Source organism: Rubripirellula tenax, assembly GCF_007860125.1.
Lineage (GTDB): Bacteria > Planctomycetota > Planctomycetia > Pirellulales > Pirellulaceae > Rubripirellula > Rubripirellula tenax.
Window position 1 is genome coordinate 642,014 of record NZ_SJPW01000005.1, and the last position, 83,281, is coordinate 725,294.

Here is an 83,281-nt window from a genome sequence, read left to right on the forward strand (position 1 = left end):
CCGAACGACGCCGCTGATCTTGCCGCCGCCGCCAACCACGCCGCTGGGATCGTCCAATTCAATCGATAAATCGCACTTCGCCATGCTGCATCACCTGAGCTTGAATTCGTTGGTAAAGATAGTGCTCGATCGCGCGAACGTCGGAACCGAATTGTTGATGTAACGCTTCAGCCTCGTCCAGCGAAACCATTCTCGCCGAATCCGCGCCACACATCGACGCTCGAATCCTGGCGTTAAGTATCTTCCGAATCAACGTCGAATGGTTGCCGCCCCCGATTCGGTCGGTGTGAACCTGGTATCCGTGACGACGCAGTGATCCAGACAAATCTTTGTGAGTCGCCAACACCACCGAAACACCCGCCGCGAAAATGCCGTTTCGAATCACGCGAGGCAATCGTTGGGCTTCGTCGATCATGACAGGATTTCCGTCGGGAATCGCCGGCGTCGGACCTCCCTCGGGCAAATAGACATAGCTGGCGTCGGCAAACCGCCGTGCGATTGCCAACATCCGCGTCGTCTTACCGCGACCACAATCGCCGACGAATTGAACCGCCGATCGTGGCTGACCGATCAACGGTTCAAAGCGATCCATGTCGACGATCGCCAACTCGGCTCGCTCGTCCCGCGTCAGCTCGCCAAACGGATTGCGAAACAATTGGTGTCGTTTCCATCGATCGGGATCGATCGGCAAAGGGCGTGTGGCGGTTGCGGAAATCATCATCGGAGTCCTTCGTGTGACGCTATCATGGCGGACCCACGACCGTTATGGCAACACAGTGAACACTTTGACTCGACCCACACCGTTCCTCCGCTGGTTAAAAATCTTCGCACCCGTCGCTCTGATCGCGACCGGCATCGCCCTGGTCGCGAGTGGGTTGGATGCCGCGCGGCTGCAATCGATGCTAAGCGAGCACAGCCAGGCCGCGCCGATCGGCTTCGTGATCATCAGCATCCTGCTGATGTCGGTGATGGTGCCCAAAACCGTGGTTTCGGTGACCGCCGGAGCCCTGTTCGGAACGTCGCTGGGAAGCGGATTGATGCTGGTCGTTGCCGTTGTCGCCGCGGCGCTAAACTATTCGATCGGCCGCTGGTGGTTGGCCGATTCGATCGAGTCTCGCATCCGTCGCCAGGATCAAACGCCAACGGGCGAGATCTTGCGAACCGCTCAGTCGATGGCTGGCGACGCTGGTTTCGGTTTTCATTTGATGATTCGTCTGGCCCCGATTCCGACGATGATGATCAGCTATCTGATGGGCGCCTGTGGCGGTCGGTTCGCGCCGTTCCTGGCTGCTACGGCAGTGGCCGTGATTCCCCAATCCCTGTGGGTCCACAGCGGCACGATTGCGACGGCGATCGACGATCCACAAGCCGGTGGACTACGATGGATGGGCATCGCGTTATCCGTCATCGGCGCGATCGCGATCAGTGTCGCCGTCCCGCGCGAAGCGATGAAGCGACTAAAAAGACAACGACTTACAGAACCAGGAGCCGTCGATTGAACGAAGCCGACTCGCAAACTTTCGATGCCAACACCAAAAAGAAAGCACGTCCGACCGTCTACGAATCGGCCGTCGATTGGTGGGTCGGGTTGCTGTTGATTCTGGCACCGTTGATGTCGGCTGCGATAGGCGTTTACGCGTGGTGGAACGGCCAACCCGGTGATGCGATGACGCTGTTCATCGCCGGCGCGGTCTCATCGCTAGTGACGGCGGCCTTCACGGTTCCATGTCGCTACACGGTCCTAGACGATGCCGTATCGATCCGATGTGGACTGATTTGCTACCAGGTTCCGCTATCCGAAATCGTGTCCGTCGAACGAACGGCATCACTCAAGAGCGGACCCTCGCTATCGCTCAAACGAGTCGCCATCAAAACGGCCAAGCGAACAATCATCATCTCGCCAAAAGATCGCGACGCATTCATCGCCGACGTGATGGGTTAACCCTCTTTGCGGAACACGTATTCGTTGCATCCCCATCCGCTGCCGACGGTCTTCAGGTTTTCTAACACGAAGCCTCGGCCGGCCAGCGGAACGATCACGTCTTCGGGTTTGGCGACTTCGAATGGCATGCCGCCGATCCAATCGACCCAGTCGTGCCATGCCGACATGCCGCGATCCTTCTTCTTGGCATGCCAGTCGGCAAACGGCAGCGGGTTTTTCAAACGAGCGAATCTTGCCAGCGCGAACTTGAATTCAAACACGCCCGCCACCGCCGTCACCCAAAGCGGTCGCAACAATCGCGGCAACCGGTGATATGTTTTTTTGATCGCCAACCAGCGTCGACTGCCGCCGCCCTGGTCATTGTAGATCGCGATGAAAAACTTGCCGCCGTCGTCCACTCGCTGGGACGCTAGCTCGATCGCGTGATTCATTTGGCCGGTGTGATGAAGGACGCCCCAACTGTAAACGACATCGAACACACCCAAGTCGCTCATCAGACTCGCATCCAGGACGGAACCCTGCTGGACGGACCAGTCACCATCGCCACCGTACCGTCGTTTGAGTTCTTCGGTACATCCAACCGAGTCGGCATCGAAATCGACCGACACGACTGACGCACCCATGCGATAGGCGGCAAGCGAAAACAGCCCGCTTCCGCAACCAATGTCCAGAAACCGGCATCCTTCCAGCGAGTCGGCGCCCAGCATTTCGGTCAGCGAACGGACGGCTTCATCGATCCGATCCTCGTCGAGCGCCTGCAAGAACGCTCGCCAGTTTTCGCCGAACGCGAACCGCGTTTCACCGTCATTCAATGCCACGTTCGTCATTCGATTGCCGGGTGGGAATCGTCAAATAACACAATCATCGGAAATCTCGGATTGTCATGATAGTTGCTACAAGGAAGCGAGGTCGCCTATAAAGTGACGTCCGCCCTCCCCTGCCCTCTCATAGCTGTGAAAAATCGCCATGGCCGCCAAATCACCTCGACGACGTTTCCTGAAAACTGCCGCAATTGCCACCATTTGCGCCCCCGCCATTCTGACGGCCAAACGCTCGGCCGCTCAAGACGTGATCGGTGACGGCGATTATAAGTTCAAATGCGAACACATGTTTCCGCAACTGCCCGATCGCTACTCGTGGCAAATCACCCACAATGTCACGGTCGATCCTGACAACAATTTGTATGTGATTCACGAAGGCGACGCCAAAAAAGCAGACCATCCGTCCATTTTCGTATTTGATTCCGAAGGCCAGTTCATCCGCGCGTTCGGCGAGCAATTTCAGGGCGGCGGTCACGGGTTGGAGATTCGTGTCGAGAACGGCACTCCGTTTCTTTACGTCTCGGGTTACCAACAAGTCAAATCGATTGCCAAGTTAACATTGTCGGGCGAGACCGTCTGGCAAAGTTTCGCTCCGATGAAATCGGGTGCCTACGCACCGGGCGAGGCAAGCGACCCGAAACGGATTTGGGGACGCGATCGTTTCATGCCCACCAATTTTGCGTTCTTGCCGGACAACGGATTCTTACTAGCCGACGGCTACGGATCCTTCAAAATCCATCGCTACGATGCGGAAGGATCTTGGGTCTCTTGCTTCGGCGGCGAAGGCAAAGGCAAGGGTACATTCAATACACCGCACGGCATCTGGATCGACGCTCGCACAGGCGGGGATGCCGAAATCGTCGTCGCCGATCGCGCCAACAACACGCTACAGTGCTTCACGATGGAAGGTGAGTACAAAAAAACGGTCACCGGGTTCGGGTTGCCTGCCAACATCGATACCAACGAAAAACTGATGCTCGTGCCCGAGTTGGTTGCGAGAGTTTCGCTGCTTGATCGCAACCACAACACGGTGGCCACGATCGGCGACGACAGCGAGCGGATTTTAGCGTCGCAAAAAGCGAATAAGGGACACGTGATCCGGACGGATGAAAGCAAGTGGGAACAAGGAAAGTTCGTCCACCCACACGATGCTTGCTTCGACAAGGAAGACAATATCTATGTCGCCGAATGGGTCGCTACCGGCCGCGTTACGAAGCTGACTCGCGTTTAGGATGATTTCGTGCAAACGGTTGACGTGCATTACCACCGCCGACCATGCATCAGAATCAACAGCCCTGCGAATGTCATCGCAATGCCGGATACCAACGGCCATGTGACGGGTTCTGCGAACAGCATCACACCGGCAACGGCGGCCATCGCGACTTGCGAAGCGTTGATCAAGTTAACGGCGACAACGGGCAAGGCTTTTAACGAATATGACAGCGCCACAAACGCTAGAAAGTTGAACAATCCACCCGCGCCCATCATTGCCCACTGAGTGCTGTTGAGCGCGGCGATTGGATCGGTCCCGCTTTGCATCAATGTAAACGACCAAAGCGAAACGGTGCCGACCGCTCCACTTAGGAACATTGTCATTGGCGCCGACACGCCGCTATGCAGTGTCTTACGCATCACAACACCAAACAAAGAATAGGCTGCGCCGGACGCAGCCGCGCACAATCCGCCCACCCAAATTGGAAGTTCCGACGCGGACGTGTTCGGCTTGACCGTCGATGTCGGTAGCGATAACACGACGACGGCGGCGATCAAAGTCACCATCGCGATGATGGTCGGTGTGCGAACGGGTTCGCGCAAAATCAAGCGTCCTAGTACCGCTCCACCGATGATCAGTACACCCAAGGTGATCGGCACCGACGCGGCCAAGCCGATCACGCCCAAGGCGATTTGAAACGCCGCGTTTCCAACAAATTGGCCCAACAGGGCGACCAGCATGAAACGTGGAATCATTCGCCCGCTGGTGATGATCGGTTGACCGCGAAACGACATCCACACCAATACGGGAGCCAAAAAAAGAACCGTCGGCGCGGCCTTCACGGCGGACACCAAAAATGGATCCAAATCGACGCATCCGCGCAGCGCGACATTGGCGGCGGTATACAAGAACGCCGCAGAAATTCCGCAGATGCCGCCGACCAGCAAACTGTTCGATGGTGGAGGTTGGGGCGATTGTTCGCCACTCATAAGGCGATCAACCGGGCCACGTGTCGGCAAGCGGATCGACATCGCCAGGCTTGGGTTTCGTGCCCTCGGTTGTTGTCGACGAATCGAAACTGGCCGTATCTCTGCCCGGAATCGTGGTATCGTAGAAGTCGACCCAAGTCGATTTGCCCAAGTCCTCAAAGGCCGGCGACGAAACGACAACGGTAATATTGTCTTCTCCACCCGCTTCATTGGCCAATTCGATCAGCCGGCGACACGCGTCTTGCGGATTATCGTTTTCACTGACGACTTGGGCCAACGCATCCGAACGTACATAGCGGTGCAGCCCATCGCTGCACAGGACAATTTTGTCGCCCGGTTCTAAGTCGACCCGCTTCACTTCCGCGATCAAGTCGCCACTGGTCCGTCCGCCCAAGACGTTCCACAATACGTTGCTGTATTTGCTAGTGGCTTCGTCTTCGGGTTTCAGTCCACCGGCATCGACCATCTGCCTCGCGATCGTGTGGTCGGTCGTCAACGGATCAGCGACTCCGTTTCGAATCAGATAGCATCGGCTGTCACCAGCATGAACGACGTAAAGTTGCGGCCAAATCAGATAGGCCATCGTCAACGTGGTTCCCATCCCGCGTTGGTCTTCGAAACGCGTTGATTCCAACAGAATGCGAGTATGTGCGTCTTTGAGCAAGTCTTGCAAATCGGCGATGAACGCTTCTTCTTTTTCGGTCTCGCTTTGGAAGTGCCAGTGAACACTGCTCAACAGACGGCGGACCAAATGTTCGATCGCTAACTGACTCGCTTTCTCACCCGCCGCGTGGCCCCCCATTCCGTCAGCGACTAACAGCACTTCGCCCTGGACCGATCCGAACACTCGCTTCTCCATTCCCAAGCTGTTGGAACCGACACGCATCGACTTGTTCAGTTGGGCGATCAGAAACTGATCTTGGTTGGTTTCTCGAACGCGTCCGCAGTCTGTCGCTCCGCTAGCGCTTAGCTCCTCTTCACCCGAAAAGAAACCGGCATCACCGCTATCGGATGGATTGTTCAACGTTTTCCTCGTTTGGCCGGCGTGGAATAAAGCGGCGGATGCGAAACGCCGATCGGCGGGATTTGGTGATTCGGGACGCAGCCATCTGGCAAGTAAAGCGATTCAGGTCATTGTCCTGTGTCAGGAAGCCCACGGCAACCGTCGGGGGGAAGATCGTCGGCTTTCTTATGAGATCAAATTCGCGAAACGTATTGCCCACTCAATCTACGTATCAGTCGTCGCATCTCTAGAACGCTGATGATGGCAATCACGCGTTGGGCGGGCAATTCGCACGTTTCAATGACGCGATCGATGGGAGTGCTTTCCGATTCGATGGCGTCCAGAACCTTCCGTTCGAGTTCATTCAGTTGCAGTTCCGCGACATTTCGGATCTCGGATCCATCGGTCGTCTGCACAGGCGCCCGCATCGGACCGAGTTCTTCCAGGATATCGTCCACCGTCTGGACCAACTTGGCTCCGTCGCGAATCAATTGATTGCAGCCTCTTGATGCGCGGCTGGTGACGGGGCCGGGAACCGCCAAAACTTCACGATTCTGCTCCATGGCAATTCGGGCCGTGATCAACGCTCCCGAACGATCGGGCGCTTCGATGACCAAGGTCGCCAAGGATAGACCCGCGATGATGCGATTTCGCTGAGGAAACATGCCTGCGCGAGGTTTCGCGTAAGGCGGATACTCGCTGATGACGGCCCCGTGTGCCGCGATGGCTTTGGAAAGTCCCTCATGTTCGCTGGGATAGATTTCGCCGTGACCGCTGCCCAACACCGCGATCGTACGGCCACCGCCGGCCATGGCGCCTTCGTGTGCCGCAGCGTCGATCCCACGGGCCATGCCGCTGATGACCGTCACACCGGCTCGGGCTAGCGAATAAGCAAGGTGTTCCGCTTGCTTCAAGCCATAGGTGGTCGCGTGACGCGTCCCGACGATCGCGACCGCGATTTCGTCCTCGGCCACCGCATCGCCGTGAACAAAAAGTATCGGTGGCGCATCGGGCAGATCTGCCAGCAATCGCGGATACGATTCGTGATCATCGCAAACGATGTCGACGCGTTCGCGAGCGCACCAGTTCACGATCGACCGAACGTCAACCAAGTCATCCGCCGATCGGATCGACTGAATCACTTTCGGTCCCACACCATGAACGGATGCGAGTTGGTGGTCGGGGGCGGCTAAAACCGATGCAGGATCGCCGAAACACTCGAGCAACAAAGACAACGTTCGCGGTCCGATGCCCGGCAACATGGCGAGTCGAAGAGTGTCGGCGGTTGCGGACGAAATTTCGCGGCGCTGCGCTGTCGACGTTCCATCGTTGAGTCCGGCCATCGCAAGTCCTTTGTGTCACACGGTTGATTTGGTGTGGACGAAATTTTAACGCCTTTGGTGTTGCGAAGTGTGCGAACTCGCGAAACTTTTCGGGATGTCGAATTCCTGTCACGGCGTGCCTGGCAGCCTGTTGAAAAAGGGGTCTGACCCTTTGGAGACGTTGCTGAAACATTGTGAATTCGAAACGTCGGAGAGGGGCAGACCCCTTTTTCAACAGGCTGCTGGGCCACAATCGGGGCGGCATTCAGCACCAAATCTAACAGTGGTTCTCCACTGCGACCCTGATCGCTTAGTCTGGGCGATCACGACCTACACCGCAGGATACAAGCATGCCCCGCTCGAACGATGCCGACGATCGTCACGAATTGATTTCGTATACCGATGACATCTATCGAACGGCCGAGGGTTCATCGCATCCCTTACGACGTTTGTTTCCGACGCTCGACTTTTATCGCCAATTCGGTTGGAACGTGTATCAATCCAGTCGTCAGGCACGCGCCGGGGTCTACGACGAACAGCAGTGGAGCCGGACCAGCCACATGGTGCTAAAGTCGCTCGAGTCCGTTGGCGTTCGCATCGAGATTCAAGGCGTTCAAAACATTCGTTCGCTGGACTCGCCTTGCGTCTTTGTCGGCAATCACATGAGCATGTTGGAAACGATCGTATTGCCCGCGATCATTCAACCGGTTCACAACGTCACCTTTGTGACCAAGCAAAGTCTGTTGGACTATCCCGTTTTTCGACACATTTTGCGGTCACGAAATCCAGTAGCCGTATCGCGAAACAATCCTCGTGAAGACTTCAAGGTCGTCATGACAGAGGGAAAAGATCGCCTCGATCGGGGAATCTCCATCGTCGTGTTTCCTCAAACCACACGAAGCGCGACGTTCGATCCGGCGCAATTCAACACCATCGGCATCAAACTGGCTTCGCGAGCCGGTGTGCCCGTCATCCCGATCGCCTTGCAAACCGACGCCTGGGGGAACGGACGTCGCTTGAAAGATTTTGGTCGCATCGACGCGACCAAAGTCGTCCGCTTCGCGTTCGGACCACCCATTTCGGTCACCGGACGTGGCGAACAGCAACACCAACAAGTCATCGATTTTATCGAAAGCAAACTGGCCCAGTGGTCTCGATAGGTCGTCATCCGAATCCGGTTACAAGTGACTGTAACTGTGACTCGGATCGGCAACGCAGCGCAGCGATCAATAGCAATGATGCCATGTCAGCGTTCTTCACCCAGCCGATCGAGGATCGTTTGCCAAACCGGGTTCCGACTGCCATTGGCCATCGGAGCGATCAATTCGCTGTGGGCCAGCGGGACTTCGACGTGATCTTTGACACCGGGTATCCAAGCGTTTGAAACCGAAACGGCGCCATCGCCCTTTCCCTCGATCCATTCATCCGTCTCTTGAATCAGCGGTAATATGCGGGGGCGAATCAAACGAGTGAAACTTCCGTCTTGGTCGAGCTGTCTCAACATCGATCGGAGCTCTTGAGAGTCTTCCGCACTGACCGGGCATCGAGTCCCCGCGATGCACGTGTATTGAACGTCGCTTCGCCGAGGCCACGCGTTCATGTTCGCCAACGCGGGCGATCCGGGTTCTAAATCGCGAATGCCGGGGCTGGAGGGTAAATGCAACAGCAGATTGACACAGTCTTGTGGCTGAAGGCTTCCCTCCGTCACCAAGTCAATCAACGGCGGCATCGTCGCCAACGTGGAACCTCCGTGAGGCGTGGCGATCGTGATCAATCGAACGATGTGCCGATCCGCCAACTTGGGATCTTCGGCCCATTGCCGCGTCACCAACCCACCCATCGAATGACCGATCAACGCAAGCGACGGTGTTCGCACTTGAGATCGAAAAAACGCCTTGCACTGATCGGCTGCCATCGCGGCGGTGTCAGCGATCGAACGGCGGTCGTCATAGGAAACGGTCGCTGTCGCGTAACCAGCTCGACGCAATTCGTCTCGCAGTGGCGAGAAGACATGCGGACCACTCTTCAGTCCATGGAAACAAACCACCAACGGCTTCGTCAGAGTTTGTGCTTCCCAGTTTTCATCGACCGTCAACGTCACGGGCGCCGGTCCCCGAATCGCCCGACCGTCGCTTTCGATCTTTGTGGCTTCGTCGGCAATTCTCAATCGCAATTTGATCGAGGGCTCTCCTTTGGCGTCGACATCCATCAAGATCGATCCGCGTTGGCCCAGCATCAAGTTGACGCCCATCAAAACCAACTGCACACCGCCGTCGGACAAGTTCATCTCGCCATCGGGAAGCAGGCCGCGGACCGATTCTTTGTCCAGTTGAATCGCATCGGCCATCGCGTCGGCGACGTCGCCCCATCGTACCCGTCCATCGACCGACGGCACCGCCACCTCCAACCATTCATTCGAAACGGTTTGGCCGCTGGCACTCGAACCGACCGAGACGCCACCGATCAATATCGTCAAGGCAAGGAACACCCATCGATTTCTACTCTCGCGACGGTTGGGGATGGGACCATCGGGAACCAAGGCGACGCCCGGAAAAACGGAGGCTGAAAAAGGCATCGTTCACTCGAATGGCAAAACTGAAACAGGAGGCTCACTAAAACGTTAGGCATTTCCGACCGACGTGTCCAATCACTTCGTATCCTGGTTGCGACGAGACATCGGCCCTGTCACCATCGGTGGTCAAAGGACGAGCACTCTATAACGAGTAATCCACACCAAGAAATCTACAAAGAGCACTCCAACGCGGGCGAAACCTCATGCTGGCACGACTCAAAACATTCACGCTACTGGGCATCGAGGCCATGGCGGTTGACGTCGAAGTGGACATTTCGCCCGCCGCGATGCCCAAGACGATCCTGGTCGGCCTGCCCGATGCAGCGGTCAAGGAATCGACCCACCGCGTCGAACGAGCGATCGTTAACAGCGGTTTTGTTCGCCCGCAAGACCGCGTTGTCATCAACTTGGCCCCTGGTGATCTGCCCAAACAAGCCGCCTCGTTCGACTTGCCCGTCGCGTTGGGCGTGCTGGCCGGCAGCGGACAGTTAGCGTCGGAACGACTGGATCAGTACGCGATCATCGGTGAATTGGCATTGGAAGGGCACACCCGCCCGGTGAAAGGGGCGCTGTCGATCGCGATCGAAGCCGCCAAGAACAAGCAACTGCGCGGCATCATTGTCCCGGCCGAAAACGCCAACGAAGCAGCCGTCGTCGAAGACCTGGAAGTGATCCCGATCAGCACACTCGCCCAAGCGGTCGCCTTTCTGGCGGGCGAGATCGACATCGACCCGGCGCCCAGCCGCCTGGAACAACTGTTCGAACAATTCAGCACCTACGACGTCGACTTCGGTGACGTCCGTGGCCAAGAAACCGCCAAGCGTGCGATGACACTCGCTGCCGCCGGTCGGCACAACCTGCTGATGATCGGACCGCCGGGATCGGGCAAAACGATGCTGGCCAAGCGGATGCCGACGATCTTGCCGCAACTGTCGGCACCGGAGTCGATCGAGACGACTCGGATTTACAGTGCGCTGGGCCAATTGCCGGCCGGTCAGCCGTTGATGGCGCGGCGCCCGTTTCGCAGTCCTCACCACACGATCAGCGATGCGGGCTTGGTCGGTGGTGGCAGTCCGCCGGCGCCGGGTGAAATCAGCAAGGCTCACAACGGCATCTTGTTCTTGGACGAGCTTCCCGAGTTCAATCGCAAAACGCTGGAGGTGATGCGTCAACCGCTCGAAGACGGCGTCGTCACGATCAGCCGCGCGCTGCGATCGTCAACCTTCCCCGCCGACTTCATGTTGATCGCTGCCGCCAATCCCTGCCCATGCGGCTATCGAAGCGACCCGCGGCGTAGTTGTAATTGCACCCCGCCACAGATCGAAAAGTACACCGGCAAGATTTCGGGACCTCTGCTCGATCGGATCGATATTCACATCGAAGTACCCGCGGTCCCGTTCGAGGAGCTATCGACCGCAACCAGCAGCGGAACGACCAGCGAACAGATGCGCGCTGATGTCATTGCCGCACGAGGGCCTCAAGCCGAACGATTCAAAAGTGGCCCGGTTCGCTACAACGCGTTGATGACCAGTCGGCAAGTTCGCAAGTACTGTGAATTGAACAAATCCTGCCAAGCGATGCTGCGTCACAGCGTCGAAGAGATGGGACTGTCGGCCCGAGCCCACGACAAAATCCTGCGCATTGCACGAACGATCGCCGACGTCGCTGGCGACGACACGATCGAAGAAATGCACCTAGCCGAAGCCATCGGGTATCGAAGTCTCGACCGAGATATGTGGACTTAGAGTCCTCGCCAATCGACTTAAAGTCGCCGACATGGCTTCCCCACCCAAAAAAACTCGCTTGCGTGCATTCCGAGATACCTTGGTAGGTTGCAAGTGTTTCGGCTCGCTCAATCGAACGGGTTGTTGCTTTCAGCGACGAAGTTGCGTGATCAAAGGAATCTGGCTTGATCCAGGATTTTGCTCCATCTTTTGTGCATTGCATCTTTTTGATTGACTTGGTCGGGCGATCCATCCAGGCTGGCGAACGTAGCTAGTGGACTTTCAAGCGTTTTTTTCGCTGCTTCATTGGCTGATCGCCGCACGGGAAGTAGATCAAATGACAGCTGGAAAGATGGCGGCTATGGCCGTACTGGTGTTTACCCTTTACTCGCCGGCCCAAGCTGCCACGGTGAACGGATTTGCCAATGGTGGTTTCGAGAATGCGGGTGCGACGACACCTGCCGCATCTTGGCTGATCGCCGCCTCGGGGTACACGCGGTCGACGGACGCGCGGACCGGATCGTTTTCGGCGTCGCTGATGTCACCGGAATTGAATGCAGCGGTGATGTTGCAAAACTCGATCGATGACGGGCTGTTGCCACCGCTAACGCCGGGCGACAATCCGCTGTTGAGTTTCTGGTCCAAGGGGTTTGCTGGCACAAGCGGCAACGCGTTGTTCGCACTCAGGTACTTGGACGCCAACGGTGTCATTCTATCCAACAGCGGCCTGCAGTTCTTCCAGAACAGCATCAACCCGACCACATGGACAGAAATCACCTATGACCTAGGTGTCGTCCCGGTGGGTGCCGAGGCAGCCTTCATCGAGTTCAGTCAAGGAATCGGTCCGATCGGTGGCGGCAATCTGCCGGGCACGGTGCTGATCGATGACGTTCGGTTGAATGTCGTGCAAGCCGTCCCGGAACCAGCAACCTACGCTTTTCTCGCGGTGAGTGGTTGCGTTCTGCTGTTACGTCGACGCCGAAAACGATCGGCTTTTCCGTCGGACGAAGCATAAGCCGGTTATCGCCACAAGCATCCACAAGGTGCTTGGTTCGGGGACCGCGGCAGCTGAAAAGAACCGAACACTATCGATGTGCACGGCGCCGCCGGCAAACTGGGGTTGAACGAATACGAGTGCCAACCGTGCCTCGACCGCGCCGTCGGGGACAACCGATGAAAGCTGACGCGTCAGCCAAACATCATTCAACGTTGCTCCATCAGCCAGCACCACGGAATCCGATCCGATGTACTGGCCCGATCCAAACTCACCGTACTGTTGGTTGTAATAGTCGATGTTTAGAACGGCGTAGTTGTCCGTTGCAAAGATCGAATCGTTCGAATCGACGAATGCACTTGCTTGTGCAAACAGTGTTTCGCCGCCGGTGACGGTAAGTCCCTGTTCAACGCCGGAATAGTTTTCCGTTCCGTCGAACTGGCCATAGAGTTTCAAGGCTCCATCGCCCGAGGCAACATGCTGGTTATCACCACGAACGTTGGTGCCGGCACCGATTGTGTTTCCATACGTCGACCAATGAGCCAACGAGCCGCCATTGTCGTCGAACGAACCGTTGTCGAACGTCATGACCGGATCGCTATCCGCTTTCGTGTAGGCATAGACATGATCGACGCGGAAGTCTTGGGGCCACGGCGTGGAAGCGTCGGGGTTGTCTAAAAAATCGCCTCCCACGGCAAGGTTAAGAATCACATTCATTCCATCGCTTTGCCGAGAAATAAACCCGCCGGTATCCGAGTCTCGGACGGTCGCGTGATGAACATCGTCGACATAAAAGCGAATTTGTTTGTTGTCCCACTCCACGGCATAGTTGTGGAAACTGTTGTGGTAGTTGACTTGGCTGCCACCCGCGACGGACTGTTGCTCCTTCGCAACGAACTGATGACTGAAGGGCGGATTCGTCCCATAGTGAAAAGCACTGCTGGTCAAATTCGGTTGGTCGCCCCGGTTCTCCATGATGTCGATTTCACCCTGACTCGGCCAAGCATTCTTGGTGGTGTCAGATAAAAGCCAGATGGCTGGCCACATCCCTTTACCGGTCGGCAGATTTGCTCGCACTTCCCATCGACCGTACTGTTGGGCAACTTTGCTAATCACGCTTCCGCTGACATAGGGGAGTCCGCGCGAAGCAGAGTTCTCGGCCGTGATGACAAGGTTGCCACCCGAAACACTCACTTGGTCGGGAAGATAGTCTTGCAGCGAATTGTTCGTCGGCACGTTGGTGTCGGCGACGTCCCACTTGGACGAATCGATGGACATTCCGTCGAACTCATCCAGCCAAGCGAGATCGAAACCAGAGACGGCAGGCGCCTGGGCTAAAACCGAATGCGCCGACAGTGACAAGGAAGCAAGCAGGACCAACGGCAAGAGGCGATTTAGCAATCCGCGTCGAACACCTGGCAAAGGTCGAACTTCACACAAGACCGAGACGTCGATGCACTGCTTAGACATAGGATGCACTGCGGAAAGGTGAATCGAAAAAAGTAAGCGCCAAGTCTATTCCTACGTCCGCAAGGTGAGGTCGATGGAATCCTGTAATATCTTGAAATTCATTCAATTACGAGACTTGTTCGCCGGCCGAATTTTTTGTCGCCGTGAAAAGCAACGAATCCTGATCCTCCTCAACCACATTTCATACTAGGGTCGTGGACGAGGCACTAGCAGCCTGTCGAATCCAACGCCGATGAGATCGCCGACTTCAACTTTGGTTTTGACGCGACCATTTTGCCGCTGCGTTGTTGCGGAGGCACGACAACGCCGCAAGACACGATGAACTGGATCGCTTCGTCGATCGTCAAATTCAAATCGATGGCCTCGCTACGTTTGACGGTCACGGTGAATCCCGTCATGGGCATGGGACTTGTCGCCATCAAGACGCTCAACATCGGCTCGCCCGTCGCGTCGGAAATCTCGCTCATGCTGTTGCCGGTCACGAACCCCAGTGACCAAATTCCTTGACTCGGATACTGGATCGCAACCACTCGGTTGAATTCGATTTCACGCTCGCTGAACGCGAAATCGGTCACTTGCTTGACGCTGCCATAGACCTTGTTGACGATCGGGATGCTCAAAATGGTTCGATCAAACGCATGGACGAACCAACGCCCCAACCCGAACGTGAACAAACGCCCCAAGAAAAAGAGCGCCGTCGTAAACACGATCAAGAAGACCGGCACCACGAGTGTGCGAGGCATGTATTCGAGCTGGACGTATCGGTGCCAATACGCTTTGGCGCTGGCGGGCGGCGGTGCGAACGGACCGAAGTAATCGGTTCGCTCGTCCACAATACTCTTGACGTACTCGGGAAAAAAACGTCGCCCCGTGGGATCGGGAACGTATCGTTTGCCCTCGTACGTGAACCCATCTAGCCGCCGCTCGTTGGTGGCAATGGCCCCACGCGGTACTTCGGCATAGGTGTCTTCGATCTTCCAAACGATCGCACGACGAATTTGGCTTTCGATCGGCCCAAGCACATAGCTTTCGATCGTATTCCAAGCCCAAATCAAAACGACGATCGTCAACAGTGGCGGCAGAACGACGCCCAATCCTCGCAAGATCGCACGACGAAAACCGGCGCCACGCGCAGGCTTGGGGTCATCGAGCGAGGAATCGGGGTGGGGGGCTTGGTCTGAAGTCATCGGATCCGTGAATGGGTAGTGCGTCGGTTGAGTCCGATCCGCCAAAGTACGGACTCGTCAAAATGGGCGTCAATTTCAATCAATCTTCGATTCGGCTTCGGGCGGGTGCTCACTCACTGTTCGTCTAACTGCGTCGAACGGCCCGCGCCACGACAGCCAAGGTCACCCCTGCGGCGCCCGACTGTTTCAAAACGCGTGCGACCTCGTTCGCCGTCGCGCCCGTCGTCAACACATCGTCGACCACCAGGATATGCCGATTAGTTATTCGGGGCGATCTAGGAAGAGCATAGCTTTTTCTGGCCGAAAACGCACCGCGAACATTTATTTCCCTCGCTTCGTCGTCAAGCCACGCCTGTTTGTCGATCCTGCGATTCACCCTCAGCAAGCTCCCACAGGGCCGCCCAATGACTCGTGCAACCGTTTCAGCGATCGCCAGGTTCCCGTTTCCGCCGCGGGTTAGCTGGCGAGTCAGATGCGAGGGAACGTACGTGACGCAGTCAGCGGGGACTTGGTTCAGATCGCATTGGACCCGTTGACCCAAACGTCGGCCCATGGCGTCGGCTAGCGGGGCATTGTGGACGTATTTCGCAGCGATGACCGCGTCGGTGACGCGGCCTTGGTAGCTCCACAACGCCACGACACCGTCGAATTCGTGGCCAGATGAGCGGCAACTCGGGCACGGCAACAGATCGACGTTTTCGGGGCCGCGATCGTCAGTGCTTGTCGGTTCGCCGGTGTAAGTGGATTCGGGAGAACTGGTGGGGCGAACCGATGTCGCCATGGAACCAGGCATGCCGCACCGACGACACCCCGAAACCATCGCCCCAGCGGACAGGTTCAGTGCCACGTCACAGTTTCCACAAAAATCTTTTCCCACGCCCACCGGGGCACTGCAAAGTCGGCAAACAGGCGGCAAAACCAGCTCCAGCAGGGCTGAACCGGCGGTTACCAGAGTGTCTGGAACGTGATTTAGAATCCGCCGGGAAAGCGGCGGAGCGGTACGTTCGAAAGTCTTTTCCAATTTTTTCGCCACCAGTGCGAACCTGATTGAACGCCGGACGTCTAAGTTGTCGAGGTTCCAACGGTAGCGGACTATCCGCAACGACCGGTTGTTTCCGGGCCAGTTTTCTCGGTTCATCCAAGGTGGGTGAAAAGTTTGCTGGTTTCCTGGACGCTTCCGGTATACCCTGAACAGGTCAGCAGCCGTTGTCGGTGGCTTCAGTTTTCTGAGGCGTCCGTCAAATGCTGGCAACTCATTGTGTCTTTTTCTTTGTGCTCCGCAGCCGCGCCTGATTCAGGTGCCACTGGAGGTTGAAATGCGTTTCGATTCGATCACCGCCGCCGTCACACGCAACTTGGTCAATGCCATGGTACGTGAGATCACCGTCGTTCGTTCGTTCGTCGCCGCTTCGATTCTCCATCGATGGCTACACCGGATGCCTCTGTTTGCGATGCCATCAGGGATGTCGAGCTATTTGCTTAGCTCGATTACCCCCGACGACTTCGTCGCGTTAGTCCAGGCCGGAAGCCTCGAAAGCGAATGTCTTTCGGGCTTGGCCAGTACGAAACGCGGCGGCGTCAAGTGCCAACCGTGTTTGGCAATGGCGAGTTATCCGGCCAGGTTCAACAGAGGCTAAATCCCTCTCGCGATCCTAAGGAATTCTCGTCGATCTCGGTTTCCCCGAAGCAAGTGGCTTTGGCGGGCACTGATATCGATGGATTTCGGCTTGATGACAAGTGACCTCGGCGGCCACGTGATGGTTTGATTCGTTCAAACCCATGTTTTCCCGCGGTCAAAAGCATCCCTCACAAAGAACCCTTGAGACGTTTCCCCATCGGGACGCGTTTCAACCGACGCTCCCCCATCCGCAGCACTGCACGGTGTTGCGGCCAAGGACGCCGGGTCTATGAAAGACACCTGCTATGAACTTCACCGAAAACAACATCTTTGCTACCGAAACGACCACCGTTGCTGAATTGGTACGGGCTGCACAAGCCGGTGACCGAGACGCGTTCGGCGAACTGTTCCAACGCTATCGACCGGGCATTGTTGCCCTGGCGATGCGGCGCGTTCGCAACGCCGACGAAGCCGAAGAATTGGCGCAAGATGTTTTCATCCAAGCGATGCAAAAGATCGGGCAACTTCGAGTTCCGGAAGCGTTCGGTGGTTGGTTGCGCCGGATCGTCCACCGCATGGCGATCAACCGCATCACGCGATCACACAACGCATTGGCGTGCGATCCCGAAACGTTGGAAGCAACTTGCTTGGCGATCGGATCACCCGACGAGTTTGCCGAGCAACGGGAAACGGCCAAGGCATTGCGCGAGAGCATCGATCGACTCGGCGACCTGGACCAAGAAACGTTGAAGGCGTTCTACTTGCAAAGCAAGTCATTGATCGAAATGAGCGACGAAACCGGCGCGCCGGTCGGAACGATCAAACGTCGTTTGCACGTCGCGCGGAAACGATTGGCGAAGGAAATGGACGTGTTGCAAGCAGCCGTTTGATTCGACTCGCAACGCCGGCTTGGGTACGTGAAAACGTCCCAGGTCGGCGTTGTTCATTGGGCCAGCGCTGCCGTCGACAACTCGAACACAAACACCGTCGCCCGTTGGTCATTCGTCCTTCGATTCGCGGCGACGATCGACCAAGGCCTTGATCTTGGCTTCACGTTCCTTCAAACGTGCGACTCGTTCTCGATACTTGGATTCCAGTCCTTTGATTCGCGACGACTTCTCTTTCAATTTTTTGGCCGCGGCGCGCAGCTTCTGTTCGGAACGATCCAATTGCGCCGCCCGCTTTTCCAAGTCGGCATCGATACCGCTGGTATCGGCTTCGTCATCGATGACGCCGTAGTCGCCTGCGATCGACGATCCGAGACCGATCGATGACTTGCCAGTGTCTTCCTCTAGAACCAATTCGTCCTCGTCCCAAGCCATTTCATCAGTATCGATTTCAGCACCAAGTTCTTCATCGCTCCAATTGTCGGAAAGATGATCATCCGATTCGAGTTCGCCGGTGAATCGGTGGCCCATCAGCCCCAACATCCATTCCGGCCGAACAAAAATCATGTTTGCCGCGATCATCATGCAGCCGAACGTGATCATGCCTAGAAAAATTGCGATTCCTCCGTGAACCGCGACGGCGATTCCCAAAACTAAAGGCCGAGTCAATCGAGGCCAGACCAATGCGGCATACGAGACTTCCCAGACGAGCGTCATCAGCGCCATCAGAGACGCCAGCCTGGGGAACTTGCTGATCCACGTCAAATCGAGTGACTGATACTCGAAGTTGCCGGCCGCGTACCAAATCGCCGTTCCGTCCCACCACGAAGTACCGCGCGCCTTTGCCAATCCGCCAAACAGATAGATGACACACACATGCAGCTGAAACAATCGCGTTGCCACGTTGGCGGCCACCGACGGCGTCGCGTCGGGGAACAACCACGCAAGCCGGCGATCCGATTCGATCCGGTCAGCCAGTCGCTTACGAATCCACGCGTCGACACTTAGCCAGCTGCCACAGGGTGTCAGCATCAGATACATCGCCGAATAGGTCACGATTTGGTCCAGCCCAAACAGTGCGCCTGTCAATCGATGCAATAGCATCACTTGCAAGAACCACGCCAGCGGCGCGGTGATCCGCGTCAGCAATCCGGCCGCAAAACAAAGGGTCACCGCGATGGTCAATCCGTGATGCAACCACAACACCAACGGATTGCTCAAGTACCAAAGGTACGTGCGTCCCCAATCCGGCACGCCATAGGCGCCGTCATGCAGTCCTCTCGCGATCTCGTTGTCGATCCATGCATCCGGCCCGACAAACGAAAACAGATCGCTGGCTAGCACCAAGTGCGAATACAGCAACATCAATCCGGTAAAGATCCGCAGGACCGCCAACAAGTGGGGCAGTCGCGGAGCGAACCAGAATTGATCCCAAGCATCGATCGATCCCGTCGCCCACCTCGTCACAGCGGATTTCACTTGCGTGATCGGTGACGCATCGCGAACCGATTCGCCGGAATGCCTGGTCATGGCGATACCTCGACGGCTTCGCGATCCGGTTCCCCGTTCGCGGGCGAGGGGATCGCTTCGGGAGGCCGATTCGGCGCGACCAGGTCACCAACGCGATCGGACGCACCGGTTTGTCCTGGCAAACCGATGGGGCGGTCCAACATGACACGGTACAGTTGTGGATCGTCGATCGGTGTCGGCGATTGACGAAAGGCGATCAAGTCGGGAATCAGGTGCTCGATGCGACGGACGGCGACGTCTTGACCGGGATGGTCACTCTGCAAGTGCCGGACGATGGATTGGCGAACGTGTTCATAGCGAGCCCGTGCGCGAACCCAGTTCTCTGCCTCGTCGCGATCAATTTCGGCGAGACCCGGTGGCGGTCCCGGCGGATGATAGATCTCGTTCAAGAACTCCGACAACATGAAGTGCCGGTGGTACAGCAGACGCGGTTGCTGCTGTTTTAGATCCGGGAACATCAGCTCTTTTTTCGTTCCATCCTGGGACATGATGGCCGCTTGAAACAGATGGCTCGGCCCCGGATCGGGCGCAAAGAATGCATAGCCGCGGTCCATGTACAACGCTTGGCTATAGCCGTGGATGGGTGCCAATGCGGTGTCGACGACTGGCGAAACGCCAAGCGGTCCACGGGCCTGGAACGACAATGGAGGTGCGACCACCGCCAACAGGTGCCCAACCAATAGGACACTGAGAAATAGGCGACGTCGAGGCGTCAAAGCAATCGGCCGGCGAGGCGTCATAACCATTGGAATCAATCGGGGAATAGGATCGTGCTCCCACGTTAACTCGAACCCGCCGAGTGTACAGGCACCCCCAACCACCCGCGCAAGAAAAAAGCCACGTTCCGGTGCCGGAGCGTGGCTTTCATCGTTTCTCGATTCCCTCGTCGCGTCCGACCTCCTAAGAAAGGAGATCACCCGATGCGACGGGGATTACCGATGCTGTGATGCCGTCTTAGCGACTGGCCAGCGAATCGTCGTTGAAGTCGAAAGTCAACTCGGTTAATGAACCGGCTTTGACGTCGACCGTTCGTTCCTTGCTAACCGACTTGCCAGCCATTTCGGCGGTGACGCGAACGGTGTAGCCCGTCCATTGCTCGCCGGCCTTCAATTGCTTTGTACGGAAGGTACGAACCGCACCTGCTCCGTTGGTCGGATTACCGGCCAGCGAAACTTTCGCCGAAGCGGGAACGTTCAACTTGACCACCGTGATGACATCGTCTTGAACGTTTGCGAAATCGTTTTCCGCTTTCTCGTCCGACTTCGGAATATCGAATTCAACCGTTTCCGAATCGCCCGGTCGCAACTTGATCGACTTGGAGTCTTTCTTTTCGCTGCCGTTGATTTGGTAGGTGACGTCGACGACGTAGGTGTAGACGAAACCTTCCTTCAAACCACGCGACATGAATTGACGAACGTTTCCGTCGCTCGTTGTCGGATGGCCGTTAACAGTCACCACGGCATCGCCGGGAACCGCAACGGTCAAGATTGCCGAGTCAGCTTCGACTGCGGGCTTTGCTGATTCGTAGCGAATCGAATCATCGGGTACTGGCGTACCGATGGGCTGACCTTCGTAAGGTGCCGATTCAATGATGCTGCCACCATCGATGATGGTCTCGCCCATGTAGGATCCGCCATCGATAATGGTTTCGCCCATGTACGACCCACTATCAATGATCGTTTCGCCCATCGGCGTGTACGATTCGTACGACGACTGAACGATCGGGGATTCATAAACAGAGCTCGCACCAAGCGATACCGAATGAACGGCGGGAGCCGAATAGTTGCTGTAGGAAGCGTATCCGCCGCTGCTGCCACCGGACGACGAACCGCCGCTGGAAGCTGGCGAGTAGCTGGCGTGAGTCACACCGCCGGACGAACCGCCGTGGCTGCCGCTATGACGCGCAGCACGGTTGGCGCGAATCTTGGCCATCAACCGGCGAATCGGACCGACGTTTCCGCCGCCACTGCTGCCGCCGGACGAACCGCTGCTGATTCCGCCCGATGATCCACCGCTGCTGGAACCGGAGTATGCGGCAGTGTAGCTTTGGCTTGATCCACCAGAAGATGCGCCGCCGGATGATCCGCTGGACGCGTGACGCGCCTTCAAGCGAGCGAAAAGACCCATTTGGCTGCCGCCCGAACTGCCTGACCCGCCGGACGAAGCATAGCCGCCTCCGGACGAACCATAGCCACCGCCCGAGGATCCACCCCAGGAACCGCCAGCATTCACAACCGAACCGGTTCCGAGCAAAATTATGGTCGCCGTGGCGACCGCAAACATTCGAGAGCACTTCATAGCCGCACTTATTCTCCTGCTGTTTCTTTAAAATGTAGGGCTCGTGGCTGAGCGGGCCGTTCCCTAAATTGAACCGGCGCATCACAAAGGATAACGGGACGAATGCAATGAACAAGCTGGTTTGGCAAATTTTAACGCCAAGGCAGGTTAGGGCGAATAGCCAGTCTCCAATGGCGACCAAGACACCCTTGGGTCTGCAACGCCGGGGCCGATAGGGCGGCAAAGCCGGACGCGCCGCCTCAGTCGATCTTTTCAATCGAAATGTCATCGAAATCCGCGGTCCCGGTCGCGCCGAACAGGCCGATTCGCAGGATCGCTTCCTTGGTTTGAGGCGGCACCCGCATCAACCGACTGCTCGCCGACCACGACCGCGTACCGCGGAATGGTCCGATCGAAAATGTCCCAAGATCCTGCCTTAGACTGTCATAGAAGCTGATCGCGACCACCGGCATTGCTTCGGACGTGGGACCTTTTTGGACGTTTTTGGTCCTACACTTGCCGCTCAAGCGAATCATCGTCACCTGCTTGCCGTCGATCGCGATGCCTTGCAACAAATGCGAACTCAACCCCGGCGTGTCATTGGTGAAGCGAGCGAACGCAGAAACTCCTGCCCCGTCACCGCCGCCTCGACCGGTCGTATTGTCATTGGCCCCACCGATGATGCCCGCGCGTTCGATCCGGACGACTTGTCGACCGTAATACCAACCGGGCACGTAATCGGTAAGTTCGCTCTGGTCCGCTTCGGCGGCCAATTCGAAATCGCCGTTGACGACATGCGGATTTGCGGGATCCGGTTTTTGTTGCCGCGTGTCTTCGGCTTCCCCCGTCATCGGCACGAACAATGTCGGACGCAGCGGTTGTCGAACCAGTTCGCCGTTGGTCTTGGTCATCCGATACAAGGTCTGCTGATATCGTTCGCCTACGGGAATGATCAACTGACCGCCCTCACGCAATTGTTCCACCAACGGCTTGGGCACCGATTCCGGACTGCACGTGACGATGATCTTGTCGAACGGCGACGCTTCGGGCCAACCCAGAAACCCATCGCCGACGCGAGTCGACACGTTCGGATACCCGAGCCGCGTCAATGTGCGTTTGGCTTGCTCGCCCAGCTCGTCAACGATCTCAATCGAATAGACATGCTCGACCAGCGGGCTCAGAACGGCCGCCTGGTACCCGCTGCCGGTACCGATTTCCAACACGATGTCGGTCGGCTTTGGATCCAGCGCCTCGGTCATCGACGCGACAATGAACGGGCTGCTGATCGTTTGCGAACTGCCGATCGGCAATGCCATGTCAAAGTAGGCGCGGGCGAGCTGGCTCTTAGGAACAAATTCGTGCCGCGGCGTACTTCGAATCGCATCCAACACACGAACATTCGTAACACCCGCGTTCGCAATCCGCGTCTCGACCAATTCGTTTCGGATGGCTTCGTACGGATCGGCGGCATCCGATTCGCCTGGCAAAATCAGTCGTGGCAAAATGATTCCGGTCACGATCAAAACCTTCTGAGTGATTGCTAACAACTTCATACTGACCTTCGATCCTATTGGCTCGATTTTGAAAGCAAACGCATCATTCATCCAACAATGACATTTGACGGGGCGGCATCGGCGGCGACGCGATTTCAAACGACAAATCTGGCATTTCAATCGCCATCCGTGCGGCGAAACGGCGGGCAAGCTCGGGCGCTCGTGCGTCGTCGGGAGCATGCGTGAACACGTACGGACGCAGCCCTTGGCGGATCCATTGTGCAACCGTCGGCGCCCATTCATCAAAGTAGGCATCCGCCAACTCGGGTCGATTGCGTCCGACGATCCGCAACATCGGCGATTGCCCCGTCGCGGTTTGCCGAATCGGCGTCTTGGGCTTGCGAGTTTGCGAGACAGCTTCGATGTCGTCGTCGGGAGGCGATTGATAGAGCGGTCGACTGTCGAACAAAACCTTGTCGATGCGCATCGAACGCAGCATCTCGTCGACACGAAGTTCATGAACCGATTCATCAAACCAATCGGCGTGTCGCAGCTCCAACGCCCACAACCACTCCGCCGGCAACCGACGCAAAAAGCGCTCGAGCACATCGAACCGATCGGCCCCAAACGACGGCCCCAGTTGCAAAAAGGTCGGCCCCAATCGATCCGCGTCCGCCAAAGGCAACAGACAATCCAAAAACGCCGCTGTCTCGCGATCGGCGTTACGGAGCATCAATTCATGAGAAATCACACGCGGAAACTTGAACGAAAAACGAAAGCCATCCGCTGCTTCGTCGGCCCATCGCTTGGACGTCTCGATCGTCGGCAACGCGTAAAACGTACTGTTCCCTTCGACCGTGTTGAACGTCCGCGTGTACCAGTTCAACCAATCCGATCGCGGCGTTCGCGGCGGGTAAACTTGCCCGACCCAATGGGGGCAACTCCAGACCGGACAACCTAAAAAGAACGGCAAATCCGATACCGAACGACTCATTCCAATTTCCCGGCTCGCAACAGCACCGGCAACCCGAACGTGTCTCGAAAGAAGCCCGAGTTTTCACGCATCGCAACTTGCTCCAGCGAAACGTCATCCAATCCCGGCACGTTGATCACCAACCGCTTCGACTCGATGACACATCGAATTTCGCGGACACGGCCGCTTCGCGTGTCATCCAAAGCGATTGCCAATCGCAACATCGCTGCCAACTTAGATACCATCACGCGTTCGGACTGGGGCAAGGTGCCGTATGCTTCGTGGGCGGGTTGAGGATAGGCGCGGCGATGGTATCGCGCCACCAAACCGACCTGCAACAATTCGTCTCGCGAGAGCCCGAATAATTCGCTGTACCGGATCAAGTAAAGCGCGTGCTTGTGATTGCTTCGCACGTTCACCATCATGCCGATCTCGTGCAATAGCGCCGCGACGAACAAGAGCACTTCGTGGCGATCATCCAATCCGTGTTCACCACGAAGCTGATCAAACAATTTCCGAGCCAGCTCGGCGACGTTCCGCGCGTGCGACTCGTCAAAATTGAACTTTCGCCCCAACGACAAAGCCGAACGAACGATCTGGTTGCGGAAGTCGGCGGTCCACGTACCACCGACGGCCATGTCATGCAGTAGGCCGTCTCGCAAGTTGGTGTCGCAAACGTGAATGTTGGTAAGCTCGAAATGCTTTGCCAACAAGGTGTAGGACAACAGTGCCGGCCCAACCGTTTCGGCTTCGATGAAACTGGCGTTGTATCGTTTAACGATCGCGTCTTCGTTCAACGACAACAATTTCTCGGTTAGCTTTTCCAACTTTGCCGTCGGCAGCAGTGCGAGCGAGTTGCCGTCCCAGTCGTCTAGCAATTGGTGAGCCGCGAATCGCATGTCACCGCCCAACGCGATCAAGTGAATCGCCGTATCATTCTTGATCGCATCGGTGATCTGGAGCACGGTCCGGCGAATGTGACTCTCCAACATCGCACGGCGACGTGGTGCGCTGGCCCGGACTCCCTCGAGCGTTTTGACCAATCGCAGTGATCCCAACCGAAACGACTGGCTGTGCAACACGTTGCCGCCACGAACGATCAGCATCTCTGTATTGCCGCCGCCGACTTCGACGACAATGGACTTGCCGTCCGCCAATTCGGGGTGAGCTCGCAAGTGCGGCATCACACCCATGTACGTGATACGGCTTACTTCGGCTTCGTCGATCGGATCGACATTGAAACCCGTCGCGACATAGATTCGGTCGGCAAACGCTAACCGATTGATCGCCTCACGGACCGCCGTGGTCGCGACGACGCGGACATCTTTGGGCGACGTCACGCCGTATTCTCGCAACACACGCTTGTAACGCTTCAGAACCGACGCGGACCTTTCAATGCTGTGCCGCGACAACCGACGATTGTCAAATGCTTCGCGTCCCAATTCGACCGATTGGACCAACGTATCGAGTGTCCGAAACTCTCCATTGGGTTGAATTTCCGCAATCGCCATCCGAATGCTCGTCGCGCCAATGTCGATCACCGCCACCGTACGGACCGTGCCCGGCGGAACGGTCGAAATCGGGTGCTCGGTGGGGGGTGAAGCTTTCAATTTGGACATGAATGCGTGAAAAGCGATACGGGGATAACCTGAGTTCCATCATCATACCGCCAACCTCAAGCCTCGGCAGCGGGACACGCCAACCCCGCATAACTGCCGCGAATCCGGGGCAAAACTGCCAATCCGTCAATCGGCCAACAATCCATACTCGCCGAGCACCGCAATCGCCTCGGGCCCGCCGAAACACTGCCTCGCGTTCCATCCCCTGGCAATCGCCGCATCCACATTCTCGTGCTTGTCATCGATGAACAGGATTTGGTCGGGCGAGACCCCTGCGGCTTTCTCTGCGGCTTCATAGATCCGCGGATGCGGCTTCATCACTCCAACTTCGTAGCTAAGAATCGTGACCTCCAAATCGGCCTTCATCACATCGTAGTTTTGACGGATCACCCAATCCCAATGTGCGTGACAGGTGTTCGACAGAATGCCGACGCGACGACCGCTGCATCGAACGCGATCCATGATGCCCAACATGGGATGAATCGGCGTGAACATGTCGCTGATCGCATCAAGTACTTCGCCGGCAGGCGGCGGGTCGCCCGTGACACCGATGGATTTGCAAACGTGCTGGGCGAACTGTTCCGGCGTGAACTCGCCATGTTCGAAACGGTCTTCCAAGCCGCTGTCGAATACCGCGGCTTTGACGTTCGCCGGCGAAACCCCAAACAGCTTGGCTAGGTTCGAATGGGCAACGGCAAAATCGAATGACAGCAGAATGTTGCCGAGATCGAAATACACGAATTGAATCTTCAAAACTGTCTCACGCGAAGGTTACGGTACCAGGCCTCGGTGGGCGGACCACTGTGGATTTGCAAACCGATCACACCGAAGGTCGGAATGGAATCGTCGTCTTCGGTGTAATCGATCGTCTTTTCGCCGTTCAAGTAGATTTCGATGTGCTTGTCGCGACATACGACTCGCATCGCGTTCCAACCGTCGCGACGGACCAGCTTGACGACGCTTTCCTTGTCGCCTTCGGCCAACATCTTCCTGCGACGCGACTCGTCATACAAGGCTCCCCAAACGGGACGATCCCAGGCCTCGCCGGCATCGGCTTGATAACCCGACACTTCGGTCGTGCCACTGACTCGCTTCGAACGGAATTGAACCCCCGCGTTCTTCCCTTCACCGACCAACTTTACCTCGTACCGAAGTTCGAAGTTTTCGTAATTCTGAGTGGTGCAAAGGAATTCGTTGTGAGGAATCTTTTCGTCCAGCCGACCCGCCACGATCGCATCGCCATTCAGGTCGTCTTCCTCGATGCGAAACCAATACGCATTGCCTTCCCAACCCGCCAGCGATTCTCCATCGAACAAGGGCAATGACTCAGACTCGAAGTCGTCGACCACCGCGACCGGATCTTCCGCCCAAGCGGACACAGAGAAACACACCAAGATCGCGGTGATCCGCCACAGAATCATCATAGAAGGTCTTTCAAATTAGGAGGTTGAGGCCAAAGTCTAGTCGATTGCCGACCGCCAGTCTCCTTTCGCTGAACAAGATCGAGACTCGGCGATTCTGTCTTTAGATTCTCCCGAAATCGTCAGTTTCTGTCGGGTTCCGGTTACTTGCAGTCCCGAAAACGCAGGCTCCGCAGCACCCGCCAAAGCGGACTGCCGAGGCCGCTTTTGCGACGGATGGTCGACAGGATGCGTCCGCCGAGTAGAGTCGCAGAGAATTGGCGGTTCCTTGTCGGATCGGTTTATCTCTATCATATTCGGATCGCCTGTTTCCCCTGACCCCGTCCCAGAATCACCTGATGAATCAATCGCTCAACAAATACAGCAGCAAAATCACTCAGCCGAAAAGCCAAGGCGCATCCCAGGCGATGCTTTACGCCACCGGCATGACGTCCGAGGACATGAACAAGCCGCAAGTCGGCATCGCAAGCGTTTGGTACGAAGGCAACTCGTGCAACATGCACCTGTTGGACCTTGCCGCCGATGTCAAACAGTCGGTCGTCGACGCGGGCATGGTCGGGATGCGGTTCAATACGATTGGAGTATCGGACGGCATCTCGATGGGCACCGACGGGATGAGCTACAGCCTGCAATCGCGCGACCTGATCGCCGATTCGATCGAAACCATCATGGCGGCCCAGTGGTATGACGCGATGATCGCGTTGCCGGGATGTGACAAGAACATGCCGGGCTGCTTGATCGCGATGGGTCGGCTGAATCGCCCCGCCATCATGGTCTACGGCGGAACGATCAAGCCGGGAATCTGTGGCGGCAAAAAACTGGACATCGTTTCCGCGTTTCAAGCCTACGGCGAATACGTCGCCGGCAAGATTACCGAAGAAGAACGCGCCGAAATCATTCGCAAGAGTTGCCCAGGCGCCGGCGCTTGTGGCGGCATGTACACGGCCAACACGATGGCCACCGCGATCGAAGCGTTGGGCATGTCGCTGCCCTATTCGGCCAGCATCCCCGCCGTCGACGCGGACAAAAAACAAGAATGCGAACGGGCCGGTGCGGCGATTCTTGAACTGCTGAAGAAGGACATCAAGCCTCGCGACATCATGACCCGAGCGGCCTTCGAGAACGCGATGGTGACCGTCATGGCGCTCGGCGGCAGCACCAATGCCGTGCTTCACTTGATCGCGATGGCTCGATCGGTCGACGTCCCCCTGACGATCGATGACTTCCAATCGGTCAGCGATCGAATCCCCTTCCTGGCCGACTTGAAGCCCAGCGGCCAGTTCGTCCAAGAAGATCTTCATTCGATCGGCGGAACGCCCGCAGTGATGAAGTATCTGCTTGAAAAAGGCTTGATGGACGGTTCTTGCATGACCTGCACGGGCAAAACGCTGGCCGAGAACGTCGCCGACTTGCCGGGGCTAAAGGAGGGTCAAACGATTATCATGCCCGTCGAAAAGCCGATCAAGGCGAGCGGCCACATTCGTATCCTTAAAGGATCGTTGGCTCCCGAGGGCGCGGTCGCCAAAATCACGGGCAAAGAAGGCTTGATCTTCACGGGCCCCGCGAGATGCTTTGACAGCGAAGAAGACATGCTGCACGCCCTCGAGGACAAAAAGATCGAAAAGGGCGACGTCGTTGTCATCCGCTACGAAGGCCCCAAGGGTGGTCCGGGGATGCCCGAAATGTTAACACCCACCAGCGCGATCATGGGCGCCGGACTGGGCAGCGACGTGGCCATGCTGACCGACGGGCGGTTCAGCGGCGGCAGCCACGGGTTCATCGTCGGCCACATCACGCCCGAAGCCCAAGAAGGTGGTCCGATCGGTCTCCTGCAAGATGGTGACATCTGCACGATCAATGCGGAAACCAATCGCTTGGACGTCGACGTCGACGAAGCCGAAATGGCCAAACGTAAATCGACGTGGACGGCACCTCCACTGAAGGCGACTCGCGGAACGCTTTACAAGTACATCAAGACCGTCAAGAGTGCCAGCGAAGGCTGCGTCACGGACGAGTGATCTGATGGCAAACCCCAAACGCATTCCGAACAAGTTCAAACCGTGGATCGCGATTCGCAAGAAGTTCGGGCTGTCGCATACTCACGTCCAAATGGCGCGTGAGCTTGGCATGGACATCAAACGCATTCGCCAACCGGCGAAGCCGGATCCGAACATGCCGGGCCGGTTGCCGCTGAACAAGTACATCGAAAAACTCTACCTCGAACGATTCGACAAGGCGGAACCCGACGAAGTCAAGTCGATGGAAGACTTGGCTGCCGAACACATGGCCCGACGCGCCGCAAAGAAAGCATCCAGCGACGAAGAAGAGTAACGCACGTTGACGCTCGATACTAAAAGTCGCGAGTCGAAAAATACACGCAGCTGATGGTCAACATCACGACGATGAAGGCGGCACAGCTGAAGACGGGCCGTGCGATTTTGTATCGCACCAATTCTTCATCTTCGCTTTGTTGATTGATTGCGATTGCCGATTGGCCGCTGACCATCGCGGCGATCGTTTCGCCCAATTCGCCCGTTTGCGGAATGACTGTTCTTAACGGCGTGATCACCATTTGATCCACCCATCGCCAACGAGACAATTCTGGGCGAATGCGGCGCGTCACGCTCAGGTCATCAGCCGAAAGGATGTCGATCTGGTCGACATGATGCGAAAGGTAAATCGCTGCGTCACGCCGATTCAGCTCCACTGCTTCGACATCACCGGGGCCGATCGTGTCGCTGAACTGGTAAATCACACCGTCCTGGCCGCCGGTTGGCTGAACCACCCGGCATTCCCCATCACTGGTGACCACCGCAAACCGCTTGCCATCCCCCATTCCGGCCGCATCGACGGGAATCAATCCCTCCGGCAATTCAAAACTTCCCAGGGTCTTCAGGGTCGTCGCGTCAAATAATTCAACGGGTTCGTCTTGGCGAGTGACCAACACGACGTTGCCTTCGAGTGCTATCACGCCTCGCTTGGATGCTTCGCCATCCAACGAATGCGTTACTGATTCTGTCCACCGTCGTGTCGTTCCACCATCGGCCGGCGCGTCCAGTCGGGTCAAACGTCCCCGACTGAGCGTGATCAAGAACATGCCGTCCGATGAAACCACGACTCCGCGAGGCGGCGTGACAGCCATTCGCTCGGGCAGCACCGAAGTGAATTCTTCGGTCGCACTGCCCATCATGTTGGTCAGCTTGGACAACCACGACGCCGACTGGACTTCTTCGATCGGCGCGTCCTCGTCTTTGTCACTCTCTATTTCTTTGCCGGCGGGCCGTTCGCCGATCGCTCCTAAAATTCTTGACTGTGTGGTTTGCAATAAGTCGCCCGTATTCAACGCCAATACCGATTCGTCGCCACTTCGATACAACCATGTCGTTGCCGTCGGCAATCGCAAACTCGGTTCCGCAACCCAATCGTCCGACTCGCGAAGCACCAGCAAATCCAACGATCCCGACCCAAACGGATTGAATCGCCCGCCGTGAACTCGCGCCGTCGCGATTGACGAATCGGACAACACGATGGGCGGGACGATGCGATCTTGATTCATCGCATCGCTTTCAAAAATCTCTTTCCACTGATTCTTCCCGGCCTCGTATTGAACAAGACCTCCGCCACGCGTGGACGCGAAAATCTGTTCACCGACCATCGCTAAATGCTGAATGCGATCGGGTCGCTTCACCAACCCATCGAATAGGCCGCCAATCACGCCCGTCACCAAACAAATCGCTCCAAAAATGGTGGTCACGCCAATCGCTAAAATCGGCGATCGCCATCGTAACCCCGCCAGTGTGGAGACGCTGTAGAAGACCGAAAACAAGAAGACCGAAACCGGAATGCACCACAACAATCGTGGGTTCCAAACGTCCAATCGTGTGCCGGCGATCAAGTACAAACCCAGCACCAATTGCGTCACGCACAACAGCACGAACGCACAGCCGCCGATGAACTTGCTGATCAACAGCAAAGATCGCGACACGGGCTTGCTGAGCAACAGATGCAACGACCCCGGTTGAAGCATGTCGGGAACAATCGACGCAGTCACCAAGATGCCCAAAAAAATCAACACGAACCCCAACAACCAATTAATGATTGTCGGCAAGACCCATTGATTGATCAGCGTCGTAAACTGGGTCTTATCGACAGCCAAGTTGGCGGGAAAATCCAAACCGGCATAGGTCAAGAACATCGAACGAGACGAACGCGATTCGAACACACCCGGCAAAGCCGCTTCGATCCGAAGCCGAGCCCGTCGCAGCTTCAGCGATTCATCGAGTTCGCCTTCGAGTTTTTCGTCGAGCTCGCGCAGTTCACGAAGCCGCAACGTCGACTTCCATGCCTCTTGGTCATACCAAGATTGGTCTTTCATCAACTCGTTGAGCGCATCAGCAAGTACCGTCAAACGAATGCGAACCTCGTCGCCCTCGCCGACGCGTCTGAGTTGGCGGCGCAAATCGTCCGGCATCGCCGCGACGATCCGCCCGATCGGTTGCTCCTTTGCGGTCGGGTCCACCAACCCTTGCGCCAGCATCGCTTTCATCCGCGTGCCATTGTGAAAGTCTTGGCCACGGAACAGCGTTGTGAAGTCTTCGCGATATCCGATCGGCGCCAAAAAGGCCAACAGCAACCAGATCGCGACAAAGGCGACCCAAAGCACTCGCGACGAGAGCGCCGCCCGGAATGAATCGGTGATGACTGCGATGTAGGGACGCATCAGACTTGGCCCACCAAACGCATAAAAGTGTCCTCGAGTGAAGGACGCTTGTTTTCCAATCGCACGATCGAGTGGCCGTGCTGTCGCAGGACATCGATCAACCGGTCGACTGCAGCCTGGTCGGGCGACAGCAGTGTGACCCGGTGAGTTGCCGCACCCGCAACCCTTGCGATCACAGAACAAGTAGCCGGATCGATCTCGGGCGGCAAATGAATCGAATCCCCATGCCCCAGGGCGGCGCGCGCGTCGATCAATACGTTGGCAGCATCGGTCGGTGACGCCAACTCGTCGATCGACCCAATCGCCAAAAGCTTTCCGCCCGCCATGATGGCAACGCGAGAACACACCATCTCGACTTCTTGAAGAATATGGCTGTTCAAGAAAATCGTCTTTCCCAAGTCTCGCAAACGTTCGATCACTTTGCGGACTTCGTTGCGTCCGACCGGATCCAAACCGTCGGTGGGTTCATCCAACACCAACAGATCCGGGTCGTGCATCAATGCTTGGGCCAGTCCCAACCGTTGGTACATCCCTTTGCTGAATCGCCGAACCGACTCGTTGTCGCGTCCGCGAAGTCCCACCAATTCCAACAGCTCGTCGCTACGACGATCGATTTCTGCGGAACTCATACGGCTGAGTCGACCATAAAATCCAAGCGCCGTTCGCGCAGTGTGATGCCGATCGACCCGCAACGACTCGGGCAAGTAACCGACGCGACAACGGGCGGCAGTGCTGCCGGCCCGTTGACCAAACATCGAAGCCGATCCGCTGGTCGGCTTCACAACGCCAAGCAATATTTTGATCATGGTGGTTTTGCCGGCGCCGTTGGGGCCAAGCAATCCAAAGACGTCGCCGGCACGAGCTTCCAACGATACGCCACCGAGCGCGTTGATGTCGCGACGTCCTCGAAACGACCACCCCGAATACGTCTTGCACAGATCACGGACTTGGACGATCGGCGCATCAGCGTTGGAAACATCGGCGCTGGGCTTATCGGCGCTGGGCTTATCGGCCACCGACACATCACCGAACGCTGGGTTCGACTGACTCACGCGGCCAACGCACGAATGATCAAGTAGGCCAGCCATACCGAACCGACCGCGATGACGCCGGTCGCCAACCAACGATGGGCCGGTTGCGACCACGAAGGCTGTTGAACCTCGCGTTCGTAAAGATGGCGAAACCGTTCGCGTTGATGCTCTGATTCGAAAACACCGTCTTCGACCAGCTCGTGCAGCCCGAACTGCAACGAGTATTCAACGACGCCAAAAACACTGTGTCGTTGGTCTCGCGAATCGACGCCAACCCCTTCGAAAAACCAGAGCTGGTTCCCGAATGCGGCATCCGATTCGGCGCGGTCATCGACGCATCGAATCTGTAGCAATTCACTACGGTCAGGACAGAACCGCGCGCGGACCAACCCTCGAGTACAATCTAGTCGTACTTGTCGGATGGTTCGCTCGGGAAAGCGTCGTGTCCTTGTATCGGCGCTCACGGGTGGTTCTCCAAAACCGACGCTGTTAAGGGATGTCGTCCGACTGTGCGGCGCATTATTGCGAGATATCAAGCCAACGTCATGCCCATTTAAGAAATTTCGTTTTTGAATGGCAAAATAGTCTGGCTGACGCCACCCCCCCTCCCCTTTTCGAAACTCCGTCCAGGTCCATCCCCGCACCATGCTGGAACGTCGATCCCTGAGAGCCCCCATCACCCTTGGCGTGGTGATGATCGTCATGGTTGTCATCCTGGCGGCCGTTTGGATCCTGGGCAATGTGTTGGCAGCAACGGGAAATCTGGGTTCGCGAGCCGTTTTCGGCACGATTCTGGCTACCGGGACGCTACTGATCGCCGGCGTCCTTGCGGGGGTAATTGCATACCTCACATTGACTGTCAAGGCATTCAATCTGAATCGTCGACAATCGAACTTCATCGACGCGGTGACCCATGAACTGAAAAGCCCGATCGCGTCCTTGAAGCTTTACCTACAAACGATGGCTCGCCGAACGGTGGACGAGCAACAGCAGCAGGATTTTCACCAGTTCATGCTCGAGGATGTCGAGCGACTCGATTCGCTGATCAACCACCTGCTGGACGCGGCTCGGATCGAGCGTGGGATCGAACCCGCCGACGACGAATTGCTTCGCCTGGACGAACTGTTGACCAAGTGCGGTTCGGCAGCCTGCATGCGTTATCGCTTGCCGCCCGAAACGGTGAAGTTGGAATCCGAGCCGGTGACCATGCTCAGCCAGTTGATCCAGCTAGAGATTTTGTTTCGAAACCTGATCGACAACGCCGTCAAATATGGTGGAAAACCACCCGAGGTCTTGATCTCGGTGAAAGTCGATCCGGATCGAAAGGTTCGCGTTTCGATCACTGACAACGGCGCCGGGATTCCGGCCAACCAACGGCGAAAGGTGTTTGGTCGGTTTGTCCGACTCGGCAACGAACTTGAACGAAGCACGCCGGGCACAGGTCTAGGGCTTTACCTTGTTCGTACGGTCACCAAGTCGATCGGCGGTTCGGTGCGTGTGTGCGATCGCACGGAAGGCACGGGGACCGAGTTCGAGGTCACGCTCGCAGGGGTTGTTCCGCCGGACCCGGTCGATGGTTAGCGTAGTCGGACGCGATAAGTCCGCTGATTGAAAATTCACTTACAAATTGAACGATATGCGTTCCCACATTTTGGTCGTCGAAGACGAGAAGCACCTCGGCGTCGGCATCAAATACAACTTGGAAGCCGAAGGCTATCGAGTGACGTTGGTCGAAGATGGGCCAACGGCGCTGCGGATCGTCGACAACGGCAGTGAGTCGATCGGCTTGATCGTTCTCGACTTGATGCTTCCCGGAATGAGCGGCTACACCGTTTGCGAAACGATTCGCGAGGCGGGAATCAAAATCCCAGTATTGATGTTGTCGGCCCGCACACTTGCCGAGGACCGCACACGAGGGTTCGATGTCGGCGCCAGCCAATACATGAGCAAGCCGTTCGAGTTGGACGAGTTGCTAAGCCGGATCAAGAATCTGTTGCAAACCAGTGTGCAGTCGACGCCCCCGCCCGCGCCCAAACGCATCTACGAACAGATCTCGCAGGTCCAGTTTGGGAACGTCGACGCAAACTTTGAAACACACGAAGTGACCGTCAAGGGCGAGATCGTGCGGATGACTCCGAAAGAACTGAAACTGCTTCGCTACTTTGTCGAACACCAAGGTCGCGTCATCAGCCGAAACGAGTTGCTGACACAGGTGTGGGAGCTTTCCGGCAATCTGCAAACGCGAGCCGTCGACCAGTTCATCGCCAGGTTGCGAAAGATCATCGAACCCGACAGCACCGCGCCGATCCATTTGTTGACGATCCGCGACGCGGGTTATCGATTCGTTCTAGAACCGGTTGCCGACCTATCCTGACCACGCAACGTTTCGACTTTGCGAAACAGATACGCGTCGGACGTGACCAACGATGCGATCAGCGATTTCATGCTGCCGCCGTTATCCGCGTACGCCCGGTAAGCTTCCTGCAGGACGGGTGCATCGTTGATGGTCTCGTTGCGGCCGATCCAAAATCGGAAGGCGTGACGCACAAAGACTTGCTTGACCCGTTCGCTGCGCGCCAACTTGTCGATCATGTCCAGCGCGTCGTCGACGGGACCATCCAAATCGGGATCACCGCTACCGATAATCTCGCCGCGAGTATCGACCGGTTGATCCTGTTCTTTCGTTCGATACAAACCAAGGTGGTTGTACATTTCGAACGGCAGACCGAGTGGATCCATTTTTTGATGGCACTTCCAGCAATACTCCTCTCGCGTGACACGCATCCGGTGTCGCAGCGTTTGACCCGGTTCGGCCGGCAGCATCGCATCCACCGTAATCGGCACATCGGGGACCGCGTCGCCGAGTAGACGTTCGCGGACCCAGCGGCCTCGCATGATGGCGTGGTTGTCCATCGCGTCGGTGTGGGAAACCAACCAACTCGGATGCGTCAAGATTCCTCGCCGTTGCTCGACCGGCAGCGACGTCAATGCTCGGACCGTCTTTGCGCTCTTGATGACTTGAGCAACACGAACGTGAATCGGTTCGCCTTTGGGGAGTTCGGCCGGGTCAATCGTGACGCGTCGGGACGCCTTTTTGGCGTTCTTCTTATCAGGATCTTTCGGCGGCGGATCGGAGCTTACGAATTCACCAAAGTAGGGTGCGTCTTGATTCGGATCGAAGACGACTCGATCCGTCGTCAACAACTCGTGCAAAACGTCCTTGTCTTCGTTTAAGATCAATTCGACCAAACGATCGGTGTGTGCCGTCATGTTGAACATGGTTCGGTAATGCGTTTGCGGTTTCACATCCGCGCCGGCGGCAAGCATCGCCTTGGTGTCTTTGCAAACGTAACCCGCACGGTCGTAGTCGAAAAATTCGCGAAAGAACTGAAGCACGCGTGGCTTACGAAAACTGTCATCGGTGAGCATCCGATCGACTTCGCGGCGTACATCCTCGCGAGTCTTCAATCGCCCTGTGGCGACGGCCTGTTTCAATGCTTCATCGGGTTCGATGTAGCTGAGCGCCGCGTTAATCGCTAATGCAAGTTCCTGACCACTCAACATGATTCGACCGAATTCATCGGGCTCGCCATGCTCGACAAGTTCCGGCCGAAACAACGCGTCACGATCCAGGAAGATGGGCGCCAAGCCAAGGATCACGCCTTCTTGTTTTCCAAGGTCGGCAATCGCATCTTTGACAAGGGCCAAATACTGCCGAGTTTCGGCCTTCGTCGGCGGCCGACCGGTTAGCGATTCAAACAGAAAATCGACGGCGGCAACCAGTCGTTCGTCTGTGACGCCGTCCTCTGCCATCAAGTCATAAACGGGTGTCAGTGGACGCTTGGTTGACTTGCCATAGAAAAGACTTTGGGCCAAGCCACGAAGATCGCCGTGTTTGTATTTCTGGTCAATCTCGCGAACGTCGTCGGCGAACTGATAGGGTTCTGCATCCGGTCCGTAAGCCATGAACCGCAAAATATTCTCGGCGTTGTTGGCAATCTGTGTCGCCTCGGCTCCGTTGACCGAATACAGATCGGCGTAGCTGCGCAGACCGTGGTAGTTCTCTGATGTCAGAACCGGTGGGAAGCCTGTGATGGCCGCCGCATAAGCCGCCGTACCACCGATCCATCCGATGACACGATCGAGGCCGTAGTAGACTTTGACTTCGCCGTCTTCGTTGGGATTGATGTGGTCGCCACGAGTTCGAAGCCCCGGCCGCTTCGGATCGTACGCGGGTTCGGCATTGATCAGTCCGTTCAATCGCGTCAGGTGTTCCTGGGGATGAAGTCGCCACAGGCGAGCCGGCGATGACGGCGGATCCAGTCCTTCGGGAATCCGACCAAACAGAAGACCGTGATCCAGATGGTTGCCCTTGTCCGGTTTCAGATGAGCATGAAATCCGCCTCGATCTTGCATCGCCGTTTGCAATTGGTCCGTGATCCAAGTCGACAGCTCCCATCGCTCGACCAGCGTCGGCTTTTCTTCACCTTCCGGTGGCATCGCCTTGAGCGCGACCTGTTCCCAGATCGTTTTCCAAAGCGCCGAATTGTCTACGTCGACACCGACAAGTCCATCCAGCGCAACGTTCCCTTCTTGCGTATCCGAACTGTGGCAGTCGACGCAATAATGGTGCAAGAATGGCTTCGCAAACGACTCGAACGTTCGTGGTTGCTCAGCACCGATGTTTGACACCGGTACAAATACCGTCACGAAGGCCAGCCAACAGAGCGTTGGAAACATCGACGATCTGGTCATTCGGATTCGCGGTTGGCTTGTCACTACGCCATCAACTCTTCGATCGGGCCAACGCGGTTGTCATGAACGCTTGCGATATTTCTTTCCATGTTGAACCGATCGCACGGGGCGCCGATCGCGTGCAAAAGCGTTGTGTAGAGCGCATTGATCGGTCGCTTGCCGTCCAGTTGTGTGAACCGGCCTGTCTTCAAGCTGCCGCTGCAATTCCCCAACAAGATGAAGGGCCAGTTGTCGCCAACGGTGTGCTGCTTGTTCGCATTGTTGCTGGTGTAGACGATCAGGGTGTTATCCATCATCGTCCCGCCGTCTTCGGGAACCGACTCAAGTTCCTGCATCAGCTTGACCAACATCTGGCAGTTGTACTGGCGAATCTTGATCCAAATCGGATTGTCCGGTTGGTCCATGTGCCCCAGGTTGTGACCCGCCTCGGTGATTCCCAGCCCTTTCCATGCGCCGAAGATCTCACCGCGTCCGGACCCAATCGTCAAAACGTTCGTCAAGCCAGCCTTCAAGGTTGCGATACCAATATCAAGCAACGAATCATGCCAATCCGTTTCGAATTCTGGCGTAAGAAATTGTTTACCGTACTCGGGAACAAACGGCTTCAAGTGATCCGACACCCCGGCCAATCGCTCCTGCAATGCATTGATTTTTCGGAAGCCGTCGACATAGTTGCCGTATCGATCGCGGTCGCCCGACGGCAGCGATTGACTGTGTTGGCCTGCCAGTTTTTCGACGCGATGGAAAACTTTCGATCTCGCTTCGAAGCGGCGCTTCACGTCTCCCGTCGCCATTCCACCGAACAGCATCTGATACAGATCATTGGGATTGGAATGCATGAAGATCGGCTTCCCGGCGCCGGTGGCGGAAAGCGTGGCGAGCGTCGGACGCGATACCATGTTCTCGAGCGCGTCCATTCCAATACATAGGTGCGGCATGATCGTTTGTGGCAACCGCTGGCTGATCTCATAGTCGATCGTCGTGCCAGCCGGCGGGATGCCGATGCCGCCTCGATAGCCACCTAGTGCGCCGAAGTAAGCGCTGTGAGACGGACTCGTGTGACGACCGTGAAGCCCCGTGATGATATTGATTTTGTTTTTGTAGGGCTCCAACGCGGCGATCGGTTCTGGCAAAGTCACGCCGGCCAACGAACCCGACTGCTTCATTCCCGCCGGCACACACGTGGCCGGATCAAAACCCTGGTTTTGCAGGAAAAATACGATGCGTTTCGGTGCGCCGACGCGGGCGGTCGCCGCAACGACTCGCGACGGACAAATTGTCGGACCGAATGCCGTGCCGACGCCGACCGCCGTGGCTCGAAGCATGTGTCTGCGACTGATCATGGTTTGTCTTGCAGGGTGAGGTGGGACTGCTTAGCAACCGTTTCCATGGCAATGGGGGCCTGTTGAAAAAGGTGGGAAAGCTCGATGGCGGATTTAGGCGGGGAAAACTCGGGAGCCATCGCGAACCGCTTCATTCTATTTCAAATCGCGGGCTCGAACCACACTAGCTTCCAAGCTATGGACGCTCTTCACGTAATGGACGCTGGGGCATTCGTGTCGGCTGGTATTGGCTAAGCAATATGCATGCTCGTTTGACGCAAATCGTTAAGCACAGGTCGTGAACGGACAACCGACGTCGCGATCAATCAACTATCCTTTCAGCCGGTGATTCGACGATTTTGACTGCGAATCGACTTCACAAACCCCTTAAAAATCAAAATGAACCTTCGGCAAGTCGTAGCGGCAACCGTGTTGGTCGTGGCCGTCCTGCAAACCGTCGACACAGCCTCGGCCGACGAGCGAGCCAGCCGACCCAACATCGTCTTCCTATTCGCTGATGACTGGGGCTGGGGCGACCTGAGCTGCCATGGCCATCCGTACGTAAGAACGCCCAACATCGATCGATTGGCCCGCGAGGGGACCGACTTCCATCGGTTCACGGTGGCAAGCGGAGTCTGCTCGCCCAGCCGTACAGCCGTGATGACGGGCCACTTTCCGGCTCGCTACAACATCGACGGTCACTTCGCGTATGTGCCAAGCAACGCGAAACGCAACATGCCGGACTGGCTCGATCCAAACACCGTCACGTTGCCGAAACTGTTACAGGCATCCGGTTATGCGACAGCTCATTTTGGAAAGTGGCATCTGTCCAACGATATGATCCCGGACTCTCCATCGCCCGGTGACTATGGATACGACACCTACGGAGCGTTCAATTGCTCGGGCGAACAAATGCCCGTACACGAGGATGCGAAAGGTGCGATCGAATTCATCGAGCAGAGCCACAAAGCCGGCAAGCCGTTCTTCATCAATCTTTGGATGCACGAACCGCACACACCCTTTCACGTCGTGCCGAAATATCGCTGGCGATTTCGCGAAAGCGAACTTGAGGAAACCGACGAAATCTACGCATCGGTATTGTCGCATGCCGACGATCGAATCGGCGAAGTCCTGGATGCCTTGGATCGCCTGCAACTGGCGGACAACACGTTGGTGATCTTCAGTTCCGACAACGGACCTGCCCGCGGCGGACGGCAATCCGAGTTAACGCTGACCTATGACACGGCAACGGGTGCCGGGTTTGGGGTCGCAGCATCGAAGGGGATTACGGCGGGACGGAAAGGGTACAAAGCCGCTTTGTTTGAAGGCGGAATCAACGTGCCCTTCATCGCCAAGTGGCCCGGCAAGATCGCAGCCGGCATGGTCGACGACAAACTGATGATCTCGGCCGTCGATTTGCTGCCGACTTTTTGCGATGTCGCCGGTGCCAGCCTTCCGGAATCCTACAAGCCGGACGGCATCAGCCAACTGGCACAACTTCAAGGCCAAGACAGCAGCGGGCGCAGCAGACCTTTGTTTTGGCGAATGACGGGACAACGACAAAAGTCAAAATCCAATCCGTATCACTGGGCGACTTACTGTATCGTGCACGAACACTGGAAATTGTTGTCCGATCATGATTTCAGCGACGTCGAGCTATACGACATTGCAGCGGACCCCATGGAAAAAATGGATCTGAAAGAGTCACATCCTGAGACGGTGATTCAACTGGTGAAACAATTGAAGCAGTGGACTGCGAGTCTGCCCGAGAAACCCGACGGCGAGTTTTTCTCGACACTGCGAAACGAAGACTCAGCCGGCAACCCCTAACACAATCGATCTTGATGCACCACGTTGCAAAAAGGAAAACCATGCGAGCCCTCGTTTTCACCGACCGGATCACGCTTCGTTCATTCGTGATGCCGCTGCTGGCAATTGCAAACTTCATCGGATGGAGCGGCGAGTCTCAGTTGAATGGCGCTAGCGGCGATGTTACAAAGCCGAACATCATCGTTATCTATACCGATGACCAAGGCTACGGTGATGTTTCTGCGCTCAATCCCGCTGCCAAGTTCAAGACACCCAACATGGATCGTTTGGCACGAGAGGGTGTCGCGTTCACCAACGCGCATAGTTCTGATTCCGTTTGCACACCGTCACGATATGGCTTGTTGACCGGGCGGTACTGCTGGCGAACCGATCGAAAAACGGGCGTCATGGACGCGGAAGGAAAGGGATTGATCGCGGACGGAAGAATGACTCTGGCGTCGATGCTGGGCCAACATGGTTATGAAACGGCGATGGTGGGCAAATGGCATTTGGGAATGGACTTCCCGGGCACTCCCGATGACCGAGACTGGTCACAACCGGTCCGCGACATGCCGCTGGACAAAGGATTTGACTACTTCTACGGGATTCCGGCTTCGCTGAACTATGGCATCTTGGCGTGGTTCGAAGGCAGGCATGCGGCGGTGCCACCGACGATGTTCACAAACAAAAAACCCAACGACCGGATGTCGGACTACCGGATCATGCCGCCCTATGACGCGTCGGCAAGCCAGACGAAGAAGAGTCTCGGTAGATCGGGCTTCGAGATCGCACCGGACTTCGTCGACAGCGAATGCTTGACGCGGTTTACGGACAAGGCGATCGAGTGGATGACGGGCAAAGTGGACGACGCCAAGCAAGGCAATCCATTTTTCCTATACTTGCCCTACACATCGCCACATTACCCGGTGTGCCCGCTGCCAGAATTTCATGGCCAAGGTGAATGTGGCGCGTATGGTGAGTTTTTGATCGAAACGGACCATCACATCGGACGGGTTTTAAAGTTTCTTGAATCCAGTGGCATTGACGACAACACGCTGATCGTTTTCACCAGCGACAACGGCCCCGAGAAACATTGGCGAGACAGCTTGAAAACGTATCAACACGACAGCCGTGGTGGTTTCCGCGAGGGAAAGCGTTCGGTATACGAAGGCGGCCATCGAGTCCCTTTTCTGGTCCGCTGGCCGGCGGGTATCTCCCACCCGTCACGACAGTGGGATGGCTTGGTTGGACAAGTCGATTTGTTGGCAACGTTTGCCGAATTGATCGGCGCCGAACTTCCCGACAATGCGGGTGAAGATAGCGACTCATTTGCGTCGGTTCTGTTCAGCGCGAACCCTAGCGAGAAACGCTTGCCGTTGATCAACCACGGAAACGACTCGCGGTACGCGATCACGGATCAAGATTGGAAACTCGTTCTGCCCAACGCAAAGCGCGCAGCCGAACTCTATTCGTTAAAAACGGACCCGTCTGAGAGGGCCAACGTCGCGAGCGAGCATCCGGAGATCGTCGAACGACTCGAAAACGAAATCAATCGACTGATTGCGGGCGGCCGTACGACAAAGGGCGTTCCCCAACCGAACGATACTGCGTACTGGTCTGACCTGTCGTGGATGACGCCGCAGCAGTACGAGGCGATTGCGTCGGGTGCCGCGGAAGCGGTTAACCCCTGACTTGCTGAACAAATATCGGTGGCACACATCGCGACAGCGTTAAACCGGGCGTCTTAGCGAGTGTGGACCTACTTTGCCGATTCGATCTCTAACCGGCCTCGCATTCCAGCGCGGCCGATTTGTTTGCTGTTATCCACGGTCGCCCACAAGCGAGCTTGGCCCGTCACGGGGTGCAACTCCGGCGAAACGTAAGTGACCTTCCCGATCAACGGTTTTACTTTTTCACCATTGGGCGAATTTGCTGGATAGAACTTGATCGATCGACCGACCAGCTCGGATCCATGGTTTTGGCCGTCCACGAAACATTCGACGCGAATCGGATCCAGGGCGATCAAACGCACGACGGGTTTCCCCGCTTCCACCCATTCCCCGGCTTCAACGGCGACTTCGGCCACTTGGCCGGCGACGGGGGCTTGGATGCCGTGTTTATCCATTCTCGCTTTGACGATCTTTGCGGCGGCTGCTTTTTCAACGGCAACCGCCTCGGCAACTTTCAACTCGTGTTCCGCTTGTTCGATCGACAACTTCGCCTGATCGACAACCAATTGCAATTTGGCAATTTCCGTGGCACTGATGGCACCGGCAAAACCGCGGTTGGCATCCTGACTTTGTTGTAATTCACGACTCCGAACTTCCATCGTGCGTTTGGCGTAACGAGCGTCGATGTCGTTGTCGGCTTCCATTCGCGCCGCGTAAAACGCCGCCTCGGCGGCTTCCCATTCCCTGCGAACTTGTTCGTTATCGAGTTGCACCATGCGATGACCGGCGACGACATGGTCGCCTTCGGATACCAGCACTTCGGCGACCACGCCGGAAATCGGCGCCGCAATAAACGTGTTTTGAATCAGCGATACTTGCGCATCGGCAACCACGATCGGCTCAGCCGCGATGCCCCGACCGAAAACCGTTTGTAATACGATCCAGCCGACCAAGGCGAACGAAAAACGCATCATTGGAAAACTCACCCAGCAACCTACAGCAACATCTGTCGAAAAATTGACGCGTTCATAGTCTAAGGTAAATCGTCGATGTCGAGGCGACGGTCGACACAGCGTGCCTTAGAATCGGTGGGTTGTCACCTCAAACAAGGATTTCCCATGGCCAACGAGACTCAATCGATCGTCATTGCGAACACGACCGTTGCGACGACCGGCGACGCGGAAGCGATGGCTCGCGAATTGATCGGCCAATCCATCGCGGCCTGTGTGCAAATCGATGGCCCGATCACCAGCCATTATCGATGGGCGGGCGAAGTACAGCAGTCCACCGAGTTTCGGCTAACGATCAAGACATCGATGGCGACTTGGCCGAAATTGAAGGAACGTTTGGCGAGAATCCACCCCTACGACGAACCCGAGATCCTGATGACCGTCGTTGACGATGCCAGCGACGGATATCGCCAGTGGGTCATCGATCAAACGACCTGAAAATCGCATGGGTCAGCCACCCGCGATCAAAACATTCCAAAGCGGTGGTCCCAATGCGATAAGCCCCACTGTCACCGCACCAGCCGATGCAATCAATACGCCCGCCGCAGCAACGTCGAGCGCGCGACCGATTCGGGGATCATGCGTGGGATGCACGACGCGAACGATTTCTTCGATTGACGTGTTGATCAACTCGGCCGACATCACGATCGACGTCGCCAGGATGATCGCCACCCATCGCCAACTTTCGATTTGCAACCACGCGCCTAAACCGATGACGACGATCGTGACGGGAACGTGGACCCAGAAACTGTTTTGCGTCCGGATCGCGTGACCGAGTCCATGGGACGCAAACGCGAACTTTCGATACCAGCGATTCACTCCAGTCCCTCGACACCCGGCGGAGGAATCAACTGGCCGCCGATGCGTCCCAATTTGGGTCGGGGCCAAAACCGGGGTTCGATTCCGAATCGGAAACCGACGTTGTCGCGACCGGCGTCGACGTTCACACCAAGGCGTAGCAACATTGATTCGCCGATTCGAGTCACCGCCAGGGACTGGCCGACGTTTCCGGTCGAACCAAAGTCGTAGGTGGTTCCCGCGGAAGCGATCCACTTTTCGTTCAATCGATAGTCCAGCGTGCTGCGCAGAACCGTGCTGCTGACCGGGCCTTCGATCGACAACAAACCGATATAGATATCGCCGACGCCAGGCCGACTCGTGCGAACGCCCGCACTGATCGAACGCAAACCGTCGTCAAAGAAATCAAAGTATCCATCGCTCAGCAGCGTGACGCGATCGCCCACGTGATACCGCATGTCGTACAGCGCTGGCCCCAAGGTCTCGCCAAAATTATCGCGATCTGCATCCGGGAAAACCAACATGTCCAAATCGAGTTGAAACAGGTCCACGATTCGCTCGGCACCGGGCAACCCTCGTTTGGTTTGCCAGCGCTGGTGAACGCCCAATCGAACTTGCTGCAAGTCATCGGCGACCACGTCGCTGGGACTGGCGATCAATCCTTGAAAACCCTGTCTCAGTGCGTAGTTGCGAGGGTCGAAACGGTTCGGCAGGGATCCTGCGTAAACGTCGTCGATGAACCGACGGCGAAACTGTTCCTGGGCGTTGTCGTCGAGTGGATCGTAGTACGGCAATTCATCCAGATTCGTATTGCTGTCGGCGTACAAATACTCCGCCGACCATTCGATCTTGTGCGCCAACCCGCGGACGTTCAGCAGGCTGCTTTGGATCGATGGATCGACCGTCCACATCGGCAAACTGGCACGAATGCCACCTTGGCCAACCAATCGAGTCAGCGAATCGCCGTCGGTTGCCTCTCCGTAGTGCGAAGCTTCGCCACCAATGTTGGGCACCAGCTTGATCGGCCCCAACTGGATCGGCATCGCCAATTCTTGTCGCGTCCGGGCAACAACGCCTTGGCTGTTCGTTTCGCCGGGCAACGGTGAATACTGGGCTGCTTCGGCGGGATCCTCGGGCAGGTCGGCAACATTCAGACGCGAATAGCCAACGCTGTTGTGCGCCGAGTAGCTCAGCCGATCACCCAGCATGGAACCGCCGAGCAGGTAGTGATTCAGCTTGGGCAGGTCTTCCGTTTCGGTGTAAAAATCGTTTGACTGGACGTTCGCCGACGCTTCGAACAAATTCCCGTAGTAGTACTTGCGAAGTCGCAGCGAGTTTCGATGGTCGGTGTCTTGGTCCCATTCGTTTTCAAGGAATTGTTCCAAGAAGTTTCGGTCGCTCAAGTAGCCGACTTCCGCGATGAATTCGTAGTCGTTGGGCAGATAGTGTCGGTGCCTCAGCAGCGCGCGACCACGTGCCGTCGTTTCAGGCGTCAAATTGCGGCGATCACTTCCCAGGTTGTCGCGACCGGTGTCGTAGATGCCCCAAGCATCAAAAGAACCCTTTGCCGGCCCCGGATAGCCCAGCAACCCGGGCAAGTTGTAGTCAAGCGTCGTCCCCAGCGCGGGGCCACGGTCGCTCAGATAGTCCGTCGACAATTCCCAATCGACATTTTTGGGCGCATCATCGACCCCGAACAATTGAAACAAGTCAAAGTCGAGCGCTACCCGAGTTCCAAAATTGCTGTCGTTACCAACGCTTGCACCGGTGATGTAATAGCCGGGTTGATCTAGGCTGGTCGAGAACGTCGGCCAGTAGAGGATCGGCACACCGCCGATGTAGACAAAGTTGTTGTTGCTTTCGATCTTCGGATCGCGAATCGTTCGCTGCGTTTGGGTCGCCGGGTCAAACTCGACTCGCTGGCGATCGGTCAGGCTGAGCTCTTGGCTTTGCAACCAATAGCGAGGCACACCGATGCGACTGGTCGTGACGGCGGCATCGAAGGCGCGATAGTTACCTCGATTGATCTGTTGCAGCACCTTCGATTTCAACCGCACGACGCCTTGGTAATCCGGCACCGTCGTGATCGCCTCGGCGTCCAAGATCATCCCAACTTCGCGACTGGCGTTGAAGTACATCGATTCGGCATAGATGATTCGTTCGCCTTGTCGGAAAACGATGTCGCCTTCCAGATACAATTCGCCTTCGGAATCTGCCAGGTTCGCCGAACCGTTGAACAAATTGGGCACCAACGGAAACCAGCCGACGACGCGATCGGCCGACAACGAAATCGTGCCCAACTCCATGAATTCGCCGCTGGGCAGCCTCGCCGACACGTCGCGCACCAAGACGGTAACGCCACCGCGAAACACGAACAGACTCTCGTTCGAACCGGGGCGATTGATGGTTTCGAACTGTGGCGGAGTGGAAGCGCCGCGAGCCAAGATTTCGAGACTTCGTGAACCGCCACCCACCAAAAACTGCATCCCGCCCGTTGTACCGCCGTCGGAAAACGTGATCGGTGGTGCGCCGACTTGAGGCGCAGGAATCAATGGCTCGGAAAACTGAACAGGTTGGATCGACGCATTTGTTTCATCCGGCAGATGCTTCAACAATGCAGGTGTCCCGGTGGGCACACCACGAAAAACGGGCGACTGAATTTTGGGATCCGTAAGCGTTCGGATCGAGAACGTGATGGGCTCAGGCGATTTCCCCTGAGGCAGAACGGCGCCCCCCACAACGACCCGACAACGTACGTCGCCGGCGTTTCCATCGGTGACCATCAATATCGAGTCACCAGCGATTCGCCGCCCATTGTGTTCCAGCAGGCAGTCGCCTTCGAGTAGCGATGCATCGGCCGCGCCGATTTGCCAGCGGTGGATCGTGTTGCCGCTGACGCGCAGCGGATCGGGGCTCACCTGCGCAGCGGCGACGGGGTGTTCGTAACCCGCCGACACGACACCCGTTTCTTGCGCTGACATCGTCGTTCGAGACAACTGAATCGACAACAAGACAGGCAAGATCAGCGCAGCAGCCAACACAGAAGATGACGGGCTTCGCCAAAGTCTGTGGATGAACGTTTCAGTCGTGGCGTCCTTGCCGACCAAAAGTGTCGATTCCCTACGAAATGTGAACCCGACGGAGCCGCCGGTAACCGTCGGAGTGTACGAACTCGCTTCGACTGGTCACAACGTTGAAATAGCACTTCTCGACCGACACATGGGCTATCTCGGCAGGATAGGTTGCGTGGAACGCTCGATCTCGCCGTGAAACTCCCCCGTCACTTCGATTTTGCTTCACGCGTCGACTCGATCAACCTCAGCACGTCGTCCAACTGGTCGCGAATCAGTTCGGCCCAAATGACGTACCCTTGATCGTTCAAATGCAAACGGTCGTCGACAAACAGTTCCGAGCGAGGGTTCCCGTCGGGATCAAGAAAACTTGCCGCCGTGGGGACGAAGTAGACCATCGGCGTCGACAATGCGATCTCGCGAAGTTGCGCGTTCAATCGGCGGATGGCGGACCAATGTTCGAAACGCTTGCCTGTGGGCGTGACTTCGACGATCAACACCGGCGATCCGCTTTGGTGCTTTCGCGATACATCGACAATGTGCCGCACCCAACCATCGACTTGGTCAACGGTATGGTCGTGTGCATCGCCGCTGATGTCGTTGCCGACAAACATGACAACCGCGCGGTATTGATGAGGCTGTATCAATCGCTCGGCAAACACCGCAAGATCGCTGTACTTTGCACCGCCATAGCCGCGCCGTACGACACGATACGGCGCCAGATCGATCGCCGCTTGCGTCCACCGCCGAATACTGCTGCTGCCCAACAGCAGGACGGCATCGGCAGGATCTGTTTCCGAGGAATCGAGGCTTTCGAGTTTGCGAATCTCGTCTTCCCACTTTTCAATCGCCCGACTCCGATACGGCTCGTCGACCTGAGCGATCGCGACGACGGAGATCCAAAACACGGAGATCCAAAACGTGGACAGGACGAGGCCGAGTCTGAAAATCATGAGCGGGTCCCGATGAAGATTGGGGGCGGTGAGGAAGGCGGGGCTGGAAAACGACTATGATTAGAACCACCAGCATGCTCAAGCACCGCCCACCACCACCGAAGCCACGAAAGATCTATGCGAAACCTTCTTGCGATCGTCTTTTGCGTCACGCTTTGTTCCTTGGAAGCAGTAGCCGACGATCCCACGTCGAAGTCACCCGACTCACAACTGCGGTCGCTTTTGGATGAGGTGTGGGATTTCGAACTGACCGAGAGTCCGATGCTGGCCACCAACGCAGGCGACCCACGTGGCCAAGATCGATTGGCCGATGACAGCCTTGATGCCATCGACCGTCGAAACGACGCTCGCCAGCAGTTCCTTGAACGATTGACGGCGATCGATCCCACGATGCTTTCCGCGTTCAGCCAGATTGACCAAGAACTGCTGCGTCTGCGGTTGGAAGGACAGCTTGCCGACCATCGATTTCAAACGCATCGGATGTCCATCAACAATCGTGAAGGATTCCATATTGGGTTTCCCGAGCTCCCTCGTGAGATGAACCCCAAGTCGGTCAAAGACTTCGCGAACTACGTCGCCCGACTGCGTGATTTCGGTCGCTACGCCGACCAACAGATCGCCTTGCTAAGATCGGGAATCGAAGCCGGACTGACTCAACCATCGATCGTGATGCGAGATTCGGTTGATCAAGCGATGGCCCACGTCGTAGATGATCCCGACAAGTCACTGTTGATGACGAACGTGTCGACTGAGAGTCGTGATGCATTGGGAAAATCGTGGGAACCGATCGCGGAAGAAATCCGTGACGCGATTCGCACCAGCGTCGTGCCGGCCTACCAACGGTTCGCGGATTTTTTGAAGGACGAGTATGTCCCGGCATGCCGTGGTTCGATCGGCGCATCGGCACTGCCCCGAGGCAGCGAATTTTACCGCGACCGGATTCTCCGGTTCACGACGTTGCCACTGACGCCCATCGAATTGCATGAAACGGGAATCCGAGAGAACGCCCGCATTCGAAAAGAGATGCAGTCGATCATCGATGGCTTGCGGTTCGATGGAGACTTTGATGCGTTCTTGAATCACTTGCGGACGGATCCGAAGTTCTATGCCAAGACACCCGAGGAATTGCTGCGGCACACGGCGATGATCCTAAAGACCGCCGACGGACGTTTGCCTGAGTTGTTTGGGAGGCTGCCACGGATTCCTTACGGCATTCGCGAGGTCCCCGACTATGTCGCGCCCCAGACGACATCGGCGTACTATTGGCCTCCTTCGACCGATGGCAAACGCGCCGGGTTCTACTACATCAACACTTACAACCTTTCGTCGCGACCGATCTATCAACTGGAATCGCTGTCGATGCACGAAGCGGTGCCGGGCCACCATTTGCAATTGGCGCTGCAAGCCGAATTGACAGACCTGCATCCGATCAGTCGCGAGAGCAACTTTACCGCGTTCATCGAAGGCTGGGCTTTGTACAGCGAGCGGCTAGGGAAAGAGATCGGCTTCTATCAAGATCCTTACCAAGACTTTGGTCGGCTGAGTATGGAGGCATGGCGGGCTAGTCGATTGGTCGTCGATACCGGGCTGCACGCGATGGGTTGGTCGCGACAGCAAGCGATCGACTACATGAAATCGAACACGGCACTGAGCGAACACAACGTGGTTGCGGAAGTCGATCGCTACATCGGTTGGCCTGGGCAGGCATTGGCTTACAAGACGGGCGAGCTGGCGATTTCGCGACTGCGACGATCGGCCGAGACGAAGCTGGGCGACCGTTTTGATGTACGAGCCTTCCATGATCGGGTGCTTGAATCGGGTTCGATCCCGCTGCCATTGCTGGAAACTCGCGTGAATACGTGGATCGACGAGCAACTGGCCCTTCCCGAGTCGCGAGAATGACTCCCCAAAACTCGCCAGCGAAAGTAGAATACTGGTCCCCATACACCGGCGCGTCCCTCAAACAGGGACCGTCCGCCGGCCCGCCTTTCCCCCTCCGCCGACATTGATCTTATTATGTCGTTCACTGTCAGTCCCATCGCGGCCCGTGCTTTCGCGATCCTTCTAGGACTTTTCAACGTTACCGCGTTTGCGGTCGAAGCTTCGCCACTTCCGAAGCAAACCGACGCATTCATTCAATCCAAGTGCGTCGACTGCCACGACGGCCCCGGGGGTGATGGTGGTTTCGATGCCCGCGCACTCTCCCACGACTTGAACGACCCGAAAACGATGCAGCGTTGGGTTCGCATCTTCGATCGAGTCCGCGACGGCGAGATGCCACCCGATGACAGCGTCGAAGTCGATCCCGACGAAGCCGATCAGTTCTTGGTGAACACGTCTGCTTGGCTGCACGACGCCCAAAAATCTCACTTCGACCAAGTCGGACGTGTCCAATCGCGTCGATTGACCAATGCCCAACTGGAACGAACGCTGCAAGATTTGTTTGCGATCGATGTGCCGTTGGCTCGATTGATGCCCGAAGAACAACGATTCGATGGGTTCACAGGACTGGCCGATCATCAATCGATTTCGCACTTCCAACTCGACTCGCACTTGACCGTGGTCGATGCCGCGTTGGACGCAGCTCGCCGTCGTGTAATGGAACCCGACAACGAATTCCGACGCGATTACGACGCGCGAGCAATCGCTCGCAAAAATCCTAACAGTCGCTGTCGTGACCCCGAGATGATCGACGGCAAAGCGGTCGTTTGGTCGTCGGGTTTGATCTTCTATGGACGGATCACGTCGTCCACGATTGCCGAAGACGGTTGGTATCGAATCACGTTTGACGCGACGTCGGTCAACACCCCCAACGACAGCGGTGTTTGGTGCTCGGTGCGAAATGGGCGGTGCGTTTCCAACGCGCCGCTGTTGTCGTGGATCGGGTCATTCGAAGCGACACAGAAGCGGACCACACACACCTACGACGCCTGGTTTCAAGCCGGCGATATGATCGAAATTCGCCCCGGCGATGAAACACTCAAGCGAGCAAAGTTTGCCGGGGGGCAAGTCGGTGCTGGTGAAGGAGGACCACAAAAGGTTCCCGGCGTGGCATTGCATTCGATGGTGGTCCAGCGGATTCACCCCGCCGGCGACATCGACGTTGCTCGCCGTCATCTCCTCGGTGACTTGAGTGTCTCTATCGATACCAAGAAGAAACGAATCCAAATCAACAGCGAAAAGTTGTTCGCAGATCTGTCGAAACAGCTTCGGCGTTTTGCAACGCGAGCTTTTCGTCGGCCCGTCGAAGGGGAGGAACTGAAACCTTATGTCCAGTGGATGCGTCAATCGCTCGACGACGGTGCGGATCCGATCGATGCCTTGATGTCGGCTTATCGAGCAATACTTTGCTCACCGCGATTCTTGTACTTCGTCGAACCGATGGGACCGCTGGACGATCATGCGATCGCGACTCGGCTTAGCTACTTACTTTGCGGCAGTATGCCGGACTGGACTCTGACCAAGTTGGCTCGCGAAGGAAAGTTGCGAAATCCCAAAGCGCTTCGCGGCGAAGTCGACCGCTTGCTTGCCAGCAAGCGAGGCCAAACTTTCGCCCGCGATTTTGCCGATCAATGGCTGGACATTTCACAAATCGATTTCACCGAACCCGATCGCAAACTCTACCGCGACTTTGACACCGTCGTACAAAACGCGATGGTCTGGGAAACGCAACGTTACCTGGAACATCTCTTGGAAACAAACGCCGGCGCCGAGAAACTGATCCGATCCGACTTCACATTCCTGAACAGCCGATTGGCCCGATACTATGACATCGAAGGAGTCGACGGTGACGAACTTCGAAAGGTCAAGCTTCCATCGGATTCACCCCGAGGCGGTCTGCTGTCCCAAGGTTCCATCTTGAAGGTTACCGCGAACGGAACGAACACCTCGCCGGTGCTGCGCGGCGTTTGGGTTTCGGAACGAATCCTGGGAACACCGATTCCTCCACCGCCGGAGAGCGTGCCTGCGGTCGAACCCGATATTCGCGGCGCGAAAACCATTCGCCAACAACTGCAAAAACATCTCTCGGACGTATCCTGCAACGGATGCCACCAGAACATCGACCCGCCCGGATATGCACTTGAAAACTTCGACGCCGCCGGGCGATGGCGGGATCAATATCTTCAAGTCAACGGCGGCAAGTCGCGCCGCGGGCTGCCAGTCGATGCCAGCTTCACGATGGCGGATGGACGAAGCTTCCAAGATTTTGACGAATTCCGCAGCCTGATTTGCGAGGACATTCGTCCGGTCGCGAAAAACTTTGCCGCACATTTATTAGCTTACGGCACTGGTGCCGCAATCCAGTTTGCCGACCGAGACGACTTGGACCGAATTGTCAAAGACGCGTCGAACGATGACTACGGCCTGCGATCGCTGTTGTACGCGGTCGTTACCAGCCCCACTTTTTTGAACAAGTAAGAACCATGAGTTTACGAAAACGCGTTCAATTCAACTTTCGTCGCGCGCTCGACCGACGGACGGTGCTTCGCGGCGGCGGGATGGCGATGAGTTTGCCGTGGCTGACAGCGATGCAGCCATCGTTCGCGGCGTCCGACAAGTCGGCTGCGCCACAGCGTTTCGTCGCAATGACCTTGGGACTCGGTTTGGTGGCTGACAATCTGTTCCCCGAAAATCCGGGCGTCGATTACAAACCCTCTCGCTACCTGGAACCGCTCGCGGATGTTCGACAGAAGATGACGGTCGTGTCGGGAGTTTCGCACCCGGGCGTCAAGGGCGGCCATCGCGCCGAAGCGAGCATTTTGACGGCGTCGGCCGTCGGTTCGTCGGCCACATCGGTGAATTCGATTTCGCTGGATCAATTGATGGCGAAGCACCTGGGTGATGCCACTCGGTTTCCATCGTTGGTCCTTAGCACCAGCGGCAGCGCGAGTCCGTGCTACACCGAAAGCGGTGCGATGATTCCGCCCGAAGACTCGCCGTCACGGCTATTCGCCAAATTGTTCATCGATGAATCAAAAAGCGAACGTGAAAAACGAGCGGGACGAGTTCGCCAAGGTCGCAGCATCATGGATCTTGTCGGCGAAGACGCGAAAGCACTGCAACGCGACCTGGGACGGGGTGACCGCGATCGGCTGGATGCTTATTTCACGAGCGTTCGGCAACTGGAACGACGGATGGAAGAAGCCGAGAAATGGGCGAAACGGCCTAAACCCAAAGTCGACGCTGTGATGCCACGCGACATCAACCACCCCAGCGACATTATCGGCCGCCAAAAAACCATGTGCGAAGTGATCAAGTTAGCGTTGCAAACGGATTCGTCGCGATTCATTTCGCTGCACATCCCCGGGGCCGGTGGTGTGATCCCCATCGAAGGCGTTGACGAGGGATACCACAACCTTAGCCATCACGGCATGGACGAAGAGAAACTCGCACAATTGGCGATCGTCGAAGGCGCCATCGTGGCCCAGTGGGGCAACTTCATTCGCGAATTGAACGCGGCCCAAGACGGTGAAGCGACGCTGCTGGACCACACCAACGTGTTGTTGACCAGCAACCTTGGCAACGCTTCCAACCACGATAATCGTAACATGCCCGTATTGGTCGCCGGCGGCGGCATGCGACATGCGGGCCACTTGGCGTTCAATCGCAAAGACAACTATCCGTTGCCCAATTTGTATGTGAACCTGTTGCAAAACGTTGGCATGGAAGTCGATCGATTCGCCACCAGCACCGGAACGATGAACGGCCTGGGCTAATCGAGTAGGATTGAAGGACAGAGTCCACGCTGTCTCAAATCCTAGGCGATTAGATGAATGCTCGCGTCGCGGTTAGCATGGTTGCTTTATTGTTGACGGCCCTGCTTGCCGAGGGCAACGACACGGGTCACCCGTTCGAGTTGACCGTTGTTGACACCGAGGGCAAGCCGTTACCCAGCGTGTCGATCCAGATTCGAAGTCAGCCGAAAGTTGTCGCTTCGCAAATCACCCGTGGCAAGTTCGAACAGAAATCCACGTACGGCAGCGACGTCGTCACCGACACCGAAGGTCGGCTGGCCATCCACCTTCCGAAGCTGCCGCCGATATTGAGCTTTCGAATCGATCCGCCCGGCTACGCGCCTTATTGGGCCGAATTCGACAGCCAAAAGAATCCCGACGCGTTTCCCACCGCATTCACCGCCGTTCTTGATACGGGCTGGTCGGTTGGCGGCACGCTGATCGATGCCGAGGGCCGCCTCATTGCCGGTGCCGAAGTGAGTCCGAATGTTTACTTTAAGAAACGGCCGGGCGACACCCAACGGCTTTACGTGGGAACCCGAATCAAAACGGATGCCCAGGGTCACTGGCGATACGACACGGTCCCGGCACAGTTGACGGAAGTGCGTGTTTCGATCAACCACCCCGATTTTCAATCGTCGCGATTGAACTTGAATCGCGAAATTTACGGGATCGACATCAACGAGGTCCCGTCCAAGACATTGACCCTCGATCGCGGCGTCGTCGTCCGTGGGACCGTCTTCGACCATTCGGGCGAACCGATCGTCGGCGCATTGGTGCGTACCAAGTTCACGAACGATCGTCGCGAAGCAACCACCGATGCTTCGGGGCGATACGAGATTTCAGGCTGTGAATCGAGGATGGCGCGAATCGTCGCGTCGGCCAAGGGACGAACGATGGAATTGGAAGAAGTTCGCGTCGGCCCGGACATGGACCCCGTCGATTTCGTTTTGAAGCCGGGTGGCCATGTACGGATCCGAGTCGTCGATGCCGACGGCAAAGGGATTCCAAAGGCGCGCGTATTCTTCCAACGATGGCGGGGCAGCATCGAGTACTTTGAATTCGATCACGTCGATCAGTACGCGGATGAAAACAGAGTCTGGCAATGGGACGAAGCGCCGCTGGATCCCTTCGAAGCCGACATCTGTCGCCCGGGTGGATTGCAACTTTCCGACCAGTCAATCGTCGCCCGTGAAGAAGAATTTGTGTTTCGGCCACCCACCGCTTTGATCATTTCGGGAAAGGTTGCGAATGCCGATACCGGCGAACCGATTACGAACTTCCGGGTGGTTCCGGGGCTTCGAAACTCCGATGCCGATATCGGGATCGATTGGATTCCTCGCGATGCTTACACCGCGACTCAGTCGGACTATCGCTACCAGTTTCACCACACGTCGGTGGCGCACATCATCCGGATTGAAGCTCCCGGTTATCTGGTCACCGATTCCCGTGACTTTGCGACCGACGAAGGTGAAGTAACATTCGACTTTGATTTGAAACCGGCCAGCGACATTGTTGCGAATATCGTTTCGATCGACGGCAAGCCGGCCGCACGTGCGAAGATCGCGTTGGGCGTCGCGGGTTCACAAATCTCGGTAGACAATGGCGACATTGACGACTCGTCCACCTACGCGACACGGTTCGACGCCGATGCGACCGGCGAATTTCGATTCCCGACCCGGTCGGAACCGTTTCACTTAGTGATCGTTCACGACTTCGGTTTCGCGCATTTGAAATCGGCGACGAACACCATCGGTCCTTCGATCGAATTAACGCCGTGGGCCACGGTCGAGGGCGTGTTTCGTGTGGCCGGGGAACCGGTTGAGAATATTGAAATCAGTCTCAACAGCGGCGACGTTCACTCGTCCGGCAACGGATCACCGCGAATCTTTACCACACACGAAACAACAAGCGGCGCCGGCGGACGCTTTCGATTCCAACGTGTGTTTCCGGGCACGGGATCGATGGGGCGCAACATCACCATGATGGTTGATGATGGGGCGACGGAAGTAACGTCGTCGAAGCGGATTCGGATTCAACCCGTCGCGGGCGAATTGCAGGCCGTCGATTTGGGTGGCGACGGACGCGCCGTGACGGGAAAGCTGTTGCCGCCACCGGATCACCAAACGAAAGTGCTTTGGAACTTTGCCATGGTGAACGCCGACACTCCTGTGCTTGTACCTGTCGCTCCGGTGGATTTAGTTGCGCTCCGAAAAGACGCCAAAGCCTATCGAGCCTGGCTAAATACCGACGTCGGAGTTGCCTGGACCGCGTCGATCCAACGTTACCGAGATCAGCAAGATCGCCAGATCCAATACCGGGCAACTGTCGCCCGCGACGGTACGTTTCGGTTCGATGATGTGATCCCGGGTCGTTACGATTTTCGCGTTGATTTTTCGAATCGCGAAAAGCTGGGCATCCGGAACGCCGAATTCGATGTCCCCGAAGGCGACGACTTGTACGACCTAGGCGAGATCCCACTCGCCACGCCGTAGCGTTGATCGTCTGGGATGTTTCGCCTCAGGTTTACGTCACCGCTTTTCACCAAACAAAATGCCGGGGATGTAGATCACCACGCCCGCCGCCGCGGCGATCGCCCACGCGGGAATCCCATCGCCCACGCCGGGGATACCCAGCGAAGGCCCGAACAGGATCACGACGGTTGCGATCGCGGCGGGGATGCTCATCCGCCATCCCGATACGAACGCCGACATCGCCATCAACAATCCGGCAACGGCCACCGACCAGGGGCTGACACCACCGCCGACCATCGTGGTTTTATCGTCGGACTGATTCGCGTTGACCGCCGCGTCTCGCACGGCTGAACCGAGTTGGTCGAAGTCGGCACTACCGCTGCCGATTTGTTTCAACGTTTCGATGTCCTTGATCGAGTCAAAGAGTCCTTGGTGGTTTCCCCAAATCGCAAAGATGGCCAGCAAACCGCATCCCGCGATCAAGCGAGTCGGACCGCCCAATGCAAATCGAAGCGGCGCCAACTTGTCGCGTTTGATTTTGAACTTTCCGCTGCGTGCTTCCGCCAGCATCGCCTTCATCTGGTCGCGTTTTGCTTGAGCGGCTGCCTCGGCATCGCCCGTACCGGCGGCGACTGCCTGCGATCCCTTCATGATCGCTTGCGCCATCGCCCAACTGCGATCCTCGGCTTCGGCAGCACTCATGCCTTCGGATTCCAGCCCCAATCGTTCGACCTTGGCCAATCGCTTCTGTAAATCCGGTTGGCGATTCGCGACCGTCCGCGTCGCAAGATTCGCGCACACTCGATCACGAATGCTGTTGCCGCCGATCGATCCATCGAAGGACGGATCCTTAGCCAATGCTAGTCGCATTTCTAACAGCGAGTCGTAGCCGAACAGTCGTTCGAACAAGGCCTGCCATTTTCCGCCTGCGTACCGAGCGGCGAACGACCGCAGACCCGATTCGTCGGCACCGTTGATTCTCAGGTCGCGCACGAAACGTTGAGCATCTTGCAGCGGATCGGCGGCGCGTTTGTTGGTTGGAACGACTAGCCCGATCTGGTACGCCGCTCCGATAAACCCACCGACGATGGCGCCGACGATCACACCGGGCCACATGCCTGCGAACACAACGACAATCAAGAACAGCACCGCACCCAACACAGCCGACGCCCAATCGATGATCGACAGCGTGCCGAACCAGGATCGCATTCGACCGACAACAGCGCTCTGATTGCCCGACATCGCAAGCGGTGTCGCGATCGCGGTGATGATGATTGCCGGGCCGGTCAACCACCACGACAAACCAAGGCCCAACGTGACCAACGTCAGCAACAAGCCACCGATGATGGCTGCCAACAACAGCGGCGTTTGTAGTTTTTCGAGGGCGGTTGCTTTGGAATAGCTTCCAACGATTTGTTCCCAACGATCGGCTTGTCCAGACGTCGGCGAAAACTCGCCGGCTTGCGACAGTCCCAAATAGGATTCTAGATCGCTAATGAATTCCACCAGCGATGGGTATCGATCGGCGGGTCGCTTCGCGATCGATCGCTTGACGATGTCGGCAAGCGGTCGCGGCACGCGAGCATTGATGTCGGTTACATCGGGCGCGATCTGGTGTGCGTGTTGGTGCATGACCTCGCTTGCAACCGATCCGTCGAACGGCGGACGTCCGGTCAACAGGTAGAACAACGTACAACCGAGCGAGTAGATGTCGGCGCGATGGTCAACGTTCGCCGCATCGACGGTTTGTTCGGGTGCCATATAGGCGGGCGTTCCCACAGCGGTGCCCTGCATCGTGACTTCGGTGCCGCTGCTGATTCCGGCCGACGTGGTGATGCCGCCGGTCGATTCGATGTCGGCTTGGTCGGGGATTTTGACCAAACCAAGATCGGCGACTTTGATGACGCCGTCGTCGCTCAACAGCAGATTGGCGGGTTTGACGTCGCGGTGAACCATGCCGTGCCGGTGCGCGAACTGCAATCCTCGCGACGCCTGCAATGCGTATCCCGCCGCGATCTTTGGATCGAGCGAACCCTTCTGGCGAACGACATCGTCAAGCGGACCGCCGCGAACCCATTCCATGCTGAAGTAATGTCGGCCATCGTCTTCGCCGAAGTCGTAGATTTGTACCACGTTGTGGTGAGTCAGTTGCGCCGCCGCGTAAGCCTCGCGCACGAACCTTGCCAACGACGATGGGTTCCCGATCAAACGATCTCGAATGGTCTTTAATGCGACCTGTCGATCAAGCGAGACTTGCTTTGCTTCATAGACGGCACCCATCGCGCCGCGGCCAAGCAACTTAACGATGCGATACCCACCCAACTTTGTCGGCATATCTGAGATCGATGAGTCCTTCGGATCCGACTTCGCACTCGATGATCCGCCCGAGCGAACGATCGGCGAATCGGCTGATTTCAAACTCTGAACACCGCTCGCCATCGTTGCGGCGGTTTGCCCAACCGAGGCCAGTGAACCGGCACCCGTGCTGCCCTCATCGACGGTCGCATCCACTGCCGTCGCATCGGCGGCGTTGGACTGCACCACCGTCGACTCGACTTTTTTTCTTGACGAGCTTTCGATCGTCGCGTCGACGTCTTGCACGATCGTTTGTTCGACAGTGGCAGCTTTCTTAATGCGTCCTACACCCACTTTCGGTGGATCGTCGGCCGTCACTTTCAAACGAAACTTCTGCTGACAATGTTTGCACGTCGGTTTGTAGTTTCCCGCTTTGGGACGTGACAGCGACAGGACGGCGTCGCATTCGGGGCATTTGATTTGCATCGGAAGGTCTTATTCGGCTTAGCAATGAAGTGTTGATGCGTTTCGACGTTCAGCATTCGCGGCCGCGCATGGTAAACCAACCGTACGTACGACCCGACGAACGTCGAAATTCGGTCGAGTCTCGCGGAAAAGCGGTCAGAGGAATGCCAAGACGCCAACGGACGATTCTATCCTCATTCCCACACCCCGGTTGCCAATCAGGCTTAGCAGGCCAGGCTTATTTGGGGGGTGTATTTCGCTTCTCGTTCCTGCCGTCCCACCATTGCCGAGCCAAGCGAAACCAAGTCGGTGATGTGGCCGACGGAGATGACCATCGCAAGGAACCGACCTGGTCAGCCCATTGAACCAACGTGTCTCCGATCGCCGCACATGGGTTATCCGTCTCCTTGGCCGCCGCCAGTTCCAACTGGCCGACCAAGTCATCCGAAAAACGCCGCTCGAATCCCACTATCGTAGTCGCGATCAGCGCCAAGAGATCACGAACATCGCCCGATCGGCGATCTTCGAATGCGATCCATTGTGGGTGCGTGTCGCCCGAGTTGGTCACAAAGCAAGTTTCACGGGGTCCAGATTCGGACCATCTTGATACCGTCCGTCGGCCGCCCACGGCGTCGACCAATTTCCATTTCCCTTGCTGGTCGACCAGCAGATTTTCCCAGTGAATCGCACCATGTGTCGCCTGGACCTGGTGCGCGGCCGACAACGCATAGGCCACCGTGGAAAGATCATGAAATCGCTGTTGAATCGCAACCGCATCTTCCACACCGTCGGTGGCCAACGACGTCGGCTGGGCGAAAATCCAAGGCCGAATGACGGCCAAGTAACTTCCTTGAACCGTCGCCACCAAAGGACGCACCCAGACGGGATGGTTGACCATCGAAGCGGATTCGCAAAGATCCAACAGTCCATTTGCGGACGCGCGCCGATCCATCACCGGAATCTCAATCACCTTCATCGCCAAGGGATTCCCGTTGATGCGGTCGCGTCCGCGAATCAACCAGTGCGACGGGTTCCCACCGTCACCGGTCGCGCCGGCGACACATCGTTGGCCGACGAACCAATCCGGCGTGTCAATTGAACGGACCTCATCGGGCGCTCCATCAGCCGCCAACGCTCCTGCTTCCATCGCCATATTGGTCGGAGCGTCAAACGAGAAGTCCCTCGACTCTTGTTCGTTGGCGACTGTGATCGTGCCACCGATTGGCTCGCCGGAACGTTGTTCGCCGAGGCTGAACAGCGATTGGATCGGGATCCTTAAGTTTGGAAACCGTTGAACGTACTCCTCAACGGTAACACGTTGCCCCAGTTCAACGTTGACACAGACTTCCGCGTCGATGATGTCCAACAACAGCGTGTCCGACGCCAACTCGGGAAAGTCAACGATGTAGTCTTCCACGCCAACGGTTTGCCCCATCCGGCGCCGGTGCATCAGGTCAATGCAAACGATGTCCACCAATCGTGAAGGCTCGATCGACTCGGACCGGATCCATTCACCCAATCCAGCGGCCGGCTTTTCGCTTCGCCATCGACTGACTTGCTCGATCAATCCATCGATCGACAAACCGTCTAAGTCGGGGCTACGACTCATCGGGTCGCTCGTCGCTGACATTCATCTCTCGACGGACTTTTTCGAGGGCACGACGGATCCGCATTCTCGCCGTATCGGGTTTCAGACCGATGGCATCACCGATCTCGTTCCAATCGCGATTCTCCAGCATCAGGTCGACCGCCAACGAATCTTCTTCGCCCAACATCCGACGAATGCGATCCATCACTTCACGGCGAATCGCGATCTGGCTGGGCGTTCGGGCGGCTGATGCGATCGCCATTTCTTCGGGCGGCGAGCTTTCGTTGCGACGGAAATCACGACATTGACGCGCCAGCGTTCGAAACGTGTCGATGACCTGATTGTCAATCGCGCGCAGGACATATGATAGCACTTCATCACCGGACAATTCCGGTCGATCGGCAGCCTGATTTTTCTGGTGACGGATCAGATCAGCCATGACATCGTTGCAGATATCCATGGACTCGGCTTGCCCGGTCAAACCGTACTGGCGCAAACGCGTTCGGGCCCGCCGCCGCAGTTGTTCGCCGAAGGACTGCCACACGTTCTGCAACGAAGCGGCATCGGATTCGGGTGCGGGGCGACCAGCGGACGGATCAGTTCGGTTCATCATGACTTTCGCAGGAAACGGGGCCACCACTTCAAAAGCGACACCGCAGCCGTCAAGCGAACCGTCAAAGCTAGGTATCGCCAAAATGAATTGACGATCCCCCCATTATGCACGATCGAGCGTCGATCGTAATCCAGATGGTCTGGATGCAAAAATCACTCGGTTTCCGACATGGCTTCTAATTGAGCATCTTCCACGTCGGCCAACTTCATCCGCCGTTTCGCCTCGGCAAAGTTCCCCATGGCGTCACGAACCGAAATCCCGGCGATGATCAGCGCCATGACCCAAGCGACATAAAGCAGCATTCCATCCAGCATCATTGTCGAAAGCAGTGCGGCAATGACCGACACCGCAGCCACCGCCAAGTTGCAGACGCCGGCGATTTGAATGTTCCGAGTCTGCAAACGACTGCTGCGGCTGATCGCGCCACGGGCACTATCGTTGGCGAGCTTGCGCATTGCCGTTAGGTCGTTGTTTCGTTCCGGTGCCTTCGATCGTGGGACCAACGGCGCGTCGGGATCCATCGTCTCCGAATTCGCCATCGCGTCGGACGTCGACTCGCCCGTCCTTAGAACCGAAGCGGAAACGGATGCTGACGTAGACATAGACGTAGACGTCGACAACGAAATCGTCTCGGGCTTGGCGGTCTCGTCCGTCGCCGGGCTCCCCTGAACGCGATTGAGCAATCGGTTCATGTAGGCTTCGATGGAATCGTCGTCGTCATCGCTGGCGCTGACCGTCACATCCGAGTCTTGCGTGGCGGCATCGACGGACGCCTCCATCACCGGTTCATCGGCATGCTCTTCAAGGTCGTGCTGTTCATCGATTAATTCAGATAACTCAGATTCTTGTTGAACGTCTTGTTCAGATTCCTGTTCGACTTCTGGTTCAACCGAATCGGTCAGCATGCCCGACATTTGGTCGACGTCGCTTTCCTCGACGTCGTCATCATCATCGCGATCGGCAAAGCGGTCAAAGACCATTTCCGTTCGATGGTAAGTATCTTCGTAGACATCGTCATCTAGGACCGACGACGATGGTTCCTCGACATCCGACTCTTCGGAGTATTCGCGATCCCAACTCGGACTTTCGTCGGCTTGGTTCCAAACTTCCGGTGTCTCAGACTCTTCCGACGACGTTGCAAACGTGCCCTCGACGGAATGTTGGTCTTCGCTGGACCGATCGTCGTCACGGATGATTTCCGATTCGGCTTCCAAGTCCTGGATCAACATGCTGGCCAAAGATCCGCCGAAGGGCGATTCCTGATCGTCGTTCGATGCATCGTCTGCCGACATCTCGGACGATGCATCGGCATCGATCGGCGACTCACGATGACTTTCATCTTCTAGCGCGGGGCCGTCCGCAAGTTGGGACTCATCCGACCAAGCATTCGCCCAAGGGTTGGTCATCTCAGGTTCATCAGCAACAGACTGCCCAGCGCCGTTGTCACTGAGGTCGTGGTTACTGAGGTCGCTGTTGCTGAGGTCGTTCTCATCGAGCAACGGTGGATCGTCAGCCGAAAGGTCGGCGAAGTTCTGTTCTGGCGTCTCTTCCGCGACCGCTTCTTCAGAGCTTTCGGTCCGGGATTGTGACGGTTGCCACGAAGACGCGCTGTCGTCCACGTCGCTATCGCTTTGGAGTTCAAGCGACTCGTCTTCCACAGATCCAACCGATGAATCGTCTGCCGACTCGGCGTCCGAATGGACGATCGACTCGGGTGCATGGTCCCAATGCGGCGCGTCGCTGGCAGTGTCATTGTCGAAGCTATTCTCGACGGGATCGGCGATTTGGTACGTCGGCCAAACCTCGTCTTCGTCGTCATCGTTGGCGACGCTACTGATTTCGTTTGACGGCTCGTCCGATTCAACGTGTTTCGATTCCACGTTTTCCGGCGAATCGACATCAACGTCGGCGGCATTGATCCCGCTCAGATCGACCAACGAGTTTTGGATTTCATCATCACGGTCGTCTTCCACATGTTCATCAACAACCAACGACGCTTGTCCGATCAATCCGACACCGATCGCAGAGATCATTGGCAACGCGTCGTTTTCAGCCGCTTTTGCTTCGACGGCACGTTGTCGCTCTTCGACCATTTGTTGTTCGAAGTCAGCCAAGCGGTCGAGCGTCTTTTCATACTCGCTTTTCATTTCGGTCAACTTGGCGTTGGCCGATTCGAGCTCGTGTCGAAGGCTGTCGAATGCGTCGTGAGTGGGCCGCGACTGGGCTTCATCACGCTCGGTCTGCACGACACTCAATCGCCGCGACATGGCTTCATTGTCATCGCTCAATCGCGAGACTTCGCCGTTGGCGCGAGCCAACTCCAAAGACAACTGATCGATCGCGGCGCGAAGTTCGTCGGCTTCGACGATCCAACTCTCGCGATCCGCATCCCCACGTTGACTGCTGTCCGCGACCAAACCTTCGAGTTGGCGAACCGAGTGGCACGCTTCTTCGTAGTCGCGACGCAAACGCGCCGATTCCTCGCTTGCCTCGGCGACCGTCGATTGCAAGTTGGCGACGAGCTCGCGTAGTTCCGTGATCTGGTTCTCGCTGGCTTCCAATTCGGCGCGATGATGTTCGCCGGAATCGGATCGCAGCGATTCCAGTTGCGATTCCATCTCTTCGATGCGTGCTTCGGCCAGCGCTCGCAGGGCTTCGGACTTCGAATGCGCGTCGATCGCTTCGTCGCGTTGCGATTCAAGATCGTCACGCAGTTGGCGGTGTTCGTCTCGTTGTCGTTCTTCGTGATCGGACAACTGGTTTTGCTGGGACGACAGTTCATCGATCTGGCGATTGAGCGACTCGAACTGTTCACGCATCTTCGCCACGGCCTGAGTCGCCGACTCGGCTTGATGTTGCGACTGCTGTAACTGTCGCGACGCTACTTCTAACTTCCCGCGATACTCGAGTTCCTGACGACGAAATTCAGCTTCGCGTTGATCGAGTTCGTCTTGGTGTGTTTGAGTCTGCTTACGAAGGTCCATCAAGTCTTGCTGGCGCTTGACGTACTCGTCGTGCAGTTGCAACACGGATGACTCTTGCGACTGCAACCGGGATTCGCGTCGATACAGATTTTCGGCGCGACTCCACAGTTCCGTTTCGCGACCCCGCAAGTGAGTTTCGCGTTGGTCGCAACGTTGTTCGCGTTGGTCGCATTCGGATTGACGTTCGCGCCATTGGTCGACTTCGCGACGAAGACGTTCGCGCCAAATCAAATCCTCGGCTGCCGGCAATTCGGCACGCGATGATGATCGTGCGACAGGAGTCGGGTTGGCGATTGGTTGATCGCCAAAAACGTTTTTCCGCAACTCAGCGAGTCGATCCGTTGTTTCGTCCATCGCACGTTCGCCGGGCTGTTGCGACACACCGGTGCTGATCGAAATCAATTCGAACTGATAGGTGCCCAGTCGCAGCACATCGCCGACCGACAACGCGGCTTCGGTTGTACGTGTTCCGTTGACTTCGATGGGGACCGAATACGCGCGAACCAACACGCGAGCACGATCGCGAATCAGCACCGCATGCATCGGACGCAGCGCATCATCGTTGAGCCGGATCGAACAACCCTCGGCGCTGCCAAAGGTGTAGCGATTGCCGGTCAAACGCAGTCGACGCACCGGCGAACCGGGAAGGATGACTCGAAACTCGATCGAATCAATCTTGGTCTGCTCGGTGACCGAGTCGCTGGCGCCGTTCCACGAACTGGCGACATGGTGATCGGTGTCGAGCGACTTGACGGCCGAATCGGACGCGCTCGATGATTCGGCTGGCGATCCGCCCGAAAACGAGGGCAACGCGAAAAAAGCGTCGGCAGTCCCGTCGAGTCCAGCAAATAGCGGCGATTCGTTGGCGTGTTCCGTGCTCACCGTAACCATCCCTTCCTAGTCGAACAAATTCCTCTATGGAGGGAGACGCGACGCTGTGAAGCGATCGGCGCATCCCTACCCCGTCTCTTTTTCGGACGTCTCGATCCGTCGGGTGAGTCAAACTGGACCGACTACACCGTTTTTACCATCGCCCCCAGACCAGAATTAGCCACTTTGGGTGCCAATTCAACACCCCTGCAGAGCCGCATTGGCCTCGATATCGCGTAAATGTCCGGCCGCTCGCAATGTCCGAATGCGAACCCCGACTTCGAATTTTTCGCCGCAAAGCCTTTGTAATCGGCAACTTACGCACGCTGGGAGACCAGTTTCTTAATGATTCTTGCTACAAGTTGGTGGAATCGTTGACGGCCTTCGTATCATTGAGCGGTCCGAGGGCACAAGGATGATGCGGGCTTGCGAAAGTTTGAAACCAAGTTTGGTCTAGCTACGTACTGCCCGATGAATGCATGCCGTCCTCGGATCTCGCCAAGACACTGAACATGTGCCCACCTTCGGTGGATCCGGTGTTTTGACGAGGACAGAAGTCGGACATACCAACAGTGACCCCCACCCCAAGCCTGATCGCGGCGGCCTTCTTTTCCAACAGTGAGGTGATGCGATGACTAGAAATGACTCGATCAAGAAACTCCGCGACCAACTCGTTCGCCGTCGCGACGCGCTCCATCGCGCTCTCGAAGGCGACCTCAGCCTGCTTCGCGAACTGCACCAAGAAAAAACAGGCGATGTCCTGGATGCAGCAGCCGACACCGTTCAAGATGAGCTGAACAGTCAGTTGATCGAAGCGGAAAGCCGTGAACTCGGCGCGATTAACGATGCGATCGCTCGCTTTGACGCCGACTGCTTTGGCAACTGCGAAGGTTGTGGAAAACCAATTCCCATCACCCGACTGCGTGCGATTCCCTATGCAACCGATTGTATTGATTGCCGGCGAAAGGCCGAAACACGCACCGGTGGCGGTTCGTCCGTTTTGTGGAATCGCGTGTTTGATAACGCCGAGGTCGACTCGGTCTAGTCGTGCAACCGACACGACCGATTCGACGGTTCGTTAAGCATCACCAAACGCCAAGACGGCCGAACAATTGTTCGGTCGTTTTTTAATGCGCCGTTAGTACGGATTTTTACAAATGGCGCGCGCAGGGATGCCATCGCAAGCTTGCGGAAAGCTGGTCCCGTCGGACGGACGATACCTATGATTGCACAGCGCCTCCCCCCGGCCCCCTCTCGTTTTGCTGATCGACGGCTCCATGGTTCAAACTTTGCTTCTTAAACTGTTTCGCTGCCACGGCGCGAAGGCACTTTGCGCGACAGCGATGCTTGCGTCGTTGACAGCCGATGCGCAGTCGCCCTTCCCAGCGCTTGATCAACAAGACGGAAAATCTGTCAGCGTTCGACGACTGTCACTCGATCCCGAAGGGCCGTCATCAATCTCGATCGATTCACAGCGAGAACGGTTGTTCAACGAACTTGCCGAAGAGTTCAATACGTTCGATCGACTCGGTCACTTGGTTCGTCGCGTTTCGCAACTGGTCAAGCCGAGCGTGATTCACATCGAGGCTCACAAGACCGAAGGAGCCGGCGTTTCGCGTCAATCCTATGACGAAGCCGGTAGCGGTGTGATCATCACCACGGCCTCGGGTGAATCATGGGTTTTGACGAATCGTCACGTCATCCAGGGCGCAAGCCCTCGCGAGATACTGTTGCGGGCCAGCGACGGTCGTGAATTTTATCCCAACAAGGTCGTCTCCGACGCCAGCACGGATGTCGCGGTCATGCGGATCGACGTGCCGGACTTGCCGGCCGCCAGAGTCGGCAACAGCGAGTCGATCGAGATTGGCGATTTTGTGATTGCGATCGGAAGTCCGTTCGGGCTAAGTCATTCGGTCACGTTCGGTATCCTCAGCGCGAAAGGACGTCGTGATCTGTCCCTCGGTACGCAAAAGATTGAGCTTCAAGACTTCTTCCAAACCGATGCGGCGATCAACCCGGGCAACAGCGGCGGTCCCCTGTTGAACTTGCGAGGGGAAGTCGTCGGACTCAATACCGCCATCGCCAGCAGCAGCGGCGGCAGCGAGGGTATCGGGTTCGCGATCCCAATCAACATGGCGGTTGCCGTGGCAGAGCAGCTGGCAACCAACGGACGTCTCAAGCGAGGATATCTGGGAGTCACCTTGGACCCCGATTTCACGACCGCCGATTTGATCTCAGCCGGATACGACTTCCTAGCCAGCGGCGCTTTGGTCAAGAACGTTCGGACGGGATCGCCGGCGGAAGTTGCCAATCTGCAACGCGGAGACATCATCGTGGAATTCGATGGTCGCCAAGTCGAAAGCGACGATCACTTGGTTGCTCAGGTCGGCCTTACGCCGATCGGAAAACGAACGCCGATGATCATTTATCGCAGCGGCAAGCGTTATCGAACGGAAGTCAGCCTGACGGACCTGCAATGAGTCTTGCTCAGCGATGAAATCGAAGGCATCGAACCTCGAATTTCAAAGGCAGCCAAACCGCTACACCATTCGCATCGTCTTCCACTTACCGTACGCGAAGCGAGCCGTCATGCTTGTCGCGAGCAACCAGATCCAGAGTGCGATCATGGTCCACCACCAATGCAGTCCATCGTCGGCCGGTTCCCAAACAAAGCCGATCACCAGCACCAGCGCCGACACCACGACGCCGCCGAACAAAACGAACCATGTGTCGCCTGCGCCCCGCAGGGCGCCGGCCAAGATCAACTGGATCGCGTCGAGCACGACATAGACGGCGACATACTTCAGTAGGCCTCGAGCCAATCGGATCGCTTCGACCGATCCAGCGTCGCTGACACTGCGTTCATAAAGCGACATCATCACGTCGGGAACCACCAAGTAACCGGCCATCCAAATCGTGCTGTAAATCAGCCCGATCGCAAGTGCCGCGTATACACTTTGTGTTGCACGGCGTGGCCCACTTTCGATCAAGTGTCGCCCCATCAACACCGATGAAGCGATCGAGACGCCAATCAACGGGATGAAAGCGACCATATTGAAGTTGATCGCCATCGTTGTCGCACGCAGCGGAATGTCGCCGAGCGATCCGATCCGAAGCACCATCACGGTGAATCCGCCAGCCTCGGTCAAATACATCAACCCCGTCGGCAAGCCAAAATAGATCAGGTTGCGAGTCATCGGCCAGTCGAACCCGAAGCCGTCAATCAAACGATAACGCAACTGGTGTTTTGAACGAAGCAGCAGCACAACGTAGACGATCGCTTTGAACCAAAACGCGATCGTGCTGCCGATCGCTGCACCGGCGATCCCCATCGCCGGCAACTGCCAATCGCCAACGGGACCAACACCAAAGATAAGAACCAAATCCAAGACGACGTTCGTCAGCCCCGAGGCGAGGGAAACCCACATGATGACGGACGTCCGCTCGATCCCGCTAAAGAAACCGCTCAGTGCCGTTTCCAGAACATGCCCCACCGCACCGATCATCAACCATCGTAGGTACGTCGATTCGAGGGAGACAAGCGATTCGGGTTGGCCCGTTACCCGAAACAACCACGGCGCATGCCAAGCGATGAGTGCAAACAGCGGAGTGAACGCCAGCGAGATCCACACCGATTGCCAAAGAAATCGGCCGATCCGATCCTGTTGCCCGGCGCCGACATATTGGCCAATGATCGCGCCAGTCATCGATGCAATGCCCACCGGCAAACACACCAGCACCCAGAACAGATTGCCGCTGGCCATCGACGCGCTCATCGACGCGCCGTCATAGCTTAGCAAGAACGTTCGATCAGCGAACAGCACCAACGAGAACGTTCCCGTGCTGATCAACAATGGCATTGCGATCCGCAGAACTTCCATGATCGCGGTATAGAACGAAACACCGCCCGATGAATCGTCGGATGCATGGCTTGGATTCATGGTCGGTTCATCGCTTTGCGAATCGGCCCATCACTCCATAACTCAGCACCGCCGCCACGACGCCACCGATCAAACCGCCCAAGTGCGCACCATTGGCGACGCCAGGAATCAGCGGAATCATGCACGCGATCAACCAACCGAGCATCAACACAACATTCATCGGATCAAGATTGATCGGGTACGAGTCATCGAGCAGTGGCCGAATCCAAAGAAAACCAAACAACCCATAGACGGCACCCGAAGCGCCGATGGCGAAGGGCGATCCGTGTAATGTTGCCGGTATCCAATCAAGCGGCGGAATCGCAACCTGCAACATCATGCCCGCCGTTTGCGTGACGATGATCAAAACCGCAAAGAAGATCGAACCGTGCAATCGTTCGATCGCACTGCCTAGAAAAAAGATCCAAAGCATGTTGAATGCCAGGTGGAACTCGTCGCCATGCAACAATAAAGGCGTGAACAACCGCCACACCTGACCCTGCTCGATCGATGCGAACGGATTTCGGCCCGACTTTGCAAACTCGTCCCGGTCAACGAAAGACAACTCGCTATAGACTCGCTGTTCCAACGTCACTTCGCCGCGCCGGGCCGAACCGCGAGGTTTGCCGAAATTGGTCGTGAAGCTGACAATGACCGAAATTGCGATGATCGCGATCGTGATCGGGATGGATTGTTGACGGGCAACATCGGCCAGTAACGATTCGTCGCTCTCACCGCGTTGGGGTGGCTGAGTTGGCTTGGCTGGCTTGGGGTACGGTGACGTTTCGCGGACGACTTCGTCTCGCTCGGCAGCGAATCGAGCACGCTCGCGATCGATTCGTTCGTCACGCATCTGTTCAGCCAGGTCGCTGGACTTGAACCGCTCGGCGTTGGGATCGGTCTCGAAATCTGCCAGCGCGGCTCGGGCCGACTCTAAATCCGCCTCATCGCGAATCCAAAGATCCCACTTTCGCTCATCACCTTCGGCACCCGAATCGATGATTTTGGCATCAATGGACCGGGTATAGAGGTATTCGACGAATTGCCGAACTGTCGATTCGTTGGTGAAAGAGCCAATTCGCCGCATGAAATCGTGGTCGGGAAGGCGGGAGAAACGAGGTCAACATGAGCGCCATGGCTCAACCCACGTTGTACGCCGAATCGCCAATTTTGACACGCCCACCTGCCCAAGGATGGCTCTTCGGAGCGGCGGCACTGAAAAAATCCGCGTTGTCGGAGCCGCAGATCGGCAAAAACCTTCGTAAAAACGTCATTTTCTTGCCTGGGTGGGGGGCGAGTGCGTCGCTTGCGCTTGCCGCGAAGTGGTCAAGCTGAATATCATGTAGGCGAAGCGGTGAATCGCCTATCGCGATCCACTTTCCCAAAACAAAACCTTCACCAATATCGTCCACGACGAAGGGTTGAATCGAAAGATGGCAGTCAAACTAACCGAACGAGCCGCCGAAGAAGTCAAGCGGTTCCAAAAAGAACACAACTTCGGCGACGACATGGTGCTTCGAATCGGCATCGCAGCCGGCGGTTGCAGCGGATTCAGCTACACGCTGAACTTCGACGACAGCTTCGACGACAAGGTCGACACCAAATACGATCACCACGGCGTTGCCGTCGTCGTCGACAAGAAGAGTGCGTTGTACTTGGACGGCACAACCGTCGATTGGTACGAGAGCCTCGAAAAACAAGGCTTCACGTTTGAGAACCCCAACGCGGTCAAGAGCTGCGGTTGCGGAAGCTCGTTCCAGGCATAGAGACTCTCGTCGATTGACAGCTGTAGGTCGACACGATCGTTACCGAGCTGGCGACGAGCATCAACATAAGAAAAGCCGACCGTGTCACCGCGGCCGGCTTTTTTCGTTGAACTGACGGTGGATCGTTGCTTAGAACAGCGACGATTCGATCAGGTAATCAGCGAGCGCCTCGTCATTGACGTCGTCACGATCGTCCGTGGGCAAACTGATTTGCTCATTCCCCACCGATGAACTGATCTGCGTCAGCCCGTTGACGACCAACAGGGCATCCAGCGCGGTAACAAATCCATCACCGGACGTGTCAACAAAACCGCTGAACAATCGAGGAACGTTGACCGATACGCCGCTGCCGTTGCGTCGGATGAAGTTGATGATTCGCAACGCGTCGATCGGCGAAACCGCGTCGTTAGCGTCAACGTCCAACCGGTTTCGTCGGTTGGTCAACTGCTCGGTTCCCCGTTCGACCGTTAAGTCAAACGTCAGGTCGCTGCGTAGATCCAAAGGACCTCGTTCGAACGCCCGCAGTGTCATATTGTAGGTACCGACCGAACCCGGCGTCGCGGTACCCGACAACGTACGGGTGACGGGATCGAAACGCAGCCAAGCGGGGAGCTGGCCACTTTGGTCAAAGACCGAAACGAAGAACTCTCGACCTTCGGGATCAAAAACCGCGTTTTCGGGCATCACAAATTCGTAGAACGATCCGCTCTGCAGCGTTGTTGACGCGGGCGCATCGATTGTGAACTGCGGCGGTTCATTGACGTTATTCAAGACCATGTTGATCGCCTTGGTGCTGAAAAGTCCCGCCGCATCCGTCACTCGGACCTCCAACATCAACGGATCCGATGCGACATCCGCATCAAAGGTGGCGCCCTCGGCGACTCTCAGAATGCCGGTCGCCCCGTCCAACACGAATAGCGATGCCGCGTTGCCACCGACGATTTCTAGCGTTGCCGTGTCACCTACGTCGGGGTCGAGGACGCGAATTTCAACGCGGCCGACGATCGTTCCCGGTGCGGCCAATTCGGACAACACGATTCGCTCGGTCGTGATGATCGGCGTGTCGTTGGCGTCGATCAATTCGATTCGGAACGTGACGTCTTGGAAAGAGTCGGTTCCCGTCGTGGCAACTCGCAATGTGACGGTTTGTACCGGATCGGTTTCAAAGTCCAAAGACGCTCCATCGGCGATCAACAACTGGCCAGTCGCTGGATCGAACGTAAAGTTGGCGGAATCGAATCCGTCAAGCAATGCAATCGTCGTCTCGAAGGTTGATCCATCGGGATCCGACGACGTCAGTGTTGCGACCAGATCGCCGGCGACGGCGGCTTCCGAAACCGACGCCGAAGTTGTGGATAGGACCGGCAGTTCTTCGACGTCATTGATGGTCACCGTGACGGTGCCTTCCGCTGCGAGCGGCGGTGCGCCGCTGTCGATGGTACGCACACGAAGCGTGTACGTGGCCCCCATTTCAAAATCGAGCGTTGCACCTTCACGGAGAATCACTTCGCCGCTTGGCCGCACGAAGAATAGCTCGGCGCCCGTTCCGCCGAGCAGTTGGAACGTGTGCGTTTGCTCTGTGTCAGGGTCCGACGCCTGCAGTTGTCCGACAAGACGCATCGTCGGGTTTTCGTCGATCAAAAGTTCCGTCGTCGCGACCGATGGCGGGTCGTTCTGGTCGAGCACGCGAATAACCTGTTCGTAATCGGTCGTCAGTGCGGGATCCGCATCATCGCTGATCCGCACGATCACGACCAACTCTCTAGCGAGCTCGAAATCGATCACGCTTGCGTCGACCAAGGTAAACAGGCCAGACACCGGATCAATCGTAAACGCTTCCGGTTGGTCACCGCCAACGATCGCGAAGCTGATATTTTGCGATTGAGCGGTGTCGGGGTCGGAAGCCGTGATTTGACCCAGGCTGGTCCCCGACGCCGTGCCTTCAGCGACAATAAAGACGGCCGGATCGACAACCGGCGATTCATTCACATCCGATAGCGTGATCGTGACGGGAACAAAGAGCGTCACGAAGGGGTCGCTGATGCCGACCGACATCGAGATCGTTTCGCCGGATTCGAAATCCAAGACGGTATCCGGACCGACGAACAACTCACCCGTGGACGGATCAAGAACCAAACCGAACGGGTTGTCGCCAACGATCGAGAACGCCAACACTTGATCGTCCAATTCCTCGGCAACGATCACGCCCAACGATGTACCGATCGGTGCGTTTTCGTCACTGGCGAATTGGTAGTCGTCTTGAACAATGGGAACGGTATTGGGCTGGACCGCTGTGCCGACAACGAAGTTTTCATACTTGTCGATCACGATACGTTGACTGGAAATTGCCAGCAGCGGGTTGTCCGGATCGGATTGAATCCGGATGTCGTACTCGCCCGGGTGCAGACGTTTGATTTCGTACTTGCCGTTCTCGTCCGTGATGGCGGTTGCTTCGGATTGCTTGTATGCGAATCCGTCTAACCTTGCGAAGGGACTGGCACCCGCAATGGTTTCATTGCCATACGCGATCGCATAGGCAATGTCGTCAACGTCCAGCGTTAACGTTTGGCGATTCGCACCCAGCAACGGACTGCTGGTAATTTCACCGATCAGCTCATCTTTGGAATTATAGGCTTCCAAAACTCCATAGGTAGCTTCCGTACCGTTCTGCGGACCTATCGCAACGATTGATACTTCGCTGGCCGGACGGTCAAATTCAAACCGCAACTTGCGGCCCTCGTTGAAGAAACCGATACCCACGTGTGAGTAGACGAAGTTGCTGCTGGTGATGAACGAGTTCCGTTCGCGGACAGCTTGAACTTCAAAATTGATCGGTTCGTTGTCGTCACCTGCCGTCGAAATGGTCAATCCTGGAAACGCGTGCGTCAGTGGAATCGTCGGCAGCACGAAGCCTGGGTTAAACCCGACGTCCAGCAAAATTTGGTTGACGATGACGTTGGGATCGGCACTGATGTCGAAAGTATCTTGAACACCATTGCCGTTCTCGTCCGCCAGCACGGTGTACCCGACCGCCGCAGAAGGTGGCAGGATTGTTGCGTCGGGGTTCGCCGGATCGATGGGTGAATTCTGCAGAATCGTTCCACGAACACCGCCAACGAAATTGGCTTCACCGAAGTGATCCAGCGACCGTTCCAAGAAAAACATGGATTCGGGCAGGTTCGGACCAAAATCGTACAGTTCGAGCAAAGGGCCGCTCGTGTCACTGCCCAAATCGACAGCCGAGCCGTGGATCCAGTCGTCGGGACTGCTACCGACCGATTCGCCGACGCGGGCGAGGTAGCCACTGCCGTTGGAGAGCACCACGGGCGTGCCTTCTTCGGTGATCATCACGTCGGGATCGTATCCCGAATTGTTCGCTAACAGGATTTGGCCGTACGCTTGATCGCCACTGCCAACGAACTGATGTGCAGAAACCGAATCCAGGATCGTCCAATTGGATTTTAGCCCGTCGACATCGGCAAGCCCGTCATCATCGGCGTCAATATCGAGACCCACGACAGGTACAGTCTCTGAATTGACTAAAAAGAATCCGCTGGAAGCAGCAAAGATGCCGCCAATCCGAGGAAAGAACGTATCGATGGTCGAGAAAATGTCGCCGGGCAATCCGGAAAAACCATCGCCGGTGCTGCGCAAGACTGCGCTGTTCGCATTGATCTGATGAGGACTGTCATTTTGTGCCAGTACGAGATAGCCGTTCGCACCGAGGGGTTGGTTGCTCAAATCAAAGATTGATTCAATGCGACCAGGGTTCTGATTGTTTTCCTCGACAACAACCAAGTAGGTGTTTGACGGCAAGACGCCGCCGGGAAGTCCACGAAGTTCGACCACTTGTTGCTGGTTCGCATCACCGAAAAGTGGATCCAGCAGCAATTCGCTAATCACGATCGGGTAGTCCGTTTCGACGTCGGCGACCGGCTTGATGCGGGTGATGCCAAAGTCCATCGAAACCAAGTCGACATCACCTACGCTTATCCGATGCGCATTGTTCCCTCGCGTCGCATAAAACAGCGACTCGGCCGGGGTTCGCATCGACGCGTCGAAGCCTTCACTGATCAGCCCGGTGTCGGGATTGACCTTGATCACGGCGGTACGATCGGGGTCACCCTGATCAAACATGACAAAGTCGGCGCCGTTGAACGACAGTGACCAACTATCCAACGGTCGTGATGCCGTGCCAAGAATCGTGCCAATGCCGTCAGTATCGAACTGGAAAAATTGATCGCTGTTGTTATCGAATCCGACAATCCGGTTGCCAACCGTGTCAAAGGTCAAGTCACTGACGTTGGCCAAATCGATCGTCGCGGCACCGTCGGATGGAATGCCAGTCGCGACCAACGAAGGGTAGTACGACGTGCTGCCACCGATGATGCCCAGGTCGGTCGCCCTGCCCGTGACGGGATCGACCGAACCGATTTGAACTGTCGAACTGAAGAAAGATGCGAACAGCGAACCGTCATTTGCCACCGTCAACGAAGTGAAGATCGGCGATGATGGAAAACCGCGGTTCGGTGCCCGGTTGGCAATGCCCGTCTGGGGGTCGAACGTGTAAAGGTGCGATGGGTCGACCATGTAGTGCGTCCCGTCGGGACCGATATCGAAGCCTTGAATTCCCGAGATTGTTCGCCCTTGGTATTGAATGGGAATCCCGGCATCGACGACACCGGTCGCTAGGTCGATGCTGTGGAAAGTCGATGGCGAACTGACACCGAACAGGTTGTCGTCGGCACCGAAGCTGATCGCGTTGATCGATGTTGACAGCGTCGAGACCGTCACACCAGAAGACCCCGCGTCGTCAAAGGCAAACTGTTTGATGTCGTTTCCTTGCAGCCCAAAGATCACGCCGTCGCTGCGAACGTCAAGTGTGCTGGCGAACGGCGATCCGGTTCCGCGAGTAACTTCGGTGGCCGTTTTCGTGGCCGTGTCGATGTCATAGAACGTGCTACCACCGCCCATCCCACGAAGTGAAACGGTCGAAGCGACGGGTGTCCGCAAGACTCCCGTTTCCGCGTCTACGGTCTTCAAACGCAGCGCACCCGATTCGCGAATCAAGGTATAGATCGTGTCGGTTCCAGCATCGTAAGCCAAACCGGCAACCGTTTCTTTGCCCGTCTCGGCCAACAACGATTCTTGGCCCGTCATCGGATCGATCGAATAGATCGCATCGTTTGCAGCGTTGATGCCGACAAGCATGCCCTCGTTCGTTCGCACCAGTCCGTGCATGCGCGTGGTCGACGGTGTGCCGATCGTCAACACGTCACCACTCTCGCTCATTTCAAACAGTTGAGTCGGCGCGAGGCCTTCGCCGTCGAAGGTCGTCAGGTATCCGGTGCCCAGATACATGCGAGGGCTAGTTTGATCTGCCGCGTCGGCCACGATGCGAATGTTGCGGTCGCCGGGCCGCAGGCTTTCGAATTGGTACTGGCCGTTCTCGTCGGTCGTCGTGAACAATTCGCCGATTTCGAACTTGGCGTTGTCGTTGGCATCGACGTAGACGCGAACGTCTGCCGCACCGACTTCTGCATCACCACGGACGCCATTGCCGTCGGTGTCAAGAAACACTTCGCCACCAAGGGAAGCGAGCAAGCATCGGGGCTCTAGCGTTTCAAGCATCCGTCGTCGTCGACGTTCGCGAACCTGTTTGGCGGCGCCAATGCGACGCGAGGACTTCGATACGTACGACTTGGACATGGCAAGAACTCGCAGCAACAGTGGTATAAGGAAGGACAACCCGTTGGATCACGCAACCCGAGCAAAAATGACACGGCCCGCACAATCGTGGGGCCGACAAAAAGCTATACTCGGTGACGAAATCGTTTCTGACAGGAATGCAAGGATTCAGGACCAACGATGGCGTGACCGCCGGAATTTGCCCAGATCCTCGCAACGCCCTAGGATAAGTCTGACGACCCTCCAGAACAACTCAAAAGAGCCACTCAGCGGCGGCATTTCGCATTTCTTACCCCAAAAACGCAAAGCGTGCCTCGATCGGTTCCTGTTTAAATAACACGGCGAAGACGCCCGTAACGAAGACGGGGAAATGCCTCTTTTACAACCACGGCCTGGGCGATGGAATTCTCTGCTGACTTCACGGCGATCGACTTCGAAACCGCTAACCGCCGCCGCGACAGTGCTTGCCAATTGGCCGCTGTTGTGGTCCGGGGTGGCCGGATCGTCGATCAGGCCATGTGGATGATCCGCCCCGAACCGCTGTATTTCAGCCGCGGAAACATCGAGATCCACGGAATCACTCCCGCCCAGGTCCGCGGCGAGAGCGTTTTCGGCGACCATTGGCCCGACATCGCCGCCAAACTGGGCGATGACTGCTTGGTCGCCCATAACGCCAGCTTTGACATCGGCGTGATGATCGCGTGCCTTCAACAAGTCGATCATCCGGTGCCCGATTTGTCGTTCACGTGTACCCGGGCGGTGGCTCGCCGGACATGGCCGCACCGACCTCGATTCGGGCTCAAGCCATTGGCCGAATGGCTGGGGATTCGATTCCGCCATCACGACGCACTGGAAGATTCGATTGCCTGCGCCAAGATCATGATGGCAGCCGGCATCGACCGCGAAGCCACATCGCTGACCGATCTCGAGAAACGCTTGAACCTGAACCGAGGCCGGGCGGGCGAATGGGGATACCGCGGCCCTCGCGCCGGATCAGCATCGCGCAGGCGACCCCGCGCAGCATCTGCAATCACGCGCCGCGCCGATCCGCCGTCATCCGCAGTCGGCGTCCCGTTCCTGTATCCCGGTCAAGACAACGGCGCATCGGTTGCCGATCCGTCGGCCCAATACGCAACTGCCACCGCGGCGCCGATCGATATTCAACGCATGATGGTTCGCGCCGAATTCATCCGTCCGCTTGCCGGCCAGCGGTTCGTCTTGACCGGCCGGCTAGACAGTATGACTCGCGAAGAAGCCGAATTGTTGGCGACGCGATTGGGTGGCGAGTGCCAAGCAGGGCTCGATGAAACGACGGATCTGTGGATCCAGGGCCAAACCGAATCCTCGACGGATCCACACCCCGTAGCCAACGCGAACTCCATCCGCACAGTAACCGAAACCGAATTCTTAGAGTTTGTGATTTCACCAACGCGGACGTGATTCGAGGATGGCCAATATGAAACGACCAGCGGTGATCATCCGTGAACCCAAATCGGTCCAATTTCACTTGAATATCAGGGGCTGATGAAGCTGAAGCGTTAGGATTCGGAAAATCGGCCTATTCGGATTCAATTTGATTGCATTGAAGAGTGCGAGGCGTTATCTTCCCCCCGAACGACGGAGCTCAACACAAGGACGACCTTCAATGCATCATGAGTGAAGTGAGAACGATGAAATTTGTTGCTTTTTTGGTGGCCATGATTGGCCTTTCAAGCCATGCCGGCGCAGGTGTGCTGCTCACCAACGGCGGATTTGAGACAGGGGATCTCACCGGCTGGACCACCGTGGACGCCGGCAGTGGTTCGATCGATGTGATATCGGGAGTCACTCCCGGAAACAGCGGGAACTTCCCAACCGCCGGACCGTCGTCGGGAAGTTTCTATGCCGTAACCAGCCAAAATGGGCCGGGCACACACGCCCTGCTACAGTCATTCACAGTTGCGGGTCCGATATCGACTGCTGAACTGACGTTCGACATGTTTGTTCAGACGGAATCCACAGCCATCGTCGATCCGGCTGGTCTCGATCATACCGGTAACCCCAACCAACACGCTCGCGTTGATATTCTCACCGGTACCGCAGCGGCCTTGGACACCGGAGCAGGCGTGTTGTTTAACTTCTACACCGGTATCGACGGCTTCCCCACCCAACCCTACACGTCGTACACGTTCGACATCACTGCCCTTGTCGGTGGCGGTGGTACGTTCCAGTTGCGATTCGCACAGAGCGACAATCTAGGCTTTTTCAACCTTGGCGTCGACAATGTTCAGATCACGACCAGTTCGGTCGGCACCGTTCCCGAACCGTCATCGATTGTGATCTTCAGTGCGATTGGTTTAGGGGTTTTTGGGCTACGTCGCCGAAACGGAAAAGTCGCGTAGGCCATTTTCCAACACATGGCGTGATGCATTCGATCGAAGAATGATCATCCCTGTTCAATCGCTTCTAGTGCTCTGACAATATTAAAACGTGGCGTAGGCTTCCAGCCTGCGATTTCCAATATCTGCGCATTGGCAGGCAGGATGCCTCTTTATACCCCACAACTCGTGCAAGCGATTTGGCTCACGGTTTTCCGGCCCAACGGGCCATTGGTTTGCCTAGCCCAGGCCATCGGCCTGGGAAACGATCGGACCAATACGCCGCCCAGGGCCAAAGGCCCGGCAGTTTGCGATGGATGGTTAAACTGCCGGGCCGTTGGCCCTCCGATAGTTACGTATTCCCGTCACCCAGCCCTGCGGGCTGGGCTAGGTAAAATGCTGGGCCTTCGGCCCGGAAAATGAACAGCAGACTTGTGGGGTATAAACAGGCTTCCAGCCTGCGATTTCCAATATCTGTGCATTGGCAGGCAGGATGCCTACCCCACGTCTTAATATTGACGGAGCCCTAGCTTCCATCGCTCCATTCGTCGTTAACGAATTGCGTCGCGCAGGATGCTTCGGTTGGGCCGGCCGACCTCTCTCGTCTCGAGAAATTGGCTTCGAATGCCAGCAATTTTTTGGGGCGAAACCAGCCTTGCCGCTCGACTGGATTGGCGTTTTCGATTCCTCTGTCCAACAAAGGCGTGTACTGTATTGGGGATAGCGATTCGGCAACGTCCCTTCATATTTACCATCCAAGTTGGGAAAGCAAGTCGAATCACTGGGAAGCGAGATGTGATCAGGCTGCGTGGCCGTCCCGAAAAAGGTCATGTGGGTTCGCGTCGCGCACTTGTCAGTTCAACGTCTATTCAAGCCAGACTCTCATCGGAAAACCAATGCCCCAACCCTACCGCTGGGCTTCGGATTTATTGTCTCGTCCACCAAAATCACAACAACGTCGCGGCACTGCCAAGCGGCGTCGACTGCGTTTGTTCGAGACGCTTGAGTCGCGAGTCGTAATGACTGCGGTGGCTTGGTACCCGCTTGATGAAACCGCCGGCGTGGTGGCATCCGATGTTTCGGGAAATGCCAACCACGGCACGGTCACCGGCGGCGTGTGGGCGGATGGACAACTGGGTGGCGCCATCGAGTTCAATGCCGATGGGAATATCGCTGTTCCGGCCGCCACGTTTGATACCATCGATCAACAGGTGACGTTCGCATTTTGGGTCTACGGCGGTGACACCCAACCGACCAACGACAGTATTCTTTACGGAGTCAATTCGTCGGGAGGTCGAGCCTTCAATGTCCACATGTCGTTCAGCAACAGTCGGGTCTACTGGGACGCCGGGAACGATTCGGGGTACGACCGAATCAACAATGCGATTACCGACCCGCTGATTCATAAAAATTCCTGGCATCATTGGGCGTTTACCAAGAACGCGACCACCGGCGAAATGAACATCTATCTTGATGGTGTGTCATGGGCTTCGGGGACCGGAAAGACGAAGGCGATGTCTGGCATCACGTCCTTTGTGCTCGGTTCGCACACCAATGGCAGCGAAGGCTATGACGGTCGGTTGGACGACGTCCGCATTTACGACACCGCGCTGACCGCGGCCGAAGTGTTGGACCTGTACACGACCACCACGTCACCGAACACGGAAGAAGTGTTGGTGACCAACCACACGTTGGCCGCAACCGACAACGCGACAACCGTTATCACGTCGGCAAACTTGCAAGCGACCGATGCCGAACAATCCGCGTCGGAGTTGACGTACACGGTCACGAGTCTTCCCGAAGGCGGGACGCTGTTTCGGGGCGGTACGGCGCTGGGCGCCTATGGCACCTTTACGCAGGCCGACATTGACAACCATGTTGTGACCTATGATCACAACGGCGCATCGATCGCAGACACTTTTTCGTTTGTTGTGAACGATGGTTTGGGGAGTGTCACCAGCGGTACGTTTGGCATCCTGCTTCCCAACGACGGCACGGCAAATAGTTTGGCGGAACTGCGTGCATTAGCCAAATTGGTCAACAACGCCACGGTGACATTGAGCACGACCGGCGGCGACCCGCACCCGGTGACGGGCGTTGTGACACCTGGCACCTATTGGATCAACGGCGATCACCTGGACACATCGGCCGGAGCGATCGAACCGAAGTTCATGGAATTTCTTGGCGACGGGAATACCTTCGACTTGACCGGGACGACAATCAGGGCCGACACCCGCGAGTTCGCTGGCTTCGGACGCGGTTTGGGACACGGCAGTGGCGTTCACCTCGTCATTCTTGGTGGCAGCAACAACCTGCTGACTGGCTTGACACTGATCGGCGAAGACATTGCTCTGGACACCGATCCGACGGCACAGCGCTACGCCGACTGGGGAACTCAGTACGTCAAGTTGACGGGCGACGACAACACGATCGACGGTGCAACGGTTGTCGCCAGAGGATCGCATACGGAATACTACGGACTCAGCGATGCGTTTGGCAAAGGATCTTCGCAAGGTCAACAGCCCTACCTCGGTCACCGCAAGGCTGCGGGGTTGAACGTTGACGATGCGACCAATGCCGTCGTCAACCACTTGAATCTGACCATGAAGACGTTCGGTCACGGTTTTTTCACCGGCACCGAGGTGACCAATACGACACTGAAGAACAGCACGATCACCGGAGAGCTTTTTCCGTCGCAAAACGTGATCGATCGGCCTGAGTATCAAGAGTACGGTCATACGTGGTGGGGATATCCCATCCAAGACAACATCCAACTTTCTGGTTCGGAAGGCGGCGTTCGAACGTATGGCGGCACTGACTTTACAATCGAAAACGTGGTCGTCGATGGCATGCGAACGGGCTTCGCAACGGTCGCCACCGCCGGCGATGTCTCCATCACCAACTCGTTCGCCTACAACACCACATCTGGTTTTGACGTGGGCAACAACACCACGATCACGGCCAGCGGTGGCAACATCGTCAATGGGCCGCTTCTGACGTGGTACTCCAGCGGCGGTTCTCCAGGGAACAGCACGATCGAACTTGAATTGAAGGGTGGCACTCCCGTCGGCGTCAACTGGTCGGCGGTTTACGTCAACGGAAATAATGTTGATATCACCCTGACCAGCGAACTGGCCGCTGGGGACCTTCCGGAAGAGTCTTACATTCGATTGGGCCAAAAGTATTTCGAGAACTGGCGAGATTCCGACTTCAGCACAGCAGCGCCGGATGGCAACAACCCGATTCCCCTTTCCAACTCGACGTTCGTCAACAACACCAACCAGAAGCTGGTCATCGGCGTAAACGCCGAAGGCAACGTCGGCAGTTCGCAGTCACCGGTCATCAGTAACGGCAAGGCCAATTACTACGACGGCGTCACGCTTGTCCAAGCCGGATCGCGACTTGAATTGGTGCATGCGAAGGGGCTGGGCAACAACGGTACGGAAAAGGGTGCCGAGTTTGATTCGAGTGGCAACGTCGTCTACACCGGCACCGCCACCGCCGCAACGTACGATGACAACGGCACCATCGTCGAAAACGGCGCGACGCTCCAGCTTCTGCCGGGTGTTTGGCTCAGCAAGGAACGAGTCACCATCAGCGGCGATGGAGTCGACGGATTGGGTGCCGTTTATTCTGAGGGCGGATCGAGTGAACACACGCGGCTGAATGGTGACACCGTTGTTCTTGACGGCAACGCATCGATCGGTGTCGTGGGTGAGGGCTACATCGTGCTCTCCGACAGCATCACGGGTACCGGCGACTTCACCAAACGCGGCAGTGGCGCGCTCAGCTTTGGAAAGCCGGGCTCGTTGGTTGGGAACTTCTTTGTCGAAGAGGGCACGCTTGAAGGTCGATCGAATGTCGTGCGTGGCGACCTGTTCATTCAATCCGACGCCTCGATTGCTGCGTTCGCCGGGAACATGGTCAACGCGCCGAACAACCATGCGGAAATCCAGGGCACTTGGAATCTGAACGCCCGCGGAGACGACAGCGTGCTCGCGCACCAGATCGGCAGCATCGCTGGTTCGGGAACGATCATTTCAAGCGATCCCACAAACAATCCGGCGGGCACAGTTCAACTCAGGAGCGATTCCGGATCGGCGGACTACACCGGTTCCATCACCGGATTGGTCAACATTGAAAAGACCGGCACCAGCACTCAAGTCTTCAGCGGCAACCTGACCCACACCGGCACAACCACCGTAGCCGGTGGCACCCTGCGAATCGACGGCACGCACACCGGTGGCGGCGTCTACACCGTGGACTCAAGTGCCACCCTGGGCGGCACCGGATCGATCGGCTCGGCCGTCACCGTGAACTCGGGCGGACACC

At 56.8% G+C, this 83,281-nt stretch carries 59 protein-coding genes (1 of these 59 only partly in view); 25 read left to right on the plus strand and 34 right to left on the minus strand.

Going from position 1 to position 83,281, the window contains the following annotated elements:
* A protein-coding gene (locus Poly51_RS20730) for a sporulation protein (protein WP_146459679.1) crosses the window boundary here: on the minus strand, nt 1–84 show its 5' portion. The gene continues 1,299 nt to the left of window position 1, outside the view; the window shows 84 of its 1,383 coding nt (coding positions 1–84); it begins with the start codon at nt 82–84; the stop codon falls past the left edge of the window.
* The gene (locus Poly51_RS20735) at nt 59–721 is read right to left on the minus strand and encodes a hypothetical protein (RefSeq protein WP_186775694.1); all 663 of its coding nucleotides are present in this window, start codon (nt 719–721) and stop codon (nt 59–61) included. The genes Poly51_RS20730 and Poly51_RS20735 overlap by 26 nt, the downstream gene beginning before the upstream one ends.
* Before the next feature lie 64 nt (nt 722–785).
* Here Poly51_RS20735 and Poly51_RS20740 point away from each other — a divergent pair, with 64 nt between their 5' ends.
* Together Poly51_RS20740 and Poly51_RS20745 are read left to right on the plus strand one after the other, a co-directional pair.
* Nucleotides 786–1,499, plus strand: coding sequence for a TVP38/TMEM64 family protein (locus Poly51_RS20740; RefSeq protein ID WP_222435900.1), 714 nt, complete (start codon nt 786–788; stop codon nt 1,497–1,499).
* On the plus strand, nt 1,496–1,942 hold the full coding sequence (locus Poly51_RS20745) for a PH domain-containing protein (protein ID WP_186775696.1): 447 nt from the start codon (nt 1,496–1,498) through the stop codon (nt 1,940–1,942). Before Poly51_RS20740 ends, Poly51_RS20745 begins: the two co-directional genes overlap by 4 nt.
* Here Poly51_RS20745 and Poly51_RS20750 read toward each other — a convergent pair.
* Nucleotides 1,939–2,760 (minus strand): class I SAM-dependent methyltransferase, encoded by an 822-nt coding sequence (locus Poly51_RS20750; RefSeq protein WP_390621795.1) that lies wholly within the window; start codon nt 2,758–2,760, stop codon nt 1,939–1,941. The two genes, Poly51_RS20745 and Poly51_RS20750, sit on opposite strands and share 4 nt — an antisense overlap.
* Nucleotides 2,761–2,908: 148 nt before the next feature.
* On the opposite strand from Poly51_RS20750, the gene Poly51_RS20755 reads away from it, so the two are divergent.
* Nucleotides 2,909–3,994: a hypothetical protein gene (locus Poly51_RS20755; protein WP_146459684.1), complete on the plus strand. Its 1,086-nt coding sequence runs from the start codon at nt 2,909–2,911 to the stop codon at nt 3,992–3,994.
* Nucleotides 3,995–4,023: 29 nt separating this feature from the next.
* Here Poly51_RS20755 and Poly51_RS20760 read toward each other — a convergent pair whose 3' ends face one another.
* The 3 genes from Poly51_RS20760 to dprA all read right to left on the minus strand — a co-directional run bounded on the left by Poly51_RS20760 (nt 4,024) and on the right by dprA (nt 7,311).
* Nucleotides 4,024–4,965 carry a DMT family transporter gene (locus Poly51_RS20760; RefSeq protein WP_186775697.1) on the minus strand — a complete coding sequence of 314 codons (942 nt, stop codon included), beginning with the start codon at nt 4,963–4,965 and terminating at the stop codon, nt 4,024–4,026.
* Between the two features lie 7 nt (nt 4,966–4,972).
* Entirely contained in the window at nt 4,973–5,989 is a 1,017-nt protein-coding gene (locus Poly51_RS20765) for a PP2C family protein-serine/threonine phosphatase (RefSeq protein WP_246114651.1), read from the minus strand.
* A gap of 173 nt (nt 5,990–6,162) precedes the next feature.
* The gene (gene dprA, locus Poly51_RS20770; protein WP_146459686.1) at nt 6,163–7,311 is read right to left on the minus strand and encodes a DNA-processing protein DprA; all 1,149 of its coding nucleotides are present in this window, start codon (nt 7,309–7,311) and stop codon (nt 6,163–6,165) included.
* A gap of 329 nt (nt 7,312–7,640) precedes the next feature.
* Between dprA and Poly51_RS20775 the strand changes: the two genes are divergently transcribed.
* Nucleotides 7,641–8,450, plus strand: coding sequence for a lysophospholipid acyltransferase family protein (locus Poly51_RS20775; RefSeq protein WP_146459687.1), 810 nt, complete (start codon nt 7,641–7,643; stop codon nt 8,448–8,450).
* An 86-nt stretch (nt 8,451–8,536) separates the two neighbouring features.
* Here Poly51_RS20775 and Poly51_RS20780 read toward each other — a convergent pair whose 3' ends face one another.
* Nucleotides 8,537–9,865: an esterase/lipase family protein gene (locus tag Poly51_RS20780; RefSeq protein ID WP_146459688.1), complete on the minus strand. Its 1,329-nt coding sequence runs from the start codon at nt 9,863–9,865 to the stop codon at nt 8,537–8,539.
* 200 nt (nt 9,866–10,065) lie between these two features.
* Between Poly51_RS20780 and Poly51_RS20785 the strand changes: the two genes are divergently transcribed.
* Complete coding sequence (locus Poly51_RS20785) at nt 10,066–11,607, plus strand: YifB family Mg chelatase-like AAA ATPase (protein WP_146459689.1); 1,542 nt, start codon at nt 10,066–10,068, stop codon at nt 11,605–11,607.
* 316 nt (nt 11,608–11,923) lie between these two features.
* A complete protein-coding gene (locus Poly51_RS20790) occupies nt 11,924–12,601 on the plus strand; it encodes a PEP-CTERM sorting domain-containing protein (protein ID WP_146459690.1) in 678 nt (225 codons plus the stop codon).
* On the opposite strand, the gene Poly51_RS20795 is transcribed toward Poly51_RS20790, so the two are convergent.
* From Poly51_RS20795 to Poly51_RS20805, 3 genes are all read right to left on the minus strand, one after another.
* Nucleotides 12,554–14,050 (minus strand): family 16 glycosylhydrolase, encoded by a 1,497-nt coding sequence (locus Poly51_RS20795; RefSeq protein ID WP_146459839.1) that lies wholly within the window; start codon nt 14,048–14,050, stop codon nt 12,554–12,556. The genes Poly51_RS20790 and Poly51_RS20795 overlap by 48 nt on opposite strands.
* Before the next feature lie 206 nt (nt 14,051–14,256).
* Nucleotides 14,257–15,237 (minus strand): DUF502 domain-containing protein, encoded by a 981-nt coding sequence (locus Poly51_RS20800; RefSeq protein WP_146459691.1) that lies wholly within the window; start codon nt 15,235–15,237, stop codon nt 14,257–14,259.
* 124 nt (nt 15,238–15,361) lie between these two features.
* Nucleotides 15,362–16,375, minus strand: coding sequence for a ComF family protein (locus tag Poly51_RS20805; RefSeq protein ID WP_146459692.1), 1,014 nt, complete (start codon nt 16,373–16,375; stop codon nt 15,362–15,364).
* Nucleotides 16,376–16,553: 178 nt separating this feature from the next.
* Between Poly51_RS20805 and Poly51_RS20810 the strand changes: the two genes are divergently transcribed.
* A complete protein-coding gene (locus Poly51_RS20810) occupies nt 16,554–16,874 on the plus strand; it encodes a hypothetical protein (protein WP_146459693.1) in 321 nt (106 codons plus the stop codon).
* Nucleotides 16,875–17,160: 286 nt separating this feature from the next.
* Complete coding sequence (locus tag Poly51_RS20815; RefSeq protein WP_146459694.1) at nt 17,161–17,745, plus strand: RNA polymerase sigma factor; 585 nt, start codon at nt 17,161–17,163, stop codon at nt 17,743–17,745.
* Nucleotides 17,746–17,853: 108 nt separating this feature from the next.
* On the opposite strand, the gene Poly51_RS20820 is transcribed toward Poly51_RS20815, so the two are convergent.
* The 8 genes from Poly51_RS20820 to Poly51_RS20855 form a co-directional block, all read right to left on the minus strand.
* On the minus strand, nt 17,854–19,272 hold the full coding sequence (locus tag Poly51_RS20820) for an HTTM domain-containing protein (protein ID WP_146459695.1): 1,419 nt from the start codon (nt 19,270–19,272) through the stop codon (nt 17,854–17,856).
* Nucleotides 19,269–20,018 (minus strand): hypothetical protein, encoded by a 750-nt coding sequence (locus Poly51_RS20825; RefSeq protein ID WP_146459696.1) that lies wholly within the window; start codon nt 20,016–20,018, stop codon nt 19,269–19,271. The genes Poly51_RS20820 and Poly51_RS20825 overlap by 4 nt, the downstream gene beginning before the upstream one ends.
* A gap of 208 nt (nt 20,019–20,226) precedes the next feature.
* Complete coding sequence (locus Poly51_RS20830) at nt 20,227–21,570, minus strand: TIGR03000 domain-containing protein (RefSeq protein WP_246114652.1); 1,344 nt, start codon at nt 21,568–21,570, stop codon at nt 20,227–20,229.
* Nucleotides 21,571–21,809: 239 nt separating this feature from the next.
* Complete coding sequence (locus Poly51_RS20835; protein ID WP_246114653.1) at nt 21,810–23,102, minus strand: protein-L-isoaspartate(D-aspartate) O-methyltransferase; 1,293 nt, start codon at nt 23,100–23,102, stop codon at nt 21,810–21,812.
* Between the two features lie 43 nt (nt 23,103–23,145).
* The gene (locus tag Poly51_RS20840) at nt 23,146–24,036 is read right to left on the minus strand and encodes a DUF72 domain-containing protein (RefSeq protein ID WP_146459698.1); all 891 of its coding nucleotides are present in this window, start codon (nt 24,034–24,036) and stop codon (nt 23,146–23,148) included.
* On the minus strand, nt 24,033–25,634 hold the full coding sequence (locus Poly51_RS20845; RefSeq protein WP_146459699.1) for a Ppx/GppA phosphatase family protein: 1,602 nt from the start codon (nt 25,632–25,634) through the stop codon (nt 24,033–24,035). The genes Poly51_RS20840 and Poly51_RS20845 overlap by 4 nt, the downstream gene beginning before the upstream one ends.
* A 126-nt stretch (nt 25,635–25,760) precedes the next feature.
* Nucleotides 25,761–26,387: an HAD family hydrolase gene (locus tag Poly51_RS20850; protein ID WP_146459700.1), complete on the minus strand. Its 627-nt coding sequence runs from the start codon at nt 26,385–26,387 to the stop codon at nt 25,761–25,763.
* Entirely contained in the window at nt 26,384–27,058 is a 675-nt protein-coding gene (locus tag Poly51_RS20855) for a 3-keto-disaccharide hydrolase (protein WP_146459701.1), read from the minus strand. Before Poly51_RS20855 ends, Poly51_RS20850 begins: the two co-directional genes overlap by 4 nt.
* A 335-nt stretch (nt 27,059–27,393) precedes the next feature.
* Between Poly51_RS20855 and ilvD the strand changes: the two genes are divergently transcribed.
* Nucleotides 27,394–29,073, plus strand: coding sequence for a dihydroxy-acid dehydratase (gene ilvD, locus Poly51_RS20860; RefSeq protein ID WP_146459702.1), 1,680 nt, complete (start codon nt 27,394–27,396; stop codon nt 29,071–29,073).
* Nucleotides 29,074–29,077: 4 nt separating this feature from the next.
* Nucleotides 29,078–29,386 carry a hypothetical protein gene (locus Poly51_RS20865; protein WP_146459703.1) on the plus strand — a complete coding sequence of 103 codons (309 nt, stop codon included), beginning with the start codon at nt 29,078–29,080 and terminating at the stop codon, nt 29,384–29,386.
* Nucleotides 29,387–29,405: 19 nt separating this feature from the next.
* Here Poly51_RS20865 and Poly51_RS20870 read toward each other — a convergent pair whose 3' ends face one another.
* The 3 genes from Poly51_RS20870 to Poly51_RS20880 are packed head-to-tail and all read right to left on the minus strand — an operon-like array spanning nt 29,406 to nt 33,270.
* A complete protein-coding gene (locus Poly51_RS20870; RefSeq protein WP_146459704.1) occupies nt 29,406–31,775 on the minus strand; it encodes an ABC transporter permease in 2,370 nt (789 codons plus the stop codon).
* On the minus strand, nt 31,775–32,827 hold the full coding sequence (locus Poly51_RS20875; protein WP_315853673.1) for an ABC transporter ATP-binding protein: 1,053 nt from the start codon (nt 32,825–32,827) through the stop codon (nt 31,775–31,777). The genes Poly51_RS20870 and Poly51_RS20875 overlap by 1 nt, the downstream gene beginning before the upstream one ends.
* A complete protein-coding gene (locus tag Poly51_RS20880) occupies nt 32,824–33,270 on the minus strand; it encodes a hypothetical protein (RefSeq protein ID WP_146459706.1) in 447 nt (148 codons plus the stop codon). The genes Poly51_RS20875 and Poly51_RS20880 overlap by 4 nt, the downstream gene beginning before the upstream one ends.
* Nucleotides 33,271–33,451: 181 nt before the next feature.
* Here Poly51_RS20880 and Poly51_RS20885 point away from each other — a divergent pair, with 181 nt between their 5' ends.
* On the plus strand, nt 33,452–34,387 hold the full coding sequence (locus Poly51_RS20885; RefSeq protein ID WP_146459707.1) for a sensor histidine kinase: 936 nt from the start codon (nt 33,452–33,454) through the stop codon (nt 34,385–34,387).
* Nucleotides 34,388–34,442: 55 nt separating this feature from the next.
* The gene (locus Poly51_RS20890; RefSeq protein WP_146459708.1) at nt 34,443–35,180 is read left to right on the plus strand and encodes a response regulator transcription factor; all 738 of its coding nucleotides are present in this window, start codon (nt 34,443–34,445) and stop codon (nt 35,178–35,180) included.
* Here the strand turns inward: Poly51_RS20890 and Poly51_RS20895 are convergent.
* Entirely contained in the window at nt 35,141–37,561 is a 2,421-nt protein-coding gene (locus tag Poly51_RS20895; RefSeq protein WP_246114654.1) for a DUF1588 domain-containing protein, read from the minus strand. The two genes, Poly51_RS20890 and Poly51_RS20895, sit on opposite strands and share 40 nt — an antisense overlap.
* Nucleotides 37,562–37,584: 23 nt before the next feature.
* On the minus strand, nt 37,585–38,904 hold the full coding sequence (locus tag Poly51_RS20900; protein ID WP_146459709.1) for a DUF1552 domain-containing protein: 1,320 nt from the start codon (nt 38,902–38,904) through the stop codon (nt 37,585–37,587).
* Between the two features lie 378 nt (nt 38,905–39,282).
* Here Poly51_RS20900 and Poly51_RS20905 point away from each other — a divergent pair, with 378 nt between their 5' ends.
* The gene (locus tag Poly51_RS20905; RefSeq protein WP_146459710.1) at nt 39,283–40,713 is read left to right on the plus strand and encodes a sulfatase-like hydrolase/transferase; all 1,431 of its coding nucleotides are present in this window, start codon (nt 39,283–39,285) and stop codon (nt 40,711–40,713) included.
* Between the two features lie 41 nt (nt 40,714–40,754).
* Entirely contained in the window at nt 40,755–42,383 is a 1,629-nt protein-coding gene (locus Poly51_RS20910; protein ID WP_146459712.1) for a sulfatase family protein, read from the plus strand.
* A gap of 68 nt (nt 42,384–42,451) precedes the next feature.
* Here the strand turns inward: Poly51_RS20910 and Poly51_RS20915 are convergent, their stop codons facing one another.
* The gene (locus tag Poly51_RS20915; protein WP_146459714.1) at nt 42,452–43,336 is read right to left on the minus strand and encodes an efflux RND transporter periplasmic adaptor subunit; all 885 of its coding nucleotides are present in this window, start codon (nt 43,334–43,336) and stop codon (nt 42,452–42,454) included.
* A gap of 144 nt (nt 43,337–43,480) precedes the next feature.
* Here Poly51_RS20915 and cutA point away from each other — a divergent pair, with 144 nt between their 5' ends.
* Complete coding sequence (cutA, locus tag Poly51_RS20920; protein ID WP_146459716.1) at nt 43,481–43,810, plus strand: divalent-cation tolerance protein CutA; 330 nt, start codon at nt 43,481–43,483, stop codon at nt 43,808–43,810.
* 12 nt (nt 43,811–43,822) lie between these two features.
* On the opposite strand, the gene Poly51_RS20925 is transcribed toward cutA, so the two are convergent.
* From Poly51_RS20925 to Poly51_RS20935, 3 genes are all read right to left on the minus strand, one after another.
* The gene (locus tag Poly51_RS20925; RefSeq protein WP_146459718.1) at nt 43,823–44,191 is read right to left on the minus strand and encodes a diacylglycerol kinase family protein; all 369 of its coding nucleotides are present in this window, start codon (nt 44,189–44,191) and stop codon (nt 43,823–43,825) included.
* On the minus strand, nt 44,188–47,151 hold the full coding sequence (locus tag Poly51_RS20930) for an organic solvent tolerance protein OstA (protein ID WP_246114655.1): 2,964 nt from the start codon (nt 47,149–47,151) through the stop codon (nt 44,188–44,190). Before Poly51_RS20930 ends, Poly51_RS20925 begins: the two co-directional genes overlap by 4 nt.
* Before the next feature lie 299 nt (nt 47,152–47,450).
* Nucleotides 47,451–48,194 carry a GDSL-type esterase/lipase family protein gene (locus Poly51_RS20935; protein WP_146459720.1) on the minus strand — a complete coding sequence of 248 codons (744 nt, stop codon included), beginning with the start codon at nt 48,192–48,194 and terminating at the stop codon, nt 47,451–47,453.
* Between the two features lie 117 nt (nt 48,195–48,311).
* Here Poly51_RS20935 and Poly51_RS20940 point away from each other — a divergent pair, with 117 nt between their 5' ends.
* From Poly51_RS20940 to Poly51_RS20955, 4 genes are all read left to right on the plus strand, one after another.
* Nucleotides 48,312–50,096, plus strand: a complete 1,785-nt coding sequence (locus tag Poly51_RS20940) for a DUF885 domain-containing protein (protein ID WP_146459721.1) — start codon at nt 48,312–48,314, stop codon at nt 50,094–50,096.
* Between the two features lie 114 nt (nt 50,097–50,210).
* Entirely contained in the window at nt 50,211–52,613 is a 2,403-nt protein-coding gene (locus tag Poly51_RS20945; protein WP_146459723.1) for a DUF1592 domain-containing protein, read from the plus strand.
* A gap of 5 nt (nt 52,614–52,618) precedes the next feature.
* A complete protein-coding gene (locus Poly51_RS20950) occupies nt 52,619–53,911 on the plus strand; it encodes a DUF1552 domain-containing protein (RefSeq protein WP_246114656.1) in 1,293 nt (430 codons plus the stop codon).
* A 53-nt stretch (nt 53,912–53,964) separates the two neighbouring features.
* Complete coding sequence (locus tag Poly51_RS20955) at nt 53,965–56,424, plus strand: carboxypeptidase-like regulatory domain-containing protein (RefSeq protein WP_146459725.1); 2,460 nt, start codon at nt 53,965–53,967, stop codon at nt 56,422–56,424.
* Nucleotides 56,425–56,460: 36 nt separating this feature from the next.
* On the opposite strand, the gene Poly51_RS20960 is transcribed toward Poly51_RS20955, so the two are convergent.
* From Poly51_RS20960 to Poly51_RS20975, 4 genes are all read right to left on the minus strand, one after another.
* Entirely contained in the window at nt 56,461–59,184 is a 2,724-nt protein-coding gene (locus Poly51_RS20960) for a serine/threonine protein kinase (RefSeq protein WP_146459727.1), read from the minus strand.
* A 217-nt stretch (nt 59,185–59,401) separates the two neighbouring features.
* On the minus strand, nt 59,402–60,772 hold the full coding sequence (locus tag Poly51_RS20965) for a hypothetical protein (protein ID WP_146459729.1): 1,371 nt from the start codon (nt 60,770–60,772) through the stop codon (nt 59,402–59,404).
* A complete protein-coding gene (locus Poly51_RS20970; RefSeq protein ID WP_146459732.1) occupies nt 60,762–61,364 on the minus strand; it encodes an RNA polymerase sigma factor in 603 nt (200 codons plus the stop codon). The genes Poly51_RS20965 and Poly51_RS20970 overlap by 11 nt, the downstream gene beginning before the upstream one ends.
* A 152-nt stretch (nt 61,365–61,516) precedes the next feature.
* On the minus strand, nt 61,517–65,230 hold the full coding sequence (locus tag Poly51_RS20975) for an FHA domain-containing protein (RefSeq protein ID WP_186775699.1): 3,714 nt from the start codon (nt 65,228–65,230) through the stop codon (nt 61,517–61,519).
* Between the two features lie 619 nt (nt 65,231–65,849).
* On the opposite strand from Poly51_RS20975, the gene Poly51_RS20980 reads away from it, so the two are divergent.
* Together Poly51_RS20980 and Poly51_RS20985 are read left to right on the plus strand one after the other, a co-directional pair.
* Nucleotides 65,850–66,263 carry a TraR/DksA family transcriptional regulator gene (locus Poly51_RS20980; protein ID WP_146459737.1) on the plus strand — a complete coding sequence of 138 codons (414 nt, stop codon included), beginning with the start codon at nt 65,850–65,852 and terminating at the stop codon, nt 66,261–66,263.
* A 232-nt stretch (nt 66,264–66,495) separates the two neighbouring features.
* Nucleotides 66,496–67,698: a S1C family serine protease gene (locus Poly51_RS20985; protein WP_246114657.1), complete on the plus strand. Its 1,203-nt coding sequence runs from the start codon at nt 66,496–66,498 to the stop codon at nt 67,696–67,698.
* 60 nt (nt 67,699–67,758) lie between these two features.
* Here the strand turns inward: Poly51_RS20985 and Poly51_RS20990 are convergent, their stop codons facing one another.
* Nucleotides 67,759–69,159: an MATE family efflux transporter gene (locus Poly51_RS20990; protein WP_146459739.1), complete on the minus strand. Its 1,401-nt coding sequence runs from the start codon at nt 69,157–69,159 to the stop codon at nt 67,759–67,761.
* A gap of 7 nt (nt 69,160–69,166) precedes the next feature.
* Nucleotides 69,167–70,225, minus strand: a complete 1,059-nt coding sequence (locus Poly51_RS20995; protein ID WP_146459740.1) for a rhomboid family intramembrane serine protease — start codon at nt 70,223–70,225, stop codon at nt 69,167–69,169.
* 346 nt (nt 70,226–70,571) lie between these two features.
* Between Poly51_RS20995 and Poly51_RS21000 the strand changes: the two genes are divergently transcribed.
* A complete protein-coding gene (locus Poly51_RS21000) occupies nt 70,572–70,904 on the plus strand; it encodes a HesB/IscA family protein (RefSeq protein ID WP_145167490.1) in 333 nt (110 codons plus the stop codon).
* 129 nt (nt 70,905–71,033) lie between these two features.
* Here Poly51_RS21000 and Poly51_RS21005 read toward each other — a convergent pair whose 3' ends face one another.
* Nucleotides 71,034–76,613, minus strand: coding sequence for a cadherin domain-containing protein (locus Poly51_RS21005; RefSeq protein ID WP_146459742.1), 5,580 nt, complete (start codon nt 76,611–76,613; stop codon nt 71,034–71,036).
* Between the two features lie 378 nt (nt 76,614–76,991).
* Between Poly51_RS21005 and Poly51_RS21010 the strand changes: the two genes are divergently transcribed.
* From Poly51_RS21010 to Poly51_RS21020, 3 genes are all read left to right on the plus strand, one after another.
* Complete coding sequence (locus Poly51_RS21010) at nt 76,992–78,032, plus strand: exonuclease domain-containing protein (RefSeq protein ID WP_146459743.1); 1,041 nt, start codon at nt 76,992–76,994, stop codon at nt 78,030–78,032.
* A 230-nt stretch (nt 78,033–78,262) separates the two neighbouring features.
* Nucleotides 78,263–78,973, plus strand: a complete 711-nt coding sequence (locus tag Poly51_RS21015; protein ID WP_186775700.1) for a PEP-CTERM sorting domain-containing protein — start codon at nt 78,263–78,265, stop codon at nt 78,971–78,973.
* 872 nt (nt 78,974–79,845) lie between these two features.
* On the plus strand, nt 79,846–83,281 hold a 3,436-nt coding region (locus Poly51_RS21020; protein WP_146459747.1), incomplete at its 3' end, for a LamG-like jellyroll fold domain-containing protein.

Coding starts and splice junctions, on each gene's coding strand:
- Poly51_RS20735 (WP_186775694.1), bottom strand. CDS start 721: ATGATGATTTCCGCAACCGCCACACGCCCTTTGCCGATCGATCCCGAT.
- Poly51_RS20755 (WP_146459684.1), top strand. CDS start 2,909: ATGGCCGCCAAATCACCTCGACGACGTTTCCTGAAAACTGCCGCAATT.
- Poly51_RS20760 (WP_186775697.1), bottom strand. CDS start 4,965: ATGAGTGGCGAACAATCGCCCCAACCTCCACCATCGAACAGTTTGCTG.
- dprA (WP_146459686.1), bottom strand. CDS start 7,311: ATGGCCGGACTCAACGATGGAACGTCGACAGCGCAGCGCCGCGAAATT.
- Poly51_RS20775 (WP_146459687.1), top strand. CDS start 7,641: ATGCCCCGCTCGAACGATGCCGACGATCGTCACGAATTGATTTCGTAT.
- Poly51_RS20780 (WP_146459688.1), bottom strand. CDS start 9,865: ATGCCTTTTTCAGCCTCCGTTTTTCCGGGCGTCGCCTTGGTTCCCGAT.
- Poly51_RS20785 (WP_146459689.1), top strand. CDS start 10,066: ATGCTGGCACGACTCAAAACATTCACGCTACTGGGCATCGAGGCCATG.
- Poly51_RS20790 (WP_146459690.1), top strand. CDS start 11,924: ATGACAGCTGGAAAGATGGCGGCTATGGCCGTACTGGTGTTTACCCTT.
- Poly51_RS20795 (WP_146459839.1), bottom strand. CDS start 14,050: ATGTCTAAGCAGTGCATCGACGTCTCGGTCTTGTGTGAAGTTCGACCT.
- Poly51_RS20800 (WP_146459691.1), bottom strand. CDS start 15,237: ATGACTTCAGACCAAGCCCCCCACCCCGATTCCTCGCTCGATGACCCC.
- Poly51_RS20805 (WP_146459692.1), bottom strand. CDS start 16,375: ATGAACCGAGAAAACTGGCCCGGAAACAACCGGTCGTTGCGGATAGTC.
- Poly51_RS20810 (WP_146459693.1), top strand. CDS start 16,554: ATGCGTTTCGATTCGATCACCGCCGCCGTCACACGCAACTTGGTCAAT.
- Poly51_RS20815 (WP_146459694.1), top strand. CDS start 17,161: ATGAACTTCACCGAAAACAACATCTTTGCTACCGAAACGACCACCGTT.
- Poly51_RS20820 (WP_146459695.1), bottom strand. CDS start 19,272: ATGACCAGGCATTCCGGCGAATCGGTTCGCGATGCGTCACCGATCACG.
- Poly51_RS20825 (WP_146459696.1), bottom strand. CDS start 20,018: ATGGTTATGACGCCTCGCCGGCCGATTGCTTTGACGCCTCGACGTCGC.
- Poly51_RS20830 (WP_246114652.1), bottom strand. CDS start 21,570: ATGAAGTGCTCTCGAATGTTTGCGGTCGCCACGGCGACCATAATTTTG.
- Poly51_RS20835 (WP_246114653.1), bottom strand. CDS start 23,102: ATGAAGTTGTTAGCAATCACTCAGAAGGTTTTGATCGTGACCGGAATC.
- Poly51_RS20840 (WP_146459698.1), bottom strand. CDS start 24,036: ATGAGTCGTTCGGTATCGGATTTGCCGTTCTTTTTAGGTTGTCCGGTC.
- Poly51_RS20845 (WP_146459699.1), bottom strand. CDS start 25,634: ATGTCCAAATTGAAAGCTTCACCCCCCACCGAGCACCCGATTTCGACC.
- Poly51_RS20855 (WP_146459701.1), bottom strand. CDS start 27,058: ATGATGATTCTGTGGCGGATCACCGCGATCTTGGTGTGTTTCTCTGTG.
- ilvD (WP_146459702.1), top strand. CDS start 27,394: ATGAATCAATCGCTCAACAAATACAGCAGCAAAATCACTCAGCCGAAA.
- Poly51_RS20865 (WP_146459703.1), top strand. CDS start 29,078: ATGGCAAACCCCAAACGCATTCCGAACAAGTTCAAACCGTGGATCGCG.
- Poly51_RS20870 (WP_146459704.1), bottom strand. CDS start 31,775: ATGCGTCCCTACATCGCAGTCATCACCGATTCATTCCGGGCGGCGCTC.
- Poly51_RS20885 (WP_146459707.1), top strand. CDS start 33,452: ATGCTGGAACGTCGATCCCTGAGAGCCCCCATCACCCTTGGCGTGGTG.
- Poly51_RS20890 (WP_146459708.1), top strand. CDS start 34,443: ATGCGTTCCCACATTTTGGTCGTCGAAGACGAGAAGCACCTCGGCGTC.
- Poly51_RS20895 (WP_246114654.1), bottom strand. CDS start 37,561: ATGACCAGATCGTCGATGTTTCCAACGCTCTGTTGGCTGGCCTTCGTG.
- Poly51_RS20900 (WP_146459709.1), bottom strand. CDS start 38,904: ATGATCAGTCGCAGACACATGCTTCGAGCCACGGCGGTCGGCGTCGGC.
- Poly51_RS20905 (WP_146459710.1), top strand. CDS start 39,283: ATGAACCTTCGGCAAGTCGTAGCGGCAACCGTGTTGGTCGTGGCCGTC.
- Poly51_RS20910 (WP_146459712.1), top strand. CDS start 40,755: ATGCGAGCCCTCGTTTTCACCGACCGGATCACGCTTCGTTCATTCGTG.
- Poly51_RS20915 (WP_146459714.1), bottom strand. CDS start 43,336: ATGATGCGTTTTTCGTTCGCCTTGGTCGGCTGGATCGTATTACAAACG.
- cutA (WP_146459716.1), top strand. CDS start 43,481: ATGGCCAACGAGACTCAATCGATCGTCATTGCGAACACGACCGTTGCG.
- Poly51_RS20930 (WP_246114655.1), bottom strand. CDS start 47,151: ATGTCAGCGCAAGAAACGGGTGTCGTGTCGGCGGGTTACGAACACCCC.
- Poly51_RS20935 (WP_146459720.1), bottom strand. CDS start 48,194: ATGATTTTCAGACTCGGCCTCGTCCTGTCCACGTTTTGGATCTCCGTG.
- Poly51_RS20940 (WP_146459721.1), top strand. CDS start 48,312: ATGCGAAACCTTCTTGCGATCGTCTTTTGCGTCACGCTTTGTTCCTTG.
- Poly51_RS20945 (WP_146459723.1), top strand. CDS start 50,211: ATGTCGTTCACTGTCAGTCCCATCGCGGCCCGTGCTTTCGCGATCCTT.
- Poly51_RS20950 (WP_246114656.1), top strand. CDS start 52,619: ATGAGTTTACGAAAACGCGTTCAATTCAACTTTCGTCGCGCGCTCGAC.
- Poly51_RS20955 (WP_146459725.1), top strand. CDS start 53,965: ATGAATGCTCGCGTCGCGGTTAGCATGGTTGCTTTATTGTTGACGGCC.
- Poly51_RS20960 (WP_146459727.1), bottom strand. CDS start 59,184: ATGCAAATCAAATGCCCCGAATGCGACGCCGTCCTGTCGCTGTCACGT.
- Poly51_RS20965 (WP_146459729.1), bottom strand. CDS start 60,772: ATGAGTCGTAGCCCCGACTTAGACGGTTTGTCGATCGATGGATTGATC.
- Poly51_RS20970 (WP_146459732.1), bottom strand. CDS start 61,364: ATGATGAACCGAACTGATCCGTCCGCTGGTCGCCCCGCACCCGAATCC.
- Poly51_RS20980 (WP_146459737.1), top strand. CDS start 65,850: ATGACTAGAAATGACTCGATCAAGAAACTCCGCGACCAACTCGTTCGC.
- Poly51_RS20985 (WP_246114657.1), top strand. CDS start 66,496: ATGGTTCAAACTTTGCTTCTTAAACTGTTTCGCTGCCACGGCGCGAAG.
- Poly51_RS20990 (WP_146459739.1), bottom strand. CDS start 69,159: ATGAATCCAAGCCATGCATCCGACGATTCATCGGGCGGTGTTTCGTTC.
- Poly51_RS20995 (WP_146459740.1), bottom strand. CDS start 70,225: ATGCGGCGAATTGGCTCTTTCACCAACGAATCGACAGTTCGGCAATTC.
- Poly51_RS21000 (WP_145167490.1), top strand. CDS start 70,572: ATGGCAGTCAAACTAACCGAACGAGCCGCCGAAGAAGTCAAGCGGTTC.
- Poly51_RS21005 (WP_146459742.1), bottom strand. CDS start 76,613: ATGTCCAAGTCGTACGTATCGAAGTCCTCGCGTCGCATTGGCGCCGCC.
- Poly51_RS21010 (WP_146459743.1), top strand. CDS start 76,992: ATGGAATTCTCTGCTGACTTCACGGCGATCGACTTCGAAACCGCTAAC.
- Poly51_RS21015 (WP_186775700.1), top strand. CDS start 78,263: ATGAAATTTGTTGCTTTTTTGGTGGCCATGATTGGCCTTTCAAGCCAT.